The sequence below is a fragment of the Amycolatopsis sp. lyj-346 genome (assembly GCF_046548975.1).
In the GTDB taxonomy this organism is placed as follows: domain Bacteria; phylum Actinomycetota; class Actinomycetes; order Mycobacteriales; family Pseudonocardiaceae; genus Amycolatopsis.
The window spans coordinates 115,344-230,686 of sequence record NZ_JAJPWT010000008.1; the positions used below are offsets into that span (position 1 = coordinate 115,344).

Genomic DNA, 115,343 nt, shown 5'->3' on the forward strand with positions numbered 1-115,343 from the left:
CGATGAGCGAGCCCAAGAGCACGATCATCATCGCCTCGCAGGATCAGTCCACAGTGAATCGCACACAGTAGACAACAGGAACCCGGGCATGTTCTGCTCGTCCGGCGGCGCTACCGCCGCCCGGGCAGCCCCCGTCGAAGGAGAATCGAATGCGGGTCAAGGCGGCTATGAGCGCGGTGGTCCTCACCGCGACTGTGAGTCTCGCAGCGTGCAGTCTCACCGCGTGCAGCACCGGGGGGACCGCACCGGCGGGCGGCGGCGGGGGTGCGACCGCCGAGCACACCGACGACATCTCGGCCGGCGTGCAGCCGGACCCGGCGGCGGTCGCCCTGCTGCCCGCCGACGTGAAGGCCAAGGGCACCCTGGTGGCCGCGGAGGACCTGACGAGCCCGCCGACCACGTTCATGGCTTCGGACAACAAGACCCCGATCGGGTTCAACCCGGACATCGCCCGGCTCATCGCGGCCAAGCTCGGCCTGAAGCTCGACATCAAGAACGTCAAGTTCGACGTCATCATCCCCGGGCTCCAGGGCAACCGCTACGACCTCACGGTGTCGACGATGGGCACTTCGGCCGAGCGGCTGAAGGTGCTCGACATGATCGACTACTTCACGAACGGCTCGACGGTCGCCACGGCCCACGGCAACCCGAAGCACCTCGCCATGGACTCGCTGTGCGGCGCCACCCTCGGCGTGCAGTCCGGCAGCACCCAGGAGCTCAAGTGGCTGCCGAAGCTGAACCAGGAGAACTGCGTGGGCAAGGGGAAGGACCCGATCAAGGCCGTCTCCCTGCCGAGTGTCAGCGACGCGCTGACGCAGGTGGCTTCCCGGCGCATCGACGGCGTCTTCTACGACGCCACTTCGCTCAACTGGGCCAAGACCAAGCAACCAGGAGCCTTCGACGTCCTGGAGCCGGTGCTCAACCCGCTGCCGGTGGCCGTCGCGCTCAACCTGAACTCGCCCCTGACCCCCGCGGTGCAGGCCGCGCTGCAGTCGGTCATCGACAGCCCGAAGTACCAGGAAGCCCTGTCGCGCTGGGGTTTCACCGGCCTGGGCGTCACCAAGGCCGCGCGCTCGAAGCCCCAGCCCAAGTGATGCGCCCAGGACGAGGAGCAGGAGGAGACCGGTGAGCGGACTCCAGCCGGAGCAGAAGAAACGGATCAGGCCCCGGCGCACCCGGGACCACCTCGCCTGGGTGGTGGCGGTCGCGATCGTCGCCGGCCTGGCCTACGCGCTGATCAGCAACCAGAACTTCCGCTGGGACGTGGTGTTCGAGTACTTCACCGCCTCCTCGATCCTCGACGGCGTCGGCATCACCCTGATGCTGACCGCGGTCAGCATGGTGCTCGGGACGGTGCTCGGGCTCGTCCTCGCCGTGATGCGGATGTCGCCGCAGACGCCGATCTCGGGCATCGCCCGGCTGTACATCACGTTCTTCCGGGGTACCCCGGTGCTGGTCCAGCTGGTGTTCTGGTTCAACGTGGCCGCGCTGTACCCGGACCTGTCCATCGGCATTCCCTTCACGAACGTGTCCCAGGCGCTGGACATGAACGCGCTGATCACGCCGCTCACCGCGGCGATCGTCGGGCTTTCGCTCAACCAGGCCGCCTACATGGCCGAAATCATCCGCGGCGGCTTCGCCTCGGTGCCCCGCGGCCAGTTCGAGGCCGCCGAGTCGCTCGGCATGGGTGGGTTCACCAAGCTGCGCCGGGTGATCATCCCGCAGACCATGCCGGCGATCATCCCGGCGACCGGCAACCAGGTGATCGGGATGCTCAAGGAAACCTCACTGGTCAGCGTGCTCGGCGTCGCGGACCTCCTGCAGAGCGCGCAGTCGATCTACGCGCGGACGTACGAGACGATCCCGCTGCTCATCGTGGCGAGCCTGTGGTACCTGATCATGACGCTCACCCTCAGCGTGCCGCAGTCGATGATCGAACGCCGGTTCTCGCGTTCCTCGCGGCCGGTCGTCAAGGTGAAGGAGTCGCTGCTGTGAGCGCCGACGGGACGATCGTGGCACGGAAGCTGTGCAAGAGCTTCGGGCACCACCGGGTGCTGAAGGACATCGACCTGACCGTGGCGGCCGGGGAGATCTCCTGCATCATCGGGCCCAGCGGATCGGGAAAATCGACGCTGCTGCGCTGCATCAACGGGTTGGAGCAGGTCGACCGGGGCGTGCTCCGCGTCAACGGCGAGGACTTCGGCTACGTCGAACACGCGAACGCCTACCACGCGGTCACCCCGCAGCGCCTCGCCGAGCAGCGGACCCGGATCGGCATGGTGTTCCAGCAGTTCAACCTCTTCCCGAACATGACGGCCGAGAACAACGTCATGTCCGGGCCGGTACTGGTCAAGAAGGTCCCGCGGAAGGCCGCCAAGGCGCAGGCCGCCGAACTGCTGGCGAGGGTGGGGCTGGCGGACTGCGGGCAGAAGTACCCGGCCCAGCTCTCCGGTGGCCAGCAGCAGCGCGTCGCCATCGCCCGCGCGCTGGCGATGGACCCCACCATCATGCTGTTCGACGAACCGACGAGCGCGCTCGACCCCGAGCGCGTCGGCGAGGTGCTCGCCGTCATGCGCGACCTCGCCGACCTCGGGATGACGATGCTCGTCGTCACCCACGAGATGGGGTTCGCCCGCGAAGTGGCCAAGGACATCCTGTTCATGGACGAAGGTGTCGCCGTGGAACGGGGTGACGCCCGTGAGGTGCTGGCCAACCCGGCCGAGCGGCGGACGCAGGAATTCCTCGAAAGGGTGCTGTGATGGACGGCAAGCTGGCGGTCGTCGGCGTGGGCAGCGTCGGCAGCATGGCCCTGTGGCAGGCCGCGCGCCGGCCCGGGACCCGGGACGGCGAGGTCGTCGGGTTCGAGGCGCGGACCACGGGACACACCCGCAGCGCCGTCGGCGGCGACACGAGACTGTTCCGGATGACCTACCGCGGCGGGACCGGCTATGCCCCGCTGCTGGAACGGGCCAGCCTGCTGTGGCCCGAACTCGAAGCCGATTCGGGGCACGAGATCCTGACCCGGTGCGGCGGTCTGTCGATCGGCGCACGAGACGGGGAGTACCTGCCGGAGCTGCTCGCCACGGCGACGGCGAACGGCACCCCGTTCGAGTTCCTCGACCACGACGAGCTCGCGGCCCGCTACCCGCAGCACCGGCTGCGGCCGGACGACTGCGCGCTGTTCGACCCGCGAGCGGGCTTCCTGCGCACCGACCGCGCGGTGACCGCGGCGACGCAGGCCGCCCGTGAGGCCGGCGCCGAGGTACTGGAAGGCACCGGCATCGACGAGATCCACGAGGAAGCGGACTCGGTCGTCCTCCGGTCCGGGACGCGCACCTGGCGGTTCGAGCGGGTGATCGTGACCGCCGGCGGCTGGTCGGCGCACCTGCTCCCGCCGCCGATCGCGGCCGCCGTCCACCCGCGCCGGAACTACCTCACGTGGTTCGTGGCCCGGTGCCCCGAAGAATTCGCGCCGGAGCGGTTCCCGGTGTTCGTCCGGATCGCCGTCGACCGTTCCCTCTACGGCGCGCCGAGCACCGACGGCGTGACCGTGAAGGCGACCCTCGACGGGCGCTCCACGCCCGCCGAGCACGCCGACCGGATCAGGCGTGAGCTCACCGAGGAGGAGATCGCCGAGACCCACGAAACGGTGGCCGAGTTCCTCCCCGGCCTGATCCCGAGCATCGTGCGCGCCGACGCGTTCCCGGACCTCTTCACGGCGGATCACGCCCCGCTGCTGGGCAGCCTGCCGGGGCGGCCGCGCACGGTCTTCGCCACCGGGTTTTCCGGCCTGGGCTTCAAGATCGCCCCGGCGTCCGCCGAAGCCGCGGTCGCGATGGCGTTCGGCGAGCCCGCGACCGCGGTGAACGGGCTCCTGCCCACCCGCTTCGTGCCCGCTTAGGGCCGGCCGCCGAGCACCCGGCGCACCTCGTCCGCGCCCAGCACGACGGGGGAGCGCAGCGAGCCGACCTCGCCGATCTCGATCTCGACGACGTCTCCCGGCCGCAGCCCTTGATCGAGTCCCGGCACGACGGACGTGCCCGTCGAGAGGACGGCGCCGTCGGGGAAGTCGTTGTCCCGCCACAGGTACTCGACCAGCCCGGCCGGCTCGCGGTTCAGCTGGGCGGTGCCGGCTTCGCCGGCGAACAGCTCGTGACCGTCGCGCAGGATGCGCATGCGGAGGTCGAGCGACCGCGGGTCCGGCACCTCCCACGCCGGTCGCACCCGCGCCGACACCGCGCACGAACCGGTGTAGATCTTGGCCTGCGGGAGGTACAACGGGTTTTCGCCTTCGATGCTGCGGGAGCTGACGTCGTCGACCACCACGTACCCGGCGATCTCGCCGGTAGCGGTCAGCAGCAGGCCGAGTTCCGGCTCCGGCACGTTGTTGGCGGAATCGGTGCGGACGGCGATCGGCTCGCCGTCGGTGACCACGCGCCACGCGGCCGACTTGAAGAACAGCTCGGGCCGCTCCGCGCGGTACACCCGCGCGTAGACGTCCTCGTCGGCGCTCTCCTCGCGGCGGGCCTCCTCGGACCGCAGGTAGGTCACCCCGGCGGCCCACACCTCCATGCGGCCGTCCAGCGGCGGCAGCAGGCGCACCCCGGCCGTGGACACCGGCTCCCCGGCGGCCTCGGCGAGCTCGCGGATCTCCGCCACGGAGTGGCGCAGCAGGTCGCTCATCGACGCCACCGCGAGCGGCCGCAGCTGCTCACCGGTGAGCAGGCCGACCCGGACATCGCCGGTCCCGTCGGCGAATCGCACCAGGTGGCTCAAGCCGGACCTCCTCGTTCAGTGATCCCGAACCGCGTTCGGTACCGAACCTACGGAGTGTGGAGCGTGACGGTCAACGAGTGCCGGGCAACCGGTAGCCGCGGCGGTGCGGCGATGTGGGGTAGGAACGGGTCATGGTGACGCTGGATCGGCTGGTGAACGTCCTCGGGGGTTACGGAGTACGGCTGTGCTGCTGCCCGGTCTCGCGGGGCGCCTCGTTGCGCGATGTGGTGATGGACGACCCGGGGGAGTCCCGCGAGCCACGCGGTGACGTGTTCCTCGCGATCGGCGCGGAATCCGTCGTCGCGGCGGTGGAACGCGCGGCCGCTGCCCGGGCGTCCGTCGTCTTGGCGCGCGGAGTCCCGCCGTTGGAACCGGAGGCGATCGCGGCCGCGGAAGCCGGCGGGGTGGCGGTGCTCGCCGTCGAACCGGAGGTGCCGTGGGGCGCGATCGCCGGTGTCGTCTACGGGCTGGTGCTCGAGGGGCGCGAGACCGAGTCGGGCCGCGGGCCGACGGATCTGTTCGCGCTGGCCGACAGCCTGGCGGACGCACTGGGCAGCACGGTGACCATCGAGGACCAGCTCTCCCGGGTCCTGGCCTATTCCAGCCTGCAGCACGGCGCCGACCAGGTCCGGCTGGAGACGATCCTGGGCAGGCGGGTGCCGGAGCGGGCTCGCGAGCTGTTCGAACGGCGGGGCGTGTTCGCCCATCTCGCCGGGTCCGACGAGCCGTTGTTCGTCGAGGCCGCGCCGGAGGACGGGCTGGGCGGCCGCATGGTGGTCGCGGTCCGCGCCGGCCGGGAGTCGCTGGGCTCGATCTGGGTCGAGTGCGAGCGTCCCCTGGACGACGCCCGGCGAGCCGTGTTGCGGAACAGTTCGCGCACGGTCGGGTTGCACCTCCTGCGCTCGCGGGCGAGCGCGGATCTCGAGCGGCAGGTCGAGTCGGATCTGGTGATCCGGCTGCTGGAAGGCACTCCGGACGCGGCTTCGGTGCTCAGCAGGCTGGGGTTGCCGCCCGGGCGGTTCCGGGTGGTCGCCCTGCAGGCCCACATCGCCGAGGAGCGGCACGCCGCACTCCTGCTGGCGTTCGAGCGCGCCACCACCGGATTCGGCTGGTCGCGCCCCGGACGCAGCACGTTGTTCAGCAACACCGTCTACACCGTCCTTCCCGGAGAGGACGTCACCGCGGCCCGGAAATGGGTCGACACCATGCGGGCCGCCTTACCCGGTCAGGTGACGGTCATCGCGGGGATCGGCGCGGCCGCGACCTTCGCCGAGCTACCGGCCAGCCGGCAGGAAGCCGACGAGTGCGTCGCCCTCCACGATTCGCACCCGGCCGCCGGTGCGGCGATCGCCTACGACGAGTCCTGGGACGACATCCTGGTGCAGCGGTTGCGGGCGGCCGCGGCGGCCGGGCGGGCCCCGGCCCGGGGGCCGATCTCCGACCTCGCCCGCCACGACTCGGAGAACGGCACCGGCTACCTCGGCACCCTGCGTGCGTGGCTGGAGACCCAGGGCGATCTCGCGCAGGCGGCCGACCGGCTGGGCGTGCACCCGAACACGGTCCGCTACCGGCTGCGGAAAATGGCCGAGATCACCACGCTGCAGCTCGACGTGCCCGCGAAGCGGCTCGCGATGATCATCGAGCTCGTCGTCGCCGACCCGCCGCGTTGACCGGAACCGACAAGCACACCGTCCGAGATTGTCGAGTTTGGACAACCACCGCGGTCCCGATCCGGGTCATCCTGGCTGCACCAGCACCACTCGCGCCCCGGAGGACCCCATGCCCGAATCCGACCGGATCGACGGCGGCCCGCGCTCGGTGATCGTGATCGGCGCCGGTGTGGTCGGTCTGTCGGCCGCGTGGTTCCTGCAAGAACGCGGTGTCCGGGTGACGGTGGTCGATCGCGCCGGCGTCGCCGCGGGGGCGTCCTGGGGCAACGCCGGCTGGCTTTCTCCCGGGCTCGCCGTTCCGCTCAACGAACCGGGCGTGCTGCGCTACGGACTGCGGACGTTGTTCGACCGGCAGGCGCCGCTGCACGTTCCCGCGGCGCCGGACCCCCGGCTGTGGGCGTTCCTGGCCCGGTTCGCCACGCACTGCACCGGCAGGTCGTGGACCCGCGCGGTCGAGGCCAACCTGCCGTTGAACGAGGAATGCCTCGAAGCGTTCGACGTCCTCGCCGCGAACGGCGTCGACGCCCCCACCATCGACGCACCGGTCACGGCGGTGTTCGAAACCGCCCGGCACGCGGCCGGGCTGCTCGCGCAACTGCGGCGCCTGCGCGAAGCCGGGCAGGAAATCACCTGCACCGGGCTCACCGCCACCGATCTCGCCCAGCGGTTCCCGCAGGTGAGCGCGCGCAACGGGGCCGGCGTCCGGCTGGCCGGGCAGCGCTACGTGGACCCCGGGCGGTTCGTCGAGTCCCTGGCGCGTTCGGTCGTCCGCCGCGGCGGCACCATCCGCCACCGCTTCGCCGTCACCTCCGTGCGCCCGCACCCGCACGCCGTCGCCGTGCAGTCGGCCGCGGGGCAGAGCTTGTCCGCCAACGCCGTCGTCCTGGCGAACGGCGCGTGGCTGGGCGAACTCGGCAAGCGGTTCGGGATCACCGTCCCGGTGCGTGCCGGGCGCGGCTACTCCTTCACCGTCCCGACGGACCAGCCCGTGCCGGAACCGATCTACCTCCCGGACATCCGGGTCGCCTGCACGCCGTACCGCGGCGGCCTCCGGGTGGCGGGGACCATGGAGTTCCGGAAACCCGGCGCGCCGCTCGACGAGGCCCGGATCGAGGCGATCATCGCCTCGGCGCGGCCGTTGCTCACCGGCATCCGGTGGGACGAGCGCACCGACGCCTGGGTCGGTTCCCGCCCGGTCACCACCGACGGACGCCCCGTCATCGGAGCGGCGGGCGCGCCGGGGTTGTTCGTCGCCGGCGGGCACGGCATGTGGGGGCTGACCCACGGCCCCATCACCGGGCGCCTGCTCGCCGAGTACATCACGACCGGCAAGCAGCCCGAAGCCCTGCGCCCCTTCGATCCGCTGCGCTGAACCGCCCGGACGGCACGGCCACGCGAAGCCGCTCCCGAAGCGTGTTGACGCCCGGCGAACCGAAAGCCAGAGTCCCGCTGACCGACGCGGGCTCTCCGAAGTCCGTGGGGGCTGGGACCGTTCTCCCGTCCGGCCCCCACGGACGCCCAGCCGTCAGGCCTCTGCCCCGGATGTGTCCGGTTGACCGCCGGGCCGGGTGGACAACCCGTCGAAGTGGGGTTTCATCGCGGGGAAGTAGTCGCCGAAGTCCGGCTGGGGTGAGCCGTCACGCGCGGCGGTGAGCAGGTCGAGGTAGTACTCCCAGCCAGGGCCGACCTCGCCGAGCCCGTCCTCGGTGTCGAGGTGGTGCACGAGCCGCAGTTCCGTCGAACCGTCCGCTTCGGACAACAGCAGTTCCATGCGCCAGGTCCCGGCTTCGTCGGTCATCGACACGGCCAGCCGCCGGGGCGGCTCACACGCGTCGATGCGCAGATCGCACCACGGTGCCTGGTCCTCGAACGCCAGCTGCACCTTGATCGTCCGGCCGGGTGCGGCGTCACCTTCCCACGGCCCGAACCAGCGGGCGGTGCGCTCGGGTTCGGTGAGGCTGGCCCAGACGTCCTCGGCGGGTGCGCGGAACGTCCGGCTCAGGACGAGATCGCTTCCGGTGCCGGTTCGGAACAGCCGGCCGGTGGGGAGGCGGTTCATGCGGTGGTTTCCTCACGTTGGTCGGGCCCGCCGTGGGTGCGGCGTTCGCGGCGGGTGCGGTAGATCTCGGTGGTCAGCGCGTCGAGGCGGTGTTCCCAGCCGGAAGGCTGCAGGAACTGGGCAAGCCACGTGGCAAGCTCGGTGAACCGCTCGGTGTCGAGTACGGAGAACCGTTGCCTGCCGACGAGTTCGTCGCGAACCAGGCCGCTCTGCCGGAGGACGCGCAGGTGGCGGCTGACGGCGGGCCTGCTGATCGCGAAGTGCTCGGCGATCTCCCCTGCGGACATCCGCCCGTCGCGCAGCATCACCAGAATCTTCCGCCGCACCGGGTCCGCGATCGCGCCGGCCACCTCGTCCACCCGTAAAGCGTAACACACTGGTTACGCGTTAGCCGGCGTGAGCATCGCCGCGGCGACTTCGCCGGTGGCCGTGCCGGGGATCGCGGTGGCGGCCCGGTCGAGCACGAGCATCCGCGCGCGGGGGATCTCCCGTGCGAGCGCTTCGCCGTTGCCGAGCGGGAAGAACCGGTCGTGGCGGCCGTGCACCACGAGCGTCGGTATGGCGAGCCGGGGCAGGCGCTCGCGCCAGCGTGGCCGGCAGTCCAGCCTGGAGAACACCGTGCCCAGCTGGTTGGCCAGCTGGACCGCGGGCTCGGTGCCCGGGGTGCGGTCGAAGACGCGCTCGGCCCATGCGCGGGCTGCGGCGGGGTCGTCGCCGAGGATCGCCGCCGCCGCGGCGGCGCGCTCCGCCACGGCGGCGCGGTCGGACCAGTCCGGGGCCGGCAGGGCGAACAGCCGGCCCATGGTGGCCGCGTCGTGGTCGGGCAGGTCGTCGTCGACCGGGCCCGGCGCGACGGGCCGCGTTCCGGCGAGGGTGAGCGCGGAGAACGCGCCGGGGTGGTCCAGCGCGGCGACCTGGGCGACCATCCCGCCGACGCCGATGCCCGCCAGGTGCGCCGGCCGGTCGTCGAGCCCGCGGGCGAGTGCGGCCGCGTCGGCGGCGAGGTCGCGCAGCGTGTACGCCGGTGCCTCGGGGTCGACGGTGGTCGACGCGCCGGAGTCTCGCAGGTCGTAGCGCACGACGTGGCGTCCGCCGTCGGCGAGTTCCGCGCACAGCGCGTCGGGCCAGGAGAGCATGGTCGGGCCGCCGGCGAGCAGCACCAGGGGTGCCGCCGGGTCGCCGAAGTGCTCCACCCCGAGCGTGACGCCGTCGGGCGTGCGGAACGAATGGGCCGTCGATCGCATCGTCAACCTCCAGAACAGCCGTGGCGCACCGGCCACGGTCCTGCTTCAGCCGAGTTGTCCGGTCATGGACCCGACGAACGGGATGGCCGTGGCCCGACACCGGCGGCCAAGTTTCGCCGCGGTCGTCCTGCGCCGGGTGGGTGAATGCGCGCCCCGCACCGCGGAAAGCCCGCTGCCGGCCACGGTGGGCCGGGCTACCATCGCCACCTGTATGGGAGCGCTCCCAGCGTGTGTGCCGATTGGCGGAATCGACCTTGAGCTCGAAGGAGAGACGTATGGTGCGGAGCACGTGGCGGATCGGTCTCCATGCGGTGACGGCGGCACTGGCCGGCCTCACCACGCTGGCGGCGGTGCAGGTTCCTGCAGCGGCTGCGCCAACCACATTGCGAGGCCTGGCGGACGCACGCGGTGTCTACTTCGGGACGTCGTCCACGGTCAACGAGTGGAACGACGCACCGTACCGGTCGCTGGCCGAACGGGAAACGAACATGATCACCGTGGGCAACGAGATGAAGTGGGACGCGACGGAGCCGAGTCCGGGCCGGTTCGACTTCGGACCGGCCGACTCGCTCGTCGCCGCCGCGAAGGCGGCCGGGCAGCGGTTGCGCGGTCACACCCTGGTCTGGCACAACCAGACCCCGGGCTGGGTGCAGGAGCTCGGGACCGCCGAGCTGCGGCAGGCGATGCAGAACCACATCCGCACCGAGGTCGCCCACTACCGGGGGCAGCTCTACGCCTGGGACGTGGTGAACGAGGCGTTCGAGGAGAACGGCACCCTGCGCCAGTCGTTCTGGCAGCAGAAACTCGGTGACGGCTACATCGCCGAGGCGTTCCGCGCCGCCCGCGCCGCCGACCCCGGCGCGAAGCTCTACTACAACGACTACAACATCGAGGGCATCGCCGCCAAGAGCGACGGCGTCTACAACCTGGTGCGTACGCTCAAACAACAAGGTGTCCCGATCGACGGGGTGGGCATGCAGGCCCACTTGATCCTGGGTGCGGTCCCCGACTCGATGCGGCAGAACATCCAGCGCTTCGTCGACCTGGGGGTCGAGGTGGCGATCACCGAGCTCGACATCCGGATGCCGCTGCCGGCCGAGGCCACCAAGCTGGCCGGGCAAGCCGCCGACTACACCAAGGTCGCTCAGGCCTGCCTGGGCGTGACCGGCTGCGTGGGCATCACCACCTGGGCCCTGTCCGACAAGCACTCCTGGGTCCCGTCGGTCTTCCCGGGTGAAGGCGCGGCGTTGCCGTTCGACGAGAACTTCCGGCCCAAGCCGGCTTACAACGCGCTCTGGCGGGCGTATGGCGGCACCGGCGGCACCCGCACCTGCGTTGCCACGTATGCCGTGATCGGGCAGTGGTGGGGAGGTTTCCAGGCCGAGGTCCGGGTGACCGCCGGCGCCGCCCCGATCACCGGCTGGACGGTGAACTGGGCGTTCGCCGAGGGACAGGCGATCACCTCGTCGTGGAACGCGGCCTTCGCCACGAACGGCGCCGCGATCACCGCGCGAAGCCTGAGCTACAACGGCAGCCTCGGCAGCGGCGGGAGCACCACGTTCGGCTTCACCGGAAGCTGGACGGCGGCCAACAGCGTGCCCGCCGTCAGCTGCGCGGCCTGACGCTGTTCGTCCGGGGAGACGTCTCGCCCACTGCCGGCTGCCTGCCGGCAGTGGGCCCGGATCCCGCGGCGACCCGGGGCGAGTGCGGCGACAGTGGGAGTGGTCCAGGTCACGCGGCCGGGCCGTGACAATCACCTGATAGTGATTATCATTTCCTCTTGTCGGCGGCTGGGCTGCCTCGGGGGACGAGGAGTGCGTGCGGCGGCACCGCAGTGGTGCCCGAATGCGACCGCCCGGGTCTCGCCCACCGAAAGGAACAGCATGAACCTGAGCCGCCGCGGTTTCCTCGGTCTCACCGCGGGACTGTCGATCACCGCCGTCACCGGCTGCGCGACCGGCGCGCCGGCCCCCGCGGGGCCGGGTCCACGCGCGGGCGGCAGGCTGCGTGCCGCGTTCGCGGGCGGCGGCGCGAAGGAGGTGCTGGACCCGCACCTGGCGAACCTGTTCGTCGAGGCGGCGCGGTCCAAGGCGATGTTCGACAAGCTCGCCGACCTCGGCGACGACGTCTCCGCGCAACCGAGACTCGCCGAGAAGTGGGAACCCAGCGCCGATCTGACCCGGTGGCGGATCACCCTGCGGCCTGCCACCTTCCACAACGGACAGCCCGTGCGCGCCCAGGACGTGCTCGCCAGCTACGCCCGCATCCTCGATCCCCGGCGCGCGTTCCGGGCCAAGTCGAGCCTGTCGCTGATCGACCTCGCGAACAGCCGCGCGATCAACGAGAAAACCGTGGAGTTCGCGCTCACCCGGCCGTTCGTCGAGTTCCCCAACGCCCTCGCCGCGTTCGGGACCTACATCGTGCCCGAAGGCCTCGAAGACTTCAGCAAGCCGGTCGGGTCCGGGCCGTTCGGCTTCGTGTCCTTCGCCGCGGGCAAGTCCACCCTGCTCAAGCGCAACCCGGACTACTGGGAAGGCGCGCCGCACCTGGACGAGCTGGAGTTCGTGATCGCCAACGAGGAGTCGGCCCGGACCAGTGCGCTGCTGGGCGGGCAGGTCGAGTACGCGCACGACCTCACGCCCACGACCGCGCGCGGCCACGCGAGTGGCGACCGGATGACCGTCCACCGCTCGCCCAACAGCGCCGTGCAGGCGTTCGCGATGAAGCTGGACCGGGCGCCGTTCGACAACCGCGACCTGCGTGAAGCACTGTTCCTGCTGGCCGACCGCCCGCAGCTGGTCGAGGCCACGCTGGCGGGCAGCGGGCAGGTCGGCAACGACCTGTTCGGCAGGGGCTACCAGTACTACGCCGGAGACATCGCCCAGCGCACCCGCGACCTGGACAAGGCGAAGTTCCTGATCCGCAAGGCCGGCGCGGACGGCCTGACCGTGCAGCTCGACACCTCCACGGCCGCGGCCGGCATGGTCGAGGCCGCCACCGTGTTCGCCGACCAGGCCAGGGGCTCCGGTCTGACCCTCGAGGTCGTCACCGGCAACAAGGACACCTACTGGGCGGACACGCTCAAGAACGGGTCGCTGTCGAGCTTCCGCTCCGGTGCCATGCCGATCGAGACCCACATCGCCCAGCGCCTGCTGACCGGCTCCGGCACCAACATGACGAAGTGGGCGCGGCCGGAATTCGACGACCTCTACCGGAAGGCCGTGTCCACAGCGGACGAGCAGGAACGCGCCGGGGTGTACCGGGAGATGCAGCGCACCCTGCACGCCGAAGGCGGCTACCTGATGTGGGGCTTCGCCGACTGGCTCGTGGGCACCGCACCCCACGTCGGCGGGATCGCGACCGCACCGGCGAACACCCTGAACTGGGCGCGGTTCGACAAGGTGTGGCTGGGGTGAGCCTGGGCCGGTACGCGGTGCGGCGGCTGGCCGTCGGGCTCTTCCAGGTGCTCGCCGTCGTCACCGCGGTGTTCCTCCTCGTGCAGGCGTTGCCGGGCGATGCCGCGGTCGTCCTGGCCGGGGACAACCCCGATCCGCGGCGGATCGGGGAGATCCGGGTGGCGATGGGCCTGGACCGGCCGCCGCTGGACCGGTTCCTGGCCTGGCTCGGCGGACTGCCGCACCTGGACTTCGGCGTGTCGCTGATCTCCGGGCGGCCGGTCGCCGAGTTCCTGGCCGACGGCCTCGGTCCGACCGTGGTGCTCGCCGGGCTCACCCTGGTGCTGCTGATCCCCTTGTCGGTGCTCGTCGGGGTGCTCGCCGCGCTGCGGGAGGGCAGCCTGCTCGACCGGGCACTCACGTCGATCAGCGTCGCGCTGTACTCGATGCCGGAGTTCGCGCTGGCCGTCGTGCTGATCGCGGTCTTCGGCGTGCAGCTGCGGTGGCTGCCGCCGACGGCCGTCGGCACCGGGGGCGATCTCCTGGCCCATCCGGCCGTTCTGGTGCTGCCGCTGGTGGTGCTGCTGGCCCGGCCGATCTGTTCGATCAGCAGGCTGGTGCGCGCGGGAATGCTCGGCTCGCTGGGTTCGGATTACGTGCGGCACGCCCGCAGGCTCGGCATCGGCGCCGGGCGGATCCGGCTCGCGCACGCTCTGCCCAATGCGCTGGCGCCCGCCGTGCAGCAGCTCGCCCGGACCACGGACTGGCTGCTCGGCGGGGTGATCGTGGTCGAGGCGGTGTTCGTCATCCCCGGACTGGGCACCACGCTGGTGGACGCGGTCGCCGGGCGGGACCTGCCGGTGGTGCAGGGCCTCGCGGTCGTCTTCGCGGTCACCACCGTCCTGGTGAACCTCCTCGCCGACCTGGCCGCGTTCCGGCTGGCGCCGCGATCGGCGGGGATCGCTTGAGGGCGCTCGGCCGGACCGGCGCCGGCGGCCTGCTGATCGCGGTCCCCCTCCTGCTGGCGCTGGTCGGCCCGTGGTTCGTCCCCGACGACCTCGCCCGCGGCGCCCCGTTCATGCCCGGCGGCGTGCTGGGCACCGACTTCGTCGGGCGCGACGTCTGGCACCAGGTCCTCGCCGGCGGGCGCACGGTGGTGCTGGTCGCGCTGCTCGCGACCCTGGGCGCCTACGTCATCGGGGTGCCGTGGGGCGTGCTCGCGGCGACGTCCCGCCTGCGTCTGGTCGACGAGACCCTGATGCGTCCCCTCGACCTGCTGCTCGCGGTGCCGTCGCTGCTGGTGCTCATCCTGGTGGCCGCCATCGCCGGTCCGGGTGTCCCCGTCATGGCCGGCATCGTCACCTTGGTCAACTTCCCCGACGTGGCCCGGATCTCGCGCGCCACGGCGCTGGAGATCGCCGGCCGCCCGGCGCTGGAGGCGATGCGGTTGCAGGGCGAGTCGTGGTGGCGGACGGCCATCGTCTACACCGGACGGTCGATGCTCCGCACGCTGGCCGCCGATTCGGGTACCCGGCTGACCGGCGCGCTCTACCTGGTCGCCTCGGCCAGTTTCCTGGGCATCGGGGTGGCCCCGGACGCCGCGGACTGGGCGGTCATGGTCGACCGCAACCGGGGCGGCCTGTTCCTGCAGCCGTGGGCGGTGGTCGTGCCCGCCCTGCTGGTCGTCGCGTTGTCGATCGGGCTCAACCTGGTCTTCGACCGGGCCCTGCGCGCCCGCTCGGAGCCGGCGCCATGACCCCCGTGGTGCAGGTCGGGAACCTGCGAGCCGAAGCCGGGCAGCGGACGCTGCTCGACGGGGTCAGCTTCGCGTTGGCCGCCGGGCAGGTGCTCGCGCTGGTCGGCGAGTCCGGCAGTGGCAAGACCACCACCGGGCTCGCGCTGCTCGGTGAGCAGCCACCCGGGGTGACCGTCAGCGGACGGGTCACGGTCGCCGGACGCGTCGGGTTCGTGCCACAGCAACCCTCGGCCGCGCTCAACCCGGTACGGCGGATCGGCGGTGTGTTCCGCGAAATCGCCGCCCGGCACGAAGGCGCGCCCGACGAGCTGATCGCCGTCGCGCTGCGGCGGGCGCGGGTGCCGGCCCAGCTGCTGCGCCGCTACCCGCACCAGCTCTCGGGCGGGCAGCAGCAGCGGGTGGTGCTCGCGCAGGCACTGGTCGGGAATCCCGCGGTCATCGTCGCCGACGAGCCCACCACGGGGCAGGACGCGATCACCCGGGCCGAGGTCGTCGGCGAACTCGCCGCGGTGGCGGACCACGGCGTCGCCATCGTCCTCCTCACGCACGACCTCGACGTCGTCCGGGCACTGGCCGACGAGATCGTGGTGCTGCGCCGGGGCCGCGTCATCGAGGCAGGCACCGCGGCCGACGTGCTGACCCGGCCACAACAGGAGTACACCCGTGCGCTCATCGCCGCGCAGCCGCGGGTCGTGCTGCCCGCCGAAGCCGGGAAACCCGTGCCCCGCCTCGACCTCCGTGGCCTGACCGCGCGGCACCGGTCGGCCACCGTGCTGCGCGAGGTGAACCTGCGGGCGGGCGCGGGCGAGTGCCTCGCCGTCGTCGGCCGGTCCGGGAGCGGGAAGACGACGTTGGCCCGCTGCGTCGCGGGCCTCCACGCCGCCCGCACGGGTGAGGTGCTGCTCGACGGCCGGGCACTGGCCCGGTCACTGCGTCGCCGCTCGCCGGCGGACCTGGCCAGGGTCCAGTACGTGTTCCAGGACGCCCGCGGGTCGTTCGACGAGCACCGCAGCGTGCTCGACCAGGTCAGCCGGACCGCGGTCCGGCTGCGCGGCCTGCCCGCACCCGACGCCCGGCGCGCCGCACTGGCGGAACTGGCGGGGTTCGGGGTGGACGAGCCGGCCGCGTTGCGCAGACCGGCCGGGCTTTCCGGGGGCGAACTGCAGCGCGCGGCCCTGGTCCGCGCGCTGCTCGCCCGCCCGGACGTCCTGATCTGCGACGAAATCACCTCCGGGCTGGACGCACTGACCCAGGCCGGCCTGCTCGACCAGCTCGCCGGACTGCGCGAGTCCCGCGCCTGCACGCTGGTGCTGATCAGCCACGACCTCGGCGTCGTCGCCCGCCTCGCCGACCGGATCGCGGTGCTGCACGAGGGCAGCGTCGTCGAATACGGCTCGGCCCGCGGCGTTCTGGGGTCCCCGGCGCACCCGGTGACTGCCGGTCTGCTCGGCAGCGCCGTCGAAGGAATGGAGAAGAGGAATTGACCGAGTACCACCGCGAAGTCGGCCCCTACGAGGTCCGGCCGGCCACCGAGGCCGATCTGCCGGGCGCGCGCAGCGTCATGCTGGACACCTTCTACCGCGAGTTCGGCTACGGTTACCGCCCCGAGTGGCACGGCGATGTGATCGACCTGGCCGGGTCCTACCTGACCCCCGACCGGCACCAGCTGTTCGTCGCGGTCGAGGGGCGCGAGGTCGTGGCCACCACCGGGGTGCGCGCAACGGCGCCGTCGAGCCCGCCGCACCCCGCCTGGCTCGCCGCACGGTACCCCGGCGGGACCACCGCGCAGTTGTTCCGCGTGTACGTGCGGCCCGAACACCGCCGCCACCGGCTGGCCCGGACCCTGGTGGAAGTGGCGACCGAATTCGTCGACCGCACCCCGGGATACGAGCGGCTCTACCTGCACACCGACACCCGGGTCCCCGGCGCCGAGCCGTTCTGGCGGACCGTGGCCGCCGAGGTGCACGACGCCCGTGACGGCGACCGCACCGGCTTCCAGACCGTCCACTTCGAGATCCCGCTGCGCCGGACCCCCGTACCCGCCGGCGGCGTCCCTCGGAACGACGACCGGCGCGACGATCTCCGGCAGGGATAGCTTTCGCGGTCCGGCTGGGTGATTTCTCCGTTTTGGGGTACTCGGCGGTCAGGTCGCCGAGGGCGGTGGCCGATGACGCCGACGAGAGGACCCGTCTTGGTCGAAGTGACCCGCACCTTCACCGTCGCGGCCGCGCCACCGGAGGTGCTGGACTACCTCAAGGATCTCGGCCACGCCCCCGATTGGCACCCCGGCACCCTGTCCTGTGACCGCCTCGGCACCGAGCCGGTCGACGTCGGCGCCCGCTGGCACGCCGTCGTCAAGATCGCCGGGGTGGAGCTGGAACTGACCCGCGAGCTCACCCGCCTCGAACCCGGCCGCGTCGCCTTCACCGGCACCCACGACGTCGCCGCCACCCTGGACGAAATCACCATCACCCCGACCGGTGCGGGCGGCAGCACCCTGAGCTACCACGCCACCATCGAGTTCCGCGGCACCGCGGAACTCGGCACGCCGATCGCCGAGGTCGTGTTCGAGAAAGCCGGTGCCGACGCCGAAGCCGCCCTCACCCGCATTCTCGGCACGGCTGCCTGGGTTTCCGACGGGCGGCTTTGACCTCGCCGTTCAGTAGGGGTTGCCGGGCACGTTGAGGCGCGTCTGGTAGAGGCCGAACTGGCCGGAAACTCCGGAGGTGAGGTACAGGGTCCGTCCGTCCGGTCCGCCGAACGCCGCGTTGGTGGTGTTGCGGCCGGCGGAGATGGTGCCGAGCCGGGCGCCCGACGGGGAGAAGACGTGGACGAGCCCTTCGTCGTAGGAGGCCCAGTACAGGTTGCCCGCGCAGTCGACGGTCGCGCCGTCGGGCGTCCGGATGGTCGCGAACGTCGTGCGGTTGCCGGTGCTGCCGTCCGGGAAGACGGTGTACTTCATGATCGCGTTGGCGCCGGTGGCGCCCACGTAGAGCGTCTTGCCGTCGGGGGACAGGACGACGCCGTTCGGCTGCGGCAGCGTGTCGTCGACGAGGTTGACCACGCCGTCGCGGACGCGGAAGACGCTGGTCCGGCCGCCTTGTTCGTCGGCGCGGTTGCCGCGCTGGTAGTTGGGGTCGGTGAAGTAGGTGGTGCCGTTCTGGCCGGTGGTCAGGTCGTTCGGGGAGTTGAACGCGCGGCCGAGGTGGCCGGCCGCGACGGTCGTCCGGCTGCGATCGGCCAGGCTGTAGGCGGAAACGGTGCGGTTGTCGTGGGTGGCGGCGAGCACCCGCGTGCCGTCGGCGGTGATCGCCAGGCCGTTGCTGCCGGCGTCGGCGATGAACGTCTCGAAGGTGGCCGGCGGCGAGTACCGGAGCATGGCCGACGGCTGCACGCCCTGGGGGCCGGTGGGGTTCTGCATGTGCGACAGCAGCAGGGTGCCCGTGCGCCGGTCCCACGTGGGCCCTTCGAGGAAGTTGAACCCGCCCCGGATGAGCCGGGACGTCACCGTCCGGCTCGGCAACGGCGCGCCGTAGGTCGCTCCCGGGGTGCACGGCGCGGGCGTCGCGGCGGCGGCCGGCGCCGGCGCCACCACGCCCGCGAAGACGATCGCCGCTGCGGTCGCCGTCCACGTGTGACGGTGACCTGGTGTCCTGCGGTGAGCCATGACGGCTCTCCTTTCGTGAGCGGAACGGCCGCGGGCCGGTGGTCCCGGCCCGCGGCCGGGTTCACTGTCCGAGCGCGACCTTCAGGATGCTTTCGTTGCTGTTGTTCGCGATGCTGTCCTTGTCGCCGTAGTTGCTGGTGGTCAGCCACAAGCCGCCGTCGGCGGACGGTTCCACGGTGCGCAGCCGCCCGTACGTGCCGTTGAGGTACTGCTGGACGTTGGTCAGGCTGTCACCGGAAATCTCGGCCCGGTACAGCCGGGTGCCGCGCAGGCAGGCGAGGTAGAGGGCGTCGCGGACCACGGCGATGCCGCTGCACGAACCTTCGGCGACGGGGTAGGTCCGCTTGGGTGCGACGAAGCCGGGTTCGCCGCAGCTGCCCGTGGTGCCTTCGCAGCGGGGCCAGCCGTAGTTGCCGCCGCGGACGATCAGGTTGGTCTCGTCCATGACGGAGTTGCCGAACTCCTGTTCCCAGAGCCTGCCCTGGGAGTCGAAGGCCAGGCCTTGCGGGTTGCGGTGGCCGTAGCTCCAGACCGGGGTGCCGAACGGGTTGTCGGAGGGAACGGTGCCGTCGCGGTTGATGCGCAGGACCTTGCCGGCGAGGTTGGCCCGGTCCTGGGCCCAGTCGCCGTTCTGGCCGTCACCGGTCGCGATGTAGAGCTTGCCGTCCGGCCCGAAGCGCAACCGGCCGCCGTTGTGGTACTTGTTGCGCGGGATGCCGGTGAGCAGCACCTGCGGGGTGCCGGTGAGCACCCCACCGGTGTAGCGGATGCGCACCACCCGGTTGTCCGTCGAGCTGGTGTGCATGACGTACAGCCACGGGTCGGCCGTGAAGTCGGTGGCCACGGCGAGGCCGAGGACCCCGCCCTCACCGTCGGTTCCCGCTGCGTTCGGCATCCGCCCGGCCACGGTCTTCGTGCCGGTGGCGGGGTCGAGGCGGACGATTTCGAAGGCGTCGCGGCGGCTGTAGAGCACCTGTCCGTCGGGCAGGGTGGTCAGTCCCCACGGCAGGTCGGTTTCGGTGGCGACCCTGGTGACCGAGCACAGCGCCGTGGCGCAGGAGGTGCCGGTGGTGACCGCGACCGGTGTGCTCGGGGCCGAGCGGTTGGCTTGGGCGTCGCGCGCCCGCACCTGGTACTGGTAGCGGGTGTTCGCGGTCAGGCCGCTGTCGGTGAACGAGGTCGTGGCCGCGCCGCTGGTCGAGCCGGCCACGGTGCCGTCGCGGAGCACCTCGTAGCCGGTGACGCCGACGTTGTCGGTGGCCGCCGTCCAGCGCACGGTGACCGTGGTGCCCGACGCGGTCGCCGTCACGCCGGTGGGGGTGGTGGGCGGCTCGGTGTCGGCCTGGCACTGCGGCACGGTGACGGTGACCGTGGGGCTGGCCTGGGAGACGTTGCCCGCGGCGTCGCGGGCGTTGACGTACAGGCCCCAGGTGGCTCCCGGCGCGACGGTCAGTTCGGCCGACCGCGCCGTGCCCGGCACCGACGTCATGAGCTGCCCGTCGTGGTAGATGTCGTAGAAGGCGACCCCGACGTCATCGGACGACGCCGACCACGAGAACGTCACCCCGGTGCACGTCAGGTTCGCGGTGCGGGGGTTGCCCGGCGCGGTCGGTGGGGTGGTGTCGGCGTTCAGCCTGACCAGCTGCCACCGCTGGTTGGCGCCGTCGGTGTCGGGCCACTGGACGACCCGGGCGCCGTCGGCGGTGGAGGCACCCAGCACGTCCACGGCCTTGCCGCTGGCCCGGTTGAGCAGGCGTACGTCGCCGCCGGCGGAGTCGGCCAGCCGGAACTGCTGGCCGGGGCGGCCGGCGTCGGCGTTCTGCACCAGGCCGGTCCGGTCGGCGGTGGAGGGAAAACTCAGCACCAGGGCGCTGTGCTTGGACTTGATGCGGTAGTGGCCTCCGCCGGCGTCGACGAACTGCCACTGCTGCGAGCTGCGGTCGTCGCGGGTGCGCTGGGTGATCCTGGCTCCCTCGGAGGTGGCGCCTCCGGAGACTTCCAGTGCCTTGCCGCTGTTGCGGTTGACCAGCACGTACGAGGCGCCGGGGTCCACGGTGGCGGCCGACGCGGCCGGTGACGGGAGCACGACACCCAGGCCCACCAGCACCACGGTGCACACCGCACGGAGGCCCGGGTGCTTCTTCCTCGGGTTATCTCGCATGGTGTTCCTCTCTCACGGAATGCGAGTCAACTCGCTGGTGATCGCTGACAGAAGCAAGGGGCACCATGCCCCGTCGACGGCGGTCGACGTGCCGGGCGTTCTCAGCCGCGCCGATCGGCGCTCGCAGCGGGGGCCGAGCGGGCCCGGGCGCGGAAGGACAAGGGCCCACGGGGCCATTGTGCACGTAGAGCCATGCATCGCCTCCTTGCGAGCAGGGTGCGTACGGAGCGTGCAGGCGTGGAACCCGCGCACCTGGGAGCGCTCCCAGGGTCACCGTAGCGTAACCTCTTTGCCGCCGACAAGCCCGGTGAGCGGGTATCCAACCACCTCCGCCCGGCGGGCGCGGGACATCCGCGCCCGCCGGGCGAAGCTGCTGTCAGAGGCGGCGAGTTCAGTTAACAGCCACAGTGATGTGGCGCTTGTTCGAAGGCTAGCGCTGCAGTGTCAGCACGCCCGGCCGGTAGGGCAGGGTGCCGTAGGGCTTTCCGTCGGTGCTGGGGTCGCGCCCCTGGTAGAGGAACTGGAGCCGGCACGGGTCGACGGTCTTGGTCTGGTCGGGGTTGGTGCGCACCAGATCGCCGTGGCTGATGTCATTGGTCCAGGTTGCGCCGCTGTTGGCCTTGCCGGCGAAGGGGTTGCCCTGGGTGTCGGCCTGTGGTGTCCACGTGCCGTCCAGGCTCGTGGCCGTGAACGAGCGGAAGAAGCGGCCGCGCCAGTCCTGCGCCTCGACGATCATGAGGTACTGGTTCCGGCCCTGGACCTTGTAGACCTCCGGAGCCTCGAACAGGTTGGCCTCCGTGTCGCTCATGATCTTCGTGAACGACGAACCGAAACTGCTGGGGAAGTTCCCGATGGGCATGCTGGACCGGTAGATGTTGCCGCGGTCGTCGGCGAAGAACTGGTACATGTTCGTGTCGTCGCCGATGAGGGTCACGTCGAGGGGGCCCCCAGGGGGAGGGAGGGTGCCCGTGAACAGCTCCTGCTGCGCGGACCAGCCGTTGGGGTTGGCGGGGTCGCTCGAGGTGCGGTAGGAGAAGGTGTACGGCCAAGCCCCGTTGTAGGCGAGCACCCAGGTGTTCTTCGGGGCGAAGTAGAACAGCGTCGGCGCGATCCCGTCGAAGGGCAACGCGTTCTGGGTGGCGGTGGCCATGTCGGACCAGTTCGTGAAGGGGCTGAAGGTCGTCAATCCCCAGCGCCCCTGCTCGTCGTCGAAGTTGTTGTGCGTCGTGGCGTAGACGATGTGCTGTCCGTTGTGGACGACACTGGTGAAGTCCTTGAGCGAGGCCCACCCCGCCTTCGGGGTGGCCAGCGGGCCGGTCGACGTCCAGCGGTACGTCGACGGAAGAGCGCACGTGCCGGTGTCTCCGTCGACGCGGACGAGTTGCCACTGCTGGTTGCTGCCGCCCCAGTCGCTGTACTGCACGATTCCGGCGCCGTCGTTGGTCGCCGCGTTCTGGACTTCGACGGCTTTGGTGCTGTTGCGGTTGATCAGGCGCACGTAGCCGCTGTCGGAGTCGGCGAGCCGGAACTGCTGGTTGGTGCCGCCGTGGTCGGTCCATTGGTGGATGGCGGCGCCGTCGGCTGCCGACCAGCTGGACACGTCCAGGACCTTGCCCGAGTGCCGTGCTTTGATCCGGTAGTAGCCGTCGCCGGAGTCGGTGAACTGGAACTGCTGGTTGTCGGCGTTGGTGCGGGTCCACTGGACGACGTCGGCGCCGTCGGCGGTGGAGAAGTTGTAGACGTCGAGGGCCTTGCCGCTGTTGCGGTTCACCAGGACGTACCAGGCGGCGGTGTCCACTGTGGCCGCCGACGCCGGCGTTGTGGCCACGGTGAGCAGCCCGCCCGCGGTCACGACGGCTATCGCCGCAGCCAATCCCGACCGCCACCGACGGCGCCACCTCAGGGTCCGCGCAAACCCAACCGACATGAGCATCTGTCCTTTCAGGAGGGGTCCGCATCGGTGCGGATCCCGACGACACCCGTGCACGGGACCAGTGGTGTTAGCGCTAACATTTTTGGGGGCGATCCGTGCGGGAACAGGAGGGGGTAGGTGTGTCAGGTAGCCAACGGCGGTGCGGCTGAATGCACCATTGGACTCTGAACGATGACATCGGCCACGTCAAGATGTAATGGGAGGGTTTTCGCGGGAAGTCCCTCAGGGGACGCTGGGGCTCGCCGAGGCTCTGCGACGCCAGGTCCGGCTCCTCTGCGACGCCGGTTTTCGCAGGTCGCCGCACGATGTGCAGAGGTTCCCGTGGCCAGAGACCCTTCGAGCAGGGTAAAACGTTTCAGGGCGCTTGACGCCGCCCAGTCACGGCTGGCACGGTCGGCCTGGCGAGAGCGTCGCTCCCGGCCGGATGGCAGATGCGACGATTCCGGCACTCTCGGTAACTGGGGTTGTGTCAAAGGGGAGCCGCGGGCGCCTCGCCGTTCGCGCCGAGACGGGGACTGCCGACCCGGGTCTGACCGGGCTGCGTGGGTTGAGCGGCGCGGAAACGGATTTCTTCGGCAGTGATTTCGAGAATCCCCGACACCGGCCGGAAAGTCGTAAATCAAATACACCTCGCCCGGATTCCCTGTGCGAGTGAGAATGGAGTCACACGATGCGTAACAAGATCGCGGCCTTGGTCGCGACGACCGCGTTCGTCGCCGTCGGGACACTCGTGAGCGCGACGTCGGCGTCGGCGGCCGTGGACCCGCCCGGCGGCAGCTGGGACCACACGTGGACCACCACGGACGCCAGAAATGGCGGCACCATCTACGTCGAAGAGAACGGCGACGTCGTCTCCCTCTGCGACACGGCGTCCGACGGGCTCGCTCCCCGGGCCACGATCTCCGTCGAGCAGAGTTCCGTTCCGGGCGCCTACGACACCCGGTACACGCTCACCGCCTCCGGTGGATTGGGATCTTGCGCCACGGCCAGGGCCTCTGATGGCGGCACGCACAACCTCCCGGAGAACTGGAGCATCGGCGTCGGGATCTACCTGGGTCCGAACTACCAGTACTCGAGCCAGCACTACTACCTCAACGATCACTAGTAGTTCTGCCGCTGCTTCGGTGGCCCTGTTCGGACGGCCCGGTCGATGGATCCCGACCGGGCCGTTCGCGCTGGTTGTGGTGCGAGCTCAGGTGGTGGCCTGGGGCCGGGCCGGACTGAGGTACTGCACCGCGGTGTGACCGGCGTGCGGGGCGAGCAGGTCCAGCAGTTCGTCCACGGCGCTCTCGAGGAGCCGGCCGTCACGCTCGGCGTGCAGGGTTTCCAAGACGAAGGCCACGTGGGTCGAATCCTCGGTGACGCGGGTGCGGTGGGCGTCGCGGTGGTTCCAGTGGCGGGTCAGGACGCCGGTGGCGTCGGCGTAGACGATCTCCCCGGGCTTGGGGTGTTCGACGGTATCGGGGTGATGCGCGGCAGGGTCCCCTTCTTGGCGAGGCGGCGCCCCAGTGCGTCGACGCTGGGGCGGATGCGACGCGGGTTGGTGCCGAACGAACGGTAGGCGGTGTGCCAGGCCTCGATGCGGGGATCGGTCTCGTCCGCGGGCTGCCAGCGGCCTCCGGCGAGCCGGGCCTCCAACGTCTCGAGGGCCGCGGCGGTCTGCGGCCAGGGTTCGCGGCCGCGCAGGCCGGTGGCGGTGACCAGGGCGATGAGGGTGCCGGGAAAGGCGTCGGCGACGGCGGTGCCGAGGCAGAAGGCGGGCATCAGCGGGCTTTCCGTTTCCGTGCGGGTCAGGGCTTCCAGGGGCCGATGCGGTCCAGGCGGCGGCGCTGCTGGTGCGCGGTCGGGACGTCGAGGCCCTGCCCGCGGTGGACGAGCCGGTCGGCGACCGCGGAGCGGTGGTCGACCGGCTTGTGGTCGTCGTACTTGAACTTGGCCAGCACATCGGTGACCTGCAGGCGCAGTCCGCGGATGCCGGGCAGCATCCGGCCGTAGGGCGGCTGGTCGACGGCCACGGCGGCGTGGTCTCCGCCGGGCTGGAAGTGGGCGAGCTGGCGGCGCAGCAACTCGGCCTTGGCCTGGGGGTCGTCGACGATGTCGGCCCGGCAGGTGAACTGGACGGCCGCGTAGTAGCTGGTGGGGACGCCGTCGGCGGGCGGGGTGCCGGCCTTGGCGCGCCAGGTGCCGGGGATGAAGGCGTAGTCGCCGATCACGGTGAGGACGACGTGGGGGTCGCGCTCGATCGCCGTCCAGACCGGGTTGGGCCGGGCGAGGTGGATCAGCAAGAGGGTGCCGTCGCAGATGAAGTGGGTGGGGACGACGGTGGGCGGGTGGCCGGGCAGGCCGTTGACGCTCAGCTGCCCGAAGTCGTGGCCCTCGGCGATCCACGTCTGCCATTCGGCTTCGTCCAGGCCGGCGTCCCAGGGCTGGACCCACATGCTGCTTCTCCTTACGTCAGAACTCTGGTCTACCGAAACGACCGTAACACACAGCAGAACGACCGAAGGGTGGCTAGGATGATGGTGTTCCGCTCACCGGACGGAAGAGAGTGATCAGGTGGCTGAGACGGTGGCAGCCCTGCGGACCGTCGCGCACAACGTCCGGGCGGCCCGCGTCCGCGCGGGTCTGACCCTCGACGAACTCAGCCGGCGCGCCCAGGTCAGCAAGGGCGCACTGGTGGGCCTCGAGAAGGCGCAGGGAAACCCCAACCTGTCCACTTTGGTCCGGTTGGCCGACACCCTCGGTGTTTCGGTGTCCGCACTGATGCAGGGGCCGCCCGAAGGCAGTGTCCGGGTCGTGGCCGCGTCCGCCGTCGCTCCACTGTGGAGCGGAGAACGGGGGAGCGAAGCGCGGCTCGTCCTGACGACCACCGGCCCGGCCCCGGTCGAGATCTGGCGCTGGCGCCTGGAGCCGGGCGAGGAGTACCCCAGCCATCCCCACCAGGCCGGCGTGGTGGAAACCCTCAGTGTCACCGCCGGCCGGATGATCGTCGTCGTCGACGGCACGGAGTACGCCGTCGAAGCCGGGCAGACCGCGACCTTCGACGGTGACACCTCGCACGTCTACCGCGGCTCGGGAACCGAAACCTGCCACCTCGTCATGACGGTCCACTTGCCTCCCGGTCCTGCTTCGGCTGTCTGAAGTTCCCGGTTTCGAAACGCGACCCGGCGGCGCGCGTGATCCGCCGGATACCCTGCCGGTCGTGAGTCACGGGGGTCGGCCGGCACCTTAGGGGTTGATGGCGCACCGGGACCACTGCAGGCTCGAACCTGCGGATTCCCGCCGTTCCGCCGGCCGTGCGGACGAAGAAGGGGTGGCCAGTGTCCGGAGATGACAGCAGCCTGTGGATCCGGCGGTACCAGCCTTGGGACGAGGCGCCGTTCCGGGTCGTCTGCTTCCCCTACGCCGGTGGGTCCGCGAGCTACTACTTCCCGGTCGCGAAAGCGCTGGCCTCGACGGCCGACGTGCTGGCGATCCAGTACCCGGGGCGCCAGGACCGGCGGTCGGAGAAATGCCTCGGCACCATCGGCGAGCTCGCCGACGAGGTGACCGAGGTCCTGCGCCCCTGGCTGGACCGGCCGACAGTCCTGTTCGGACACAGCATGGGGGCCACCCTCGGCTTCGAGGTCGCCCGCCGGCTCGAGGCGGGCGGCGGTCCGCTGCTGGCGCTGTTCGCCTCCGGCCGGGTGGCGCCGTCACGAGCGCGGGACGAGACCGTGCACCTGGCGGACGACGCCGGGCTCATCAAGGCCGTCAAGGAGCTGGGCGGCGCCGGCGCGGAGGTCTTCGGCAACGAAGAACTGCTCCGGATGATCCTGCCCGCGCTGCGGACCGACTACCGGGCCGCCGAGACCTACCGCTACGAGCCGGGGCCGCTGCTCGACACGCCGATCCACGTCCACCTGGGCGACAACGACCCCAAGGTGACGGTCGGCGAAGCCCGGGACTGGCGGAACCACACCACCGGGAGCTGCACGCTGACCACGTACCCGGGTGGGCATTTCTACCTCAACGCCCACGCCCCGAAGGTCATCCAGGCGATCGTCGACGTGTTGACGACGGCTGGACGCGCCACCTCCGCCCAGCCCCTTTGACGACGTTTCGTGAGTGGGAGATCGACCATGACGCGCATCAAGATCAACCTCGTCGGATCACCGGCCCGGCTGTCCACACTGGACGATTGGCACTACGTCGACGACCTGAACGACGACCTGAAGATCTGCGTCGACGGCGGATACGAGCACTTCGCCCACAGCGGGGAGTTCCGGCAGGTCGACGAAGCCAGCGTTGCCGTCTACCGGTGGACGGGACGCACCAAGATCGCCGAGTGACCGGTAGCGGCAGTGCGGGGCGGCGCCGGTCGCCCCGCACTGCCGCTTCTTCGTGTCCTGCGTCCGCCGCGGGGGCCGGACCGCGGCGCCAGTGTCCCGTGGGGGGCGAGACGACCTGCGCACGACGGTCCGGCCGATGCGCCCGGCAGCGGAACTCCGGGCTGGTCATCCGAGCGTCATTGCACATTAGCGATCAGCGACGGAGCCGCGCTATGGGCTTTCCGCCATTTAGGGGTGTACTTTTCTGCCGACTTCGCCGGCGGCCGGCACCCGTTGTGCGTCGCAACCACAGGTGCCGGACCGGAGTGGGGCGTCGACCTAGGGAGTGTCTCCTGGATCTTGTGGTGTGGATCGGCTATTCACCATCCCGGGCTCGGGTGGTGGCGGCTGGTCCGGTGGGCTCGGCGGCGGCGCCTGGGTGTTGGTGCGGTCGGTGAGATGGGCGGCGGTGACCGCGCAGACGGCGAGGGCGGCCATGACCAGCACGGTGTGCCGCGCGATCGCCTCGTCCTATGAAGACACGAGTTACGCCGGCACCCATCGTGAGCAGGCCCATCACGATGAAAAGTCCTCACTGGTCCCACCGACCTTGACAAATTCCGTCCGTGTGGCAACGCTCTGGCAAGCCTCACAACAGAGAATTCCCTCCGGTCACGCCAGCCGTGACCGGAATGACGAAGTGGAGGAGTCGCAGATGCGCTGGCTACGACGAATGAGCCTGCTGGCGGCCGTGACGGCGGCCGTCGTATTGGGGGGCGCCGCGCAGGCGAGTGCCGCGGTGCCGCCCCAAAACGTGGGCTGGCTCTACACGGTGGGCGGCGGCGGTGCGGTGTTCTTCGACGCTGACCTGGCAGGCTATCCGTCGAGTGAAAAGGTGACGGTGTGTGACAACAGATCCAATGGCCGGGGTATCTTTGCCGTTGTTGATGGAACCCACCCTGACACCGGTGGACCCTTCAGGCTCTCGATAAATGACCCGTCCAACGACGGGGAATGCAGGTCGACGTACGGAAACTTCTTTGCCGATGGGTACTACGTGTATGTCTTAGTCTGCGAATACGCGGGTGACGCCTATTACAACTGTGCCGAGGCCAGAGGTGTGGCGTAGGGCCTACTACGGCAGCCGCTATTAGCTGTCTGAGCAGTGTGGACACTGCGGGTGGTGGGTTTCCGCTTGAGTGAGCTGTCGACCAGCGATCATGGCATCGTCGCTGACCTGGGCTTTTGCGGGAAGCTCACTCAAGCGAAAATACACCCCGGGGTGGGTTGGGCGCAGCCGCCTCGATGATCATGTGTGTGAAGACAACAGACTCGAGGGCGGCTGCGGCTGCCAGGATAGCGACAGCATCAACCGATACCGCCCGACCACGCCCACCACTGGAGCACCTGGCGCCGCCGCCACCAAGCCCGCTCACGCTGCTTCCGCCAACGCACCCGACTCAGCCGCGAATACGCCCTGGTCAACTAGGTCGTGTCTCATGGATCTTGGGGTGAGGTCTCGTAGCCAGATCTTCATGGTGGCGATGTCCACGGTGGCCCGGTACATGTAGTCACGTTTGTCGTAGCGGGTGGCCACGGCGCGGAACTGCTTGAGTTTGTTGATGCACCGTTCGGCCGTGTTGCGCTGCTTGTACCGCTCAGCGTCGAAGTTTGGTGGTCGGCCACCGTGGGAGCCTTGGTCCAGTCCTGGCCCTCGTCGGCGTCACAGTCGATGCGCAACTCGTCGCAGATCCGCTGCCAGGTCCCTCGATCGCCCACCGGCGTTTACGCTGGTAAACCGTCTTCCACGGACCGAACCGCTCGGGCAGGTCCCGCCACGGGATCCCGGTCCATTCCCGACAGGATCCCGGAGATGATCGTCCGGTGGTCACGTCACTGGCCGCCTCGCGGTGGGTCCGCAGGCATCAACGGCTTCAGCAGCGCCCATTCCTTGTCAGTGAGTTCATGCCGTCGCGACACGTTGATCTATCTACCGAGCCGCCAACCGAAGATCCAGGAGACACGCCCTAGGGGGTTGGGTTCGGGGTCGCGTGGGGATACGCTCGCCCGAGGCGAGAGCGCCTGCCGAATTGGCGCCGGGAATTCCGCCTGCTGATTTTTCTAGGGGAAGAACATGGTCGGTTACTCTCCGGTGGACGGGCAGTTCGGATCTCTCGGACGCGACGCGGTGGTCGACGTCGTCGAGCGCGGCGGAACCCGGCTGTTGTCCCTTGAACCGAAGTCCGCGGACGACCCGGGCGCGTGGGTCCGGCGGAACGTCGATGACCTGCGGACCGCGCTGCGCACCCTGGGTGCGGTGATGGTGAAGAACACCCCGGTCGGCGACGACGCGGCGCTCGCCGCGATCGCCGAGCTGGTCGGTGGCCGCACGCTCGACTACACGGAACGTTCGACGCCGCGCAGCCGGGTCAAGGGCAAGGTGTACACCTCGACGGAGTACCCGGCCGACCAGGAAATCCCGCAGCACAACGAAAGCGCTTACTCGGTCAATTGGCCGGACAATCTCTTCTTCTACTGCGCGCTCGCGGCCGAAACGGGTGGCGAAACCCCCGTCGCCGACAGCCGCGCGGTCCTGGCGGCGCTCCCGGAGGATCTGGTCGAGCGGTTCGCCGCGCACGGCGTGCTCTACACCCGCACCTACCGCCAGGGCATCGGCCTGTCCTGGCAGGAGGCGTTCCAGGCCGAGGATCGCGCCGACGTCGAGAAGTACTGCGCGGACAACCGCATCGAGACCGAGTGGGACGACGACCTGCTGCGCACCCGCCAGGTCCGGCCGGCCACCACCACCCACCCGCTCACCGGCGAGCGCGTCTGGTTCAACCAGGCCCACCTGTTCCACATCAACAACCTGCCCGCCGTGACCCGCGCGTCGGTGCTGGCCATCTACGACGAAGAAGACCTCCCGCGCAACGCCTACCTCGGTGACGGCTCCCCGATCACCGACGAGGACTTCGCGGCGATCGTCGCCGCGTTCGAGGCCGCCAAGATCGCGGAGCCGTGGGGCCACGGCGACCTCCTGATGATCGACAACCTGCTGGTGTCCCACGGCCGCCGGCCGTACACCGGTGACCGCCGGGTGCTGGTTTCCATGACCAAGCGGTGACGGCGCGAGGTGAACTTCCGATGAACGCGACATTCGACACCGCCGGTGACGCCGTCCTGCTGCCCCCGGGGTTCGCGGACGACCCGTACGCGCTCTACGCGCTGCTGCGCACCCAGCGTCCGGTCACGAAGATCCGGTTCCCCGGTGGACCGCACGCGTGGCTGGTCACCCGGCACGACGACGTGCGTGCCGGGCTGGCCGACCGGCGGTTGTCCAAGGACGTCGCGGCGGTGCTCGAGAACCTGCGTGCCGCCGGGGGCGCCGGCGCGGTGGCGGTCACCGACTTCGACGTCCACGACCACATGCTCAACTCCGACCCGCCCAAGCACACCCGGTTGCGGAAGCTGGTCACCAAGGCCTTCACCGCCCGCGCGGTGGCCGCGTTGCGCCCGAGGATCGAAGCCCTCGCCACCGAGCTGGTCGATGCGCTGGCCAAGCGCCTCGCGGACGGCGAACCGTCGGTCGACCTCATCGACGCTCTCGCGTTCCCGCTGCCGATGAAGGTGATCTGCGAGATCCTCGGGGTGCCGGAAGACCGCCGCGACGCCTTCCGGCAGTGGTCGCACGCGCTGCTGTCGCCCGCTTCGCCCGCGGAGTTCATGACCGCGTCGGCGGAGATGACGGACTACCTCGCCGTTCTGGTGGCCGGGAAACGCGCTCAGCCCGGCGACGACATCCTGTCCGCGATCGTCGCCCCGGACGAGAACGGCGACCGCCTGTCCGACGCGGAGGCGACCGGGATGGCGTCGCTCCTGCTCGTGGCCGGGCACGAGACGACGACGAACCTCATCGGCAACGGCGTTCTCGTCCTCCTGGAGGACCGCCGGCACTGGGACCGGCTGCGGCGGGATCCGGGACTGCTCACCGGAGCGGTCGAAGAGTTCCTCCGCATCGAAAGCCCGGTGAACACCGCGACGGTGCGGTTCGCGACCGAGCCGGTGACCATCGGCGCGACGACCATTCCCCCGGGCGAGACCGTCCTGCTGGCCATCGGGTCGGCGAACCGGGACCCCGAGGTGTTCGAGCGCCCCGACGAGATCGACCTGCGGCGCCCCCGCGGCAAGAGCCTGGCGTTCGGGCACGGCATCCACTTCTGCCTCGGCGCGGCACTGGCCCGGTTGGAAGGCGAAGTCGCGTTCCGCGTGCTCGCGGACCGGCTGCCCACGCTCACCCTCGCCGTCGAGCCCGGCGAGTTGAGCTGGCAGGCCAGCCTCGTCATCCGGGGCCTCACCGAGCTGCCCGTCCGCGCCTGACCCGAGCCCGTGGCACACCACCACGGCAGGCCCTGGGCGTCCTATGGCGACCGTGACGCATATTCGTGACACCGCCGGGAACGGCGACACGGTTCTGTCCGGTGACCAGTGTGGATCGGCATCCGGCCTGGTATGGGCGGTTCCGTCCGACTTAGGGGGATTGCGGGGGTAGGGGGTGCCGGTTAGCATCGGGCCAGCGACGCTGAGATTGCCGGACATCGCGAGTGGTGTCCGTCTGGGGCTGCCTTCGGGTGGCAGACGTTGGATTGCTACTGGGGACGTGGGTACACATATCTAGGGGGTACCTTTTGGGGATAGCCGGGCGAACCTGTCGGCGGCGACCGGTCGGCTGTGAGCCGGCCGCGGCGCGGTGACGAGGTGTTCGCCCGGCCGCTGGTCGTGACGCCTCGTGTGCCAGGATCGGGATGGGATGCCGGCGCGACAGGTCGTTCGTGTCCGTAGTCGGTTTTCGTGACTTTATTTCACTGTGAACCGGCCGATTCGGCATGCCCTCCGTTATTGCGACGGATTTGTCCGAATATGGCCGGTGTGGCCACAGGTGAAGGTTTTGTCTTCGTCGACCGCGGGCCCGGCCGGATGGTAACCTACAAACAGGCTGACTTGATGATACGTTGAAAGAAGACCCGGGGCAGGGGTGCCGCGGGAACGAAGTGCGGAACAACTGGGGCAAGCAGTGTTGGCGCAGCTTCTGTGGGAGCGGGGTCGTCTCGCGTGGTATTCGTGACGCCTTTTTTGTGACCGTTTGCCTCGTGATGTCTCTTTCTAATGCCTGGGGGGCAGGGACTGTGACACTGATTGAGCGCAAAAGTGAATTCGATTATCTGGAGAATTTATTCTCGGAAACCGATTCCGGGAACGGGAGAATAGCGCTGGTGAATGGGGCCGTCGCCAGCGGGAAGACCGAGCTGCTCCGCACGTTCGCCGAGCAGCGGGCGCGGGAAGGCGCCGTCGTGCTGACCGTGACCGGTGACCGGGACCGGGGAAGCCGCGCGTACGGCAGCCTTCAGCAGCTGGCCGGCGACCTGCCGCTGCCGCAGGCGAGAACCCAGGAGCTGACCCGCCTGATCGCGTGGCCGTCGAACGGCAATGACCTGTCCTCGCCGCTGCGCTCGTTCGACATCGCGAACATCGTGCTCGAGCTTGCGCTGGAGCTGTCGGAGAAGGCGCCGCTCCTGATCACCGTCGACGACGCGCAGCACGTCGACGCGTCGTCCATGGAGTGCCTGCTCCACATCGCGAACCACACGCGTTCGGCCCGCATCATGCTGCTCATGGCGGAGCTGGTGCACGGCCGGTCGGTGCACCCGTCCTACCGGATCGAACTGGTCCGCCAGGTGAACTTCCGGCGGCTGGGCCTCGCGCCCCTGTCCGAAGAGGGCGTCTCGCAGCTGCTCGCCCAGCACCTCGACCCGGACGCGGTGGCGCGGCTGACCGCGGGGTGCCACACCATCACCCGTGGCAACCCGCTGCTCGTGCGGGCGCTGATCGAAGACCAGCTCGACTGGCCGGAGCCCGGACCGGACACGCGGCCGGTCGTGGGGGACGCGTTCCGGCACGCGGTGCTGACGTGCCTGCGCCGCAGCGGGCCGGAGGTGCTGGCGCTCGCCTGCGTGGTGTCGGTGCTCGGCCCGGACAGCACCGTGGACCGGCTCGGCCGGCTCGTGCACCGCAAGCCGGCGGACGTCGAGCGGGCGCTGCAGGCGTTGCGGACGGTCGGTTTCCTCAACGGCAACGACTTCCGGGACCCCTCGTTCCGCGAAGCCGTGATCGACTGCATGGAGCCCGCGGACCTGGCCAAGCTGCACGCCATGGCCGCGCGGGTGCTGCACGCGGACGAGGCCGGCGCGGACCAGGTGGCCCACCACCTCATCGCGGCGGGCGGCGAGCCCGACGACTGGACGGTCGAGCAGCTGCTGCAGGCGGCCAAGGAAGGGCTGGGCGCGGACAACGCCGGCCGGGCCGTCGAATACCTGGAGCACGCGCTGGCCGGCCGGGCCGACGGACCGCAGGGCGCCACCCTGCGGACCCTGCTGCTGCGGGCGGAGCTGCGCGCCGGGCCCGCGACCGCCGACCGGCACCTGACGCGCCTGTGCGAGCACGAGCGCGCCGGAGAGCTCGACACGGAACAGAGCGTCTTCCTCCTGCACTGCCTGCTGTGGGCCGGCCGCCACCAGGAGGCCGAGCCCATCCTCGACCGGCTCGGCCGCGAGTACCCGCACGGCCAGGCGCACCCGAGCAGCGCGCTGACGAACGTCGGCCACTTCCTGCGGCACGCCCACCCCGCGCTGTCGAAGCGCTGGGCCGAGGTGAGCGGGGCGCCCGCCGGCGAGGCCGCGGCGCCGGCCCGGTGGCCGGCCACCGCGTCGGAAGCGCTGATCACGGTGCTGGGTGGCGCGGACGAGACCGGCTCGGCGTCGACCGCCGAGAGCGTCCTGCAGGCGACGCCGCTCGACGACCTGACGATCGAGCCGGTGTGGTCGGCGCTGCGCACCCTGATCTACGCCGACCGGCTGGAAACCGCGTCGCGCTGGTGCGACGCGCTGCTCGCGGAGTCGAAGGCCAGGGGAGTGGCGTGGTGGCAGGCGGTGTTCTCGGCCTGCGAGGCGGACATCGCGCTGCGGTACGGCGAGCTCTCCAAGGCGTCGAGCTACGCGCGCGGCGCGATCGCGGCCGTCGGCGCCGAGGGCTGGGGGGTCGCGATCGGGATCCCGCTGGCCGTCCTGGTCCGGGTCGCCACCGTGATCGGGGACCACGAGGCGGTCCGGGAGTACCTGCGGCAGCCGGTGCCGGAAGAGATGTACCGCTCCGGCTACTGCCTGCCGTACCTGCGGGCCCGTGGCCGGTACTGCCTGGCGAACGGCCGCGTCGAGGCCGCGCTCGCCGACTTCCAGCGGTGCCGGGAGCTGATGGAGGCGTGGGGGTTCGAAGCGCCCACGCTCGCGCCGTGGCGGATCGACGCCGCGGAGGCGCACCTGCGGCTCGGGAACGTCGACAAGGCACGGGAACTGGCGAAGGAACAGCTGGACCACCCCCGGTTCCGCAGCCCGCGGGTGCGCGGCGCCTCGATGCGGATGCTGGCGGCGACCACGGACGTGAGCTCCCGGCTGACCATGCTCAAGGAGACGGTCGAGGTGCTGCACGCCAGCGGCGACCGGCTGGAGCTGGCGCAGGCGCTGTTCGACCTGAGCCGGACGCACCAGGCGATGAAGCAGTTCGCCAAGGCGCGGATGGTGTTGCTGCGGGCGAGAAGACTGGGCCAAGCCTGCCGGCTCGAAATGACGCCACCCCGGGGCAGCGGGGAACCCAAGCCGGCGCCGGCCGCCGAGCCGGTCGCCGCGCGGGCGATCCAGGGCAAGGCCGTCGCCGAGGTCCCGGCCGCCGCCACGCAGAACAAGCAGATGCTCAGCATCCTGACGTCCTCCGAGTACCGGGTCGCGACGCTGGCGTCGTTCGGTTACACGAACCAGGAGATCTCGACCAAGCTGCACGTCACCCCGAGCACGGTCGAGCAGCACCTGACCAAGGTGTTCCGCAAGCTGAAGGTGAGCAAGCGGACCGACCTGCCGGTCGACCTCCAGCTCGACGCCGGGCGCGTCGGCAGCGCCGTCGGCGGGAGGCGTTCCGCCGACCAGCGAACCGCGGAACCGGGTCTGCCCCGGCGGAGGTCGCAGCCGGACACGGCGTGACCGGCTGAGCCGGCTGGTGCGGCCGGGGACCGCCGCCGCACCACGCCGGCTCACACGAGTGTCTCGGAGCGCAGGTGCGCCTCGACCGCGTCGGCGGCCCGCCGGGCACCGTCCAGTCCGGCGATGAGGTCACGCATCCGCCCGGTGGCCCGCCGCACCGCTTCGCTGGACACGACTTCCTCGGTGATCTCGCGCAGCCGGTCCACCTCGATGCCGGACGTGATCACCCGGCCGAGGCCGAGTTCGGCCACCCGCTCGGCGATGACCTCCTGCTCGGGCAGCTGCGGCACCGCGAGCAACGGGACGCCGTTGGCGAGGGCCTCCATGGTCCCGCCCATGCCGGCGTGGGTGACGAAAAGCCCGGCGTGGCGCAGGATCGCCAGCTGCGGCACCTGCCGGTGGGCTTCGACGTTCGGCGGCAGCGAGCCCAGCTCGGCCGGATCCACTTCGGGGCCGGTGGAGACGACCACGTGCCAGTCGAGCCCGGCGTAGGCCCGCACACAGGTCCGGAAGAAGTCTCGCTGGCCGGCGTAGTTCAGCGAGCCGAGGGAAACCAGGAGGACCGGCTGGTCACCCGGCGGCCGCCAGCCGCCCTGGACGGCCCGATCGGTCAGGACGGGACCGACGAACGTGTGGTCGCCGCCGAAGGTGTCACCCCGGTACTGGAAGTCGCGGGGGACGAACACCAGTGACTGCTTTTCCGGCGCCTGCAACAGTTCCCCGGTGTGTGCCGGGTCGAGTCCGTTGGCCGCCACGAACTCCCCGAGCCTGGTCCCGAACTCGGCGAACACGGCCGGGTCCGGGTCCGGCGGCTCGGTCATGCGTGCCAGCGTCCGGCGTCCGATCTCGTCGTTGAGCGAGAAGTGTTCGTTGGACGCGAAGTTCGGCAGCAGCTGCACCGCCGGGAGGCGCCAGCTCCGCGAGAGGACCCGGCCGGCGAACGTCGCCGTCATGTCGTAGAGCACGACGTCGGGACGGCTGTCCCCGAAGTGTGCCTTGGCCGCGTCGACGACGGCGACGCACTCGTTCAGCAAGCCGAGGAGGCTGCTGCCGTCGTCGGTTTCGGCCATCGTGATCGCCGTGGGCCAGCTCGAGCGGTACCGCAGCACCTCGGCGCCGGTGGCGGCGACCGCGCGCTCGAAGTGGTCCGTGGTGACGTAGGTGACGCGGTGGCCGCGTTCGACCAGCTGCGCGACCACGCCCAGCGAAGGCGTGATGTGGCCGTGCATCGGACTGTTCAGGACAAGGATGTGGTGCCGGAGCCCCATGGGTCAGCCTCTCGTCAGCCTTGGGAACTGGTCGTTTCGGCCAGGGGAGCGGTGTTGTTCCGGCTCGCCATCCGCCGTCCGTAGGACTTGCTCACCTGGACCACCACGACGAGCAGCACCACCAGGACGAGGGTGCTGAGCAACGGCACGGCGTCGACCGGGAGGGTGTAGGCCAGCACGATCCTGGCCGCCGCGTCGATGAGGAACGAGCCGCCCCAGGCGATGGTCATCAGGCGCATGACGCGCCGGAACTCGGGCGAGTTCACCCAGGCTTCCCGCCAGGACCGCGCCGTGGCTTCCGGGAGCAGCGGCAGCGTCGCGGACAAGATGAACGGCCGTCGGGCGAGCAGGCTTGCGGTGATCCACAGCCCGATGGTCCCGGTGAGGTAGCTTTCCCTGGCCAGCAGCAGCCGGACGTCCCCGGTGAGCAGGGAGACGACGGTGCCGCACAGGATGATGCTGAGGGTGAACAGCGTCAGGTATTCGACTTTCCGGTACCTGACCAGCTTGTAGCCGAGGCGGGCCAGGGGGAGCAGGCCGCTCACGATCATCGCGAGCCATTGGTTCACGCCGAACGCGCGCAGGCCGTAGTACAGTCCGAGCGGGGCCGCCAGGTCGACCCCGAGCATTTCGAACAGGACCTTCTTGGGGTTCTTCCGGGTTTCCTCCGGCCGCTCGATCTCTTCCTTGTCCGTTGCCGAGGGAGAGCGATCGATGTCCATGGTGGGTCCTCTTGCCGAAGTCGGTTGCTGGCGTCCGGATCGACGCTACCGGCGGGTCCGCCCTCGCGGAATCCAGCTGAACCCCCGGTCCGGGTGCAGGAAACTCCACCCCGGAAGCGGTGGTCGGCGACCCCCCACCCGGCCGGCACCGCCGTGTCACACTGGGAAACCGGAGCGGGGGCTTCGGCACGGCGAACGGGGGCGGAGAACGCGATGGTCAGCGGAGGGGAGACGGCCGTTCGGTCACGTTCGGTGTTCGTGCTGGCCTGGTTGAAGCAGCGCGCCACGGCGCACCTGCGGGGTCTGGCGCTCGCCGGGCTGGCGGTGGTGGAGCTGCTCCTCCTGCTCCCGGTGACCCTGGCGGTCCTGTGCGGTGCGGTGCCCGCGGTCCGCTCGGCCCGGCGGTTGCCGATGCTGCGCCGGCGGCTCGCCGGCGCCTGGGCCGACGTGGAGATCGCCGATCCGTACCTGCCCGAGCCCACGGCGCCGCCCGCGCGCAAGGACGGCCTGTACCGCTTCGGCAGCCGCCTGTACCGGTTCGAGCGGCAGCCGATGCGGCTGCGGCGGGCGCAACGGATGTTGCGTGATCCCGCCACCTGGCGCGATCTGGCCTGGCTGCTGCTGGACCCGCTGATCGGCGGGCCGCTGGCGGCACTGTCCACGCTCGCGGTCGGCTGCGGGGTGTTCGGCGTGGTCGCGCCGCTGTGGGCGCCCGAGGTCTGGCCGGGGTCCGTGGGGCTGTCGGCCACCGGATCGATCCTGCTCGGGGTCGTGGCGATCCTGTTCGGCGCCACCGCCGGGCCCTGGATGCTGTGGGTGCACGCGCTGTGGACCCGCGCGCTGCTGGGGCCCAGCGCCCACCCGGGCGTCGACGGCCGCCTGCTGTCGGCGGTCTGGCGCCGGATCCAGGTGCTGGGCGCCGGCCTCCTGCTGACCGGCTTCGCGCTGTACGGATTCGTGCTGGCGGTGGCGCAAGCCGTGGCGCTGGTGGTCACCGTGCCGATCGGCCTCGTGCCCGTTTACCCCGCGGTCGTTCGCGCCGGTCGCCCGTTCGTGAACCTGTGCCGCGAGCTCGCCGGTCAGGTGGCCGGGGTGAAGATCGTGGCGCCCTACCGGCCGAGGCCGCCGGCGCCGGAGCCGGACGACGACGGCAACTACGCCTACCAGCGCCGGCTCCACTCGACCCGGCACCTGCCGTCCTGGTTCCAGACCCGCCGGTGGATCCTCGGCGACCCGGCCACCTGGCGTGACCTGGCCTGGCTGGCCGTGAACCCGCTGGTCGCCGCGCTGCTGCTGGCGGGCCCGCCGGCGTTGGTGATCTTCGCCGTCCTCGGGGTGGCGGTGCCGTCCGTCGCGGGCGGAGACAGCTCCGGGGGACTTTGGCGGTCACTGGAGTCGGGCCTGCCGGGTGGTCCGGCGATCATCAGCACGCCTTGGCTGGGCATCCCGCTCGCGGCGCTGCTCGCGCTCCCGGCGATCTGGGTGGCGCCGCACGCGCTCCGGGCCGCGGCGGGCTTCAGCCGGCTGCTGCTGGCCCCGACGAAACGGTCCCAGCTGATCGAGCGCGTCGAGCGGCTGGCCGAGACCAGGGCCGACGCCTCCGGCGTGCAGGCCGCCGAACTGCGCAGGATCGAACGGGACCTGCACGACGGCGCGCAGGCGCGCCTGGTGGCCATGGGCATCGCGTTGCGGGCCATCGAACGGAAACTGGGCCCCGGGCAGCCCGAGCTGGTGGGGATGGTGGCCGACGTCCGCGCGAGCTCGTCCGCGGCACTGGCCGAACTGCGCGACCTCGTCCGCGGCATTCACCCGCCCGTGCTGGCCGAGCGTGGTCTCGGCGACGCCGTGCGCGCGGTCGCCTTGGACAACCCGCTGGCCGTGGACGTCACGATCGACCTGCCCGGCCGGGCGGAGGTGCCGGTGGAGGCCTGTGTGTACTTCGCGGTCTGCGAAGCGCTGACGAACGCGGCGAAGCACGCGAAGGCGTCGCGGATCCAGGTCGACCTGCGTCACGACGGCCGGAAGCTGCGCGTCGTGGTGGCCGACAACGGGGTCGGCGGTGCGGACCCGTCGCTCGGCACCGGCCTGCGGGGAATCCGGCGGCGACTCGGTATCTTCGACGGAGAGCTCGCGGTCGACAGCCCCCGCGGCGGTCCGACCACCCTGACCATGGAGGTACCGTGCGTGTTGTCCTCGCCGAGGACCTCTACCTCCTGAGGGTGGGCCTCACCCATTTGCTGGAAGCGCACGGTTTCGAGGTGGTGGCCGCGGTCGACGACGGCCCCAGCCTGCTCAGCGCGTTGCTCGAAGCCCGGCCGGACGTCGCCGTCGTCGACGTCCGGCTGCCGCCGACGTTCACCGACGAAGGCCTGCAAGCGGCTCTCGAAGCCCGCAGGCAGATCCCGGGGCTGCCGGTGGTGGTGCTGTCCCAGCACGTCGAGCAGCTCTACGCGCGGGACCTGCTCACCGACGGGCAGGGGGGTATCGGTTACCTCCTCAAGGACCGCGTTTTCGACGACGAGGAGTTCGCCGACGCGTTGCGCCGGGTCGCCGGCGGCGGCACGGCGATGGATCCCGAGGTGATTTCCCGCCTGGTCGTCACGGCCGGTCGTTCGGAACCGCTCGGCAAGCTCACGTCCCGTGAGCGCGAGGTTCTGAAGCTCATGGCGGAAGGGCGTTCCAACGCCGGTATCTCCGAAGCGCTGAATCTCAGTGAAAGCGCGGTGAGCAAACACAGCGCCAGAATTTTCGGGAAGCTCGACCTGACGCTGTCCAACAGCGACAACCGCCGGGTGCTGGCCGTGCTCGCCTACCTCAACGAAGCGCAGAATTGATTTTCCGCTGACCTTCACGCGCAATTGATTCCCTGCACAGGGGGTCATTGCCGCGGGCTTAGGGGGTTGTAGCGGGGGGTGGCGCGCAACTAGCTTCTCGTCCAGGGAATTGCTCTGGGGTCGGTGCGCAAGTCCCTGGACTCGTGTTCGCGGCGCCTCGCCGCGCTCTTCCCGGCTTGGTTCCCCGGAGCGATCCGGGTCGGCTCTCGGTGAAGGGGACTGGGCGGATGCCGCTGGTGGGTTGGGCTGGATGAGCAACGAAGAGAAGCTTCGCGAGTACCTCAAACGAGCCACGGCGGACCTGCACAGCGCCCGCCGTCGCCTGCTCGAGGTCGAGTCCGGTGAGCGTGAGCCCATCGCGATCGTGTCGATGGGCTGCCGGTACCCGGGCGGGATTTCCGACCCCGACGCCCTGTGGCGCCTGGTCGCCGAGGGCGGCGACGTCATCACCGGCTTCCCGGCCGACCGCGGCTGGGACATCGACGCGCTCTACGACCCCGACCCCGACCGCGCCGGCACGTCCTACGTGCGCGAAGGCGGCTTCCTCGACGACCCCGCCGGCTTCGACGCGGGCTTCTTCGGGATCTCCGCGCGTGAGGCCCTCGCGATGGACCCCCAGCAGCGGCTGTTCCTCGAGGTCGGCTGGGAGGTCATCGAGCGGGCGGGCATCGCGCCGTCGTCGCTGAAGGGCTCCGCCACCGGTGTTTTCGCCGGCGTCATGTACCACGACTACGCGGCCCGGGTGGACACCGTTCCCGAAGGCGTCGAGGGATATCTCGGTCTCGGCACCGCCGGAAGCGTCGTCTCCGGGCGCGTCGCGTACACCCTGGGTTTGGAAGGCCCGGCCGTCACGGTCGACACAGCCTGTTCGTCGTCGCTGGTGGCGTTGCACTGGGCCGTTCGTGCGCTGCGGTCCGGTGAGTGCACGATGGCGCTGGCCGGCGGCGTGACGGTGATGCCGGAGCCCTCGGGCTTCATCGGGTTCAGCCGTCAGCGTGGGCTGGCCGCGGACGGCCGGTGCAAGTCCTTCGCCGAGGCCGCGGACGGCACGGGCTGGTCCGAGGGCGTCGGCGTGGTGCTGGTGGAGCGGCTTTCCGACGCCCAGCGCCTCGGCCACCCCGTGCTCGCGGTGATCCGGGGCTCCGCGGTGAACCAGGACGGTGCGTCGAACGGCTTGACGGCGCCGAATGGTCCTTCGCAGCAGCGGGTGATCCGGGCGGCGTTGGCGAGTGCGCGGTTGTCGGCGGGTCAGGTGGACGTGGTCGAGGCGCATGGCACGGGGACGACGCTGGGTGATCCGATCGAGGCGCAGGCGTTGCTGGCGGCCTATGGGCAGGATCGTGAGCGTCCGTTGTGGTTGGGGTCGTTGAAGTCGAATATCGGTCACACGCAGGCTGCGGCGGGTGTGGCTGGTGTGATCAAGATGGTGCAGGCGATGCGCCATGGTGTGCTGCCGCGGACACTGCACGTGGACGCTCCGACGTCCCAAGTGGACTGGTCGGCCGGTGCGGTCGAGCTGCTGACCGAGCAGCGGGAATGGCCGGAGACCGGCGAGCCGCGCCGCGCGGGGGTGTCGTCGTTCGGGGTGAGTGGCACGAACGCGCACGTGATCCTGGAGCAGGCGCCGGCGGTGGAGGAGACCCCGCGGTCGGTGGCGGTGTCCCCGGTGGTGCCGTGGGTGGTGTCCGCTCGGAGCGAGGCGGCGTTGGCCGCGCAGGTCGAGCGGCTGCGGTCCCTCGTCGATGCCCAGTCGCCGGTCGACGTCGGGTACTCGCTGGTGACGGGCCGCTCGACGTTCGAACACCGGGCCGTCCTGGTCAACGGCACCGAGATCGCGTCCGGTTCGGTGGTGCCCGGTGGGGTCGGGGTGTTGTTCTCGGGTCAGGGTTCTCAGCGGGTGGGGATGGGCCGGGAGCTGTATGAGGCGTTCCCGGTGTTCGCTGATGCTTTTGATGAGGTGTGTGCGGAGCTGGATCGGCATCTCGACCGTGGTGTGCGGGATGTCGTGTTCGGCGATGGTGAGTCGCTCGATCAGACGGTGTACACCCAGGCCGGGTTGTTCGCGGTCGAGGTTGCGCTGTATCGGCTGGTGTCTTCGTGGGGTGTGCGGCCCGAGTATCTGGCTGGGCATTCGATTGGTGAGCTGAGTGCGGCTCATGTGGCTGGTGTGTGGTCGTTGGCGGATGCGGCTCGGGTGGTGGCGGCGCGGGGCCGGTTGATGCAAGCGCTGCCTTCGGGTGGGGCGATGGCGTCGATCCGGGCCACGGAAGCCGAGATCGCCGCGACGGGCATTGAGATCGCGGCGGTCAACGGGCCGGCGTCGGTGGTGGTGTCCGGCTCGCGTGCCGAGGTGGAATCGGTGGTGGCTGAGTTTGCCGCGGCCGGGGTGAAGACCACCATGCTGCGGGTCAGCCACGCCTTCCACTCGGCGTTGATGGACCCGATGCTCGACGAGTTCCGCCGGGTGCTGGAGACGGTGGAGTTCGGGGAGCCGTCGATGCCGATCGTGTCGACGGTGACCGGGCAGCTCGCCGAACTGTCCGAGCCGGAGTACTGGGTCGAGCAGGTGCGTCGGACCGTCCGGTTCGGTGACGCGGTCGGCGCGCTGGCCGAGTTGGGTGTCCGGACGTATCTGGAGCTGGGCCCGGGTGGTGTGTTGTCCGCGATGGGCGCGGACACCGCCTCCGACGCGGTGTTCCTGCCCGCTCTGCGCAAGGACCGTGACGAGGTCCGGACCTTGATCACCGCGCTGGCGGGGGCCTATGTGCGGGGCGCCACCGTGGACTGGGCCCCCTTCCTCGCCGGCGGCCGCCGGGTCGAGCTGCCCACCTACGCCTTCCAGCACGAGCGGTTCTGGCTGTCCGCGTCCCGCGCTGGGGTGTCGGCCCCGGGGCTGCGCGCGATCGAGCATCCGCTGCTGTCCGCGGCGATGACCCTCGCCGGAAGCGACACCGAAGTCTGCACCGGCGAAATCTCCCTGGAAAGCCACCCCTGGCTCGCCGACCACGTGGTCTCGGGTGTCGTGTTGCTGCCCGGGACGGCGTTCGTGGAGCTGGTGCTGCACGCCGGCGACCGCGCCGGCACCCCGGTGATCGACGAACTGACCCTGCAGGCCCCGCTGCGGCTGGACGCGGGTGTGGTCACGACGCTGCAGGTGGTCACCGGCCCGGCTGACACCGGCGGAAACCGTGAAGCGACGGTGTTTTCCCGTCCGGCGGGGCACGACGACGCGCCGTGGACCGAGCACGCCACCGCCACCCTCACGCCCGCGAGCGTCGCCGAGGGCGGCGGGTTGGCGGAGTGGCCGCCGTCGGGCGCCGAAGCGGTGGACGTGTCCACGTTGTACACCACCATGGCCGACGCCGGCCTGGACTACGGGCCGGTGTTCCGGGGCGTGCGGTCGGCGTGGCGTGACGGCGAAGAGGTGTTCGCCGAAGTGGTCTTGCCCGAGCAGGCCCACGACGACCGCTTCGGGATCCACCCGGCGTTGCTCGACGCCGCCCTGCACGGGATCGCGTTCCGGCCCGACGTGGGCGGTGGGCTGCCGTTCGTGTGGTCGGGGGTGTCGTTGTCCGCGGTCGGCGCGACCGCCGTGCGCGTGCACCTGACGCCCACCACCGGTGGGACGCGGTTCCTGCTGAGCGACTCCACCGGTGCGCCGGTCGCGCGCATCGACTGTCTCGCGCTGCGGGAACCCACGGCTCCGGCGCGGACCTCGGTGCTCGGCCGTCGCGACGATCTGTTCACGGTGGTCTGGAGCCCGGCCCCGGCGACCACCGGCGCGGTGGTGCACACGGTTCTGGACACGGCCGATGCTGTGGGGGAGTGTGCGGTCTGGGTCTTGGGTGAGTTGCAGCGGTGGTTGCGGTCCAGCGCGGCCGAGGAAATCTTGGTGGTGCTGACCCGGGGTGCGGTCGACGTTGGTGATGGCCGGGGTGTGTCGGATCTGGCGGGTGCGTCGGTGTGGGGTCTGGTTCGGGCGGCGCAGTCGGAGAATCCGGGTCGGATCGTGCTCATGGACTCCGACACTGCTTCGGTGGAGGCGTTTGTTGGTGGTGAGCCGCAGATCGCGGTGCGCGACGGCCAGGCTTGGATCCCTCGTCTGACCCGGGTTCCCGCCGTCGAGGCCGATGTCGAGCTGTCGGGCACGGTGCTGGTGACCGGTGGCGGTGGTGTCGGTGGGGTGCTGGTGCGGCACTTGGTGACTCGTCATGGGGTGCGTCGTGTGGTGTGGGCTTCCCGCCGGGGTGGTGCGGGTGCGGGTTCGCTGGTCGAGGAGATGGCCGAGGCCGGGGCCGTCGTTGAGGCGGTGGCTTGTGATGTCACCGACCGGGCCGCGTTGGCTGCGGTGATCGACGGTATTGGGTCGGAGTATCCGTTGACTGGTGTCGTGCACACCGCGGGCGTTCTCGATGACGGGGTGATTACCTCGTTGACCCCGGAGCGGATGCGGACCGTGCTGGCTCCGAAGGCGGACGCTGCGTGGTACCTGCACGAGCTGACCCAGGACCTTGAGCTGTCGCTGTTCGTGGTGTGCTCGTCGGCTGCGGGGATCTTGGGGTCGGCGGGGCAGGGCAACTACGCGGCGGCGAACGCGTACCTGGACGGTCTGGTCCAGTACCGGCGGGGTCTGGGGCTGCCGGGTCTGTCACTGGCGTGGGGTCTGTGGGCCGAGGTCGGTGGGATGGCGAAGTCCCTTTCGGACATCAACCTGTCGAGATTGGACCGGAGTGGGTTCACGGCCTTGGCGACCGAGCACGCTTTGACGTTGTTCGACCGCGCGCTGGTGTCCGATGTGGACGTGGTGATGCCGATCGGCTTCGACACGTCGGTGTTCCGGTCCCGGGATCAGGCGGAAATTCCGTTCCTGCTCAGGAAACTCGTCCGTGGCCGGACCCGTCGCGCGGTGACCGCGTTGCCGGACGTCCGTCAGGCGCTGGCCGACCTCGGTGCCGCCGAACGCGCTGACGCCGTTCTCGCTGCTGTCCGCGAGCAGGTCGCGCTCATATTGGGGCTTGCTTCGCCGGATTCGGTGGGGCTGACGCGCCCGTTCACCCAACTGGGCTTCGATTCCCTGACCGCGGTCGAGCTGCGGAATCGGCTGGGCACGGTGACGGGGTTGCGGTTGCCGGCGACGTTGGTGTTCGACTACCCGACCCCGCACACCTTGGCCGAGTTCCTGATCGAGGAACTCGCGCCCAGCACACCCGCCGCGGTCACGCCGGTCACGCCGGTGACGGTCGTCGCGGCCGACGAGCCGGTCGCCATCGTGGGCATGAGCTGCCGTTACCCCGGCGGGGTGAGCAATCCGGATCAGCTGTGGGACTTGGTCCGCTCGGGTGGGGACGGGATTTCCGGTTTCCCGACCGATCGTGGCTGGGATGTGGAACGTCTCTACAGCACCGACGGTGACGATGAGGGTCGTTCGGTGACGTTGGAGGGTGGTTTCCTCTACGACGCCGCCGATTTCGACCCAGGTTTTTTTGGGATTTCGCCGCGTGAGGCGTTGGCGATGGATCCGCAGCAGCGGTTGTTGCTCGAGACCGCGTGGGAGGCGATCGAGTCGGCGGGTATCGACCCCGCGGCGTTGCGGGGTAGCCGGACTGGAGTGTTCGCCGGGTTGATGTACCACGATTACGCGACGTCGCTGGTGTCGGTGCCTGACGGGGTGGAGGCGTTCCTGGGTGTCGGGAACTCCGGCAGTGTCCTTTCGGGCCGGGTGGCATACACGCTGGGGTTGGAAGGTCCGGCGGTGACGGTGGATACGGCGTGTTCGTCGTCGTTGGTGGCACTGCACTGGGCCATTCAGGCGTTGCGTCAGGGCGAAGCGACGATGGCCTTGGCTGGCGGCGTGACGGTGATGGCTACGCCGGGGACGTTTGCGGAGTTCAGTCGTCAGCGGGGGTTGGCTGGTGACGGGCGTAGTAAGTCCTTTGCTGAGTCGGCCGACGGTACGGGGTGGGGCGAGGGTGTCGGGATGCTGCTGGTGGAGCGGCTGTCGGACGCCCGGCGGTTGGGGCATCCGGTGCTGGCGGTGGTGCGGGGTTCGGCGGTGAACCAGGATGGTGCGTCGAATGGGTTGACGGCGCCGAATGGTCCTTCGCAGCAGCGGGTGATCCGTGCGGCGCTGGCCAATGCGCGGCTCGCGCCCGAGCAGGTCGACGCGGTCGAGGCGCACGGCACGGGGACGACGCTGGGTGATCCGATCGAGGCGCAGGCGTTGCTGGCGACTTATGGGCAGGGGCGGGAGCGTCCGTTGTGGCTGGGTTCGATCAAGTCGAATATCGGGCATACGCAGGCGGCGGCGGGGGTCGCGGGGATTATCAAGATGGTGCAGGCCATTCGTCATGGTGTGCTGCCGCGGACGTTGCATGTTGATCAGCCGTCGTCGCACATCGATTGGGAGTCCGGTGCGGTTGAGCTGCTGACTGAGCAGCGGGAGTGGCCCGAGACCGGCCGGCCGCGTCGGGCTGGGGTGTCGTCGTTCGGGATCAGTGGCACCAACGCGCACGTCATCCTCGAGCAAGCGCCGCCGGTCCACGAAACCCAGCCTTCCGAAGCGGTCTCGTCGGTGGTGCCGTGGGTGGTGTCCGCTCGCACTGAAGAAGCCCTGCTCGCGCAGGTCGACCGGCTGCGCCCCTTCAGCGATTCCCGGTCACCGGTGGACGTCGGGTATTCGCTGCTGACCGGCCGGTCGCTGTTCGACCACCGGGCCGTCCTGGTCGACGGCACCGAAATCGCCTCCGGTTGTGTGGTCCCCGGCGGAGTCGGGGTGTTGTTCTCCGGTCAAGGTTCCCAGCGGATGGGGATGGGCCGGAAGCTGTACGAGACGTTCCCGGTGTTCGCCGAGGCCTTCGACGCTGTCTGTGCGGAACTGGATCAGCACCTCGACCGTGGTGTGCGGGATGTGGTGTTCAACGACGGTGAGTCGCTCGATCAAACGGTGTACACCCAGGCCGGGTTGTTCGCGATCGAGGTCGCGCTGTACCGGTTGGTGACTTCGTGGGGCATACGGCCCGAATACTTGGCGGGGCATTCCATCGGCGAGCTGAGCGCGGCTCATGTGACCGGTGTGTGGTCGCTGGCGGACGCGGCCCGGGTCGTGGCGGCGCGCGGCCGGTTGATGCAGGCCCTGCCCGCCGGCGGGGCGATGGCGTCGATCCGGGCCACGGAAGCCGAGATCGCCGCGACGGGCATTGAGATCGCGGCGGTCAACGGGCCGGCGTCGGTGGTGGTGTCCGGGGCGCAGGCCGAAGTCGAGGCCGTGGTGGCTCCGTTCGCGGCGGCCGGGGTGAAGACGAGCATGTTGCGGGTCAGTCATGCGTTCCATTCGGCGTTGATGGACCCGATGCTCGAGGACTTCCGCCGGGTGCTGGAGACGGTGGAGTTCGGGAAGCCGTCGATCCCGATCGTGTCGACTGTGACCGGGCAGCTCGCCGAACTGTCCGAGCCGGAGTACTGGGTGGAGCAGGTTCGCCGGACGGTCCGGTTCGGTGACGCGGTGACCACCCTGGCCGAACTCGGCGTCCGGACCTACCTCGAGCTGGGTCCCGGAGGCACGCTGTCGGCGATGGGCGCCGACATCGCCGGCGAAGCGGTGTTCCTGCCCGCCCTGCGCAAGGACCGTGACGAGGTCCGGACCTTGATCACCGCGCTGGCGGGGGCCTATGTGCGGGGCGCCACCGTGGACTGGGCCCCCTTCCTCGCCGGCGGCCGCCGGGTCGAGCTGCCCACCTACGCCTTCCAACACGAACGGTTCTGGCTGCGGTCCGGCCACCGGGGTGGGGTGTCCTCGGCGGGTCTGCGCGCGGTGGACCACCCGCTGCTGTCCGCGGCGATGGCCCCGGCCGGCACCGGCACCGAGGTCTGCACCGGCGAAATCTCCCTCGAAAGCCACCCCTGGCTGGCCGATCACACGGTCTCGGGCGCGGTGTGGCTGCCCGGTGCCGCGTTCGTGGAACTGGTGCTGCACGCCGGCGAACGCGTCGGCACACCGTCCATCGACGAGCTGACCCTCCAGGCCCCGCTGACGCTGGACCCCGGTGTGGTCCTGGCCCTGCAGGTGGTCACCGGCCCCACCGACGCCGAGGGGCGCCGCCAGGCGACGGTGTACTCCCGCCCCGCCGGCCACGACGACACGCCGTGGACCGAGCACGCCACCGCCACCCTCACCAGCGACGTCCCCGACGCCGTCGGGACGGCGGAGTGGCCGCCATCCGGCGCCGAGGCGGTGGACGTCTCGACGCTGTACGACGACATGGCCGACGCCGGCCTGGGTTACGGGCCGGTGTTCCAGGGTGTCCGGTCGGTGTGGCGTGCCGGGCCGGACGTCTTCGCCGAGGTGGCGCTGCCCGAGCAGGCCCGCGACGACGGCTTCGGGATCCACCCGGCGTTGCTCGACGCCGCCCTGCACGCGATCACGTTCCTCCCCGGAATCGGCGGCGGGTTGCCGTTCGTGTGGTCGGGGGTGTCGTTGTCCGCGGTCGGCGCGACCGTCGTGCGGGTCCACCTCACCCCGGCCGGCAGCGGGACGCGGCTGCTGTTGAGCGACACGACCGGCGCCCCGGTCGCCCGGATCGAGTCCCTGGCGTTGCGGGAGCCTGCCGCTCCGGCGCAGGCGTCGGTGCTCGGACGTCACGATGACTTGTTCGCCGTGACCTGGAGCCAGACGTCCGCCGCGACTGCTGAGATGGCATACAAGGTTCTGGACACCGCTGACGCCGTGGGGGAGCGCGCGGTGTGGGTGCTGGGCGAGCTGCAGCAGTGGTTGCAGTCCAGCGCGGCCGAGGAAATCTTGGTGGTGCTGACGCGAGGCGCGGTCGACATCGGCGACGGCAAGCGTGTGTCGGACCTGCCCAGTGCGTCGGTGTGGGGCCTCATCCGGGCGGCGCAGTCGGAGAACCCGGGCCGGATCGTGCTTATCGACACCGACACCGCTTCGGTGGAGGCGTTCGTTGGTGGTGAGCCGCAGGTCGCGGTGCGCGACGGCCAGGCTTGGATCCCTCGTCTGACCCGGGTGTCCGCCGTCGAGGCTGATGTCGAGCTGTCGGGCACGGTGCTGGTGACCGGTGGCGGTGGTGTGGGTGGCGTTTTGGTGCGGCATCTGGTGACTCGTCATGGGGTGCGGCGTGTGGTGTGGGCTTCCCGCCGGGGTGGTGCGGGTGCGGGTTCGCTGGTCGAGGAGATGGCCGAGGCCGGTGCGGTGGTGGAGGCGGTGGCTTGTGATGTCACCGACCGGGACGCGCTGGCCGCGGTGATCGCGGGCATCGGGTCGGAGTATCCGTTGACCGGTGTCGTGCACACCGCGGGCGTGCTGGACGACGGTGTGATTACGTCGTTGACGCCGGAGCGGATGCGGACCGTGCTGGCTCCGAAGGCGGACGCTGCGTGGTACCTGCACGAGCTGACCCAGGACCTTGAGCTGTCGCTGTTCGCGGTGTGCTCCTCGGCGGCGGGGATCTTGGGGTCGGCGGGGCAGGGTAACTACGCGGCGGCGAATGCGTTCCTGGACGGTTTGGTCCAGTTCCGGCGGGGTCTGGGGCTGCCGGGTCTGTCGCTGGCGTGGGGATTGTGGGCCGAGGTCGGTGGGATGGCGAAGTCCCTTTCGGACACCGACCTGTCGAGGATGGACCGGAGCGGGTTCACGGCCTTGGCGACCGAGCACGCTTTGACGTTGTTCGACCGCGCACTGGTGTCCGATGTGGACGTCGTGGTGCCGATCGGGCTGGACACGTCGGTGTTCCGGGACAAGGACCACGCCGAGATCCCCGTCCTGCTCAGGAAACTGGTCCGGGGGCGCACCCGCCGGGCGGCGACCGCCTCGCCCGACGCCCGCCAGGCGCTGACCGAAAGTCTCGCCCCGCTCGGCGCCGCCGAGCGCGTCCACACCGTCCTCGGCCTGGTTCGCACCCAGGTCGCACTCGTGCTGGGCCACGCTTCGGCGGACTCGGTGGGCGTGGCGCGCCCGTTCACGGAGCTGGGCTTCGACTCGCTCACCGCGGTCGAGCTGCGCAACCGGCTGGGCGCGGTCACCGGGCTGCGGCTGCCCGCGACGATGATCTTCGACTACCCGACGCCGCAGTCACTGGCCGAGTTCATGGCCGGCGAACTGACCGGCACCACGACGTCGCCCGCTTCGGTGCTGGACGAGCTCGACCGGCTCGAGGCCGCGTTCGCCGTGATGGCACCCGAGATGCTGGCGGCAATGGTGTCCGACGAGGACAACCGGACCGCGATAACCGCCCGGCTGAAGGCGCTGATGTCCAAGTGGACGGACGCACAGGGCACGGCCACCCCGGTGCCGGCACAGGAGATCGGATCTGCCTCGGACGACGAGCTGTTCGATTTCATCGACAAGAAGTTCGGCAGGTCGTGATCGATCAACCTCCGGCTCACCGACTACTCGGACAGGTGACACCCTGATGGCGAACGAAGAGAAGCTCCGAGCGTATCTCAAGCGGGTCACGGCCGATCTGCAGGAGACCACCGAGCGTCTCCAGGCGGTCGAGAGCAAGGCTCACGAGCCGATCGCCGTTGTCGCCATGAGCTGCCGCTACCCCGGTGGCGTGACCGATCCGGACGGGCTGTGGGAGCTGGTGTCGTCGGGTGGCGACGGCATTTCCGGCTTCCCCGCCGACCGCGGCTGGGACTCCGACACGCCGGTGTACACCCGGGAGGGCGGATTCCTCTACGACGCCGGCGAATTCGACCCCGCGCTGTTCAAGATCGGGCCGCGCGAGGCACTGGCGATGGATCCGCAGCAGCGCCTGCTGCTGGAGGCGTCCTGGGAGGCGTTCGAAGGCGCCGGACTGGACCCGCTTTCGTTGAGCGGACGGCAGATCGGCGTGTTCGCGGGTGTCATGTACCACGACTTCGCGGCGCGGATGAAAAGCATTCCCGAGGACGTCGAAGGGTACTTGCTCACCGGCGCCGCCAGCAGTGTCGTGTCCGGGCGGGTGGCGTACTCGTTCGGCCTGGAGGGGCCGACCGTCACGATCGACACCGCGTGTTCGTCGTCGCTGGTGGCCCTGCACCTGGCCTGCCAGTCGCTGAGGAACGGCGAGTGCTCGATGGCGCTGGCCGGCGGGGTGACCGTCATGGTCACGCAGGGCACCTTCGCGGAGTTCAACCGGCAGGGCGGCCTCGCCGCGGACGGCCGCAGCAAGTCCTTCGCGGAGTCGGCCGACGGCACCGGCTGGGGCGAGGGTGTCGGCGTGGTGCTGCTGGAACGCCTGTCGGACGCGCACCGGCTCGGGCACCCCGTGCTGGCGGTGGTGCGAGGGTCCGCGGTCAACCAGGACGGCGCGTCGAACGGCTTGACGGCGCCGAACGGCCCCTCGCAGCAGCGGGTCATCCGGCAGGCCCTGGCGAGCGCGCAGCTGGTGCCCGGCCAGGTCGACGCCGTCGAGGCCCACGGCACGGGAACGACCCTGGGTGACCCGATCGAGGCGCAGGCCCTGCTCGCCACCTACGGCCAGGACCGCGAACGCCCGCTCTGGCTGGGCTCGATCAAGTCGAACATCGGGCACACCCAGGCCGCCGCCGGGATCGCCGGGGTCATCAAGATGGTGCAGGCCATCCGGCACGGGGTGCTGCCCCGGACGTTGCACGTGGACGAACCCTCGTCGCACGTGGACTGGGAGTCCGGTGCGGTCGAGCTGCTGACCGAGCGGCGGGAGTGGCCGGAGACCGGGCAGCCGCGCCGGGCCGGGGTGTCTTCGTTCGGCATCAGCGGGACCAACGCGCACGTGATCTTGGAGCAGGCCCCCACGCCGGCAGAAGCCGGCCCCGCCGCGGCGGGGCCCCCGGCCGTGTCTTGGGTCGTCTCCGGGCACACCGAAAGTGCGCTGGCGGAGCAGGCCGCGCGGTTGCTGTCGTGGGTCCGGGAGCGCCCGGACCTGGCATCGGTGGACGTCGGCTACTCGTTGGCGACGGGCCGGGCGGGTCTCGAGCAGCGTGCCGCGGTGGTCGGCGGGGACCGGGCGGCGCTGCTGGCGGGGCTGGAAGCGATCCGTGACGACCGGGCGGTGCCGGGTGTGGTGCGGGGGACTGCGTCGCAGTCGGTGCGTCCGGTGTTCGTGTTCCCGGGTCAGGGTGCGCAGTGGGTCGGCATGGCGACGGGCTTGCTCGAGTCCTCCGCGGTGTTCGCGGGTGCGATGGCCGAGTGTGAGCGGGCGTTGTCGAAGTGGGTGCCGTGGTCGCTGACTCGAGTGCTCGCCGATTCGGAGATGCTGGCGCGGGTTGATGTGGTGCAGCCGGCTTTGTGGGCGGTGATGGTGTCGCTGGCTCGCCTTTGGCAGGCGTGTGGTGTGCAGCCGGGCGCTGTTGTCGGGCACTCGCAGGGTGAAATCGCCGCGGCGTGCGTCGCGGGTGCGTTGTCGCTGGAGGACGGCGCGAAGGTGGTGGCGTTGCGGTCGTTGGCGATCCGGGCGCTCGCCGGGGGTGGGGGAATGGTGTCGGTCGCGTTGCCGGCCGACGAGATCCCGGACTGGGTTGCGGTTGCGGCGGTCAATGGTCCTGCGTCGGTGGTGGTGTCGGCGGATTCGGCGGGTGTGGAGAAGGTTCTGGCGTGGTGTGACGAGCAGGGTGTTCGTGCCAAGCGCATTGCGGTGGATTACGCGTCGCACTCGGTGCAGGTCGAAGAGCTGGAGAAGGAACTCGACACGGTGCTGGCGGGCATCAGTCCCCGTAGCGGGAGCGTGCCGTTCTATTCCACGCTGACCGGGAACTTGCTCGACACCAACGAACTCGATTCCGGCTACTGGTACCGCAACCTGCGCAATCCGGTCCTGTTCCACAATGCGACGGAGGCGTTGCTGGGTCAGGGACACACGGTGTTCCTGGAGATGAGCCCGCATCCGGTGCTGACGATGGCGCTCAGCGACACCTTCGACGCCGTGGGCAGTGACGCGGTGGCGTTGGGGACGTTGCAGCGTGACCGCGACGAGGCCACTCAGTTCCTCACCGCGCTCGCGCACGCCCACACCAAGGGCATCGTGGTCGACTGGGCCGCTTTCTACGCCGAGCACCAACCTCGCCGGGTCGACCTGCCGACCTACGCCTTCCAGCACGAACGCTACTGGATCGACCCCCAGCCCGAAGACTTCCCGAGTGCGGCGACCGACCCGGCGGAAGCGGCGTTCTGGCAGGCCGTCGAACGTGAAGACGTCGCGCTGGTGTCGGAAACCCTGGAAGTCGCCGCCGATCAGCCGCTGGCGTCCGTGTTGCGAGCCTTGTCGTCGTGGCGTCGCACGAGCCGGCAGAGGTCCATCGTCGACTCTTGGCGCTACCGGGTGACGTGGAAGCCGTTGACCGCATCCGCATCCCGGCTCGACGGCCCTTGGCTGGTCGTCGTGCCGGAGGGGGCCGGTTCGGACCGGCTCGTGCAGGACTGCCTGCCGGCGTTCGGCACGGCGCGCCTCGTCGAAGTGGCGCCGGGAGACGACCGGGCGTCGATCGCCCGATCCCTCGGGAACGTGCTCGAAGACGAGCGTGTTGTCGGCGGAATCCTTTCCTTCCTCGCCCTCGAAGCACGTCCGCACCCGGAGTCGACGGTCACGCCGGCCGGGTTCGCCGGCTCCGTCGCCCTGGTCCAGGCCCTCGACGACGCCGACGTCCGTGGTCCCCTCTGGATCGCGACGCAGGGCGCGGTCTCGGTGGGCCGCGCCGACCCGGTGACCGATCCCGCGCAGGCTCTGCTCTGGGGACTGGGCGGGGTGCTCGGAGTCGAGCAGCCGCGACGCCGGGGCGGTCTTGTCGACCTTCCCGAGACGCTCGGCTCACGGGCGGTTTCCTGGTTGCGATGGGCGCTTTCCGGTGTGTCCGGAGAGGACCAGCTGGCCATCCGCGGCTCGGGGGTTCAAGCGCGCAGGCTGGCCACCGCACCGCTGGGCGAGTCCGGGCCGGCTCGTTCCTGGCATCCACAAGGGACCGTCCTGATCACGGGCGCCACCGGGGCGCTGGGTGGTCACACCGCACGGTGGCTCGCCGGCCACGGCGCCGGGCACCTGGTGCTGGTGAGCCGCCGGGGTGCCGCCGCCGAGGGGGCCGAAACCCTCGCGGAGGAGCTGCGCGCGACCGGCTCTCGGGTCACCCTCGCCGCTTGTGACGCCGGCGACCGGGAGGCACTGGCCGAGCTGATCGCCGGGCTGCCCGCGCTGGATGCGGTCATGCACTGCGCGGCGGTGCTCGACGACGGCATGCTCGACACCCTGTCGGTCGAGCAGCTGGACCGCGCGCTGCGGGCCAAGGTCCAGTCCGCGCTGAACCTGCACGAACTCACCCGTGACCACGAGCTGTCCGCGTTCGTCCTGTTCTCTTCGATCGGTGGCCTGCTCGGTGGCGCCGGGCAGGGGAACTACGCGCCGGGCAACGCTTTCCTCGATGCGCTGGCCCACCACCGCCGGGCCCAAGGTCTGACGGCGACCTCCGTGGCTTGGGGACACTGGGCCGGCGGCGGCATCGGCGCGGGTGTCGTCGAGGAAGGCTTCAGCCGGGACGGCGCGGGTGCGATGGACCCCGCGCTCGCCTTGACCGCGCTGCAGGACGCGCTGGACGAGGACGAGACGTCCCTGGTCGTCGCGGACGTGCAGTGGGACCGTGGCACCGAACGCAGTGTGGACGCCCGGCCCGTCCCGCTCATCAGCGACCTGCCCGGTGTTCGCACGGCGTCGGGCACGATGGACCGTCCCCAGGAGCCTTCCGGCGTCGGACGGCGTTCTCTCGTCTCGAAGATGCTCGCCCTTCCGGAGCACGACCGGGCCGGCGTCCTGGTCGACCTGGTGATCGCCGACGCCGCGATCGTGCTCGGCCACGCCTCTTCGTCGACGGTGCACCCGGAACGGTCCTTCCAGGACCAGGGCTTCACCTCGCTGGGCGCGGTGGAGCTGCGGAACCGGCTCGAGCACGCGACCGGCGTCTCCCTGCGGTCCACCGTGGTCTTCGACTACCCGACCCCGGCCCGGCTCGCCGAGTACCTCCTGGCGGAGCTGCTCGGCACGGAGGAGCTCCTGGCCTCGGCGGACCCGGTCCGGGTCGCCGAGGACGGCGACCGGATGGCGATCGTGGGGATGAGCTGCCACTTCCCGGGCGGCGTCACGTCACCGGCGGAGCTTTGGGAGCTGCTGGCGGCGGGCGGCGATGCCATGGGCGGCTTCCCGGCCGACCGGGGCTGGCAGTTGGAGTCCCTGTACGACCCGGACCCGGCGAAGGTGGGCGCGTCGTACGTGTCCGAGGGCGGGTTCCTCCGCGACGCGGCCGCGTTCGACGCGAAGTTCTTCGGCATTTCACCGCGCGAGGCCCTGGCGATGGACCCGCAGCAACGGCTGCTGCTGGAGGCGTCCTGGGAAGCGGTGGAGTCGGCCGGCATCGACCCGGCCACCTTGCGCGGCAGCGCGACCGGGGTGTTCTGCGGAACCAACGGCCAGGACTACGGGCACCTGCTGTCCGGCGACGACGAGGCGACGGCCGGCTACCTCGCGACCGGCAGCTCGGCGAGTGTGCTGTCGGGGCGCGTGTCGTACGCCCTCGGGCTGGAAGGCCCCGCGGTCACGGTGGACACCGCGTGCTCGTCCTCGCTGGTGGCGCTGCACTGGGCCGCGCAGGCACTCGCGGCAGGCGAGTGCTCGCTCGCGCTGGTCGGTGGCGTCACCGTGATGGCCACGCCCGGGCTGTTCGTCGAGTTCAGCCGTCAGCGTGGGCTGGCGGCGGACGGCCGGTGCAAGGCGTTCGCCGAGGCGGCCGACGGCACCGGGTGGGGCGAGGGTGCCGGGATGCTGCTGGTCGAGCGGCTGTCCGACGCTCGGCGTCTCGGCCATCCGGTGCTCGCGGTGGTGCGCGGTTCCGCCGTCAACCAGGACGGTGCGTCGAACGGCCTGACCGCCCCGAACGGTCCCTCGCAGCAGCGGGTCATCCGGCAGGCGCTGGCCAACGCGCGGCTCGCCCCCGAGCAGGTCGACGCGGTCGAGGCGCACGGCACCGGGACCACTCTCGGTGACCCGATCGAAGCGCAGGCACTGCTCGCCACCTACGGCCAGGACCGCGAGCGCCCGTTGTGGCTGGGTTCGATCAAGTCCAACATCGGGCACACGCAGGCTGCTGCCGGTGTGGCCGGGATCATCAAGATGGTGCAGGCGATGCGGCATGGTTTGTTGCCGCAGACTTTGCACGTTGATGCGCCGTCGTCTCATGTGGACTGGTCGGCTGGTGCGGTGGAGTTGCTGACCGAGCAGCGGGAGTGGCCGGAGACTGGGCGGCCGCGTCGGGCTGGTGTGTCGTCGTTCGGGATCAGCGGCACGAACGCGCACGTGATCCTTGAGCAGGCTCCGGTGGAGGATGCCCCGCAGCCTGCGGAGGTCTCGCCGGTGGTGCCGTGGGTGGTGTCCGCTCACACCGGAGAAGCTCTGGCCGGACAGGTTGACCGGTTGCGTTCCTTCGTTGCTGCCCAGTCGCCGGTCGACGTCGGGTACTCGCTGGTGGCGGGCCGGTCGGTGTTCGATCACCGCGCTGTGCTGCTGGACGGCGACGAGGTTGCGTCTGGTTCGGTGGTGCCCGGTGGGGTCGGGGTGTTGTTCTCGGGTCAGGGTTCTCAGCGGGTGGGGATGGGCCGGGAGTTGTATGAGGCGTTCCCGGTGTTCGCTGATGCTTTTGATGAGGTGTGTGCGGAGCTGGATCGGCATCTCGATCGTGGTGTGCGGGATGTGGTGTTCGGCGATGGTGAGTCGCTCGATCAGACGGTGTACACCCAGGCCGGGTTGTTCGCGGTCGAGGTTGCGCTGTATCGGCTGGTGTCTTCGTGGGGTGTGCGGCCCGAGTATCTGGCTGGGCATTCGATTGGTGAGCTGAGTGCGGCTCATGTGGCTGGTGTGTGGTCGTTGGCGGATGCGGCTCGGGTGGTGGCGGCGCGGGGCCGGTTGATGCAAGCGCTGCCTTCGGGTGGGGCGATGGCGTCGATCCGGGCCACTGAGGCTGAGGTTCGTGCTGCGGGCATTGAGGTGGCGGCGGTCAACGGGCCGGCGTCGGTGGTGGTGTCCGGTACGCAAGAGGCCGTCGATTCGGTGGTGGCTCAGTTTGCTGCGGCTGGTGTGAAGACGAGCATGTTGCGGGTCAGTCATGCGTTCCATTCGGTGTTGATGGATCCGATGCTCGAGGATTTCCGTCGGGTGCTGGAGACGGTCGAGTTCGGGGAGCCGTCGACGCCGATTGTGTCGACGGTGACCGGGCAGGTCGCCGAGCTGTCCGAGCCGGGGTATTGGGTTGAGCAGGTTCGTCGGACGGTCAGGTTCGGTGACGCGGTAAGCACTTTGAACGAGTTGGGTGTTCGGACGTATCTGGAGTTGGGGCCGGGCGGGACGTTGTCGGCGATGGGCGCCGAAACTGCCTCCGAGGCCGTGTTTTTGCCGGTGTTGCGTAAGGACCGTGATGAGGTCCGGACGTTGGTCACCGCCGTGGCGGGGGCGTATGTGCGGGGTGCCGCGGTGGATTGGGCGCCGTTCGTGGCCGGTGGCGCGCGCGTCGAGCTGCCCACCTACGCCTTCCAGCACGAGCGGTATTGGCCGGAGCCCGCCGCACCCGTCACCGGCCGGGTTGAGGACGTCTTCTGGGATGTCGTGGAGCGCGAGGATCCCGAAGCGCTGGCGCAGACGCTGGGTTCGGGTGACCTCGAAGCCGTGAGCAGCGTGCTGCCGATGCTGTCGTCGTGGCGGCGGGGGCAACGCGACCACGCGCTGGTGGACAGGTGGCGGTACCGGGCCACCTGGACACCCGGCACGCCGACCGTGGCGGCTGCTGCCGCCGGGTGGTGGCTGGTGGTGACCGACGACCCGGCCGACGCGGTGGCCGACGTGCTGCGAGCGACCGGCACCGAGGTGGTGACCACCACGGTCGACGGGATCGAACAGGACCTCGACCGGCGTGGTGACGCCCCGGCGGGCGTGGTGTCGCTGGTGACTTCCGTGGAGCAGACGGTCCGGCTGGTGCGTCGCCTGGACGAGCTGCCGGCGCCGTTGTGGTGCGTGACCCGGGGTGCGGTCTCCACCGGCCGCGCGGACGCCGGTGTTGATCCGGAGCAGGCGCAGCTGTGGGGCCTCGGCCGCGTGGTGGCTTTGGAACACCCCCGGACCTGGGGTGGGCTGATCGACCTGCCCGCCACCCTCGATGCCCGCACCGGGGCCCGGCTGGTGTCGGTGCTCGGCGGAGCCGAGGACCAGGTCGCGATCCGGCCGAGCGGGATCTTCACGCGTCGGTTGAGCCGTGCCCCCGCCGAGGCGACGGCCCACCGCTGGGTGCCGCGGGGCACCGTCCTGATCACGGGCGGCACCGGCGCGCTCGGCGCTCACGTGGCCCGTTGGGCGGTCGCCTCCGGGGCTCGGGACCTGGTGCTGACCAGCCGTCGCGGTGTTGACGCGCCGGGGGCGGCGGAACTGGTCGCCGAGCTGGCAGCGGCCGGCGCGAAGGTGGCGGTGGTGGGGTGTGACATCGCCGATCCGGCCGCGGTGACCGAGCTGGTCGCGGGGCGGGACGTCACCGCCGTGTTCCACACCGCCGGTGTGGGCCAGGGATGCCCGGTCACCGGGATGGACGCCGCGGAGATCGAGCGGGTCATGGCGGCGAAGGTGCGCGGCGCCGCGAACCTGGAAACCGCGCTGGCGGACGTGGCCGTGGACGTGTTCGTGCTGTTCTCCTCGATCTCGGCGACCTGGGGCGCGGGCGGCCAGGGCGCCTACGCCGCGGCGAACGCCTACCTGGACGCGTTTGCCGAGCGTCGCCGTGGCCGCGGGTTGCCGGCGACCTCGGTGGCGTGGGGACCGTGGGCGGACGGCGGCATGGCGGAAGGGGAACCCGAAGCCGAACTCCGCCGCCGAGGCGTGACCGCGTTGTCCCCGCGGCACGCGATCGCCGCGCTGCAGCAGGCGCTGAACAACGATGACGTGACGGTCACCGTGGCCGACGTCGACTGGGATCGGTTCGCCCCGGCCTTCACGGCGATGCGGCCCAGCCCGCTGCTCAGCAGCCTCCCGGAAACGCAGGCGTCCCCAGCGGCGGCCTCGACCTCGACGTTCCGGAGCCGGCTCGCCGGCCTGCCGGAGTCCGACCGGGACCGGGTGGTGCTGGACCTGGTTCGCGGTGCCGCCGCGGCCGTTCTCGGGCACGCCGACCCGGCCGCGGTGGCGGGCGATCAGGCGTTCCAGCGGATGGGTTTCGACTCGCTGACCGCCGTCGAGCTGCGCAACCGGCTGACCGGCGAAACCGGCATTCCGTTGCCCACCACGCTGGTGTTCGACCACCCGACGCCGGTCGCCGTCGCGGGGTACCTCCGCGAGCAGGTTTCGGGTGAACGCCGGGACGTGGTGAGTGCCGTCTCCGGTGGCGTGAGCACCGACGAGCCCGTGGTCATCATCGGCATGAGCTGCCGCCTTCCCGGCGGCGTTGCGTCGCCGGAGGACCTGTGGGCGCTGCTGTCCGACGGCCGCGACGGCATCTCGGACTTCCCGGTCGACCGCGGCTGGGAGCCGGAGCTCCCGGAAAGCACGTTCGATCGCAAGGGCGGCTTCCTCCACGACGCCGGCCGGTTCGACGCCGAGTTCTTCGGGATCTCGCCCCGCGAAGCGGTCGCGATGGATCCCCAGCAGCGGCTCCTGCTCGAGGCGTCCTGGGAGGCGTTCGAACGCGCCGGCATCGATCCGGCGTCCGTGCGGGGCAGCCGGACCGGGGTGTTCACCGGTGCTTCGAGCCAGGGGTACGCGACCGGTGCGAGCGGCGCCGCCGACTCGGGCGGCGGTCACCTGCTGACCGGCAACGCGACGAGTGTGCTCTCCGGCCGGGTTTCCTACACCTTCGGCCTGGAAGGGCCCGCGATCACCCTGGACACGGCCTGCTCCTCCTCACTGGTCGCCCTGCACTGGGCGATCCAAGCCCTGCACCGAGGTGAGTGCAGCCTGGCGTTGGCCGGCGGTGTCACCGTGATGGCGACACCCGGCACGTTCGCCGAGTTCGACCGTCAGGGCGGGCTGGCCGCGGACGGCCGGTGCAAGGCCTTCGCGGACGCGGCCGACGGCACCGGCTGGGGTGAAGGCGTCGGCGTGCTGCTGGTCGAGCGGCTGTCGGACGCCCGCCGGCTCGGTCACCCGGTGCTGGCGGTGGTGCGGGGGACGGCCGTCAACTCCGACGGTGCCTCCAACGGCCTGACCGCCCCGAACGGGCCTTCGCAGCAGCGGGTGATCCGTGCGGCCCTCGCCGCCGCGCGGCTGTCGGCCGAGGAGGTCGACGTCGTCGAGGCCCACGGCACCGGCACCCGGCTCGGCGACCCGATCGAGGCGCAGGCCCTGCTCGCCACCTACGGCCAGGACCGCGCCGCGGACCGTCCACTGTGGTTGGGGTCCTTGAAGTCGAACATCGGGCACACCCAGGCGGCGGCGGGTGTGGCCGGGATCATCAAGATGGTCCAGGCGATGCGGCACGGGGTGCTGCCGCAGACTTTGCACGTTGATGCGCCGTCGTCCCAAGTGGACTGGTCGGCTGGTGCGGTGGAGTTGCTGACCGAGCAGCGGGAGTGGCCGGAGACCGGGGCTCCGCGTCGGGCCGGGGTGTCGTCGTTCGGGATCAGCGGCACCAACGCGCACGTGATCCTTGAGCAGGCGCCGGTGGCAGAGGAGGCACCGCGGCCCGCCGAGGTGCCGGCGGTGGTGCCGTGGGTGCTGTCCGCTCGCACCGGCGAAGCCTTGGCCGCGCAGGTCGAGCGGGTGCGTTCCGCCGTCGATTCCGCGTCTCCGCTGGACGTCGGCTACTCGCTGGTGACGGGCCGGGCGACGTTCGATCACCGCGCGGTGCTGCTGGACGGCACCGAAATCGCGTCCGGTTCCGTGGTCCCGGGAGGGCTCGCGGTGTTGTTCTCCGGTCAGGGTTCCCAGCGGCTGGGGATGGGCCGCGAGCTCTATGACACGTTCCCGGTGTTCGCCGACGCCTTCGACGAAGTGTGCGCGGAACTGGACCGGCATCTCGACCGCGGGGTGCGGGACGTGGTGCTGAACGACGGCGAGCTGCTGAACCGGACGATGTACGCGCAGGCCGGGTTGTTCGCCGTCGAGGTCGCGCTGTTCCGGCTGGTGGCTTCGTGGGGTGTCGGCGCGGATTACCTGGCGGGGCATTCCATTGGTGAGCTGAGCGCGGCCCACGTGGCCGGCGTGTGGTCTTTGGCGGACGCGGCCCGGGTGGTGGCCGCGCGGGGCCGGTTGATGCAGGCGCTGCCTTCGGGCGGGGTGATGGCGTCGATCCAGGCTTCCGAAGCCGAGGTCGCTGCGACGGGTGTCGAGATCGCGGCGGTCAACGGGCCGAGGTCGGTGGTGGTCTCCGGGGCGCAGGCCGAAGTCGAGGCCGTGGTGGCCCGGTTCGCCGCGGCCGGGGTGAAGACGACCATGCTGCGGGTCAGCCACGCCTTCCACTCGGCGCTGATGGACCCGATGCTCGAAGAGTTCCGCCGAGTGCTCGAAACCGTGGAGTTCGCAGAGCCGGCGCTGCCGATCGTGTCGACCGTGACCGGGCAGCTCGCCGGATGCTCCGAGCCCGGCTACTGGGTGGAGCAGGTGCGCCGGACGGTCCGGTTCGGTGACGCCGTGAGCACGCTGACCGACCTGGGGGTCCGGACCCATCTCGAGCTGGGCCCCGGCGGCACGCTGTCGGCGATGGGCGCGGACACCGCCGCCGATGCGGTGTTCCTGCCCGCCCTGCGCAAGGACCGCGACGAAGTCCGGACGCTGATCACCGCGATCGCGCAGCTTCACGTGCGTGGCGGCACGGTGGACTGGACGCCGCTCGTGGCCGGCGGCCGGCGCGTCGAGGTGCCGACCTACCCCTTCCAGCACGAGCACTTCTGGTTGACCGGGCCGGGCGCGGTGTCCGCTGTGGACGAAGTGTTCTGGGACCTGGTCGAGCGCGAGGACCCCGGAGCGCTGGCGCGGACGCTGGGCTCCGATGACCTCGACGCGGTGAGCTCCGTGCTGCCGATGCTCTCGTCGTGGCGACGCGGGCGACGCGAAAACGCACTGGTGGACGGGTGGCGGTACCGGGTCACCTGGACACCGGTCACGCCGGCCACGCCGGCGGCGGCCGCGGGGTGGTGGCTGGCGGTCACCGAGGATCCGGCCAACGCGGTGGCCGAGGTGCTGCGGGCCGCCGGCGCCGAGGTGGTGACCACCACCGTCGACGGGATCGAACAGGCACTGGGCGAACGTCGTGACACCCCGGCGGGCGTGCTGTCCTCGGTGGCCTCCGTGGCGCAGGCGGTCCGGCTGGTGCGACGCCTGGACGACCTGCCGGCGCCGTTGTGGTGCGTGACCCGGGGTGCGGTGTCCACCGGCCGCGCGGACGCGGCCGCCGATCCCGGCCAGGCGCAGCTGTGGGGCTTGGGGCGGGTGGTGGCGCTGGAGCACCCCCGGAACTGGGGCGGTTTGATCGACCTGCCCGCCACCCTCGACGCCCGGGCCGGCGCCCGGTTGGTGTCGGTGCTGGGCGGAGCGGAAGACCAGGTCGCGATCCGGGACGGCGGGGTCTTCGCCCGCCGGCTGAGCCACGCCCCCGCCACCACCGGGGCGAGCGGGTGGACGCCGCGGGGCACGGTCCTGATCACCGGTGGCACCGGCGCGCTGGGGGCGCACGTCGCCCGCTGGGCGGTGGGTGCCGGTGTCCGGGACCTGGTGCTGACCAGCCGCCGCGGTGTTGACGCGCCGGGGGCGGCGGAACTGGTCGCCGAGCTGGCAGCGGCCGGCGCCCGGGTGGCCGTGGTGGGGTGTGACATCACCGATCCGGCCGCGGTGACCGAGCTGGTCGCGGGGCGGGACGTCACCGCGGTGTTCCACACCGCCGGTGTCGGGCAGGCGTGCCCGGTCGCCGGGATGGACGCCGCGGAGATCGAGCGGGTCATGGCGGCGAAGGTGCGGGGCGCGACGAACCTGGACACCGCGCTGGCCGGGGCGGCACTGGACGCGTTCGTCGTGTTCTCCTCGATCTCGGCGACCTGGGGTGCGGGCGGGCACGGCGGGTACGCCGCGGCCAACGCCTACCTCGACGCCTTCGCCGAGCAGCGTCGCGAACGCGGACTGCCGGCGACTTCGGTGGCCTGGGGCCCCTGGGCGGACGGTGGTCTGGCCGCGGGGGAACCCGAAGCCGAGCTCCGCCGCCGTGGGGTGACCGCCCTGCCGCCGCGGCACGCGATCACCGCACTGCAGCAGGCACTCGCCGCCGGGGACGTCACCGTCACGATCGCCGACGTGAGCTGGGACCGGTTCGCCCCGGCCTTCACGGCGATGCGCCCCAGCCCCCTCCTCGGCGACCTCCCGGAAACACAGGTGTCCCAGGACACCACCCCCACGACGACGTTCCGGACGAGCCTCACCGGCCTGCCGGAGTCCGAACAGGACCGGATCGTGCTGGACCTGGTCCGCGGTGAAGCGGCGAACGTCCTCGGGCACACCACAGCCGAGCCGGTCAAGCCGAAGCGGGGATTCACCGAACTGGGCTTCGACTCACTGATGGCCGTCGAGCTGCGGAACCGGCTGATCAAGGCGACCGGGCTGCCGCTGCCGACCACGGTGATCTTCGACTTCCCGACCTCCGTCGCGCTCGCGAAACACCTGCGGGCCGAACTGGTGCCCGCGGTGGCCGCCCAGGCGTCGGTCGTCGACGAGATCGACCGGCTCGAACACCTGCTTTCCACGGTCTCGCCGGCTGAAGCCGACGACGCCGACATCACGAAACGGCTGGAGAACCTCATGGCCAAGTGGGCCCGGACCCGGGTGCACACCGCGCCGGACATCGTCGGTGGCGAGCTCGAATCGGCGACCTCCGAAGAGGTCTTCGACATCATCCAGCGTGAGTTCGGGAAGTCCTGACCCGATGGACACGCGACTCAAGGGGCGGTGCTGTTCCGATGTCCAGTGAAGAGAAACTGCTCGACCACCTGAAGTGGATGACCGGCGAACTGCGCCAGGCGAAGCAGCGGCTGAGCGAGTTCGAGTCGGACGAGCAGGAACCCCTCGCGATCGTCGGCATGAGCTGCCGCTACCCGGGCGGGGTCCGGTCGCCGGAAGACCTGTGGCAGCTGGTGGCGGACGGCGTCGACGCGATCTCGGGCTTTCCCGGCGACCGTGGCTGGACGGCGTCGCCCGAGTCCCTGCCACAGGGTGGCTTCCTCGACGACGTCGCCGGGTTCGACGCCGGGTTCTTCGGCATCTCCCCGCGTGAGGCGCTGGCCATGGACCCCCAGCAGCGGCTGCTGCTGGAAGTGTCCTGGGAGGCGCTGGAACGGTCGGGGATCAACCCGGAGACCCTGCACGGCAGCACCACCGGCGTGTTCATCGGGTCGAACGCGCAGGACTACCTCTCGCTCCTGAGCGGGGAAACCGAGTCGCTCGGCGGGTACCTGGCCACCGGGAGCTCGGCGAGCGTGCTCTCCGGCCGGATCGCCCACTCACTCGGCCTGGCCGGGCCGGCGGCGACCGTCGACACCGCCTGTTCGTCGTCGCTGGTCGCCCTGCACTGGGCCGGCCAGGCGTTGCGGCAGAACGAATGCTCGCTCGCACTGGCCGGTGGCGTGGCGTTGATGGCCACGCCCGGCGCGTTCTTCGAGTTCGGCAAGCAGGGCGGCCTGGCCGCCGACGGGCGCTGCAAGGCGTTCGCCGAAGCCGCCGACGGGACCGGCTGGGGCGAGGGCATCGGCGTGCTCGTCCTCGAGCGGCTGTCCGACGCCCGGCGCCACGGCCACGACGTCCTGGCCGTGGTCCGTGGCAGCGCGATGAACCACGACGGCGCCAGCAGCGGCCTGACCGTCCCCAATGGACAGTCACAGCAGCGGGTCATCCGGCAGGCACTGGCGAACGCGGGGCTGACCGCGGGCGAGGTCGACGTCGTCGAGGCGCACGGCACCGGGACGACGCTGGGCGACCCCATCGAGGCGCGCTCCCTGCTCGCGACCTACGGTCAAGGCCGGCCGGCCGACCGGCCGCTGTGGCTGACTTCGCTGAAGTCGAACGTCGGTCACACGCAGGCCGCCGCCGGGGTGGCCGGCGTGATCAAGATGGTCATGGCCATGCGGCACGGCGTGCTGCCGAAGACCCTGCACGCCAGCGAGCCGACGTCCCACGTGGACTGGGCGTCCGGCGCGGTGTCGCTGCTGAGCGAAGCGAAGCCCTGGCCGGTGTCCGGGACGCCCCGGCGGGCCGGGATCTCGTCGTTCGGGATGAGCGGCACGAACGTGCACGCCATCCTGGAGCAGGCGCCGCCGGCCGCGGAAGCCGCCGGGGAGTGCACGGCCGATCCCACCGTGCTCCCGTGGGTCCTCTCGGCGAAGTCGCCACGCGCGCTGGCCGCGCAAGCCGCCGGCCTGCTGTCCCGGCTGGCCGGATCCACCGCCGACCTCGCCGACGTGGGGTTCTCCCTGGCCACGACCCGCGCGGCACACGAACACCGGGCGGTCGTCGTCGGTGACGACCGGAGGACGCTGCTCGAGGGACTGGCCGCGCTCGCCGAAGACCGGCCCGCCGGGAACGTGGTGCGCGGCACGGCCGCCGACGACGCGCCGCTCGCGGTCCTGTTCTCCGGTCAGGGGTCGCAGCTGGCCGGGATGGGCCGCGAGCTGCACGAGACGTTCCCGGTGTTCGCCCAGGCCTTCGACGAGGTCTGCGCGGAGCTGGACCGGCACCTGGACCGCCCGGTGCGCGAGGTGGTCTTCGGCGAAGACGAGCTGCTCGACCAGACCGGCTACACCCAGGCGAGCCTGTTCGCGGTCGAGGTCGCGCTGTTCCGCTTGTTCGCCTCCTGGGGGGTGCGTCCGGACTACCTGCTGGGACATTCCGTCGGCGAACTCGCCGCCGCGCACGTCGCCGGGGTGCTGTCGCTGGCGGACGCCGCCCGGGTGGTCGCCGCCCGCGGCGCGCTGATGCAGGCGCTGCCCGCCGGCGGAGCCATGGTCTCCCTCCAGGCCACCGAGGCCGAGGTCACCCCGCTGCTCACCGGCCGCGTGTCGATCGCGGCGGTCAACGGCCCGTCGGCGGTCGTGGTCTCCGGCGACGAAGACGACGTGACGGCCATCGCCGCGCGGTTCGAAGCCCAGGGACGCAAGACCAAACGGCTGCGGGTGAGCCACGCCTTCCATTCACCACGGCTGGACGGCATGCTCGCCGACTTCCGGGCCGTGCTGGACACCGTGGAGTTCCGCGCGCCCGAACTGCCGATCGTGACGAACCTGACCGGTGAGCTCGCGACCGCCGAAGACCTGTGCGACCCGGACCACTGGGTGCGGCACGTGCGGGAAGCGGTCCGGTTCGCCGACGGGATCCGGTGCCTGCACGACCGCGGTGTCCGCACGTACCTGGAGCTCGGGCCCGGCGGGGTGCTCGCCGCGATGGCCGCCGGCACCGCGCCGGACGGCGTGTTCGTGCCCGCGCTGCGCAAGGACCGGGCGGAACCCGGCACCGTCGTGGCCGCGCTGGCCGAGGTCCACACCCAGGGCGTCCCCGTCGGCTGGGCGAAGTTCTACGCGGGCTGCCACCGGGTCGAGCTGCCCACCTACGCCTTCCAGCGGTCCCGCTTCTGGCCGGACCACCGCAGCCTGCCCGCCGGCGAAGCGGCCGACTTCGGCCTCGCCGCGGGCGGCCACCCCCTGCTCGCCGCCGCGGTCGGGCTGGCGCGAACCGACGAGTTCCTCTTCACCAGCCGGCTTTCCGTGGAGCGGCAGCCGTGGCTGGCCGACCACGTCGTCCACGGTTCGGTGCTCCTCCCGGGCACCGTGTTCGTCGAGCTGGCCCTGCACGTCGGTGCCTACACCGGCATGGAGGTGGTCGACGAGCTGACCCTGCACACCCCGCTCGTGGTGCCCGCGCAGGGCGGGGTGCAGCTGCAGGTGGAAGTGAGCGCGCCCGGCGAAACCGGCGGCCGCGCGCTCACGATGTATTCGCGCCAGGACGAAAATGCGCCGTGGACGCAGCACGCCACCGGTGTGCTGACCGCGGCGCCCGCCGGGACGCCGGCGCGCAGCGAAGCCGAAGTCTGGCCGCCGCCGGACGCGACCGCGATCGACGTCGGCGGCCTTTATGACGACCTGACCGCACGCGGGTTCGGCTACGGGCCGGTGTTCCGGGGCCTGCAGGCGGCCTGGCGCCGCGGGGACGAGCTCTTCGCCGAGGTCGCGGTGCCGGAGCCGGAGGTCGCCGGGTTCGGCGTGCACCCCGCGCTGCTGGACGCCTGCCTGCACGCGCTCGGCCTCGGCGGGGTGCTCGGCGAGCCGGGCGATGACGCCGGCGCCGGCGCGTGGCTGCCGTTCACCTGGGAGCGGGCCGCGCTCTACGCGACCGGAGCGTCGACGCTCCGGGTGAAGATCGCGCCGACCTCGCCGAACACCGTGTCGCTGGTGCTCGCCGACGGCGCCGGGGCGCTCGTCGGGACCATCGGTTCCCTGGTGCTGCGCCGGATCGAGGCGGAGCACACGGCAGCGACGACCGCCCCGGTCACGGACTCGCTGTACACGGTTTCCTGGGACGTCGTGGAGCCGTCTCCGGCCGAAGCCTCCGTGCGCCTCGCCGTGTGCGGCGCCGACGACTTCGGCCTGCCGGGCCCGGCCTTCGCCGATTTCGCCGCGCTCGGCCGTGCCATCGACGACGGCATGAGCACCCCGGACGCGGTCCTGGTCCGCTGCGCCGGGCAGAACCGCGGTGACCAGCCGGCCGACGCGGCCCACGCCTGCGTGCGCGAGGCCCTCGACCTGGCCCAGGGCTGGCTCGCCGACGAGCGCTTCGCCGAGTCGGCGCTGGTCGTCGTGACCACCGACGGCGCCGACGACCCGGCCACCGCGGCCGCCTGGGGACTGCTGCGCTCGGCGCAGACCGAGAACCCGGGCCGGTTCGTCCTGCTCGACACCGACGAGGTCACCGAGTCGTCGGTGCGGGCGGCCCTCGCCACCGGTGAACCGCAGCTCACCCGGCGCGCCGGCAGCTCGCGGGCACCCCGGCTCGCCCCGGCAGGCGCGGGCGGGTTCCCGGCCCCGCCGTCCGGTGGAACCTGGCGGCTGGGGAGCACGAAGCAGGGCGCGCTGGACGACCTGCGCCTGCTCGCCGCGCCCGAACCCGCGCCGCTGGCCGCCGGTGAGGTCCGCGTGGCCGTCCGCGCCGCCGGGCTGAACTTCCGGGACGTCCTGATCGCGCTGAACCTGTACCCGGGCCAGGCGTCGATGGGCATCGAGGGCGCCGGTGTCGTCACCGAAGTCGGCTCGGACGTCACCGACCTCGCGCCCGGCGACCGGGTGCTGGGCCTGCTGGCCGACGCGTTCGGCCCGACGGCCGTCGCCGACCGCCGCATGCTCGCCGCCATCCCGGATGGCTGGTCGTACGCCCGGGCCGCGTCGGTCCCGATCGTGTTCCTGACCGCCTACCACGCCCTGGTCGACCTCGCGGACCTGCGGCCGGGGGAGTCGATCCTCATCCACGCCGCCGCCGGCGGGGTCGGTATGGCGGCCACCCAGCTGGCCCGCCACCTCGGGGCCGACGTGTTCGGGACCGCGAGCACCGGCAAGTGGGACACGCTTCGCGCGTCCGGTCTCGCGGACGACCGGATCGCCTCGTCGCGGACCCTCGAATTCGAAGAGCGGTTCCTCGCCGCGACCGGTGGCCGGGGTGTCGACGTCGTCCTGGACTCGCTCGCCGGGCCCTTCGTCGACGCGTCGCTGCGGATGCTGCCTCGCGGCGGCCGGTTCGTCGAGATGGGCAAGGCGGACATCCGTGACGCCGACGTGGTCGCGGCCGCGCACGAAGGGGTCCGGTACCGGGCCTTCGACGTGATCGAGGCCGGGCCGGAGCGCATCGGCCGGATGCTGGCGGAAGTGCTGGCCCTGTTCGAAAGCGGCGCGTTGCGACCGTTGCCGGTCAGCACCTGGGACGTGCGCCGGGCGCCGGAGGCGTTCCGCTTCCTCAGCCAGGCCAAGCACGTCGGCAAGGTGGTGCTCACCGTGCCGGCGCCGCTCGATCCGGCCGGAACGATCCTCGTGACCGGGGGGACGGGCTCGATCGGCGCCGTCCTGGTCAAGCACCTGACCGAGCTGCACGGGGCCCGCAACGTCATCGTCGCCGGCCGCAGCGGCCCGACGGCGGAACTCGGCGAGGGCGTGCGGTTCGTGCCCTGCGACGTGACCGACCGGGACGCGCTGGCCGAGCTCATCGCCGCGATCCCGCCGCGGCACCCGCTGACCGCGGTGGTGCACCTGGCCGGGGTCCTCGACGACGGTGCCGTGCCTTCGCTGACGCCCGACCGGGTGGCTGCCGTGCTGCGGCCGAAGGCCGACGCGGCGTGGTACCTCCACGAGCTCACCCAGGACCTCGAGCTGTCGGCGTTCGTGCTGTTCTCGTCGACGTCGGGCGTCCTCGGCGCGCCGGGGCAGGGGAACTACGCGGCCGCGAACTCGTTCCTCGACGCGCTCGCCCGGCTGCGGCACGCCCGCGGCCTGCCGGCGACCGCGCTGGCGTGGGGCCCGTGGGGGCTGAGCGGCGGAATGCTCGACCCGGCCGGCGGCCGGCGGGTGCGGGGCAGCGGGTTCGTCCCGCTCACCGCGGCGGACGGCGTCGAGCTGTTCGACGCGGCGCTCCGGCACGACGACGCGGTCCTGGCGCCGGTCGTGCTGGACCTGGCCGCGCTGCGTGGCCGCGCCGAGGTGCCGGGCATCCTGCGTGGCCTCGTCCGGAAGTCGAACCGCCGGGTGGCGCGCTCCGCCGACGCGACGGGGTCGACCCTCGCGCAGCGGCTGCTCGCCCTCCCGGAGGACAACCGCGTCGCGACCGTGGTCGAGGTGGTGCGAACCCAGGCCGCGATCGTGCTCGGGCACACGTCCCCCGACGCGGTGAGCCCGGACCGGGCGTTCAAGGACCTCGGGTTCGACTCCCTGACCTCGGTCGAGCTGCGCAACCGCCTTGGCACCGCGACCGGGCTCCGGCTCCCGGCGTCGCTGGTCTTCGACCACCCGACCCCCGCAGCGCTGGCCGGCCACCTGCTCGCCGAGGTCGTCGGCCGCCGCAAGCAGCTCACGACGGCGAACCGGGGTCCGGTTCCCGACGACGACCCCATCGCGATCGTCTCGATGAGCTGCCGCTACCCCGGCGGCGTGCACTCCCCGGCCGAGCTGTGGCGCCTGGTCGAATCCGGTGGTGACGGCATCACCGGATTCCCGGCGGACCGGGTGCTGCGCCGGACCGAGGTGACCATCGCCGACGAGGGCGGTTTCCTCTTCGACGCGCCCGAATTCGACGCCGGTTTCTTCGGGATCTCCCCGCGCGAGGCGTCGGCGATGGACCCCCAGCAGCGGCTGCTGCTGGAGACGTCGTGGGAGGTCTTCGAGCAGGCGGGCATCACCCCCGCGTCGGTGCGCGGCGAACCGATCGGCGTCTTCGCGGGGACGTCGTCCTCGGGGTACGCGTCGGCGCTGCAGAGCACCTCGGCCGGTTATGAGGGCCAGGTGCTCACCGGGACGGCCGGGAGCGTGGTGGCCGGGCGGGTGGCCTACACCTTCGGCCTCGAGGGCCCCACCATGTCGGTGGACACGGCGTGTTCGTCTTCGCTGGTGGCGTTGCACCTCGCGTGCCAGGCGCTGCGTTCCGGTGAGTGCACCATGGCACTGGCCGGCGGGGTGACGGTGATGGCCGACCTCGGGATCTTCGTCGAGTTCAGCCGGCAGGGCGGGCTGGCTCCGGACGGCCGGTGCAAGCCGTTCGCCGAGGCCGCGGACGGCACCGGCTGGGGTGAAGGTGTCGGGGTGCTGCTCATGGAGCGGCTGTCCGACGCTCAGCGGTTGGGGCACCCGGTTTTGGCGGTGGTGCGGGGTTCGGCGGTGAACCAGGATGGTGCGTCGAATGGGTTGACGGCGCCGAATGGTCCTTCGCAGCAGCGGGTCATCCGGGCGGCGTTGGCGAGTGCGCGGTTGTCGGCCGATCAGGTCGACGCGGTTGAGGCGCACGGCACCGGGACCACTCTCGGTGACCCCATTGAGGCTCAGGCGTTGCTGGCGACCTACGGCCAGGACCGGGTGCGGCCGCTGTGGCTCGGCTCGATCAAGTCGAACATCGGGCACACGCAGTCCGCCGCGGGTGTGGCCGGTGTGATCAAGATGGTGCAGGCCATGCGCCACGGCGTCCTGCCGCAGACCTTGCACGTGGACGCTCCTTCGTCTCATGTGGACTGGTCGGCTGGTGCGGTGGAGTTGCTGACCGAGCAGCGGGAGTGGCCGGAGACCGGGCGGCCGCGGCGGGCTGGGGTGTCTTCGTTCGGGATCAGTGGCACCAATGCGCATGTGATCTTGGAGCAGGCGCCGGTGGTGGCGGAAACCCCGCCCCCCGCAGTGGTTTCGCCGGTGGTGCCGTGGGTGGTGTCCGCCCGGAGTGAGGCGGCGTTGGCGGCGCAGGTCGAGCGGCTGCGTTCCTTCGTCGGCTCCCATTCGGCTGTGGATGTCGGGTATTCCTTGGTGACGGGCCGGTCGGTCTTTGATCACCGCGCGGTGCTGCTGGGTGATGCCGAGGTTGCTTCGGGCTCGGTGGTGCCCGGCGGGCTCGGGGTGCTGTTCTCGGGTCAGGGTTCCCAGCGGGTGGGGATGGGCCGGGAGCTGTATGAGGCGTGCCCGGTGTTCGCCGAGGCTTTCGATGAGGTGTGTGCGGAGCTGGATCGGCATCTCGATCGTGGTGTGCGGGATGTGGTGTTCGGCGATGGCGCGCTGCTGGACCAGACTGTTTATGCCCAGGCCGGGTTGTTCGCGGTCGAGGTTGCGCTGTATCGGTTGGTTTCTTCGTGGGGTGTCAGCGCGGATTACTTGGCTGGGCATTCGATTGGTGAGTTGGCTGCGGCTCATGTGGCTGGTGTGTGGTCGTTGGCGGATGCGGCTCGGGTCGTGGCGGCACGCGGTCGGCTGATGCAGGCGTTGCCTGCCGGTGGGGCGATGGCGTCGATTCAGGCATCCGAAGCCGAGGTTGCCGCGGCGGGTGTCGAGGTGGCGGCGGTCAACGGGCCGACCTCGGTGGTGATTTCCGGGGCGCAGGCCGAGGTGGAATCGGTGGCGGCGCGGTTCGCCGCGGCTGGTGTGAAGACGACGATGTTGCGGGTCAGTCATGCGTTCCATTCGGTGTTGATGGATCCGATGCTGGCGGAGTTCCGGCAGGTCCTGGAGGGCGTGGAGTTCGGGGAGTCGACTCTGCCGATTGTGTCGACGGTGACCGGGCGGCTCGCCGAACTCTCCGAGCCCGGGTACTGGGTTGAGCAGGTTCGTCGGACCGTCCGGTTCGGTGATGCGGTAAGCACTCTGGCCGAGTTGGGTGTTCGGACGTATCTGGAGTTGGGGCCGGGCGGGACGTTGTCGGCGATGGGCGCGGATACCGCGTCCGAGGCGGTGTTCCTTCCGGGGCTGCGCAAGGACCGTGACGAGGTCCGGACGCTGATCACCGCGCTGGCGGGCGTCTACGTGCGAGGCGCCGAAGTGGATTGGGTGCCGTTCGTGGCGGGTGGGTCGCGAGTGGAGCTGCCCACTTACGCCTTCCAGCACGAGCGGTACTGGCCTGACATGACGGCTCTGGAGCAGATCGATGCCGCGGGTCTGGGGTTGCTGCCCGGCGACCACCCGCTCTTGAACGCCGGCCTCCGGGTTGCCGGCTCGGATTCGTTCGTGTTCACCGGTCGGCTTTCCCTGGAGAGTCACCCGTGGCTGGCCGAGCACGTGGTCTCCGGCGTAGCGCTGCTGCCGGGCACCGCGTTCGTGGAGCTGGTGCTGCACGCCGGCGAACGGGTCGACACCCCGGTGATCGACGAGCTGACCTTGCGGGCGCCGTTGCAGCTGGACTCAGGTGTGCTCTTGGCGTTGCAGGTGGTCACCGGCCCGGCCGGGCCGGACGGGCACCGTCAGGCGACGGTCTACTCCCGCCCCGCCGACCACGACGACACGCCGTGGATCGAGCACGCCACCGCCACCCTCACGCCCGCGAGCGTCGCTGGTGGTGGCGGGTTGGCGGAGTGGCCGCCGTCGGGTGCGGAAGTGGTGGACGTGTCCACGTTGTACGACGATCTGGCGTCCGCCGGTTTGGATTATGGGCCGGTGTTCCGGGGTGTGCGGTCGGTGTGGCGTGCCGGGCAGGACGTGTTCGCCGAGGTGGCGCTGCCCGAGCAGGCCCGCGACGACCGGTTCGGGATCCACCCGGCGTTGCTCGACGCTGCCCTGCACGCGATCAGGTTTGTGCCCGGAGTGCCTGGTGGGTTGCCGTTTGCGTGGTCGGGAGTGTCCTTGGCCGCGGCCGGCGCCACGGTCGTGCGGGTGCAGCTCACCGCCACCACCAGTGGGACACGGTTGCTGCTGAGCGACACCACGGGTGCGTCGGTCGCCCGGATCGAGTCCTTGGTGTTGCGGGAGCCTGCTGCTCCGGCGCAGGCCTCGGTGCTCGGCCGTCACGACGATCTGTTCACGGTGACTTGGAGCCCGGGGCCTGCCTCGACCGGCGCGGTGGTGCACACGGTTCTGGACACGGCCGACGCCGCGGGGGAGTGCGCGGTGTGGGTGCTGGGTGAGCTGCAGCAGTGGCTGCGGTCCAGCTCGGCCGAGGAAGTCCTGGTGGTGCTGACCCGGGGTGCGGTCGACATCGGCGACGGCCGGGGTGTGTCCGACTTGGCGGGTGCGTCGGTGTGGGGTTTGGTTCGGGCGGCGCAGTCGGAGAATCCGGGTCGGATCGTGCTGATCGACTCCGACACTGCTTCGGTGGAGGCATTTGTTGGTGGTGAGCCGCAGGTCGCGGTGCGTGAGGACCAGGCTTGGATTCCTCGTCTGACTCGGGTGTCCGCCGTCGAGGCTGATGTCGAGCTGTCGGGCACGGTGCTGGTGACCGGTGGCGGTGGTGTCGGTGGGGTGCTGGTGCGGCACTTGGTGACCCGGCACGGGATCCAGCGTGTGGTGTGGGCGTCCCGCCGGGGTGCTGACGGTGCGGGTGTGGGTTCGCTGGTGTCGGAGATGGCCGAGTTCGGGGCCGTTGTTGAGGCGGTGGCTTGTGATGTCACCGATCGGGACGCGTTGGCTGGGGTGATCGACGGTATCGGGTCGGAGTATCCGTTGACCGGTGTCGTGCACACGGCGGGTGTTCTTGATGACGGGGTGATTACGTCGTTGACGCCGGAGCGGATGCGGACGGTGTGGGGTCCGAAGGCGGATGCGGCGTGGTATCTGCACGAGTTGACCCAGGACCTGGAGCTGTCGCTGTTTGCGGTGTGCTCCTCGGCGGCCGGGATCTTGGGGTCGGCCGGGCAGGGCAACTACGCGGCGGCGAACGCGTACCTGGATGGACTGATCCAGTACCGGCGGAGTCGGGGACTGCCGGGTCTGTCGCTGGCGTGGGGGCCGTGGGCCGAAGTCGGCATGCTCGCCGGTAGTCAGCAGCCGGCGCGGATGATCGCCGCCGGGCTGCCGCCGCTTGGTGCAGCGGCGGGTGCGGAGCTGTTCGATCGCGCGCTCGGTTCGGGGCGGGCGTTGGTGGTTCCGATGGGGCTGGATGTGTCTCGCTGGCGGGAGCGTGCTGCTACCGAAGAGATTCCGCCGGTGTTGCGTGGGTTGGTTCGTGCGCCGGTGCGGCGGGCTGCGCAGGCTGATGCCACTCTGCTGGCTCGGGTGCGGAACCTGTCGGCGGAGGAGCGGACTGCCTGGGCGACGGATTTGGTTCGTGTGCAGGTGGCGTTGGTGCTGGGGCATGCTTCGCCGGAGTCGGTGGGGTTGACGCGTCCGTTCACGGAGCTGGGGTTTGACTCCTTGACTGCGGTGGAGCTGCGGAATCGGCTGGGCACGGTGACGGGGTTGCGGTTGCCGGCGACGTTGGTGTTCGACTACCCGACTCCGCATGTTCTGGCCGAGTTCCTGATCGAGGAACTCGCGCCCAGTACGTCCGCCGCGGTCGCGGCGGTGGTGTCGTCGGTGGTGGACGAACCGATCGCGATCGTGGGCATGAGCTGCCGTTACCCCGGCGGGGTCGATACCCCGGATCAGCTCTGGGACCTGGTGCACTCGGGCGGGGACGGAATTTCCGGCTTCCCGACCGATCGTGGCTGGGACGTGGAACGTCTCTACAGCACCGACGGTGACGATGAGGGTCGTTCTCTGACGCTGGAGGGCGGTTTCCTCTACCAGGCCGGGGATTTTGATCCCGGCTTCTTCGGGATCAGCCCGCGTGAGGCGCTGGCGATGGACCCCCAGCAACGGCTACTGCTCGAAACGGCGTGGGAGGCGATCGAATCCGCCGGTATCGATCCCGGGACGTTGCGCGGTAGCCGGACCGGGGTGTTCGCCGGTCTGATGTACCACGATTACGCGACGTCGCTGGTGTCGGTGCCTGACGGGGTGGAGGCGTTCCTCGGTGTCGGGAACTCCGGCAGCGTCCTTTCGGGCCGGGTGGCATACACGCTGGGGTTGGAAGGTCCGGCGGTGACGGTGGATACGGCGTGTTCGTCGTCGTTGGTGGCACTGCACTGGGCTATCCAGGCGTTGCGTCAGGGCGAAGCGACGATGGCCCTGGCCGGTGGGGTCACGGTGATGGCCACCCCGGGGACGTTCGCGGAGTTCAGCCGTCAACGTGGGTTGGCTGGTGACGGGCGTAGTAAGTCCTTTGCTGAGTCGGCCGACGGTACGGGGTGGGGCGAGGGTGTCGGCATGCTGCTGGTGGAGCGGCTGTCCGACGCCCGGCGGCTCGGACATCCGATCCTGGCGGTGGTGCGGGGTTCGGCGATCAACCAGGACGGTGCGTCCAACGGCCTGACGGCACCGAACGGGCCCTCGCAGCAGCGGGTGATCCGTGCTGCGTTGGCGAGTGCCCGGTTGTCGGCTGACGAGGTCGACGCGGTGGAAGCGCATGGCACGGGGACCCGCCTGGGTGATCCGATCGAGGCGCAGGCGTTGCTGGCGACTTATGGGCAGGGGCGGGAGCGTCCGTTGTGGCTGGGTTCGATCAAGTCGAATATCGGGCATACGCAGGCGGCGGCGGGGGTCGCGGGGATTATCAAGATGGTGCAGGCCATTCGTCATGGTGTGCTGCCGCGGACGTTGCATGTTGATCAGCCGTCGTCGCACATCGATTGGGAGTCCGGTGCGGTTGAGCTGCTGACTGAGCAGCGGGAGTGGCCCGAGACCGGCCGGCCTCGGCGGGCTGGGGTGTCGTCGTTCGGGATCAGTGGCACCAACGCGCACGTCATCCTCGAGCAGGCGCCGCCGGTGAGCCCGCGTGCCGCGGGGGCGTCGCCGGTCGGTTCGGGGCTGCCGTGGGTGCTCTCGGGCAAGACCGAGGCGGCCCTCGCCGGGCAGGCCGAGAAGCTCTTGTCCTACGTGGACAGTGCGGATCTCCACGATGTGGCGTACTCGCTGGCGACCGGCCGTTCGCGGTTCGAATTCCGGGCGGCGATTGTCGCCGGGGATCGGGACGGGATTCGGGCTGGGCTGGAGGCGATCCGTGACGACCGGGCGGTGCCGGGTGTGGTGCGGGGGACTGCGTCGCAGTCGGTGCGTCCGGTGTTCGTGTTCCCGGGTCAGGGTGCGCAGTGGGTCGGCATGGCGACGGGGTTGCTCGAGTCCTCCGCCGTGTTTGCGGCGGCGATGGCCGAGTGTGAGCGGGCGTTGTCGAAGTGGGTGCCGTGGTCTCTGACCGAGGTGCTCACGGACCCGGAGATGTTGGCGCGGGTTGATGTGGTGCAGCCGGCCTTGTGGGCGGTGATGGTCTCCTTGGCCCGGCTCTGGCAGTCGTGTGGTGTGCAGCCGGCCGCGGTGGTGGGGCACTCCCAGGGCGAGATCGCCGCCGCGTGCGTCGCGGGTGCGTTGTCCCTCGAGGACGGCGCCAAGGTGGTTGCGTTGCGGTCGTTGGCGATCCGCGCGCTGGCCGGTGGCGGGGGAATGGTGTCGGTCGCGTTGCCGGCCGGTGAGCTCCCGGACTGGGCCGGGGTGGCGGCGGTGAATGGTCCCGGGTCGGTGGTGGTGTCGGCGGATCCGGCCGGGGTGGAGAAGATCCTGGCGTGGTGTGACGAGCGAGAGGTGCGTGCCAAGCGGGTCGCGGTGGACTACGCGTCGCATTCTCCGCAGGTGGAGGAGTTGGAGAAGGAGCTCGACACCGTGCTGGCGGGGATCAGCCCCCAGGCCGGGGCGGTGCCGTTCTACTCGACGCTCACCGGGGACCTCCTCGAAACGACTGAACTGGACGCCGGTTACTGGTACCGCAACCTCCGCAACCCGGTGCTGTTCCACAATGCGACGGAGGCGTTGCTGGCTCAGGGACACACGGTGTTCCTGGAGATGAGCCCGCACCCGGTGCTGACGATGGCGCTCAATGACACCTTCGACGCCGCCGGCAGTGACGCGGTCGCGTTGGGGACGTTGCGACGTGACCGCGACGAGGCCACTCAGTTCCTCACCGCGCTGGCGCACGCCCACACCCACGGCGTCAGCCCGGACTGGAAAACCCTCGGCCACGGCAGGCACGTCGACCTGCCGACCTACGCCTTCCAGCACGAGCGCTACTGGCTGGAATCCGCCCCGCCGCGGCCGGAATCCGTCGACACCCGGTTCTGGAACGCCGTTGCCCACCAGGACCTCGACTCGCTCACCGGCGGGCTGGACGCAGCGGAAGCGGAGACGCTGCGGGCGGCGCTGCCGGCGCTGACCTCGTGGCACCGCACCAGCCAAGGGCAATCCACAGTGGACTCGTGGCGTTATCGGGTGGAGTGGGCACCACTCGCCGAGGAGGCGAAGCCGGACCTCGACGGAACCTGGCTCGTGGTGGTGCCGGCCGGTCTGCCGGACCACGAAACCGTGGACGGCTGCGTACGCGGTCTGGCGGCACACGGCGCGAACGTGCGGACGATCGAGGTCGCCGGGGACCGCCCGGCGATCGCCGCGCACCTTCGTGACGTGGTCGCCGGGGACGAGCTCGCCGGGGTGCTGTCGTTGCTCGGGCTCGACACCCGCCCGCACCCGCTGTGCGAAGCGGTTCCGCTGGGCGTGACGGCGACGTTGAGCCTGGCTCAGGCGCTCGACGACGTCGGGATCGGCGCGCCGCTGTGGTGCGTCACCCGGGGTGAGCGGGACGCGGTGGCCGCCGGTTGCGGGCCCGCGCAGGTGTGGGGCGTCGGCCGGACCATCGCGCTGGAACGGCCCAGCACCTGGGGTGGCCTTGTCGACCTGCCGGACGGCGACCTCGACGAGCGGGCGATCGACCGGCTGTGCGCCGTTCTCGCGGGCGACAGCGGCGAAGACCAGGTCTCGGTGCGGCCGGAAGGGGCGTTCGGGCGCCGGCTGGCCCGCGCTCCCCGGAGGGGCGCACCGGCGCGCCGGTGGACGCCCGAAGGCACCGTGCTGATCACCGGTGGCACCGGCGCGCTCGGCGCGCACGTCGCGCGGTGGCTGGTGCGGCAGGGCGCGCGGAACCTCGTGCTGGCCAGCCGCAGCGGTGCCTCCGCTCCCGGCGCCGCCGAGCTGCGGGCCGAACTCGGCGCGGACGGCGCGGACGTGCGCGTCGTCGCGTGCGACTTCGCCGATCGTGCTCAGGTGGAACGTCTCGTCGAGGAGCTGGCCGCGGACGGCAACCCGGTGAAGGCGGTGGTGCACACGGCCGGTGTCACCGCCACGACTGCGTTGTCGGAGCTCGGCGAAGGCGAGTTCTGCGACGTCGTCGCGGGCAAGGTCGCCGGTGCGATCCACCTCGACGAGCTGCTCGGCGGCTCGGTCGACGCCTTCGTCCTCTTCTCCTCGATCGCGGGGGTGTGGGGCAGTGCCCGGCAGCCGGCCTACGCCGCGGCGAACGCGGCCTTGGACGCCCTCGCGGCCGGACGGCGGGCGAGGGGGCTGACGGCGACGTCGGTCGCGTGGGGTTCCTGGGCGGACGGCGGCATGTCCGACGGCGACGTCGGCGCGCAGCTGCGGCGCCTCGGGCTGCCCGCGATGGCGCCCGAGCTCGCCGTGGTGGCCCTGCAGCAGGCGATCGACCACGACGAGCACTCGGTCGTGCTGGTCGACGTCCAGTGGCCGCAGTTCGCCAGGGCGTTCACCATGCTGCGGCCGAGCCCGTTCCTCGGGGACCTGCCGGAAGTGCGGGAAGCACTCGCCGACGGCGACGGCGCAGCGAAGGCCGGCGACGGCGAGGTGGCGACCGCGTTGATCCGCCGGCTGGGCCCGCTGCCGCCCGCCGAACAGGAACAGCTGCTGCTCGAGCTGGTGTGCGAGCGGGCCGCGACGGTGCTCCAGCTCGGCGCGGCGACCGCCGTGCGGCCGGGGCGGGTGTTCCGCGAGCTCGGCTTCGACTCCGTCACCGCGATCGAACTGCGCAACGACCTCGCCACCGCGACCGGCCTGCGGCTCCCGGGTGCGCTCGTGTTCGACCACCCGACACCCAAGGCCCTGTCCGGGTTCCTGCGGACCAAGCTGTTCCCCGACGCGGGGGAAACGGGCGACGCCGTGACGGAAAAGACCATCCGGGGCGCGCTGGCCACGATCCCGCTGGCCAAGTTCCGCTCCGCCGGCGTGCTGGACATCCTGCTGAAACTGGCGGATTTGCCCGACAGGGCCGACGTCGCGGCCGAAGGCGGCGAAGGTGACCTGATCGACGAAATGGACGCCGACGACCTGATCCAGATGGCGTTGGGCGACAACATCTCATGACGACGTGCCAAGTGTGGAGTGGATGATGGTTACCCCGTCGAACAAGGTTCTCGATGCACTGCGGGCGTCGCTCAAAGAGGTGGAACGGCTCCGCCGGGAGAACACCGAGCTCGTCGACTCCGCGCGAGAACCCATCGCCATCGTCGGCATGAGCTGCCGTTATCCCGGTGGTGTCGCCGGCCCGGACGACCTGTGGCGGCTGGTCGCCACCGGCGCCGACGGTGTGGTGGGCTTCCCCACCGACCGCAGCTGGGACATCGACGGCATCTACGATTCCGGCACCAGCGCCACGACCACCTACGAGGGCGGGTTCGTCCCCGGCGTCACGCAGTTCGACGCGGAGTTCTTCGGGATCTCGCCGCGGGAAGCGCTGGCGATGGACCCGCAGCAGCGGCTGCTGCTCGAGGCGTCCTGGGAGGCGCTCGAGCGCGCCGGGATCGACCCGTCTTCCCTGACCGGGCAACCGATCGGGGTGTTCACCGGCGCGTCGCCCTCGGGGTATGACGTCAGCCTGCTGCGCAGCGGCGAGCCGGTCGAGGGCTACTTCGTCACCGGCTCCGCGAGCAGCGTGATCTCCGGCCGGATCGCCTACACCCTCGGCCTCGAGGGGCCGGCGGTGACCGTCGACACGGCCTGTTCGTCGTCGCTGGTGGCGTTGCACCTCGCCGCACAGGCGCTGCGGCAGGGCGAGTGCACGATGGCGCTGGCCGGCGGCGTCGCCGTCATGTCCAGCCCGGCCGCGTTCGTGGAGTTCAGCAAGCAGGGCGGGCTGGCCGCCGACGGCCGGTGCAAGTCCTTCGCCGCGGCCGCCGACGGCACCGGGTGGGCCGAAGGCGTCGGCGTGCTGCTGGTCGAGCGGTTGTCGGACGCGCGGCGGCTCGGCCACCCCGTGCTGGCGGTGGTCCGCGGCTCGGCGGTGAACTCCGACGGTGCGTCGAACGGCCTGACCGCGCCGAACGGCCCGTCGCAGCAGCGGGTGATCCGCCAGGCGCTGGCCAACGCCGGGCTGCTGCCCGGGCAGGTGGACGCCGTCGAGGCGCACGGCACGGGAACCGTGCTGGGCGACCCGATCGAGGCGCAGGCCCTCGTCGACACCTACGGCCACGACCGTGCCGCGGACCGTCCACTGTGGCTCGGGTCGATCAAGTCGAACATCGGGCACCCCCAAGCCGCTGCCGGGGTGGCCGGGATCATCAAGATGGTGCAGGCCATGCGCCACGGCGTCCTGCCGAAGACCCTGCACGTGGACGAGCCGTCGCCGCACGTCGACTGGGCGGCCGGCGCGGTCGAACTGCTCACCGAGCAGCGGGACTGGCCGGAGACCGGGCAGCCGCGCCGGGCCGGGGTGTCGTCGTTCGGGGTGAGCGGCACCAACGCGCACGTGATCCTGGAGCAGGCGCCGGCGGTGGCGGAAACTCCGCGGCCGGCGGAAGTTCCCCCGGTCGTGCCGTGGGTGGTGTCGGGTCGCACCGAAGCGGCGCTGGCCGCGCAGATCGACCGGCTGCGGTCCTTCGCCGAGGCCCGGCCGGAGTTGTCGCCGGTGGACGTCGGGCACTCGCTCGCCACGGGCCGGGCGGCCCTCGACCACCGGGCCGTCCTGCTCGGTGACGCGCAGCTCGCGTCGGGATCCGTGGTGCCCGGTGGGCTCGGTGTGTTGTTCTCCGGCCAGGGTTCCCAGCGGGTGGGGATGGGCCGGGAGCTGTACGAGACGTTCCCCGCCTTCGCCGAGGCCTTCGATGCGGTGTGCGCGGAGCTGGATCAGCACCTCGACCGTGGGGTGCGGGACGTCGTGTTCGGCGATGCTGAGCTGCTCGACCAGACCGTGTACACCCAGGCCGGGTTGTTCGCGATCGAGGTCGCGCTCTACCGGCTGGTGACTTCGTGGGGTGTGGCACCGGAGTACCTGGCCGGGCATTCCATCGGTGAGCTGGCCGCGGCGCACGTCGCCGGTGTGTGGTCGCTGGCGGACGCGGCCCGGGTCGTGGCCGCGCGGGGCCGGTTGATGCAGGCGCTGCCTGCCGGTGGGGTGATGGCGTCGATCCAGGCTTCCGAGGCCGAGGTCGCTGCGACGGGTGTCGAGGTCGCGGCGGTCAACGGGCCGAGGTCGGTGGTGGTCTCCGGGCCGCAGGCCGAGGTGGAGGCCGTAGTCGCGCGCTTCGCCGAAGCAGGCGTGAAGACGACGATGTTGCGGGTCAGTCACGCGTTCCACTCGGCGTTGATGGACCCGATGCTGGCGGAGTTCCGGCAGGTCCTCGAGGGCGTGGAGTTCGGAGATCCGTCGATCCCGGTCGTGTCGACCGTGACCGGGCAGCTCGCCGAACTCGCCGAGCCGGGCTACTGGGTCGAGCAGGTGCGCCGGACCGTCCGGTTCGGTGACGCGGTGAGCACGCTGGCCGAGCTGGGTGTCGAGACCTACCTGGAGCTGGGGCCCGGCGGCACGCTGTCGGCGATGGGGGCCGACACCGCCCCGGACGCGGCGTTCCTGCCCGCCCTGCGCAAGGACCGCGAGGAGACCCGGAGCCTGCTCACCGCCCTGGCGGGGGCGTACGTGCGCGGTGGCGACGTGGACTGGGCCCGGTTCGTGGCCGGCGGGACCCGGGTCGAGCTGCCCACCTACGCCTTCCAGCACGAGCGGTACTGGCCGGGCGGGCTCGCCGTCCCGGAAGACTCCGCCGCGAACGAGACCCGGCTTGCCGACAGCGGCTTCTGGGACGCCGTGGAGCGCGAAGACCTGAGCCTGCTGGCGAACTCGATGCCGTCGGGCGACCTCGAACCACTGACCGCGGCGCTGCCGGCACTTTCGGCGTGGCGGCGGCAGAGCCGGCACCAGTCGATCGTGGACAGCTGGCGCTACGAGATCACCTGGACCCCCGACCGCCGGGCGACGAGCGAGGCGCTCACCGGCACCTGGCTGGTGCTCGTGCCGCGGGCGCTCGCCGGCCACGACCTCGTGACCGGCACCCTGGCCGCCCTGACCGCGCGGGGGGCCGTCCTCGTGCCGGCCGAGATCGACGCGGCCACGGCGACCCGCGACGATCTCGCGGCCCGGCTGCGGGAAACCGGTGCCGAGTTCGACGGGGTGCTCTCCCTGCTCGCCCTCGACGAAACCCCGCACGGCGAACACCCCGTCCTGACGGCCGGGACGGCCGGCACCGTCACCCTCGTCCAGGCGCTCGACGACCTGCGACTGGACGCCCCGCTGTGGCTGGCCACCCGCGGCGCCGTCTCGACCGGCCGCTCCGATCGGCGGGTCAGCCCCGCGCAGGCGGCGGCCTGGGGCCTGGGCCGGGTCGTCGGACTCGAGTTCCCCCAGCGCTGGGGCGGGCTGCTCGACCTGCCCGAGGTCCTCGACCAGCGGGCCGCCGACCGGCTCTGCGGCATTCTCGCCGACGGCGCCGAGGACCAGGTCGCCCTCCGCCCCTCGGGTGCGTTCCTGCGTCGGCTCGCGCGCGCCGCGCGCCGCGGCGAACCCGCCGGCCGGCCGTGGACCCCGCGAGGCGCCGTGCTGGTGACCGGCGGCACCGGGGCGCTGGGCGCGCACGTCGCCCGGTGGCTGGTGGGGCGGGGCGCCGAGCGGCTGATCCTGACCAGCCGGGCCGGCTTGGCCGCCCCCGGCGCGGCCGAGCTGGTCGCCGAACTGGCCGCGCTCGGCGCCGAGGCGACGGTCGTCTCCTGCGACGTCTCCGACCGCGACTCGGTCGCGAGCCTGGTCGAAGCCGCCCGGACCGCGGGGAACCCGGTCCGGGCCGTCGTGCACGCGGCCGGCGTGGCGAGCCTGGCCCTGCTGCGGGAGACGGACGTCGCGACCCTCGCCGGCGAGATGTCGGCCAAGGTCGCGGGCGCGTCGAACCTGCACGAACTGCTCCGCGACGACGAGCTCGACGCCTTCGTGGTCTTTTCGTCGATCGCCGGCGTCTGGGGCAGCGGCGGGCAGGGCGCCTACTCGGCCGCGAACGCGTTCCTGGACGGCTTGGTGCAGCAGCGCCGGGCCGCGGGCCTGGCCGGAACCGCGATCGCCTGGGGCGCCTGGGCCGGCGGCGGCATGGCCGGCGGTGACGAAGGGGAGCAGCTGACCCGGCGCGGCATCGGGACGATGGCGCCGGAGCTCGCGCTCGCGGCGCTGGCCCGCGCCCTCGACCTCGGCGACTCGGCGGTCACGGTCGCGGACGTGGACTGGAGCCGGTTCGCTCCCGTCTTCACCGCGTCCCACCCGCGTCCGCTGATCGGCGAGCTGGAGGAGGTGCGGCGCGCCCTCGCGGACGCGACGACGGCCCCGGACACTGCGAACGCGCTCCGCACCCGGACGGCGGACCTGCCGGCCGCCGAACGTGCCGCCGTCCTCGTCGAGGTGGTGCGCACGCACGCCGCGGCCGTGCTGGGCCACAGCTCGCCCGCCGCGGTGCAGCCGCACCGGGCGTTCCGCGACCTCGGTTTCGACTCCCTGACCGCGGTCGAGCTGCGGAACCTGCTGGCCGGCGAAACCGGCGTGAGCCTGCCGACCACCATCGTCTTCGACCACCCGACGCCGTCGGCGCTCGCCGCGTTCCTGGACGGCGAACTCTCCGGCGTCCGGCCGGACACCGTCGTGGCGGCCCCGCGGCCCGAGGCCGACGACGAGCCGATCGCCATCGTCGGGATCAGCTGCCGCTACCCCGGCGGCGTGACGACTCCGGACGAGCTCTGGCAGCTGGCGGTCACCGGGAGCGACGGGATCTCCGGGTTCCCGGACGATCGTGGCTGGGACCTCGGCCGCCTGTACGATCCCGACCCGGCGAGCCAGGGCACGTCCTACGCCCGGGAGGGCGGTTTCCTCTACGAGGGCGGCGATTTCGACGCGGAGTTCTTCGGGATCTCCCCGCGTGAGGCGCTGGCGATGGACCCGCAGCAGCGCCTGCTGCTGGAGACCGCGTGGGAGGCCTTCGAGTCCGCCGGGATCGACCCGGCGACGGTGCGCGGGAAGCCGGTCGGCGTCTTCGCGGGCGCCTCGAACTCCGGTTACGGCACGGGAGCCGGGCCGGCCGCGGAAGGTGTCGAGGGGTACCTGCTGACCGGCACCGCGGCGAGTGTCCTTTCCGGACGGATCGCGTACACCTTCGGGGTGGAGGGCCCGGCGGTCACCGTGGACACCGCGTGTTCCTCGTCGCTCGTGGCGTTGCACCTCGCCGTGCAGGCCCTGCGCGGGGGCGAGTGCACGATGGCGCTGGCCGGCGGCGTCGCCCTGATGATCACCCCGGCGCCGTTCGTGGAGTTCAGCCGTCAGCGTGGGCTGGCGGCGGACGGCCGGTGCAAGTCCTTCGCCGAGGCCGCGGACGGCACCGGCTGGTCCGAGGGCGTCGGGATGTTGCTCGTCGAGCGGCTTTCCGATGCTCGGCGGCTGGGACATCCGGTTTTGGCCGTGGTGCGGGGTTCGGCGGTGAACCAGGACGGCGCGTCGAACGGCTTGACGGCGCCGAATGGTCCTTCGCAGCAGCGGGTGATCCGGGCGGCGCTGGCCAGTGCGCGGTTGTCCGCTGACGAGGTCGACGCGGTCGAGGCGCACGGCACCGGGACGACGCTGGGTGACCCGATCGAGGCGCAGGCGCTGCTCGCCACCTACGGCCAGGGCCGGGAGCGTCCGTTGTGGTTGGGGTCGTTGAAGTCGAACATCGGTCACACGCAGGCTGCGGCGGGTGTGGCTGGTGTGATCAAGATGGTGCAGGCGATGCGCCACGGCGTGCTGCCGCGGACGTTGCACGTGGACGCGCCTTCGTCACAGGTGGACTGGTCGGCCGGTGCCGTGGAGTTGCTGACCGAGCAGCGGGAGTGGCCGGAGACCGGGGCCCTGCGGCGGGCCGGGGTGTCGTCGTTCGGGGTGAGTGGCACGAACGCGCACGTGATCCTGGAGCAGGCGCCGGCGGTGGAAGAAGCTCCGCGTGCCGCGGAGGTTTCGCCGGTGGTGCCGTGGGTGGTGTCCGCCCGCGGTGAGGAAGCCCTGGGCGCGCAGGTCGAGCGGCTGCGGTCCTTCGTAGCGTCCCGTCCGGAGCTGTCGCCGGTGGATGTCGGGTATTCGCTGACGACCGGTCGCGCGGTGTTCGACCACCGGGCGGTTCTGGTGGGAGACACCGAGATCGCGTCTGGTTCGGTGGTTCCCGGTGGGGTCGGGGTGTTGTTCTCGGGTCAGGGTTCTCAGCGGGTGGGGATGGGCCGGGAACTCTACGAGACGTTCCCGGTGTTCGCCGATGCTTTCGACGCGGTGTGCGCGGAGCTGGATCGGCATCTCGACCGTGGTGTGCGGGATGTGGTGTTCGGTGACGGTGAGTTGCTGGATCAGACGGTGTACACGCAGGCCGGGTTGTTCGCGGTGGAAGTTGCCTTGTACCGGTTGGTGTCTTCGTGGGGTGTGCGGCCGGAGTATTTGGCTGGGCATTCGATTGGTGAGTTGGCTGCGGCTCATGTGGCTGGTGTGTGGTCGTTGGCGGATGCGGCTCGGGTGGTGGCGGCGCGGGGTCGGTTGATGCAGGCCTTGCCTGCCGGCGGGGCAATGGCCTCGATCCAGGCAGCCGAAGCCGAGGTTGTGGCCGCGGGTGTTGAGATCGCGGCGGTCAATGGGCCTACGTCGGTGGTGGTCTCCGGGGCGCAGGCCGCGGTGGAGTCGGTGGTGGCGCGGTTCGCCGCGGCCGGGGTGAAGACGACGATGTTGCGGGTCAGTCACGCATTCCACTCGGCGTTGATGGATCCGATGCTCGAGGAGTTCCAGCAGGTGCTGGAGACGGTGGAGTTCGCGGAGCCGACTCTGCCGATTGTGTCGACGGTGACCGGGCAGCTCGCCGAACTCGCCGAGCCGGAGTATTGGGTTGAGCAGGTTCGTCGGACGGTCCGGTTCGGTGATGCCGTGAGCACTCTGAACGAGTTGGGTGTTCGGACGTATCTGGAGCTGGGCCCGGGCGGCTCGCTGTCGGCGATGGGTGCTGACACCGCTTCCGATGCCGTGTTCTTGCCGGTACTGCGTAAGGACCGCGATGAGGTCCGGACGCTAGTCACCGCGCTGGCGGGGGCGTATGTGCGGGGCGCCGCGGTGGATTGGGCGCCGTTCGTGGTCGGCGGCGCGCGCGTCGAGTTGCCGACGTATGCGTTCCAGCGCGAACGGTTCTGGCTGCTGCCCGGTTACCAGGGCGGCGTGTCGTCGTCGGGGCTGCGGGCGATGGAGCACCCGATGCTGTCGGCGGTGATGACCGTCGCCGGGGACGGCACCGAGGTGTGCACCGGGGAAATCTCTCTGGAAAGCCACCCCTGGCTGGCCGAGCACGTGGTCTCCGGCGTGGCGCTGCTGCCCGGCACCGCGTTCGTGGAGCTGGTGCTGCACGCCGGCGAACGGGTCGACACCCCGGTGATCGACGAGCTGACCCTGCAGGCGCCGTTGCAGCTGGAGCCCGGCGTGGTCGTGGCGCTGCAGGTCGTCACCGGTCCCGCCGATTCCGACCGGCGCCGCGAGGTGACGGTGTATTCGCGTCCCGCGGGCCACGACGACCTGCCGTGGACCGAACACGCCACCGCCACCCTCACCGCCGCGAGCGTCGCTGGTGGTGGCGGGTTGGCGGAGTGGCCGCCGTCGGGTGCCGAGGTGGTGGACGTCTCGACGTTGTACGACGATCTGGTGTCCACCGGTCTGGGTTATGGGCCGGTGTTCCGGGGTGTGCGGTCGGTGTGGCGTGCCGGTGAGAACGTGTTCGCCGAGGTCGTGTTGCCCGAGGACGCTCGTGATGACGGGTTCGGGATCCACCCGGCGCTGCTCGACGCCGCGCTGCACGCGATCAGGTTTGTGCCCGGGGTGAACGGGGGGCTGCCGTTCGTGTGGTCAGGGGTGTCGTTGTCCGCGGTCGGCGCGACCGTGCTGCGGGTGCACCTCACGCCCACCGGTGGCGGGACGCGGCTCCTGCTGAGCGACGCTGCCGGTGCGCCGGTCGCGCAGGTCGAGTCCTTGGTGTTGCGGGAGCCTGCCGCTCCGGCGCAGGCGTCGGTGCTCGGCCGTCATGATGACTTGTTCGCCGTGACCTGGAGCCAGACGTCCGCCGCGACTGGTGAGGTGGTGCACACGGTTCTGGACACCGCCGACGCCGCGGGGGAGTGCGCGGTGTGGGTGCTGGGTGAGCTGCAGCGGTGGCTGCAGTCCAGCCCGCCCGAAGAAGTTCTCGTGGTGGTGACGCGAGGTGCGGTCGACATCGGTGACGGCCGGAGTGTGTCGGACCTGCCCGGTGCGTCGGTGTGGGGCTTGATCCGGGCGGCGCAGTCGGAGAACCCGGGGCGGATCGTGCTGATCGACACCGACACCGCTTCGGTGGAGGCGTTCGTCGGTGGTGAGCCGCAGGTCGCGGTGCGTGAGGGCCAGGCTTGGATCCCTCGCCTGGCCCGGGTGCCCGTGACCGAGGCCGATGTCGAGCTGTCCGGGACCGTGCTGGTGACCGGTGGCGGTGGTGTCGGTGGGGTGCTGGTGCGGCACTTGGTGACCCGTCGTGGGGTGCGTCGTGTGGTGTGGGCTTCTCGCCGGGGTGCTGACGGTGCGGGTGTGGGTTCGCTGGTGTCGGAGATGGCCGAGTTCGGGGCCGTTGTTGAGGCGGTGGCTTGTGATGTCACCGACCGGGCCGCGTTGGCTGGGGTGATCGACGGTATCGGCTCGGAGTATCCGTTGACCGGTGTCGTGCACACCGCGGGCGTGCTGGACGACGGTGTGATTACGTCGTTGACGCCGGAGCGGATGCGGACCGTGCTGGCTCCGAAGGCGGATGCGGCGTGGTACCTGCACGAGCTGACCCAGGACCTTGAGCTGTCGCTGTTCGCGGTGTGCTCCTCGGCTGCGGGGATTCTGGGATCGGCGGGGCAGGGCAACTACGCGACGGCGAACGCGTTCGTCGACGGCCTGATCCAGTACCGCCGTGGCCTCGGGCTGCCGGGTCTCTCCCTGGCGTGGGGGCCGTGGGCCGAAGTCGGCATGCTCGCCGACGCCGACGGAGATGATCTGGCACGGATGGCCGCCGCGGGGCTTCCGCCGCTTGGTGCGGCGGCGGGTGCGGAGCTGTTCGATCGGGCCTTGGTTTCGGGGCAGGCGTTGGTGGTGCCGATGGGCCTCGACGTCCCCCGCTGGCGGGAACGGGCTGCCGTCGAAGACGTCCCGCCGCTGCTGCGTGGGCTCGTCCGCGCACCCGCGCGGCGGGCCGCGCAGGCTGATGCCACTCTGCTGGCCCGGGTGCGGAACCTGTCGGCGGAGGAACGGACCGCCTGGGCGACGGAGCTGGTTCGTGCGCAGGTGGCGTTGGTGCTGGGGCATGCTTCGCCGGAGTCCGTCGGATTGACGCGTCCGTTCACCGAGCTGGGTTTCGACTCCTTGACCGCGGTGGAGCTGCGCAATCGCCTGGGCACGGTGACCGGACTGCGGTTGCCGGCGACGTTGGTGTTCGACTACCCGACCCCGCACGCCTTGGCCGAGTTCCTGATCGAGGAGCTGGCGCCGTCCGCCGCGGTGGTCACACCGGCGTCGGTCTCGGTGTCGGTGGTGGACGAGCCGGTGGCGATCGTCGGGATGAGCTGCCGGTACCCCGGCGGCGTGAGCAACCCCGACCAGCTCTGGGACCTGGTCCGCACCGGCGGGGACGGGATCTCCGGTTTCCCGACCGATCGTGGCTGGGACGTGGAGGGTCTCTACCGCACCGATGGTGACGGTGAGGGTCGTTCGGTGACGCTGGAGGGTGGGTTCCTTTACCAGGCCGGGGATTTTGATCCCGGGTTCTTCGGGATCTCGCCGCGTGAGGCGCTGGCGATGGATCCGCAGCAGCGGTTGTTGCTCGAGACGGCGTGGGAGGCGATCGAATCCGCCGGTATCGATCCGGGGACGTTGCGGGGTAGCCGGACTGGTGTGTTCGCCGGGTTGATGTACCACGATTATGCGACGTCGCTGGTGTCGGTGCCTGAGGGTGTGGAGGCGTTCCTGGGCGTCGGGAACTCCGGCAGTGTCCTTTCGGGTCGGGTGGCGTATGCGCTGGGGTTGGAAGGTCCGGCGGTGACGGTGGATACGGCGTGTTCGTCGTCGTTGGTGGCGTTGCATTGGGCGGTTCAGGCGTTGCGTCAGGGTGAGGCGACGATGGCCTTGGCCGGCGGCGTGACGGTGATGGCTACGCCGGGGACGTTTGCGGAGTTCAGTCGTCAGCGGGGTTTGGCCGGTGATGGTCGCAGTAAGTCGTTCGCCGAGGCTGCGGATGGCACCGGTTGGTCCGAAGGTGTCGGGATGCTGCTGGTGGAGCGACTGTCCGACGCTCAGCGGCTCGGGCACCCGATTCTGGCGGTGGTGCGGGGTTCGGCGATCAACCAGGACGGTGCGTCCAACGGCCTGACGGCACCGAACGGGCCCTCGCAGCAGCGGGTCATTCACCAGGCCCTCGCCAACGCGCAGCTGTCGCCCGGTCAGGTCGACGTGGTCGAGGCGCACGGCACCGGGACCCGCCTGGGTGACCCGATCGAGGCGCAGGCGCTGCTGGCGACCTACGGCCAGGACCGGGACGGTGACCGTCCGCTGTGGCTGGGGTCGATCAAGTCCAACATCGGGCACACCCAGGCGGCTGCCGGGGTGGCCGGTGTGATCAAGATGGTGCAGGCCATGCGGCACGGTGTGCTGCCGCGGACGTTGCACGTCGACGCGCCGACGTCCCAAGTGGACTGGTCGGCCGGGGCGGTCGAGCTGCTCACCGAGCAGCGGGAGTGGCCCGAGACCGGGCAGCCGCGCCGGGCGAGCGTGTCCTCGTTCGGGATCAGTGGCACCAACGCCCACGTCATCCTGGAACAGGCGCCGGCGGTGGCGGAAACCCCGACTGCCGCGGAGGTTTCTCCGGTCGTGCCGTGGGTGCTCTCGGGCAAGACCGAGGCGGCCCTCGCCGGGCAGGCCGAGAAGCTCTTGTCCTACGTGGACAGTGCGGATCTCCACGATGTGGCGTACTCGCTGGCGACCGGCCGTTCGCGGTTCGAATTCCGGGCGGCGATCGTTGCCGGGGATCGGGACGGGGTTCGCGCTGGGCTGGAGGCGATCCGTGACGACCGGGCGGTGCCGGGTGTGGTGCGGGGGACTGCGCCGCAGTCGGTGCGGCCGGTGTTCGTGTTCCCGGGTCAGGGTGCGCAGTGGATCGGGATGGCGACCGGGCTGGTGGAGTCTTCCGCGGTGTTCGCGGGTGCGATGGCCGAGTGTGAGCGGGCGTTGTCGGTGTGGGTGCCGTGGTCTCTGACCGAGGTGCTCGCTGATTCGGAGATGTTGGCGCGGGTTGATGTGGTGCAGCCGGTGTTGTGGGCCGTGATGGTCTCGTTGGCGCGGTTGTGGCAGGCGTGTGGTGTGCAGCCCGGTGCGGTGGTGGGGCACTCCCAGGGTGAGATCGCCGCCGCGTGTGTGGCGGGTGCGTTGTCGCTGGAGGACGGCGCGAAGGTCGTGGCGTTGCGGTCGTTGGCGTTGCGGGCGCTGGCCGGTGGCGGGGGCATGGTGTCGGTGACCTTGCCTGCCGACCGGATCCCGCGGTGGGACGGTCGGGTCGCGGTCGCCGCGATCAACGGTCCCGCGTCGGTGGTCGTCTCCGCCGACCCGGCCGGCGTCGAAGAGGTGCTGGCCTGGTGCGAGTCGGAGGGCGTGCGCGCCAGGCGGATCGCCGTGGACTACGCGTCGCACTCCGTCCAGGTGGAGGAACTGGCGCAGGAGCTCGACGCCGCGCTGGCGGGGATCAGCCCGCAGGCCGGGTCGGTGCCGTTCTACTCCACGCTCACCGGGGCGCTGCTCGACACCACCGAGCTGGACGCCGGGTACTGGTACCGCAACCTGCGCAACCCGGTCCTCTTCCACGACGCCACCCAGGCGTTGCTGAGCCAGGGACACACCGTGTTCGTGGAGATCAGCCCGCACCCGGTGCTGACGCTGGCGTTGAACGACACCTTCCACGCGGTCTCGAGTGACGCGACCGCACTGGGCACGCTACGGCGTGACCACGACGAGGCCACCCAGTTCATGACCGCGCTCGCGCACGCCCACACCAAGGGCGTCAGCGTGGACTGGGCCGGTCTCCACACCGGTCGGCGCGTTGCGCTGCCGACGTACGCGTTCCAGCACGAGCGGTTCTGGCTGGTGTCCGGCCATCGGGGTGGCGTGTCGTCCCCGGGGCTGCGCGCGGTGGAGCACCCGATGTTGTCGGCGGCGATGACCCTCGCCGGGGACGGCACCGAAGTGTGCACCGGGGAGATCTCCCTGGAAAGTCACCCGTGGCTGGCCGATCACGTGGTCTCGGGTGCGGTGTTGCTGCCCGGTGCCGCCTTCGTGGAGCTGGTGCTGCACGCCGGCGAGCGGGTGGACACCCCGGTGATCGACGAGCTGACCCTGCGGGCGCCGTTGCGGCTGGAGCCGGGGGTGGCCGTGGCGTTGCAGGTGGTCACCGGACCGGCTGAGCCCGACGGTCACCGCGAGGCGACGGTGTACTCCCGTCCCGCCGGCCACGACGACACACCGTGGGTCGAGCACGCCACCGCCACCCTGACCACCTCGGCCTTCACCGAGACCGGCGGAGCGGAGCAGTGGCCGCCGTCGGGTGCCGAGGTGGTGGACGTCTCGACGTTGTACGACGATCTGGCGTCCGCCGGTCTGGGTTATGGGCCGGTGTTCCGGGGTGTGCGGTCGGTGTGGCGTGACGGCGAAGAGGTGTTCGCCGAGGTCGTGTTGCCCGAGGACGCTCGTGATGACGGGTTCGGGATCCACCCGGCGCTTTTGGACGCTGCGCTGCACGCGATCGCGTTCGTGCCTGGGGTGAGTGGCGGGTTGCCGTTCGTGTGGTCGGGGGTGTCGTTGTCGGCGGTCGGCGCGACCGTGCTGCGGGTGCACCTGACCGCCACCACCGGTGGGACACGGTTGCTGCTGAGTGACACCACGGGTGTGCCGGTCGCCCGGATCGAGTCCTTGGCGTTGAGGGAACCTACGGCTCCGGCGCAGACCTCGGTGCTCGGCCGTCACGATGACCTGTTCAGCGTGACCTGGAGCCCGGGGCCTGCCTCGACCGGCGCGGTGGTGCACACGGTCTTGGACACCGCCGACGCCGTGGGCGAGTGTGCGGTGTGGGTGCTGGGCGAGTTGCAGCGGTGGCTGCGGTCCAGCTCGGCCGAGGAAGTCTTGGTGGTGCTGACCCGGGGTGCGGTCGACGTTGGTGATGGCCGGGGTGTGTCCGACCTGGCGGGTGCGTCGGTGTGGGGTTTGGTTCGGGCGGCGCAGTCGGAGAATCCGGGGCGGATCGTGCTGATCGACACCGACACTGCTTCGGTGGAGGCGTTCGTTGGTGGTGAGCCGCAGGTCGCGGTGCGTGAGGGCCAGGCCTGGATTCCTCGGTTGACCCGGGTTCCCGCAGTCGACACCGATATTGATCTGTCGGGGACGGTCTTGGTGACCGGTGGTGGCGGTGTCGGCAGTGTCTTGGTGCGGCACTTGGTGACTCGGCACGGTGTACGGCGTGTGGTGTGGGCGTCCCGCCGGGGTGGTGCGGGTGCGGGTTCGCTGGTCGAGGAGATGGCCGAGGCCGGGGCCGTCGTTGAGGCGGTGGCTTGTGATGTCACCGATCGAGCGGCGTTGGCTGCGGTGATCGACGGTATCGGCGCGGAGTATCCGTTGACCGGTGTCGTGCACACGGCGGGTGTTCTGGACGACGGTGTGATTACCTCGTTGACGCCGGAGCGGATGCGGAGGGTGTGGGCTCCGAAGGCGGATGCGGCGTGGTATCTGCACGAGCTGACCCAGCATCTGGAGCTGTCGATGTTCGTGGTCTGTTCGTCGGCGGCGGGGATTCTGGGGTCGGCGGGTCAGGGCAACTACGCGGCGGCGAATGCGTTCCTGGACGGTTTGGTCCAGTACCGGCGGGGTCTGGGGTTGCCGGGATTGTCGCTGGCGTGGGGGCCGTGGGCCGAGGTGGGGATGCTCGCCGGGACGGGTTCCGGTAGTGAGCTGTCGCGGATGGTGTCGGCGGGGTTCCCGCCGTTGAGTGCGGCTGCCGGGGCCGAGCTGTTCGATCGCGCGCTCGGTTCGGGGCAGGCGTTGGTGGTTCCGATGGGGCTGGATGTGTCTCGCTGGCGGGAACGTGCCGCTACCGAAGAGGTCATTCCGGTGCTGCGTGGGTTGGTTCGTGCGCCGGTGCGGCGGGCTGCGCAGGCTGATGCCACTCTTCTGGCTCGGGTGCGTGGCCTGTCGGTGGAGGAGCGGACTGCTTGGGCGACGGATTTGGTTCGTGTGCAGGTGGCGTTGGTGTTGGGGCATGCTTCGCCGGAGTCGGTGGGGTTGACGCGTCCGTTCACGGAGCTGGGGTTTGACTCCTTGACTGCGGTTGAGCTGCGGAATCGTCTGGGCACGGTGACGGGGTTGCGGTTGCCGGCGACGTTGGTGTTCGACTACCCGACTCCGCATGTTCTGGCCGAGTTCCTGATCGAGGAACTCGCGCCCAGTACGTCCGCCGCGGTCGCGGCGGTGGTGTCGTCGGTGGTGGACGAGCCGATCGCGATCGTCGGGATGAGCTGCCGTTACCCCGGCGGGGTCGATACCCCGGATCAGCTCTGGGACCTGGTGCACTCGGGCGGGGACGGGATCTCCGGCTTCCCCGCCGACCGTGGCTGGGACGTCGAACGGCTCTACGATCCCGACCCCGACAACCCGGGTACCTCGTACACGACCGAGGGCGGGTTCCTGCACAACGCCGCCGAGTTCGATCCCGCGTTCTTCGGGATCTCGCCGCGTGAGGCGCTGGCGATGGACCCGCAGCAGCGCCTGCTGCTGGAGGCTTCATGGGAAGCGATCGAGTCGGCGGGCATCAACCCGGCCGGCCTCCACGGCACGGCCACGGGTGTTTTCGCGGGACTCATGTACCACGACTACATTTCCGAGCTGGGCAGCGTCTTCGAGGATGTCGCGGGTTATCTGACGACGGGTGTCGCCGGCAGCGTGGTGTCGGGACGTGTCGCGTACGTGCTGGGTCTGGAAGGGCCCGCGCTCACCGTGGACACGGCGTGCTCGTCGTCGCTGGTGGCGCTGCACCTGGCCGTGCAGGCGCTGCGAGCCGGCGAGTGCACGATGGCGCTGGCCGGCGGCGTCACGGTGATGGCCACGCCGGGCAGCTTCATCGAGTTCAGCCGGCAGCGGGGCCTGGCGGCCGACGGCCGGTGCAAGTCGTTCGCGGACGCGGCCGACGGCGCCGGCTGGGGTGAAGGTGTCGGGATGCTGCTGGTCGAGCGGCTGTCCGACGCGCAACGGCTCGGGCACCCGGTTTTGGCGGTGGTGCGTGGGTCGGCGGTCAACCAGGACGGCGCGTCCAACGGCCTGACCGCGCCGAACGGCCCCTCGCAGCAGCGGGTCATCCGGCAGGCGCTGGCGAGCGCCCGGCTGTCGGCCGATGAGGTCGACGCGGTTGAGGCGCACGGCACCGGGACCACTCTCGGTGACCCCATTGAGGCTCAGGCGCTGCTGGCGACCTACGGCCAGGAGCGGGACCGGCCGCTGTGGCTCGGCTCGATCAAGTCGAACATCGGGCACACGCAGGCTGCTGCCGGTGTGGCCGGGATCATCAAGATGGTGCAGGCGATGCGGCACGGTGTGTTGCCGCGGACGTTGCACGTTGATGCGCCTTCGTCTCATGTGGACTGGTCGGCTGGTGCGGTGGAGTTGCTGACCGAGCAGCGGGAGTGGCCGGAGACTGGGCGGCCGCGGCGGGCTGGGGTGTCGTCGTTCGGGATCAGTGGCACCAATGCGCACGTGATCTTGGAGCAGGCGCCGCCGATGACGCAAACCGCGCCCCCCGCAGTGGTTTCGCCGGTGGTGCCGTGGGTGGTGTCCGCCCGGAGCGAGGCCGCGTTGGTGGCGCAAGTTGAGCGGCTGCGGTCCTTCGTCGATGCCCAGTCGCCGGTGGATGTCGGGTATTCGCTGCTGACGGGACGGTCGGTGTTCGATCACCGGGCAGTTCTGCTGGACGGCGACGAGATCGCCGCTGGTTCCGTGACGCCCGGTGGGCTCGGGGTGTTGTTCTCCGGTCAGGGTTCCCAGCGGGCCGGGATGGGCCGGGAGCTGTACGAGACGTTCCCGGTGTTCGCCGACGCCTTCGACGAGGTCTGTGCGGAACTGGATCAGCATCTCGACCGCGGTGTGCGGGATGTCGTGTTCGGTGACGGTGAGTCGCTTGATCAGACGGTGTACACGCAGGCCGGGTTGTTCGCGGTTGAGGTCGCGCTGTACCGGCTGGTGTCCTCGTGGGGTGTCAGCGCGGATTACCTCGCGGGGCACTCCATCGGTGAGTTGGCTGCGGCTCATGTTGCTGGTGTGTGGTCATTGGCGGATGCGGCTCGGGTCGTAACGGCGCGCGGTCGGTTGATGCAGGCTCTGCCTTCGGGCGGGGCGATGGCTTCAATTCGGGCCACGGAGTCTGAGGTGGCCGCGACGGGCATCGAGGTCGCGGCGGTCAATGGGCCTACGTCGGTGGTGGTCTCCGGGGCGCAGGCCGAGGTCGAGGCTGTGGTGGCTCAGTTCGCTGCGGCTGGGGTAAAGGCAACCATGCTGCGGGTCAGTCATGCGTTCCACTCGGTGTTGATGGATCCGATGCTCGAGGAGTTCCGTCGGGTGCTGGAGACAGTCGAGTTCGGGGAGCCGTCGACGCCGATCGTGTCGACGGTGACCGGGCAGCTCGCCGAACTCTCCGAACCGGAGTACTGGGTCGAGCAGGTTCGTCGCACCGTCCGGTTCGGTGACGCGGTGAGCACCCTGAACGAGTTGGGTGTCCGGACGTACCTGGAGTTGGGGCCTGGCGGCTCGTTGTCGGCGATGGGTGCCGACACCGCTTCCGAGGCCGTGTTCCTGCCGGTGCTGCGCAAGGACCGTGAGGAGACCCAGACCCTGATCACCGCCCTGGCACAGCTGTATGTGCGCGGCGGCGACGTGAACTGGACGCCGTTCGTGGCCGGCGGGGCCCGCGTGGAACTGCCCACCTACGCCTTCCAGCACGAGCGGTTCTGGCCGGAGGCGGCCGCACCCTCCGTCGCACCTGACCGGGTGGACGACGTCTTCTGGGAGCTGGTCGAGCGGGAGGATCCCCAGGCACTGGCGCAAACGCTGGGTTCGGGTGACCTCGACGCCGTCAGCACAGTGCTGCCGATGCTGTCCTCGTGGCGACGCGGGCGACGCGAAAACGCCTTGGTCGACGGGTGGCGGTACCGGGTCACCTGGGCACCGGTCACGCCCGCCGCCCCGGCTCCTTCCGGGTGGTGGCTGGTCGTGACCGACGACCCGGCCGATTCGCTGGCCGACGTGCTGCGAGCGGCCGGCACCGAGGTGGTGACCACCACGGTCGACGGGATCGAACAGGACCTCGACCGGCGTGGTGACGCCCCGGCGGGCGTGGTGTCGCTGGTGACTTCCGTGGAGCAGACGGTCCGGCTGGTGCGACGTCTGGACGAGCTCCAGGTCCCGGCGCCGTTGTGGTGCGTGACCCGGGGTGCCGTCTGCACCGGCCGCGCGGACGCGGCGGCCGATCCCGGCCAGGCACAGGTGTGGGGTCTGGGCCGGGTGGCCGCCCTGGAACACCCGCGGGCCTGGGGTGGGCTGATCGACCTGCCCGCCACGGTGGATGCCCGCGTCGGTGCCCGGCTGGTGTCGGTGCTCGGCGGCGCGGACGACCAGGTCGCGATCCGCGGCAGCGGAATCTTCGCCCGCCGGCTGAGCCACGCCCCCGCCGAGGCGACGGCCCACCGCTGGGTGCCGCGGGGCACCGTCCTGATCACCGGCGGCACCGGCGCGCTCGGTGCACACGTCGCCCGCTGGGCAGTGAGCGCCGGTGCTCGGGACCTGGTGCTCACCAGCCGTCGCGGCGCCGATGCGCCGGGAGCGGAAGAGCTGGCCGCCGAGCTGGCAGCGGCCGGCGCGCAGGTCAGCCTGGTCGGGTGCGACGTCACCGATCCGGCCGCGGTCGCCGCGCTGGTCGCCGGCCGCGACGTGACCGCCGTGTTCCACACCGCCGGTGCCGGGCGGGCGTGCCCGGTCACCGCACTGGACGCCGCGGAGATCGAGCAGGTCGCGGCGGCGAAGGTGCTGGGCGCGGTGAACCTCGAGAACGCGCTCGCGGACACGGCCGTCGACGCGTTCGTGGTGTTCTCCTCGATCGCCGCGACCTGGGGCGCGGGCGGCCAGGGCGCCTACGCCGCGGCGAACGCCTACCTGGACGCCTTCGCCGAGCAACGTCGTGGCCGCGGATTGCCGGCGACGTCGGTGGCCTGGGGACCGTGGGCGGACGGCGGCATGGCCGAGGGGGAAACCGAAGCCGAGCTCCGCCGCCGTGGGGTGCGCGCGCTTTCGCCGCAGCAGGCGATCGCCGCGCTGCAGCAGGCACTCGCCGGCGACGACGGCACGATCACGATCGCCGACGTCGGCTGGGACCGGTTCACCCCGGCCTTCACGGCCATGCGGCCCAGCCCGCTGCTCAGCACCCTGCCCGAGGTCAAGCAGGCGGCCGCCGAGGCCACCGCGGACGACGCGGTCACCTCGACGCTCGGGACCAAGCTCGCCGGCGCGAACGCCGCCGAGCGCAACCGGGTGCTCGTCGAGCTGATCATGGCCGAGACGGCGACCGTGCTGCGGCACCCGGGCACCGGCTCGCTGAGTCCTTCGACCGCCTTCCAGGAACTCGGGTTCGACTCGCTCACCGCCGTCGAGCTCCGGGGCAGGCTGGCCGCGGCGACCGGGCTCCGGCTGCCGTCCACTTTGGTCTTCGACTACCCGGCCCCGGCCGCACTGGCCGAGCACCTGGTGGCCGAGATGTTCGGTGGCGACGACCCGGCCGCCGGCCCCTCGGTGGTGGCCGACGGCGGTGCCGATGATCCGATCGTCATCGTCGGGATGAGCTGCCGGTTCCCCGGTGGCGCGCGGTCGCCCGAACGGCTGTGGGACCTGGTGGTCTCCGGTGGCGACGCCATTGCGGACTTCCCCGCCGACCGGGGCTGGGACCTGGCCTCGCTCTACGACCCCGACCCGGACGGCGTGGGGACGTCGTACGTCGCCGAGGGCGGGTTCGTGGTCGACGCCACCGAGTTCGACCCGGCACCCTTCGGGATCTCGCCGCGCGAAGCGGTCGCGATGGACCCGCAGCAGCGGCTGCTGCTCGAAGCCTCCTGGGAGGCGTTCGAACGCGCCGGGATCGACCCGGCGTCGCTCCGGGGCAGCCGGACCGGGGTGTTCGCCGGGACCAACGGGCAGGACTACCCGGCGCTGCTGTTCGCCTCGCCGGACAACGCCGAAGGCCACGTCGGCACCGGGAACGCCGCGAGCATCGTCTCCGGACGGCTGGCTTACACCTTCGGGCTGGAAGGGCCCGCGGTGACCGTCGACACCGCCTGTTCGTCGTCGCTGGTCGCGTTGCACATGGCCATCCAGGCCCTGCGCTCCGGGGAGTGCTCGCTGGCACTGGCCGGCGGGGTCACGGTGATGTCGACGCCGGGCGCCTTCGTCGAGTTCAGCCGGCAGCGGGGACTCGCCGCCGACGGGCGCTGCAAGGCGTTCTCGGAGTCCGCCGACGGCACCAGCTGGGGTGAAGGCGCCGGCGTGCTGCTGGTGGAGCGGATGTCGGACGCGCGGCGCAACGGTCATCCGGTGCTGGCCGTCGTGCGGGGTTCCGCGGTGAACTCCGACGGCGCGTCGAACGGCCTGACCGCGCCGAACGGCCCGTCGCAGCAACGCGTGATCCGCCAGGCGCTGGTGAACGCGGGGCTCGGCACCACCGACGTCGACGCGGTGGAGGCGCACGGCACGGGCACCAAGCTGGGTGACCCGATCGAGGCGCAGGCGCTGCTGGCGACCTACGGGCAGGGCCGGGAGCGGCCGCTCTGGCTGGGCTCGATCAAGTCGAACATCGGGCACACCCAGGCCGCCGCGGGGGTCGCGGGGATCATCAAGATGGTGCAGGCGATGCGGCACGGCGTGCTGCCCAAGACGCTGCACGTCGACGCGCCGTCGTCCCAGGTGGACTGGACAGCCGGCGCCGTCGAGCTGCTGACCGAGCAGCAGGACTGGCCCGAGACCGGGGCCCCGCGCCGCGCGGGCGTCTCGTCCTTCGGCATCAGCGGCACCAACGCGCACGTCATCCTCGAGCAGGCGCCGGCGTTCGACGAGCCGGAACCGGTGCGCGCCGAGCCGGTCGTGCTGCCGTGGGTCCTTTCGGGCAAGTCGAAGCAGGCGCTGGCGGAGCAGGCGGCGGTCCTCCGGGCGCACCTGCTGCGCCGTCCGGACCAGGAGCCCTCGGACATCGCCTACACGCTGGCGACGGGCCGGTCCGCGCTGGCGCACCGGGCCGCCGTGGTGGGCCGGGACCGGGCCGGCCTGCTGGCCGGACTGCAGGCGCTCGCCGGTGAAAGCCCCGCGGAGAACACCTTCGCCGGGCTCGCGAAGCAAGGCGGCCGGACGGCCTTCCTGTTCTCGGGCCAGGGTGCGCAACGGGTGGGGATGGGCCGGGAGCTGTACGCCACCTTCCCGGTGTTCGCGGACGCCTTCGACGCGGTGTGCGCGGAGCTGGACCAGCACCTCGACCGCCCGCTGGCCGAGGTGGTGTTCGGCGACGGCGAGCGGCTCGACCGGACGGCGTTCACCCAGGCCGGGCTGTTCGCGGTCGAGGTCGCGCTCTTCCGGCTGGTGACGTCGTGGGGGGTCCGGCCCGACTACCTGCTGGGCCACTCGATCGGCGAACTCACCGCGGCGCACGTCGCGGGGATCCTCTCACTCGCCGATGCCGCCGTCGTGGTCGCGGAGCGCGGGCGGTTGATGCAGGCCCTGCCCGCCGGCGGGACCATGGTGTCGATCCAGGCGACCGAAGCCGAGGTGACCCCGCTGCTCGACGACCGGGTCTCGATCGCGGCCGTCAACGGGCCCGCCTCGATCGTCATCTCGGGCGACACGGACGCGGTCCTGGACATCGCGGGCCACTTCGAAGCCGCCGGGCACCGGACCAAGCGGCTGCGGGTCGGCCACGCCTTCCACTCGCCGCGGATGGAAGCCGTGCTCGACGACTTCCACGCGGTGCTGAAGACGGTCGAGTTCGGCGTGCCGGACCTGCCGATCGTGTCGAACGTGACGGGGCGGCTCGCCGAGGGCGACGACCTGCGCACCCCGGAGTACTGGGTGCGGCACGTGCGGCAAGCCGTGCGGTTCGCGGACGGCATCCGCCGGCTGGACGAGCAGAACGTGTCCACCTACCTCGAGCTCGGGCCCGGTGGCCGGCTGGTGGCGATGGGGCAGGACTGCGTCAGCGGGATCGAGCCGGCCTTCGTCCCCGTGCTGGGGCGCGACGACGCGGAGGCACGCGCGGTGGTTTCCGCGCTGGCCCGGCTGCACGTGCGCGGCTGCGCGGTCGACTGGCCGGCGTTCCACGCGGGTTCGGGCGCGCGCCGGGTCGACTTGCCGACCTACGCGTTCCAGCGGCAGCGGTTCTGGCCGGCGGCGCCCGAGCCCGGCGGGACCGGGATCGGGGACGCGGGCTCGTCGGCCGACGCCCGGTTCTGGGAGGCGGTCGAGCGGTCGGACCTGTCGGGGCTCGGCGGCGACCTCGAGCTCGCCGCCGATCAGCCGCTGAGCGCGGTGTTGCCGATGCTGTCGGAATGGCGGCAGCAGCGCGCCGAGCGGTCCACAGTGGACTCCCTGCGGTACCGGGTTGCGTGGAAGCAGGCGGTGGAGACCGGCAGCGACGCGCTGTCCGGCACGTGGCTCGTCGTCCGCCCGGACGACGACACGGGTGCCGAGCTGGTGGCCGGGCTGGCCGCGCACGGCGCCCGGGTGGTGCCCGTGGTCGTCCGGCCGGGAGCCGACGGGCACCCCCCGCTGACCGGCGAGGTGAGCGCGGCCCTCGCCGTGGAGCCGGAGCTGGCCGGGGTGGTCTCGTTGCTGGCCCTCGCCGGGGAGCCACTGCCGGACGAGCCACTGCGGGACGAGCCGGTGGTGCCGTCCGGGCTGGCCGGCACGTTCGCGGTGATCCGGGCGCTGATCGACTCGGCCCGCCAGGTGCCGCTGTGGTGCCTCACCCGGGGCGCCGTGGCCGTGGGCCGGGCGGACGTGCTGTCCAGCCCGGTGCAGGCGCAGCTGTGGGGCCTCGGCCGGGTGGCCGGGCTGGAGCACCCGCAGCTCTGGGGTGGGGTCGTCGACCTGCCCGAGGTGCTCGGGCCGCAGGTGGTCGGCCGGATCTGCGCGGCACTGGCCGGCCCCGAAGACCAGGTGGCCGTCCGGGCCGCCGGCTCGTTCGTGCCGCGGGTCGTCCGCGCCCCGGCGAGCGCCGGGACGGGTGAGTGGACGCCGGCCGGGACGGCGCTGGTCACCGACGCGACCACCACGTTCGGTACGTGGACGGCGCGCTGGCTCGCCGAGACCGACGTCGACCGGGTCGTCCTGATGACCCCGCCGGGGGAGCGGCCGGAGCAGGCGGTCCTCGACCTGCTCGGCGCTCGCGCCGTGGTGACCGCCGCCGACGTCACCGACCGGCGGTCGCTGGCCGGGCTCGTCGACGGCCTGGCCGCGGACGGCACGCCGGTGCGGGCGGTGTTCCACACCGCGGGGGTCACTTCGGGCACCCCCCTGGCCGGCACCGGGGTACCCGAGGTGGCGGCGGTGCTGCACGCCAAGGTGACGGGTGCGGCGAACCTGGACGCGGTGTTCCCGGAGGGGACGCTCGACGCGCTCGTGTTGTTCTCCTCGATCGCCGGGGTCTGGGGCAGCGGCGGCCAGGGGGCTTACGCCGCGGCCAACGCCTACCTCGACGGCTTGGCGCAGAACCGGGCGGCCCGTGGCCTGCCCGCGACCGCGGTCGCCTGGGGCCCCTTGGCCGGCGGCGACCTGCTCGACGGTGTCACCGAACAGCAGCTCCGGCGGCGCGGGCTGCCGGGGCTTCCGGCGAGCTCGTTCGCCGCGGCGCTGCGCGGTGCCGTCGCGAGCGGGGAGCCGGCGATCACCGTCGCCGACGTCGACTGGGCGCTGTTCACCCCGTCGTTCACGGCGCTGCGGCCGAGCCGGCTGATCGGGGACATCCCCGAAGCGGAGAAGGCGTCGCGCGCCGCGGCCACGCCCGTCGAGGGGGACACCGGCGTGCTGAACGACCTGCGGCGCCGGCTCACCGGGATGTCCGTGCTCGAACGCGAAGACGAGCTGGTGAAGGTGGTCCGCACCCAGGCGGCCGCGGTGCTGGGGCACCTCGCCGCCGGTGACGTCCAGCCGGACGCGGCGTTCCGGGAGCTCGGTTTCGACTCCCTCACCGCGGTGGAGCTGCGCAACCGGCTGACCGCGGCGACGGGGGTGGCGTTGCCGGCCGGGCTGGTGTTCGACTACCCGAACGCCGTGGCCGCGGCGCGGTTCCTCGGCCAGGAGATCCTCGACGGCGGGGCCGCGGCGGCCACCTCGCTGCTGACGGAGCTGGACAAGCTGGAGTTCACTCTCGGCGAGACCGAGCCCGATCCCCTCACCAGGGCTCGCGTGGCGGTCCGGCTGCAGGCATTCCTGCAGAAATGGGAAGGCGCCCCGGCCGCCGAAGTCGTGGCCGATAACCTGGAAACGGCTTCCGACGATGAGATCTTTGATTTCATCGACAATGAGCTCGGCCGGTCCAGCTGAGTGCTGCCGGGGTGACCGACGTCGGTCACCCCGGCAGCGTCCGGCCAGTTCGGCGGCCACCAGGGGGATGCACGGCGTTTTAGGGGGTTGTACCCCGGATGTGCGTCAAATAGGTTCATGACGCGGATTATGGGGAATTGTGGGTGGGTATTTTGCCGTCGGGCCCAGAGGTGCAATTGAATGGCGAATGAACAGACGCTGCGCGAGTACCTCAAGTGGGTCACCGGAGACCTGCATCAGACGCGACAGCGACTACGCGAGGTCGAGGCCGGCAACCGGGAGCCGATTGCCATCGTGTCGATGGGGTGCCGGTTCCCCGGTGGCGTGCGCACCCCCGACGAGCTGTGGCGGCTGCTGACCGCCGAGCAGGACGCGATCGCCGGCTTCCCGGCCGACCGCGGCTGGCAGCTCGACGGCGCGGCCGCCCCGGCCGATCCACCCGCGTTCGCGCAAGAGGGTGGCTTCCTGGACGACGTCGGTGACTTCGATCCCGCGTTCTTCGGGATCTCACCGCGCGAGGCGCTGGCGATGGACCCCCAGCAGCGGCTGCTGCTGGAGACCTCGTGGGAAGCGCTGGAGCGGGCCGGGATCGACCCGGCTTCGCTCAAGACGACCCGGACCGCCGTCTTCGCCGGGACCACCGGCCAGGACTACGGCACGTTGCTGCTGAAGGCCCCCGAGGGGATCGGGGGGTACATCCTCACCGGCACGGCGGCCAGCGTGGTCTCCGGCCGGATCGCCTACGCGCTGGGGCTGGAGGGGTCCGCGGTCTCGGTGGACACCGCGTGCTCGACGTCCCTGGTCACGCTGCATCTCGCCTGCCAGGCGCTGCGGCAGGGTGAATGCTCCCTCGCGCTGGCCGGTGGCGCGACCGTGATGGCGACGCCGAGCGCGTTCTACGGGTTCAGCGAGCAGGGCGGCCTCGCCGCCGACGGCCGCTGCAAGACGTTCTCCGGCGAGGCGGACGGTACGTCCTGGGCCGAGGGCGTCGGCGTCCTCGTCGTGGAGCGGCTGTCGGACGCGCAGCGCAACGGCCACCCCGTGCTGGCGGTGATCCGCGGCTCGGCGGTGAACTCCGACGGTGCGTCGAACGGCCTTACCGCGCCGAACGGCCCGTCGCAGCAGCGAGTGATCCTGCAGGCCCTCGCGAGTGCCCGGCTGTCCCCGTCCGAAGTGGACGCCGTCGAGGCGCACGGCACGGGCACGGCGCTGGGCGACCCGATCGAGGCCGAGGCGCTGCTGGCGACCTACGGCCGCGATCGGGCCGGCGCCCCGCTGTGGCTGGGGTCGTTGAAGTCGAACATCGGGCACACCCAGGCCGCGGCCGGGGTGGCCGGGGTGATCAAGATGGTGCTGGCGATGCGGCACGGGGTGCTGCCGCGGACGCTGCACGTGGACGAGCCGACGCCGAAGGTGGACTGGTCGGCCGGCGCCGTCGCGGTCCTGACCGAGCAGCGCGCGTGGCCGGAGACCGGGCAGCCGCGCCGGGCCGGGGTGTCGTCCTTCGGGATGAGCGGCACCAACGCGCACGTGATCCTGGAGCAGGCGCCCGTGCCGGCGGAACCGCCGGCCGCGGAGGGCGCGGCCGTGCTGTCGACGCCGGCGGCGTCGTGGGTCGTGTCGGGGCAGACCGAGGGCGCGCTGGCGGAGCAGGCCGCGCGGTTGCTGTCGTGGCTGCGGGAACGGCCGGACCTGGCGTCGGTGGACGTCGGGTATTCGCTGGCGACGGGCCGGGCGGGCCTGGACCACCGTGCCGCTGTGGTCGGCGGGGACCGGGCGGCGCTGCTGGCGGGGCTGGAAGCGATCCGCGACAACCGTTCCGCGTCGGGCGTGGTGCGTGGTGTTTCGGTGCGGTCGGTGCGGCCGGTGTTCGTGTTCCCGGGTCAGGGTGCGCAGTGGGTCGGCATGGCGACGGGGTTGCTCGAGTCTTCCGCGGTGTTCGCGGGTGCGATGGCCGAGTGTGAGCAGGCGCTGTCGACGTGGGTGCCGTGGTCTCTGACCGAGGTGCTCGCTGATTCGGAGATGCTGGCGCGGGTTGACGTGGTGCAGCCGGTGCTGTGGGCCGTGATGGTCTCCTTGGCTCGCCTTTGGCAGGCGTGTGGTGTGCAGCCCGGTGCGGTGGTGGGGCACTCCCAGGGTGAAATCGCCGCCGCGTGTGTGGCGGGTGCGTTGTCGCTGGACGATGGCGCGAAGGTGGTTGCGTTGCGGTCGTTGGCGATCCGGGCGCTCGCCGGTGGTGGGGGAATGGTGTCGGTCGCGTTGCCGGCCGGTGAGCTCCCGGGCTGGGCGGCGGTCGCTGCGGTCAATGGTCCTGCGTCGGTGGTGGTGTCGGCGGATCCGGCCGGGGTGGAGAAGATCCTGGCGTGGTGTGACGAACGGGGCGTGCGCGCCAAGAGGATCGCCGTGGACTACGCGTCGCACTCTGTGCAGGTCGAAGAGCTGGAGAAGGAACTCGACACCGTGCTGGCGGGGATCAGCCCCCAGAGCGCGACGGTGCCGTTCTACTCCACGTTGACCGGGGCACTGCTCGACACGACCGAGCTGGACGGGGGCTACTGGTACCGGAATCTGCGCAACCCGGTGCTGTTCCACACCGCCACCGAAGCGTTGCTGGCTCAAGGACACACGGTGTTCCTGGAGATGAGTCCGCACCCGGTGCTGACGATGGCCCTCAACGAGACCTTCGACGCCGCCGCCGGTGACGCGGTGGCGTTGGGGACGTTGCAGCGTGACCGTGACGAGCCGACGCAGTTCCTGACCGCGCTCGCGCACGCCCACACCAAGGGCGTCAGCGTGGACTGGACGGCCTTCTACGCCGGTCTCCGGCCGCAGCGGGTCGAGCTGCCCACGTATGCCTTCCAGCGCCGGCGTTACTGGCCCGAAGCGGTGGCCACGGTGGCCTCCGGTGCCGGGGATGCGGTGCACGACGGGTTCTGGGACGCGGTCGAGCAAGCCGATCTCGATGTGCTTTCGGATGGACTCGCCGTCGGGGAAGCGGAGTCGCTGCAGGCCGCGCTGCCCGCTTTGTCGTCGTGGCGACGGCGGAACCGCGATCGCTCCACTGTGGACTCCTGGTCGTACCGGGTCGAATGGGCACCCGTCTCGAGCCGGAGCGGCGCGATGCCGGGGACGTGGCTCGTGCTGTGCCCGGCCCGCGGTGACGACCGGGGTGTCGGCGCCGGATTGGCGTCGGCCGGCGTCGAGGTGATCACCCGGACCGTCGAGCCCGGCGGCGAGCCGGCCGGGGTGTTGGCCGATCTGCCGGAGATCGCGGGTGTGGTGTCGTTGCTGGCTTTGGACGAGTCGCCGGGTGTGGTGCACCCGGCGGTGCCGTCGGGCTTGGCGGACACCGTGGAACTGGTGAAGCTGATCGCGGGCTGGGAGACCCCGGTTCCGGTGTGGGCGGTGACCAGTGGTGCGGTGTCGGTCGGCCGGTCGGATGCGGTGTCGAGTGCGGCGCAGACGATGACGTGGGGTTTCGGCCGGGTTGCCGCGCTGGAGTACCCGTCGTGGTGGGGTGGTCTGGTCGACGTGCCCGCGACGGTGGATGCGCGGGCCGCGGCCCGGCTGCGGGACGTCCTCACCGGTGCGGAGGATCAGGTCGCGATCCGCTCCTCGGGGGTGTTCGCCCGCCGCCTGGTCCACGCACCGGCCACCACTCCGGTGACGTCGTGGTGTCCGCGGGGCACGGTGCTGATCACCGGTGGCACCGGTGGTCTGGGTTCGTTGATCGCGCAGTGGGCCGCCGACGCCGGTGCCGAGCACCTGGTGCTGCTTTCCCGCAGCGGCCCGGCGGCCGAGAGCGCCACGCGAGTGCGGGAGCAGCTGGAGGCCGGGGGTACCCGGGTCTCGGTGCTGGCTTGCGACGTCGCCGACCTCGACGCCCTCCGGGCCGCGGTGACGAGCCTGCGCGAACAGGGTGCGGACATCACCGCCGTGGTGCACACCGCGGGTGTCTCGCAGCTGACTTCGATCGTGGAGACCAGTGCCGACGAATACGCCGGTGTCGTGACCGCCAAGGTCGCGGGCGCGGCGAACCTCGACACCGTGTTCGGGGACACCCCTCTGGACGCGTTTGTGCTGTTCTCGTCCCTCGCGGCGGTGTGGGGCAGTGGCGGGCAGGGTGCTTATGCCGCGGGTAACGCCTATCTCGACGGTCTCGCGCAGTACCGCCGCTCCCGTGGGCGCACGGCGACGTCGATCGCCTGGGGCGCCTGGGGCGGTGGCGGCATGGCCCGCGGCACCGTGGAGGAGATGCTGACCCGGGTCGGCCTGCCGACGATGGATCCGCAGCTGACCCTCGCCGCGATGGGTGCGGCCGCGGGGTCCACGGAGCCGCTGGTGACGGTGGCGGACGTGCGGTGGGACCGCTTCGCGCCCAGTTTCACCGTCGCCCGCCCGAGCACGCTGCTGGCCGATCTCCCCGAGGTCCGGACCATTGACGAGGCCGCCGCGGTGGCCCAGGACGATGCGGCCGGAGCGGTTTCGGAGTTCCAGGCGATGCTGGCGGGCGTCGGCGAGGCGGAGCGGCTCGGCCTGGTGAAGGACGTCGTGCGGGCCGAGGCCGCGGCCGTCCTCGGCTTCCCCGACCCGGACGGGCTGGATCCGGCGCGGGCGTTCCGCGAGCTTGGTTTCGACTCGCTGACCGCGGTGGAGGTGCGCGGCCGGCTGTCCGCCGTGACGGGCTTGCGGCTGCCGACCACGGTGGTCTTCGACTACCCGAACGTGAACGTGCTCTCGCAGCACCTGCTGGCCGAATGCCTTGGCCGCGCCGGGGATTCACCGGCGGTGACGGCGGGTCCGCGTGGTGCGGCCGCCGATGACCCGATCGTGATCGTCGGGATGAGCTGCCGCTTCCCCGGCGGTGTCGACGATCCCGAGCGGCTGTGGGACCTGCTGAGCCGCGGTGAAGACGCCATCTCCGGGTTCCCGCACGATCGTGGCTGGCCGGAGGAGCGGGACAGCCCGTACACGCACCAGGGTGGTTTCCTGTCGGCCGCCGGGGAGTTCGATCCCGGCTTCTTCGGCATCAGCCCGCGCGAGGCGCTGGCGATGGACCCGCAGCAGCGGCTGCTGCTGGAGGCCTCGTGGGAGGCGCTGGAGAACGCGGGCATCGCGCCGCACACCCAGCACGGCAGCGGCACCGGGGTCTACATCGGAGCGTCGTCGCAGGGGTACGGCAGTGCCGCCCCGGAGCTCGCCGGCGCCGATGGCTACGGCCTGACCGGCACCGCCAGCGCGGTGATGTCCGGCCGGATCTCGTACTCCCTGGGGCTTGAGGGCCCGGCGGTCACGGTCGACACGGCGTGCTCGTCGTCGTTGGTGGCGGTGCACCTGGCGATGCGGGCGCTGCGGTCCGGCGAGTGCGCTCTGGCGCTGGCCGGTGGCGTGACCGTGATGTCGACGCCGACCGCCTTCGCCGAATTCGACAAGCAGGGCGGGCTGGCCGGTGACGGGCGGTGCAAGTCGTTCGCGCAGGCCGCCGACGGCACCGGCTGGGGTGAAGGCGTCGGGATGGTGCTGCTGGAGCGGCTTTCCGACGCGCAGCGGCTCGGGCACCCGGTGCTGGCGGTGGTGCGGGGCTCGGCGGTGAACCAGGACGGCGCTTCCAACGGATTGAGTGCTCCGAACGGCCCGTCGCAGCAGCGGGTCATCGCCCAGGCACTGGCCGACGCGGGCCTGACCACCGCCGACGTGGACGCGGTGGAGGCGCACGGCACGGGCACCCGGCTGGGTGACCCGATCGAAGCGCAGGCGCTGCTGGCGACCTACGGGCAGGGCCGGGAGCGACCGCTCTGGCTGGGCTCGATCAAGTCGAACATCGGGCACACCCAGGCCGCCGCGGGGGTCGCCGGGATCATCAAGATGGTGCAGGCGATGCGGCACGGCGTGCTGCCCAAGACGCTGCACGTCGACGCGCCGTCGTCCCATGTGGACTGGACAGCCGGTGCGGTCGAGCTGCTGACCGAGCGGCGGGACTGGCCCGAGACCGGGGCCCCGCGCCGGGCGGGGGTGTCGTCCTTCGGGGTGAGCGGGACCAACGCGCACGTCATCGTCGAGCAGGCGCCGCCGGTCGAGCCGGGCGCCCCGGAACCGCCGGTCGCGCCGGCGACGCCGTGGGTGGTGTCGGGCCGCACCGAAGCGGCACTGGCCGCGCAGGTCGAGCGGCTGCGGTCCTTCACCGGCGCCCACCCGGAGCTGTCGCCGGTGGACGTCGGGTATTCGCTGGTGACCGGCCGATCGGTGTTCGACCACCGCGCCGTGCTGCTGGACGGCACCGAGATCGCCTCGGGCTCCGTCGTCCCCGGCCGGCTCGGGGTGTTGTTCTCCGGGCAGGGCTCCCAGCGGGTGGGGATGGGCCGGGAGCTGTATGACGCCTTCCCGGTGTTCGCGGACGCTTTTGACGCGGTGTGCGCGGAACTCGAGCTGCACCTCGACCGGGGCGTCCGGGACGTGGTGTTCGGCGACGACGAGTCGCTCGGGCAGACCGGGTACGCGCAGGCCGGGTTGTTCGCGCTCGAGGTCGCGTTGTACCGGTTGGTGACTTCCTGGGGCGTGCGGCCGGATCATCTCGCCGGCCACTCCATCGGCGAGCTGAGCGCGGCGCACGTCGCCGGTGTGTGGTCGCTGCCCGACGCGGCCCGCGTCGTCGCGGCCCGGGGCCGGCTGATGCAGGCCCTGCCGGCCGGCGGGGTGATGGCTTCCGTCCAAGCCTCCGAAGCCGACGTCGTCGTCGCCATCGAGGCCACGGGCGCCGACGTGTCGGTGGCCGCGGTCAACGGCCCCGCTTCCGTCGTCGTGTCCGGTGCGCAGCGGGCCGTGGACCAGGTGACGGCCCGGTTCGCCGCGACCGGGGTGAAGACGACCACGCTGCGGGTCAGCCACGCGTTCCACTCGGCGTTGATGGACCCGATGCTCGAAGAGTTCCGCCAGGTGCTCGAGGGCGTGGACGCCGGGGAGCCGTCGACGCCGATCGTGTCGACCCTGACCGGGCGGCTCGCCACCGCCGGGGAACTGGCCGACCCGGGGTACTGGGTGGAGCAGCTCCGCCGGACCGTCCGCTTCGGCGACGCCGTCGGCACGCTCACCGAATCCGGGGTGCGCACCTTCCTCGAGCTGGGTCCCGGCGGCACGCTGTCCGCGATGGGCGCGGACTCCGCGTCCGGCGCGGTGTTCGTGCCGGTGCTGCGCAAGGACCGCGCCGAGACCGGCACCCTGGTCACCGCGTTGGCGCGGGCGTACGTGCGCGGCGTCACCGTGGACTGGGCCGCGTTCTACGCGAAGACCGGCGCCGAACAGCGGCCCCTGCCGACGTACGCCTTCCAGCACGAGCACTTCTGGCTCACGGGGGTGCCGGGCGGCGCGGGCGACGTCACCGCGGCCGGGCTCGGCGCCGTCGACCACCCGCTGCTGGGCGCGGGGGTCGACCTCGTCGGGGCGGACGGGTTCCTGCTCACCGGGCGGCTGTCCGTGCACACCCACCCCTGGCTCGCCGACCACACCGTGCTGGGCACGGTCCTGTTGCCGGGCACGGCCTTCGTCGAGCTGGCCGCGACCGCGGGCGACCGGGCCGGCTGCGCCGAAGTGGCGGAGCTCGTCATCGAGTCGCCGCTCGTGCTGCCCGACAACGGCGCGGTGGTCCTGCAGGTCTGGGTCGGCCCGGCGGCCGGGTCCGGACGGCGGCCGGTGCAGATCCACTCGCGCGACGAACAGCAGGCCGGGGACGCCTGGACCCGGCACGCGAGCGGCACCCTCGCCGAGGAGCCCGCCAAGCAGCGGTCCGGTGACCTGACCGAGTGGCCGCCGCCCGGCGCCACCCGCATCCCGGTCGACGGCCTGTACGACTACCTCGCCGAGATCGGCTACGGCTACGGACCGGTCTTCCGGGGCCTGAAAGCCGCCTGGCGCACCGGTTCCGACGTCTTCGCCGAAGTGGAGCTGCCGGAGGACGCGAAGGGGGACGCCGCGCGGTTCGGGCTCCACCCGGCGCTGCTGGACTCCGCGCTGCACGCCATCGGCCTGAGCGCCTCGCACGACACCGGCGTCGACAACGAGGCCGGCCGCAACTCGCTCCCGTTCGCCTGGAGCGGTGTTTCCCTGCACGCGGGCGGCGCGACCAGCCTCCGCGTGCAGGTCACGCGAACCGGATCCGACGGCGTCTCGCTGACGGTCGCCGGCGCCACCGGGCAGCCGGTGGCCTCGATCGACTCGCTGGTGATGCGGCCGGTGTCCGCGACGCAGCTCGAAGGCGCCCGCCGGGACGGCGACCACCCGCTCTTCGGGCTCGGGTGGAGCGAAGAGCACACGACGGGCGCGCCGGCGATGGCCTACCAGCTGCTCGACGCGACCGGCTCCGAAGCGGACGTCTTGACCGCGGTGCACGAGCGCACCGCCCGGGTGCTGGGAGAGATCCAGGACTGGCTGGCCGCGGATGCCGACGAAGGTTTCCTGGTGGTGCTGACCGGCGGCGCGGTGAGCACCGGGCCCCAGGACGCGGTCACGGATCTCGCCGGCGCCGCGATCTGGGGCCTGGTCCGGTCGGTGCAGTCGGAGAACCCCGCCCGCGTGGTGCTGGTGGACACCGACGGCGCCGAAGCGTCCCGGGCGAAGCTGCCGGAGGTGATCACCGGCGAGCCGCAGCTGGCGCTGCGGAACGGCGGAGTCTGGAAGCCCGCGCTCGCGCGGGTGCCCGCCGAACCGGGCGCCCCGGCCGAAGTGGACCCGGCGGGCACCGTGCTGATCACCGGCGGCACCGGCGTACTGGCCGGGCTGGTCGCGCGGCGGCTGGCCGAGCGTGGTGCGCGGCACTTCGTGCTCGCCTCCCGCCGAGGCCCCGGCTCCCCGGCCGCCGTCAACCTGCCGGCGGACCTGACCCGGGCGGGCGCCACCGTGCGGGTGGTGGCCTGCGACGTGGCCGACCGGGACGCGCTGGCGGCCGTGCTGGCGGAGATCCCGGCGGAGCATCCCCTGACCGGGGTGGTGCACACCGCCGGGGTGCTCGACGACGGCGTCATCTCGTCGCTGACCCCGGAGCGCCTCGACGGGGTGCTGCGGCCCAAGGCGGACGCCTCCTGGCACCTGCACGAGCTGACCGAGGGCCTCGACCTGTCCCTGTTCGCGCTGTTCTCCTCCGCGGCCGGCACGTTCGGCGGCCCGGGGCAGGGGAACTACGCGGCCGCGAACGCCTTCGTCGACGCGCTGGCCGGATTCCGGCGGGCCAGGGGACTGCCGGCGGTGGCACTGGCCTGGGGCCCGTGGGCGAACAGCGGCATGCTCGGGCAGCTCGGCGGCGACACCGTCGCGCGCATGAGCCGCTCCGGCCTGCTGCCGCTGTCCGACGAGCACGGGCTGAGCCTCTTCGACCTCGCCTGCGCGGCCGGGCACCCGGCGGTGCTGGCCATGCGGGTGTCGGCCGATCCGCGGCACGTCGTCGCGGAAGCGGTGCCGCCGCTGCTGCGGTCCCTCATCCGGCTCCCGGCCCGCCCCATGGCGCAGAACGAGAGCGGCGGGAACGCCGCCGAGGTGCTCAAGGAGAAGCTGTCGGCCGGCACGGACGACGAGCGGAACCGCATCCTGCTCGACGTCGTCCGGGAAACCGTCGCCGCCGTGCTCGGTCACTCGTCCGCGGCCGGGGTCGACGTCGGCCGCGGCTTCATGGAGATCGGGTTCGACTCGCTGACCGCGGTCGAGCTGCGCAACGAGCTCGACGTCATCACCGGCCTCCGCCTGCCCGCCACGCTGATCTTCGACCACGCCAGCCCCGAGGCGCTCGCGCTCCACCTCAAGGAGGAGCTGGTCGAGGAGCACTCGGTCACGGCGCGGTCGCTGCTCGGCGAGCTGACCAGGCTGGAGCCCGTCTTCGCGGGAGTGGCCCCGGACGACGAAGGCCGCGCCAAGGTCACCGAGCGGCTGAAGCTGCTGCTGGCGGCGTGGACCGGCGACGGGCAGCCCGGCGAGGCGGAGAGCCTCGAGTCCGCCACCGCGGAACAGATATTCGACCTGATCGACCACGAACTCGGCATTTCCTGACCCTCGCCCCCGTCGCTTTCGCCGGCTTTCCAAGGAGTGATCCCCCATGGCGAACGAGGAAAAGCTCCTCGCCTACCTCAAGCTGGCCACCAGTGACCTGCGTGAGGCTCGCCGTCACCTGCGTGAGATCGAGGAGCGGGAGCGGGAGCCGATCGCGATCGTGGGCATGAGCTGCCGGTACCCCGGCGGGGTCGCGAACCCCGAAGACCTGTGGCGGCTCGTCACCTCCGGCGGTGACGCGATCGGCGCCTTTCCCGCGGACCGCGGGTGGGACGTCGAAGCGCTGTACGCGGGTCAGCCCGATCCGTCCTGGTGGCCCGAGGGGGGTTTCCTGCACGAAGCGGGTGACTTCGACCCCGAGGTGTTCGGCATTTCGCCCCGCGAAGCGCTGGCGATGGACCCTCAGCAGCGGCTGCTGCTGGAGCTGTCGTGGGAGGTCTTCGAGCGCGCCGGCATCGCACCGACGTCGATGAAGGGCAGCCGTACCGGTGTCTTCGCCGGGCTGATGTACCACGACTACGTCGCGACGCTGGGTGCGCTCCCGGACGGCGTGGAAGCCTTCCTCGGCACCGGGAACTCGGGCAGCGTGCTGTCGGGCCGGGTGGCCTACGTCCTCGGCCTGGAAGGTCCCGCGGTCACCGTCGACACGGCGTGCTCGTCGTCGCTGGTGACCCTGCACCTGGCCTGCCAGGCGCTGCGGCAGGACGAGTGCTCGCTGGCACTGGCGGGCGGGGTCACGGTCATGGCGACCCCCGCCACCTTCGCCGACTTCAAGCGTCAAGGCGGGTTGTCCTTCGACGGGCGGTGCAAGTCGTTCGCGGCCGCGGCCGACGGCACCGGCTGGTCCGAGGGTGTCGGCCTGCTGCTGGTCGAGCGGCTGTCGGACGCGCGGCGCAACGGCCATCCGGTGCTCGCGGTGATCCGGGGTTCGGCCGTGAACTCCGACGGCGCGAGCAGCGGCCTCACCGCGCCGAACGGGCCGTCCCAGCAGCGGGTGATTTCCAGCGCGCTGGAGAGCGCGCGGCTCAGCCCCGAGCAGGTCGACGTCGTCGAGGCGCACGGCACGGGGACGACGCTGGGTGACCCGATCGAGGCGCAGGCGTTGCTGGCGGCCTATGGGCAGGATCGTGAGCGTCCGTTGTGGCTGGGGTCGTTGAAGTCGAACATCGGGCACACCCAGGCGGCCGCGGGAGTGGCCGGGGTGATCAAGATGGTGCAGGCGATGCGCCACGGTGTGTTGCCGCGGACGTTGCACGTGGACGTCCCGACGCCGCAGGTGGACTGGTCGGCCGGTGCGGTGGAGCTGCTGACCGAGCAGCGGGCCTGGCCGGAGACCGGGCAGCCGCGCCGGGCCGGGGTGTCGTCGTTCGGCGTGAGCGGCACCAACGCGCACGTGCTCTTGGAGCAGGCACCCGTGGTGGCGGAGGGAACCCCGGAGCCCGGCGCCGAGGTGGTGCTGTCGGGCTCGACCGTCCCGTGGGTGCTGTCGGGCCGGTCCGAAGGAGCGCTCGCCGGGCAGGCGGCCCGGCTGTTGTCGCTGGTGGACGAGCGCCCGCAGCTGTCCCCGGTGGACGTCGGGTATTCGCTGGCCACCGGCCGCGCGCAGCTCGAACACCGCGCCGCGATCGTCGCCGCCGACCCGGCCGGGCTGCGCGCCGGGCTGGAAGCGGTGGCCGGCGGACGCACCGCGCCGGGTGTGGTGCGAGGCACCGCCGGTCCGTCCGTGCGTCCGGTGTTCGTGTTCCCGGGGCAGGGCGCGCAGTGGGTCGGGATGGCGGCCGGGCTGCTCGAGTCGTCGCCGGTGTTCGCGGCGGCGATGGCCGAGTGCGAGCAGGCGCTTGCGCCGTGGGTGCCGTGGTCGCTGACCGAGGTGCTGGCGGAACCGGTGGTGCTGGAGCGCGACGACCTGGTGCAGCCCGTGCTGTGGGCGGTGATGGTGTCGCTGGCCCGGCTGTGGCAGGCGTGCGGGGTGCAGCCCGGTGCGGTCGTCGGCCACGCGCAGGGGGAAATCGCCGCGGCGTGCGTGGCGGGTGCGCTGTCGCTGGCGGACGGCGCCCAGGTCGTCGCGCTGCGGTCGCGGGCGCTGCGGGCACTGGCGGGAGACGGCGGGCTCGTGTCGGT

Annotated in this window: 42 protein-coding genes and 1 pseudogene (2 of these 43 cut by a window edge); 30 read left to right on the forward strand and 13 right to left on the reverse strand. The window is 71.4% G+C overall.

The window, feature by feature from the left end:
* The 5 genes from ACLJQE_RS24240 to ACLJQE_RS24260 form a co-directional block, all read left to right on the forward strand.
* On the forward strand, positions 1-6 hold the final stretch of the coding sequence (locus tag ACLJQE_RS24240) for an aldehyde dehydrogenase family protein (protein WP_410641767.1). It extends 675 nt beyond the left edge of the window; only the last 6 of its 681 coding nucleotides appear in the window; its start codon lies off the left edge, out of view; the stop codon is at positions 4-6.
* Between the two features lie 143 nt (positions 7-149).
* Positions 150-1,094 (forward strand): ABC transporter substrate-binding protein, encoded by a 945-nt coding sequence (locus ACLJQE_RS24245; protein WP_410641621.1) that lies wholly within the window; start codon positions 150-152, stop codon positions 1,092-1,094.
* A 31-nt stretch (positions 1,095-1,125) separates the two neighbouring features.
* Entirely contained in the window at positions 1,126-1,995 is an 870-nt protein-coding gene (locus ACLJQE_RS24250) for an amino acid ABC transporter permease (RefSeq protein WP_410641622.1), read from the forward strand.
* Entirely contained in the window at positions 1,992-2,759 is a 768-nt protein-coding gene (locus ACLJQE_RS24255) for an amino acid ABC transporter ATP-binding protein (RefSeq protein WP_410641623.1), read from the forward strand. The genes ACLJQE_RS24250 and ACLJQE_RS24255 overlap by 4 nt, the downstream gene beginning before the upstream one ends.
* Complete coding sequence (locus tag ACLJQE_RS24260) at positions 2,759-3,901, forward strand: FAD-dependent oxidoreductase (protein WP_410641624.1); 1,143 nt, start codon at positions 2,759-2,761, stop codon at positions 3,899-3,901. Before ACLJQE_RS24255 ends, ACLJQE_RS24260 begins: the two co-directional genes overlap by 1 nt.
* Here ACLJQE_RS24260 and ACLJQE_RS24265 read toward each other — a convergent pair.
* Positions 3,898-4,776: a fumarylacetoacetate hydrolase family protein gene (locus ACLJQE_RS24265; RefSeq protein WP_410641625.1), complete on the reverse strand. Its 879-nt coding sequence runs from the start codon at positions 4,774-4,776 to the stop codon at positions 3,898-3,900. The two genes, ACLJQE_RS24260 and ACLJQE_RS24265, sit on opposite strands and share 4 nt — an antisense overlap.
* 131 nt (positions 4,777-4,907) lie before the next feature.
* Here ACLJQE_RS24265 and ACLJQE_RS24270 point away from each other — a divergent pair, with 131 nt between their 5' ends.
* Both ACLJQE_RS24270 and ACLJQE_RS24275 read left to right on the forward strand, forming a co-directional pair.
* On the forward strand, positions 4,908-6,446 hold the full coding sequence (locus tag ACLJQE_RS24270) for a PucR family transcriptional regulator (RefSeq protein WP_410641626.1): 1,539 nt from the start codon (positions 4,908-4,910) through the stop codon (positions 6,444-6,446).
* 109 nt (positions 6,447-6,555) lie between these two features.
* Positions 6,556-7,818 (forward strand): NAD(P)/FAD-dependent oxidoreductase, encoded by a 1,263-nt coding sequence (locus tag ACLJQE_RS24275; protein WP_410641627.1) that lies wholly within the window; start codon positions 6,556-6,558, stop codon positions 7,816-7,818.
* A 153-nt stretch (positions 7,819-7,971) separates the two neighbouring features.
* Here ACLJQE_RS24275 and ACLJQE_RS24280 read toward each other — a convergent pair whose 3' ends face one another.
* The 3 genes from ACLJQE_RS24280 to ACLJQE_RS24290 are packed head-to-tail and all read right to left on the reverse strand — an operon-like array spanning position 7,972 to position 9,749.
* The gene (locus ACLJQE_RS24280) at positions 7,972-8,505 is read right to left on the reverse strand and encodes an SRPBCC family protein (RefSeq protein ID WP_410641628.1); all 534 of its coding nucleotides are present in this window, start codon (positions 8,503-8,505) and stop codon (positions 7,972-7,974) included.
* Positions 8,502-8,864: a metalloregulator ArsR/SmtB family transcription factor gene (locus tag ACLJQE_RS24285; protein WP_410641629.1), complete on the reverse strand. Its 363-nt coding sequence runs from the start codon at positions 8,862-8,864 to the stop codon at positions 8,502-8,504. Before ACLJQE_RS24285 ends, ACLJQE_RS24280 begins: the two co-directional genes overlap by 4 nt.
* 21 nt (positions 8,865-8,885) lie before the next feature.
* Positions 8,886-9,749 carry an alpha/beta fold hydrolase gene (locus ACLJQE_RS24290; RefSeq protein ID WP_410641630.1) on the reverse strand — a complete coding sequence of 288 codons (864 nt, stop codon included), beginning with the start codon at positions 9,747-9,749 and terminating at the stop codon, positions 8,886-8,888.
* 275 nt (positions 9,750-10,024) lie between these two features.
* On the opposite strand from ACLJQE_RS24290, the gene ACLJQE_RS24295 reads away from it, so the two are divergent.
* The 7 genes from ACLJQE_RS24295 to ACLJQE_RS24325 all read left to right on the forward strand — a co-directional run bounded on the left by ACLJQE_RS24295 (position 10,025) and on the right by ACLJQE_RS24325 (position 17,550).
* Entirely contained in the window at positions 10,025-11,371 is a 1,347-nt protein-coding gene (locus ACLJQE_RS24295; protein WP_410641631.1) for an endo-1,4-beta-xylanase, read from the forward strand.
* A gap of 261 nt (positions 11,372-11,632) precedes the next feature.
* A complete protein-coding gene (locus ACLJQE_RS24300; RefSeq protein WP_410641633.1) occupies positions 11,633-13,165 on the forward strand; it encodes an ABC transporter substrate-binding protein in 1,533 nt (510 codons plus the stop codon).
* Positions 13,162-14,112 carry an ABC transporter permease gene (locus tag ACLJQE_RS24305; protein ID WP_410641634.1) on the forward strand — a complete coding sequence of 317 codons (951 nt, stop codon included), beginning with the start codon at positions 13,162-13,164 and terminating at the stop codon, positions 14,110-14,112. Before ACLJQE_RS24300 ends, ACLJQE_RS24305 begins: the two co-directional genes overlap by 4 nt.
* Positions 14,109-14,900 carry an ABC transporter permease gene (locus ACLJQE_RS24310; RefSeq protein ID WP_410641635.1) on the forward strand — a complete coding sequence of 264 codons (792 nt, stop codon included), beginning with the start codon at positions 14,109-14,111 and terminating at the stop codon, positions 14,898-14,900. The genes ACLJQE_RS24305 and ACLJQE_RS24310 overlap by 4 nt, the downstream gene beginning before the upstream one ends.
* The gene (locus tag ACLJQE_RS24315; protein WP_410641636.1) at positions 14,897-16,384 is read left to right on the forward strand and encodes an ABC transporter ATP-binding protein; all 1,488 of its coding nucleotides are present in this window, start codon (positions 14,897-14,899) and stop codon (positions 16,382-16,384) included. The genes ACLJQE_RS24310 and ACLJQE_RS24315 overlap by 4 nt, the downstream gene beginning before the upstream one ends.
* On the forward strand, positions 16,381-16,995 hold the full coding sequence (locus ACLJQE_RS24320) for a GNAT family N-acetyltransferase (protein ID WP_410641637.1): 615 nt from the start codon (positions 16,381-16,383) through the stop codon (positions 16,993-16,995). Before ACLJQE_RS24315 ends, ACLJQE_RS24320 begins: the two co-directional genes overlap by 4 nt.
* Before the next feature lie 105 nt (positions 16,996-17,100).
* Positions 17,101-17,550, forward strand: coding sequence for an SRPBCC family protein (locus tag ACLJQE_RS24325; protein ID WP_410641768.1), 450 nt, complete (start codon positions 17,101-17,103; stop codon positions 17,548-17,550).
* 9 nt (positions 17,551-17,559) lie between these two features.
* Here the strand turns inward: ACLJQE_RS24325 and ACLJQE_RS24330 are convergent, their stop codons facing one another.
* The 3 genes from ACLJQE_RS24330 to ACLJQE_RS24340 form a co-directional block, all read right to left on the reverse strand.
* Positions 17,560-18,567: an SMP-30/gluconolactonase/LRE family protein gene (locus ACLJQE_RS24330; RefSeq protein WP_410641638.1), complete on the reverse strand. Its 1,008-nt coding sequence runs from the start codon at positions 18,565-18,567 to the stop codon at positions 17,560-17,562.
* A 61-nt stretch (positions 18,568-18,628) separates the two neighbouring features.
* On the reverse strand, positions 18,629-20,686 hold the full coding sequence (locus tag ACLJQE_RS24335) for a PQQ-dependent sugar dehydrogenase (protein WP_410641769.1): 2,058 nt from the start codon (positions 20,684-20,686) through the stop codon (positions 18,629-18,631).
* 472 nt (positions 20,687-21,158) lie between these two features.
* Positions 21,159-22,655 carry a non-reducing end alpha-L-arabinofuranosidase family hydrolase gene (locus ACLJQE_RS24340; protein ID WP_410641639.1) on the reverse strand — a complete coding sequence of 499 codons (1,497 nt, stop codon included), beginning with the start codon at positions 22,653-22,655 and terminating at the stop codon, positions 21,159-21,161.
* 676 nt (positions 22,656-23,331) lie between these two features.
* On the opposite strand from ACLJQE_RS24340, the gene ACLJQE_RS24345 reads away from it, so the two are divergent.
* Complete coding sequence (locus tag ACLJQE_RS24345) at positions 23,332-23,766, forward strand: hypothetical protein (RefSeq protein WP_410641640.1); 435 nt, start codon at positions 23,332-23,334, stop codon at positions 23,764-23,766.
* Between the two features lie 87 nt (positions 23,767-23,853).
* Here ACLJQE_RS24345 and ACLJQE_RS24350 read toward each other — a convergent pair whose 3' ends face one another.
* From ACLJQE_RS24350 to ACLJQE_RS24360, 3 genes are read right to left on the reverse strand one after another with little or no spacing between them, the layout of a single operon-like run.
* Positions 23,854-24,003 carry a hypothetical protein gene (locus ACLJQE_RS24350; protein ID WP_410641641.1) on the reverse strand — a complete coding sequence of 50 codons (150 nt, stop codon included), beginning with the start codon at positions 24,001-24,003 and terminating at the stop codon, positions 23,854-23,856.
* 59 nt (positions 24,004-24,062) lie between these two features.
* Positions 24,063-24,425 (reverse strand): hypothetical protein, encoded by a 363-nt coding sequence (locus ACLJQE_RS24355; protein ID WP_410641642.1) that lies wholly within the window; start codon positions 24,423-24,425, stop codon positions 24,063-24,065.
* Positions 24,426-24,451: 26 nt separating this feature from the next.
* Entirely contained in the window at positions 24,452-25,099 is a 648-nt protein-coding gene (locus ACLJQE_RS24360; RefSeq protein ID WP_410641643.1) for an FMN-binding negative transcriptional regulator, read from the reverse strand.
* Positions 25,100-25,217: 118 nt separating this feature from the next.
* Here ACLJQE_RS24360 and ACLJQE_RS24365 point away from each other — a divergent pair, with 118 nt between their 5' ends.
* From ACLJQE_RS24365 to ACLJQE_RS24380, 4 genes are all read left to right on the forward strand, one after another.
* A complete protein-coding gene (locus tag ACLJQE_RS24365) occupies positions 25,218-25,802 on the forward strand; it encodes a helix-turn-helix domain-containing protein (RefSeq protein ID WP_410641644.1) in 585 nt (194 codons plus the stop codon).
* Positions 25,803-25,981: 179 nt separating this feature from the next.
* A complete protein-coding gene (locus tag ACLJQE_RS24370; protein ID WP_410641645.1) occupies positions 25,982-26,755 on the forward strand; it encodes a thioesterase II family protein in 774 nt (257 codons plus the stop codon).
* Between the two features lie 27 nt (positions 26,756-26,782).
* Positions 26,783-26,992 carry a DUF5988 family protein gene (locus tag ACLJQE_RS24375; protein WP_410641646.1) on the forward strand — a complete coding sequence of 70 codons (210 nt, stop codon included), beginning with the start codon at positions 26,783-26,785 and terminating at the stop codon, positions 26,990-26,992.
* Between the two features lie 475 nt (positions 26,993-27,467).
* Entirely contained in the window at positions 27,468-28,100 is a 633-nt protein-coding gene (locus ACLJQE_RS24380) for a hypothetical protein (RefSeq protein WP_410641647.1), read from the forward strand.
* Positions 28,101-28,487: 387 nt separating this feature from the next.
* Here ACLJQE_RS24380 and ACLJQE_RS24385 read toward each other — a convergent pair.
* Positions 28,488-28,897 (reverse strand): annotated as a pseudogene (locus ACLJQE_RS24385) (transposase); the annotation flags it as partial.
* Positions 28,898-29,105: 208 nt separating this feature from the next.
* Here ACLJQE_RS24385 and ACLJQE_RS24390 point away from each other — a divergent pair.
* The 3 genes from ACLJQE_RS24390 to ACLJQE_RS24400 all read left to right on the forward strand — a co-directional run bounded on the left by ACLJQE_RS24390 (position 29,106) and on the right by ACLJQE_RS24400 (position 35,055).
* Positions 29,106-30,095: a TauD/TfdA family dioxygenase gene (locus tag ACLJQE_RS24390; protein ID WP_410641648.1), complete on the forward strand. Its 990-nt coding sequence runs from the start codon at positions 29,106-29,108 to the stop codon at positions 30,093-30,095.
* Between the two features lie 20 nt (positions 30,096-30,115).
* Complete coding sequence (locus ACLJQE_RS24395; RefSeq protein WP_410641649.1) at positions 30,116-31,348, forward strand: cytochrome P450 family protein; 1,233 nt, start codon at positions 30,116-30,118, stop codon at positions 31,346-31,348.
* Positions 31,349-32,121: 773 nt separating this feature from the next.
* Positions 32,122-35,055, forward strand: a complete 2,934-nt coding sequence (locus ACLJQE_RS24400; RefSeq protein WP_410641770.1) for a helix-turn-helix transcriptional regulator — start codon at positions 32,122-32,124, stop codon at positions 35,053-35,055.
* Positions 35,056-35,105: 50 nt separating this feature from the next.
* Here ACLJQE_RS24400 and ACLJQE_RS24405 read toward each other — a convergent pair whose 3' ends face one another.
* Positions 35,106-36,284, reverse strand: coding sequence for a macrolide family glycosyltransferase (locus ACLJQE_RS24405; protein ID WP_410641650.1), 1,179 nt, complete (start codon positions 36,282-36,284; stop codon positions 35,106-35,108).
* 53 nt (positions 36,285-36,337) lie between these two features.
* On the reverse strand, positions 36,338-37,045 hold the full coding sequence (locus ACLJQE_RS24410) for a VC0807 family protein (RefSeq protein ID WP_410641651.1): 708 nt from the start codon (positions 37,043-37,045) through the stop codon (positions 36,338-36,340).
* 258 nt (positions 37,046-37,303) lie between these two features.
* Between ACLJQE_RS24410 and ACLJQE_RS24415 the strand changes: the two genes are divergently transcribed.
* From ACLJQE_RS24415 to ACLJQE_RS24450, 8 genes are all read left to right on the forward strand, one after another.
* Positions 37,304-39,262, forward strand: a complete 1,959-nt coding sequence (locus ACLJQE_RS24415) for a sensor domain-containing protein (protein ID WP_410641652.1) — start codon at positions 37,304-37,306, stop codon at positions 39,260-39,262.
* Complete coding sequence (locus ACLJQE_RS24420) at positions 39,226-39,879, forward strand: LuxR C-terminal-related transcriptional regulator (protein ID WP_410641653.1); 654 nt, start codon at positions 39,226-39,228, stop codon at positions 39,877-39,879. Before ACLJQE_RS24415 ends, ACLJQE_RS24420 begins: the two co-directional genes overlap by 37 nt.
* A 250-nt stretch (positions 39,880-40,129) precedes the next feature.
* Positions 40,130-50,254 (forward strand): SDR family NAD(P)-dependent oxidoreductase, encoded by a 10,125-nt coding sequence (locus ACLJQE_RS24425; protein WP_410641654.1) that lies wholly within the window; start codon positions 40,130-40,132, stop codon positions 50,252-50,254.
* Positions 50,255-50,297: 43 nt separating this feature from the next.
* The gene (locus tag ACLJQE_RS24430; RefSeq protein ID WP_410641771.1) at positions 50,298-63,761 is read left to right on the forward strand and encodes a type I polyketide synthase; all 13,464 of its coding nucleotides are present in this window, start codon (positions 50,298-50,300) and stop codon (positions 63,759-63,761) included.
* A gap of 38 nt (positions 63,762-63,799) precedes the next feature.
* Positions 63,800-79,552: a type I polyketide synthase gene (locus tag ACLJQE_RS24435; protein ID WP_410641655.1), complete on the forward strand. Its 15,753-nt coding sequence runs from the start codon at positions 63,800-63,802 to the stop codon at positions 79,550-79,552.
* Positions 79,553-79,577: 25 nt separating this feature from the next.
* On the forward strand, positions 79,578-103,193 hold the full coding sequence (locus ACLJQE_RS24440) for a type I polyketide synthase (protein ID WP_410641656.1): 23,616 nt from the start codon (positions 79,578-79,580) through the stop codon (positions 103,191-103,193).
* A 180-nt stretch (positions 103,194-103,373) separates the two neighbouring features.
* Positions 103,374-113,222 carry a type I polyketide synthase gene (locus tag ACLJQE_RS24445; RefSeq protein WP_410641657.1) on the forward strand — a complete coding sequence of 3,283 codons (9,849 nt, stop codon included), beginning with the start codon at positions 103,374-103,376 and terminating at the stop codon, positions 113,220-113,222.
* A gap of 46 nt (positions 113,223-113,268) precedes the next feature.
* Positions 113,269-115,343: the beginning of a type I polyketide synthase gene (locus ACLJQE_RS24450; protein WP_410641658.1), read on the forward strand. 7,231 nt of this gene lie beyond the right edge of the window; 2,075 of the gene's 9,306 nt are visible here — the first part of the coding sequence; it begins with the start codon at positions 113,269-113,271; its stop codon lies off the right edge, out of view.

What these genes read in the sequence shown, in the direction of transcription:
- ACLJQE_RS24245 (WP_410641621.1), top strand. Translation starts at nt 150, where the DNA reads ATGCGGGTCAAGGCGGCTATGAGCGCGGTGGTCCTCACCGCGACTGTG.
- ACLJQE_RS24260 (WP_410641624.1), top strand. Translation starts at nt 2,759, where the DNA reads ATGGACGGCAAGCTGGCGGTCGTCGGCGTGGGCAGCGTCGGCAGCATG.
- ACLJQE_RS24270 (WP_410641626.1), top strand. Translation starts at nt 4,908, where the DNA reads ATGGTGACGCTGGATCGGCTGGTGAACGTCCTCGGGGGTTACGGAGTA.
- ACLJQE_RS24275 (WP_410641627.1), top strand. Translation starts at nt 6,556, where the DNA reads ATGCCCGAATCCGACCGGATCGACGGCGGCCCGCGCTCGGTGATCGTG.
- ACLJQE_RS24280 (WP_410641628.1), bottom strand. Translation starts at nt 8,505, where the DNA reads ATGAACCGCCTCCCCACCGGCCGGCTGTTCCGAACCGGCACCGGAAGC.
- ACLJQE_RS24290 (WP_410641630.1), bottom strand. Translation starts at nt 9,749, where the DNA reads ATGCGATCGACGGCCCATTCGTTCCGCACGCCCGACGGCGTCACGCTC.
- ACLJQE_RS24295 (WP_410641631.1), top strand. Translation starts at nt 10,025, where the DNA reads ATGGTGCGGAGCACGTGGCGGATCGGTCTCCATGCGGTGACGGCGGCA.
- ACLJQE_RS24300 (WP_410641633.1), top strand. Translation starts at nt 11,633, where the DNA reads ATGAACCTGAGCCGCCGCGGTTTCCTCGGTCTCACCGCGGGACTGTCG.
- ACLJQE_RS24315 (WP_410641636.1), top strand. Translation starts at nt 14,897, where the DNA reads ATGACCCCCGTGGTGCAGGTCGGGAACCTGCGAGCCGAAGCCGGGCAG.
- ACLJQE_RS24330 (WP_410641638.1), bottom strand. Translation starts at nt 18,567, where the DNA reads ATGGCTCACCGCAGGACACCAGGTCACCGTCACACGTGGACGGCGACC.
- ACLJQE_RS24340 (WP_410641639.1), bottom strand. Translation starts at nt 22,655, where the DNA reads ATGTCGGTTGGGTTTGCGCGGACCCTGAGGTGGCGCCGTCGGTGGCGG.
- ACLJQE_RS24345 (WP_410641640.1), top strand. Translation starts at nt 23,332, where the DNA reads ATGCGTAACAAGATCGCGGCCTTGGTCGCGACGACCGCGTTCGTCGCC.
- ACLJQE_RS24355 (WP_410641642.1), bottom strand. Translation starts at nt 24,425, where the DNA reads ATGCCCGCCTTCTGCCTCGGCACCGCCGTCGCCGACGCCTTTCCCGGC.
- ACLJQE_RS24360 (WP_410641643.1), bottom strand. Translation starts at nt 25,099, where the DNA reads ATGTGGGTCCAGCCCTGGGACGCCGGCCTGGACGAAGCCGAATGGCAG.
- ACLJQE_RS24375 (WP_410641646.1), top strand. Translation starts at nt 26,783, where the DNA reads ATGACGCGCATCAAGATCAACCTCGTCGGATCACCGGCCCGGCTGTCC.
- ACLJQE_RS24380 (WP_410641647.1), top strand. Translation starts at nt 27,468, where the DNA reads ATGACCAGCACGGTGTGCCGCGCGATCGCCTCGTCCTATGAAGACACG.
- ACLJQE_RS24390 (WP_410641648.1), top strand. Translation starts at nt 29,106, where the DNA reads ATGGTCGGTTACTCTCCGGTGGACGGGCAGTTCGGATCTCTCGGACGC.
- ACLJQE_RS24395 (WP_410641649.1), top strand. Translation starts at nt 30,116, where the DNA reads ATGAACGCGACATTCGACACCGCCGGTGACGCCGTCCTGCTGCCCCCG.
- ACLJQE_RS24400 (WP_410641770.1), top strand. Translation starts at nt 32,122, where the DNA reads ATGTCTCTTTCTAATGCCTGGGGGGCAGGGACTGTGACACTGATTGAG.
- ACLJQE_RS24405 (WP_410641650.1), bottom strand. Translation starts at nt 36,284, where the DNA reads ATGCACGGCCACATCACGCCTTCGCTGGGCGTGGTCGCGCAGCTGGTC.
- ACLJQE_RS24410 (WP_410641651.1), bottom strand. Translation starts at nt 37,045, where the DNA reads ATGGACATCGATCGCTCTCCCTCGGCAACGGACAAGGAAGAGATCGAG.
- ACLJQE_RS24425 (WP_410641654.1), top strand. Translation starts at nt 40,130, where the DNA reads ATGAGCAACGAAGAGAAGCTTCGCGAGTACCTCAAACGAGCCACGGCG.
- ACLJQE_RS24435 (WP_410641655.1), top strand. Translation starts at nt 63,800, where the DNA reads ATGTCCAGTGAAGAGAAACTGCTCGACCACCTGAAGTGGATGACCGGC.
- ACLJQE_RS24440 (WP_410641656.1), top strand. Translation starts at nt 79,578, where the DNA reads ATGGTTACCCCGTCGAACAAGGTTCTCGATGCACTGCGGGCGTCGCTC.
- ACLJQE_RS24445 (WP_410641657.1), top strand. Translation starts at nt 103,374, where the DNA reads ATGGCGAATGAACAGACGCTGCGCGAGTACCTCAAGTGGGTCACCGGA.